Origin of the sequence: Pseudomonas sp. ML2-2023-3 (genome assembly GCF_037055275.1) — a bacterium.
GTDB lineage: Bacteria > Pseudomonadota > Gammaproteobacteria > Pseudomonadales > Pseudomonadaceae > Aquipseudomonas.
Genome location: NZ_CP146343.1, coordinates 3,345,896 through 3,461,238, shown reverse-complemented (window position 1 = coordinate 3,461,238; position 115,343 = coordinate 3,345,896). Strand labels below are relative to the sequence as shown.

The 115,343-nt window shown below is 56.7% G+C and carries 98 protein-coding genes and 13 pseudogenes (2 of these 111 running past the window's edge); 43 read left to right on the top strand and 68 right to left on the bottom strand.

Annotated features, from left to right (window positions below):
• Positions 1-133: the 3' end of a PAS domain S-box protein gene (locus tag V6P94_RS15860; protein ID WP_133078087.1), read on the top strand. Its footprint begins 1,679 nt before the window's first position; the window shows 133 of its 1,812 coding nt (coding positions 1,680-1,812); its start codon lies off the left edge, out of view; it ends in the stop codon at positions 131-133.
• The gene (locus V6P94_RS15855; RefSeq protein ID WP_133078088.1) at positions 130-765 is read left to right on the top strand and encodes a response regulator; all 636 of its coding nucleotides are present in this window, start codon (positions 130-132) and stop codon (positions 763-765) included. Before V6P94_RS15860 ends, V6P94_RS15855 begins: the two co-directional genes overlap by 4 nt.
• Here V6P94_RS15855 and V6P94_RS15850 read toward each other — a convergent pair.
• Positions 752-2,155, bottom strand: a complete 1,404-nt coding sequence (locus tag V6P94_RS15850) for a PLP-dependent aminotransferase family protein (protein WP_326397898.1) — start codon at positions 2,153-2,155, stop codon at positions 752-754. The genes V6P94_RS15855 and V6P94_RS15850 overlap by 14 nt on opposite strands.
• Before the next feature lie 147 nt (positions 2,156-2,302).
• On the opposite strand from V6P94_RS15850, the gene V6P94_RS15845 reads away from it, so the two are divergent.
• The gene (locus tag V6P94_RS15845) at positions 2,303-2,932 is read left to right on the top strand and encodes a LysE family translocator (RefSeq protein WP_338647638.1); all 630 of its coding nucleotides are present in this window, start codon (positions 2,303-2,305) and stop codon (positions 2,930-2,932) included.
• Between the two features lie 95 nt (positions 2,933-3,027).
• Positions 3,028-3,975: a tyrosine-type recombinase/integrase gene (xerC, locus tag V6P94_RS15840; RefSeq protein ID WP_326399081.1), complete on the top strand. Its 948-nt coding sequence runs from the start codon at positions 3,028-3,030 to the stop codon at positions 3,973-3,975.
• A gap of 68 nt (positions 3,976-4,043) precedes the next feature.
• Here the strand turns inward: xerC and V6P94_RS15835 are convergent, their stop codons facing one another.
• Entirely contained in the window at positions 4,044-5,132 is a 1,089-nt protein-coding gene (locus V6P94_RS15835) for a polyamine ABC transporter substrate-binding protein (protein WP_133078091.1), read from the bottom strand.
• Between the two features lie 49 nt (positions 5,133-5,181).
• Positions 5,182-6,483 carry an FAD-binding oxidoreductase gene (locus V6P94_RS15830; protein ID WP_338647636.1) on the bottom strand — a complete coding sequence of 434 codons (1,302 nt, stop codon included), beginning with the start codon at positions 6,481-6,483 and terminating at the stop codon, positions 5,182-5,184.
• 158 nt (positions 6,484-6,641) lie between these two features.
• Between V6P94_RS15830 and V6P94_RS15825 the strand changes: the two genes are divergently transcribed.
• Positions 6,642-7,514, top strand: coding sequence for a LysR substrate-binding domain-containing protein (locus V6P94_RS15825; protein ID WP_326397895.1), 873 nt, complete (start codon positions 6,642-6,644; stop codon positions 7,512-7,514).
• A 287-nt stretch (positions 7,515-7,801) separates the two neighbouring features.
• Positions 7,802-9,364 carry a TerC family protein gene (locus V6P94_RS15820; RefSeq protein ID WP_133078094.1) on the top strand — a complete coding sequence of 521 codons (1,563 nt, stop codon included), beginning with the start codon at positions 7,802-7,804 and terminating at the stop codon, positions 9,362-9,364.
• Between the two features lie 87 nt (positions 9,365-9,451).
• On the opposite strand, the gene V6P94_RS15815 is transcribed toward V6P94_RS15820, so the two are convergent.
• From V6P94_RS15815 to V6P94_RS15795, 5 genes are all read right to left on the bottom strand, one after another.
• Positions 9,452-11,872 (bottom strand): glucose/quinate/shikimate family membrane-bound PQQ-dependent dehydrogenase, encoded by a 2,421-nt coding sequence (locus V6P94_RS15815; RefSeq protein WP_326397894.1) that lies wholly within the window; start codon positions 11,870-11,872, stop codon positions 9,452-9,454.
• A gap of 222 nt (positions 11,873-12,094) precedes the next feature.
• A complete protein-coding gene (locus V6P94_RS15810; protein WP_326397893.1) occupies positions 12,095-12,577 on the bottom strand; it encodes a cupin domain-containing protein in 483 nt (160 codons plus the stop codon).
• Positions 12,578-12,798: 221 nt separating this feature from the next.
• The gene (locus tag V6P94_RS15805; RefSeq protein WP_133078097.1) at positions 12,799-13,212 is read right to left on the bottom strand and encodes an XRE family transcriptional regulator; all 414 of its coding nucleotides are present in this window, start codon (positions 13,210-13,212) and stop codon (positions 12,799-12,801) included.
• Positions 13,209-13,421, bottom strand: coding sequence for a hypothetical protein (locus V6P94_RS15800; protein ID WP_133078098.1), 213 nt, complete (start codon positions 13,419-13,421; stop codon positions 13,209-13,211). Before V6P94_RS15800 ends, V6P94_RS15805 begins: the two co-directional genes overlap by 4 nt.
• A 349-nt stretch (positions 13,422-13,770) precedes the next feature.
• Positions 13,771-14,933, bottom strand: a protein-coding gene (locus V6P94_RS15795) for an IS3 family transposase (RefSeq protein ID WP_095019831.1) whose coding sequence is annotated in 2 segments (ribosomal slippage) — positions 13,771-14,678 and positions 14,678-14,933 — 1,164 coding nt in all. Because the reading frame shifts where the segments join, the coding sequence is not laid out codon by codon here.
• A 473-nt stretch (positions 14,934-15,406) separates the two neighbouring features.
• Between V6P94_RS15795 and fnr the strand changes: the two genes are divergently transcribed.
• Both fnr and V6P94_RS15785 read left to right on the top strand, forming a co-directional pair.
• On the top strand, positions 15,407-16,150 hold the full coding sequence (gene fnr / locus V6P94_RS15790) for a fumarate/nitrate reduction transcriptional regulator Fnr (RefSeq protein WP_338647628.1): 744 nt from the start codon (positions 15,407-15,409) through the stop codon (positions 16,148-16,150).
• Positions 16,151-16,361: 211 nt separating this feature from the next.
• Positions 16,362-16,925, top strand: a complete 564-nt coding sequence (locus V6P94_RS15785) for a GNAT family N-acetyltransferase (protein ID WP_338647626.1) — start codon at positions 16,362-16,364, stop codon at positions 16,923-16,925.
• A gap of 87 nt (positions 16,926-17,012) precedes the next feature.
• On the opposite strand, the gene V6P94_RS15780 is transcribed toward V6P94_RS15785, so the two are convergent.
• The 3 genes and pseudogenes from V6P94_RS15780 to V6P94_RS15770 all read right to left on the bottom strand — a co-directional run.
• The gene (locus tag V6P94_RS15780) at positions 17,013-17,249 is read right to left on the bottom strand and encodes an Lpp/OprI family alanine-zipper lipoprotein (RefSeq protein ID WP_338647623.1); all 237 of its coding nucleotides are present in this window, start codon (positions 17,247-17,249) and stop codon (positions 17,013-17,015) included.
• 158 nt (positions 17,250-17,407) lie between these two features.
• Positions 17,408-18,295, bottom strand: a pseudogene (locus tag V6P94_RS15775) (universal stress protein).
• Between the two features lie 64 nt (positions 18,296-18,359).
• A pseudogene (locus tag V6P94_RS15770) lies at positions 18,360-19,139 on the bottom strand (universal stress protein); the annotation flags it as partial.
• Positions 19,140-19,205: 66 nt separating this feature from the next.
• Here V6P94_RS15770 and V6P94_RS15765 point away from each other — a divergent pair.
• Positions 19,206-20,297: an IS630 family transposase gene (locus V6P94_RS15765; protein WP_044272157.1), complete on the top strand. Its 1,092-nt coding sequence runs from the start codon at positions 19,206-19,208 to the stop codon at positions 20,295-20,297.
• Between the two features lie 13 nt (positions 20,298-20,310).
• Here the strand turns inward: V6P94_RS15765 and V6P94_RS25075 are convergent.
• Positions 20,311-20,448, bottom strand: a pseudogene (locus V6P94_RS25075) (universal stress protein); the annotation flags it as partial.
• A gap of 204 nt (positions 20,449-20,652) precedes the next feature.
• On the opposite strand from V6P94_RS25075, the gene V6P94_RS15760 reads away from it, so the two are divergent.
• Positions 20,653-21,555, top strand: a complete 903-nt coding sequence (locus V6P94_RS15760) for a sensor domain-containing diguanylate cyclase (RefSeq protein WP_338647619.1) — start codon at positions 20,653-20,655, stop codon at positions 21,553-21,555.
• Between the two features lie 16 nt (positions 21,556-21,571).
• Here the strand turns inward: V6P94_RS15760 and V6P94_RS15755 are convergent.
• Positions 21,572-22,808: pseudogene (locus V6P94_RS15755) on the bottom strand (MgtC/SapB family protein).
• A gap of 260 nt (positions 22,809-23,068) precedes the next feature.
• Positions 23,069-24,700 (bottom strand): diguanylate cyclase domain-containing protein, encoded by a 1,632-nt coding sequence (locus tag V6P94_RS15750; protein ID WP_338647617.1) that lies wholly within the window; start codon positions 24,698-24,700, stop codon positions 23,069-23,071.
• Positions 24,701-25,184: 484 nt separating this feature from the next.
• Here V6P94_RS15750 and V6P94_RS15745 point away from each other — a divergent pair, with 484 nt between their 5' ends.
• Positions 25,185-26,111, top strand: a complete 927-nt coding sequence (locus V6P94_RS15745) for a universal stress protein (protein ID WP_338647615.1) — start codon at positions 25,185-25,187, stop codon at positions 26,109-26,111.
• A 222-nt stretch (positions 26,112-26,333) separates the two neighbouring features.
• On the opposite strand, the gene V6P94_RS15740 is transcribed toward V6P94_RS15745, so the two are convergent.
• Genes V6P94_RS15740 through V6P94_RS15710 form a run of 7 tightly spaced genes read right to left on the bottom strand, consistent with a single transcriptional unit; the run spans position 26,334 to position 32,628 of the window.
• Complete coding sequence (locus tag V6P94_RS15740) at positions 26,334-27,701, bottom strand: ATP-binding protein (protein WP_338649452.1); 1,368 nt, start codon at positions 27,699-27,701, stop codon at positions 26,334-26,336.
• On the bottom strand, positions 27,701-28,360 hold the full coding sequence (locus V6P94_RS15735) for a response regulator (RefSeq protein WP_338647613.1): 660 nt from the start codon (positions 28,358-28,360) through the stop codon (positions 27,701-27,703). The genes V6P94_RS15740 and V6P94_RS15735 overlap by 1 nt, the downstream gene beginning before the upstream one ends.
• Positions 28,361-28,371: 11 nt before the next feature.
• Positions 28,372-29,016 carry a tetratricopeptide repeat protein gene (locus tag V6P94_RS15730; protein ID WP_048361796.1) on the bottom strand — a complete coding sequence of 215 codons (645 nt, stop codon included), beginning with the start codon at positions 29,014-29,016 and terminating at the stop codon, positions 28,372-28,374.
• A gap of 2 nt (positions 29,017-29,018) precedes the next feature.
• Entirely contained in the window at positions 29,019-29,822 is an 804-nt protein-coding gene (locus tag V6P94_RS15725) for an SDR family oxidoreductase (RefSeq protein ID WP_338647609.1), read from the bottom strand.
• On the bottom strand, positions 29,809-30,483 hold the full coding sequence (locus V6P94_RS15720; RefSeq protein WP_338647607.1) for an iron-containing redox enzyme family protein: 675 nt from the start codon (positions 30,481-30,483) through the stop codon (positions 29,809-29,811). The genes V6P94_RS15725 and V6P94_RS15720 overlap by 14 nt, the downstream gene beginning before the upstream one ends.
• On the bottom strand, positions 30,480-31,961 hold the full coding sequence (locus V6P94_RS15715; RefSeq protein ID WP_338647604.1) for an AMP-binding protein: 1,482 nt from the start codon (positions 31,959-31,961) through the stop codon (positions 30,480-30,482). Before V6P94_RS15715 ends, V6P94_RS15720 begins: the two co-directional genes overlap by 4 nt.
• On the bottom strand, positions 31,951-32,628 hold the full coding sequence (locus tag V6P94_RS15710) for a thermostable hemolysin (RefSeq protein ID WP_048361800.1): 678 nt from the start codon (positions 32,626-32,628) through the stop codon (positions 31,951-31,953). The genes V6P94_RS15715 and V6P94_RS15710 overlap by 11 nt, the downstream gene beginning before the upstream one ends.
• Before the next feature lie 184 nt (positions 32,629-32,812).
• Between V6P94_RS15710 and V6P94_RS15705 the strand changes: the two genes are divergently transcribed.
• Positions 32,813-33,358, top strand: coding sequence for a cytochrome b (locus V6P94_RS15705; protein WP_338647599.1), 546 nt, complete (start codon positions 32,813-32,815; stop codon positions 33,356-33,358).
• Positions 33,359-33,559: 201 nt separating this feature from the next.
• On the top strand, positions 33,560-34,813 hold the full coding sequence (locus V6P94_RS15700) for a ferredoxin reductase family protein (RefSeq protein ID WP_338647597.1): 1,254 nt from the start codon (positions 33,560-33,562) through the stop codon (positions 34,811-34,813).
• 72 nt (positions 34,814-34,885) lie between these two features.
• On the opposite strand, the pseudogene V6P94_RS15695 reads toward V6P94_RS15700, so the two are convergent.
• Positions 34,886-35,035, bottom strand: a pseudogene (locus V6P94_RS15695) (lysis protein); the annotation flags it as partial.
• A gap of 139 nt (positions 35,036-35,174) precedes the next feature.
• On the opposite strand from V6P94_RS15695, the gene V6P94_RS15690 reads away from it, so the two are divergent.
• On the top strand, positions 35,175-35,390 hold the full coding sequence (locus tag V6P94_RS15690) for a hypothetical protein (RefSeq protein ID WP_338647595.1): 216 nt from the start codon (positions 35,175-35,177) through the stop codon (positions 35,388-35,390).
• 215 nt (positions 35,391-35,605) lie between these two features.
• On the opposite strand, the gene V6P94_RS15685 is transcribed toward V6P94_RS15690, so the two are convergent.
• From V6P94_RS15685 to V6P94_RS15670, 4 genes are all read right to left on the bottom strand, one after another.
• Positions 35,606-36,103: a hypothetical protein gene (locus V6P94_RS15685; RefSeq protein ID WP_338647593.1), complete on the bottom strand. Its 498-nt coding sequence runs from the start codon at positions 36,101-36,103 to the stop codon at positions 35,606-35,608.
• Complete coding sequence (locus tag V6P94_RS15680; RefSeq protein WP_338647591.1) at positions 36,064-36,594, bottom strand: cation-transporting P-type ATPase; 531 nt, start codon at positions 36,592-36,594, stop codon at positions 36,064-36,066. The genes V6P94_RS15685 and V6P94_RS15680 overlap by 40 nt, the downstream gene beginning before the upstream one ends.
• Positions 36,595-36,710: 116 nt before the next feature.
• Positions 36,711-38,993: a heavy metal translocating P-type ATPase gene (locus tag V6P94_RS15675; RefSeq protein ID WP_338649451.1), complete on the bottom strand. Its 2,283-nt coding sequence runs from the start codon at positions 38,991-38,993 to the stop codon at positions 36,711-36,713.
• Positions 38,994-39,453: 460 nt separating this feature from the next.
• A complete protein-coding gene (locus V6P94_RS15670) occupies positions 39,454-41,826 on the bottom strand; it encodes a phosphoketolase family protein (protein WP_338647588.1) in 2,373 nt (790 codons plus the stop codon).
• Positions 41,827-42,018: 192 nt separating this feature from the next.
• Here V6P94_RS15670 and V6P94_RS15665 point away from each other — a divergent pair.
• Positions 42,019-42,757: pseudogene (locus tag V6P94_RS15665) on the top strand (helix-turn-helix domain-containing protein).
• A 22-nt stretch (positions 42,758-42,779) separates the two neighbouring features.
• A pseudogene (locus V6P94_RS15660) lies at positions 42,780-43,250 on the top strand (alcohol dehydrogenase catalytic domain-containing protein); the annotation flags it as partial.
• On the opposite strand, the gene V6P94_RS15655 reads toward V6P94_RS15660, so the two are convergent.
• The 6 genes and pseudogenes from V6P94_RS15655 to V6P94_RS15630 all read right to left on the bottom strand — a co-directional run bounded on the left by V6P94_RS15655 (position 43,227) and on the right by V6P94_RS15630 (position 48,507).
• Positions 43,227-43,475, bottom strand: a complete 249-nt coding sequence (locus V6P94_RS15655; RefSeq protein ID WP_338647586.1) for a helix-hairpin-helix domain-containing protein — start codon at positions 43,473-43,475, stop codon at positions 43,227-43,229. The pseudogene V6P94_RS15660 and the gene V6P94_RS15655 overlap by 24 nt on opposite strands.
• Before the next feature lie 183 nt (positions 43,476-43,658).
• Positions 43,659-44,234 (bottom strand): hypothetical protein, encoded by a 576-nt coding sequence (locus V6P94_RS15650; RefSeq protein WP_338647584.1) that lies wholly within the window; start codon positions 44,232-44,234, stop codon positions 43,659-43,661.
• Complete coding sequence (locus V6P94_RS15645; protein WP_338647582.1) at positions 44,215-45,657, bottom strand: MBL fold metallo-hydrolase; 1,443 nt, start codon at positions 45,655-45,657, stop codon at positions 44,215-44,217. Before V6P94_RS15645 ends, V6P94_RS15650 begins: the two co-directional genes overlap by 20 nt.
• 98 nt (positions 45,658-45,755) lie before the next feature.
• Positions 45,756-46,676 (bottom strand): universal stress protein, encoded by a 921-nt coding sequence (locus V6P94_RS15640; protein WP_338647580.1) that lies wholly within the window; start codon positions 46,674-46,676, stop codon positions 45,756-45,758.
• Between the two features lie 110 nt (positions 46,677-46,786).
• Positions 46,787-47,548: pseudogene (locus V6P94_RS15635) on the bottom strand (universal stress protein); the annotation flags it as partial.
• A 53-nt stretch (positions 47,549-47,601) separates the two neighbouring features.
• Positions 47,602-48,507: a universal stress protein gene (locus V6P94_RS15630; RefSeq protein ID WP_338647578.1), complete on the bottom strand. Its 906-nt coding sequence runs from the start codon at positions 48,505-48,507 to the stop codon at positions 47,602-47,604.
• 224 nt (positions 48,508-48,731) lie between these two features.
• Here V6P94_RS15630 and V6P94_RS15625 point away from each other — a divergent pair.
• Positions 48,732-49,295, top strand: a pseudogene (locus V6P94_RS15625) (GNAT family N-acetyltransferase).
• Between the two features lie 11 nt (positions 49,296-49,306).
• On the opposite strand, the pseudogene V6P94_RS15620 reads toward V6P94_RS15625, so the two are convergent.
• From V6P94_RS15620 to V6P94_RS15605, 4 genes and pseudogenes are all read right to left on the bottom strand, one after another.
• Positions 49,307-50,230, bottom strand: a pseudogene (locus V6P94_RS15620) (universal stress protein).
• Between the two features lie 104 nt (positions 50,231-50,334).
• Positions 50,335-51,573, bottom strand: coding sequence for a DUF4010 domain-containing protein (locus V6P94_RS15615; protein WP_338647575.1), 1,239 nt, complete (start codon positions 51,571-51,573; stop codon positions 50,335-50,337).
• Positions 51,574-51,618: 45 nt separating this feature from the next.
• On the bottom strand, positions 51,619-51,861 hold the full coding sequence (locus V6P94_RS15610; RefSeq protein WP_338647572.1) for a hypothetical protein: 243 nt from the start codon (positions 51,859-51,861) through the stop codon (positions 51,619-51,621).
• 39 nt (positions 51,862-51,900) lie between these two features.
• Positions 51,901-52,974, bottom strand: a pseudogene (locus tag V6P94_RS15605) (NAD(P)-dependent alcohol dehydrogenase).
• Between the two features lie 264 nt (positions 52,975-53,238).
• Between V6P94_RS15605 and V6P94_RS15600 the strand changes: the two are divergent.
• A complete protein-coding gene (locus V6P94_RS15600) occupies positions 53,239-54,159 on the top strand; it encodes a universal stress protein (RefSeq protein WP_338647570.1) in 921 nt (306 codons plus the stop codon).
• Positions 54,160-54,619: 460 nt separating this feature from the next.
• Here V6P94_RS15600 and V6P94_RS15595 read toward each other — a convergent pair whose 3' ends face one another.
• Entirely contained in the window at positions 54,620-54,937 is a 318-nt protein-coding gene (locus V6P94_RS15595) for a hypothetical protein (protein WP_338647568.1), read from the bottom strand.
• 948 nt (positions 54,938-55,885) lie between these two features.
• Between V6P94_RS15595 and V6P94_RS15590 the strand changes: the two genes are divergently transcribed.
• Positions 55,886-57,048, top strand: a protein-coding gene (locus tag V6P94_RS15590) for an IS3 family transposase (RefSeq protein ID WP_095019831.1) whose coding sequence is annotated in 2 segments (ribosomal slippage) — positions 55,886-56,141 and positions 56,141-57,048 — 1,164 coding nt in all. Because the reading frame shifts where the segments join, the coding sequence is not laid out codon by codon here.
• A 264-nt stretch (positions 57,049-57,312) separates the two neighbouring features.
• Here the strand turns inward: V6P94_RS15590 and V6P94_RS15585 are convergent.
• The 3 genes from V6P94_RS15585 to V6P94_RS15575 form a co-directional block, all read right to left on the bottom strand.
• On the bottom strand, positions 57,313-57,732 hold the full coding sequence (locus tag V6P94_RS15585; RefSeq protein ID WP_338647564.1) for a DUF6691 family protein: 420 nt from the start codon (positions 57,730-57,732) through the stop codon (positions 57,313-57,315).
• 2 nt (positions 57,733-57,734) lie between these two features.
• The gene (locus V6P94_RS15580; RefSeq protein WP_338647562.1) at positions 57,735-58,169 is read right to left on the bottom strand and encodes a YeeE/YedE family protein; all 435 of its coding nucleotides are present in this window, start codon (positions 58,167-58,169) and stop codon (positions 57,735-57,737) included.
• A gap of 486 nt (positions 58,170-58,655) precedes the next feature.
• Positions 58,656-59,492 carry an MliC family protein gene (locus tag V6P94_RS15575; protein WP_338647560.1) on the bottom strand — a complete coding sequence of 279 codons (837 nt, stop codon included), beginning with the start codon at positions 59,490-59,492 and terminating at the stop codon, positions 58,656-58,658.
• A gap of 149 nt (positions 59,493-59,641) precedes the next feature.
• Here V6P94_RS15575 and V6P94_RS15570 point away from each other — a divergent pair.
• A pseudogene (locus V6P94_RS15570) lies at positions 59,642-59,812 on the top strand (arginase family protein); the annotation flags it as partial.
• Between the two features lie 280 nt (positions 59,813-60,092).
• Here V6P94_RS15570 and V6P94_RS15565 read toward each other — a convergent pair.
• Both V6P94_RS15565 and V6P94_RS15560 read right to left on the bottom strand, forming a co-directional pair.
• Positions 60,093-61,427, bottom strand: coding sequence for an ATP-binding protein (locus V6P94_RS15565; RefSeq protein WP_338647558.1), 1,335 nt, complete (start codon positions 61,425-61,427; stop codon positions 60,093-60,095).
• Complete coding sequence (locus V6P94_RS15560) at positions 61,424-62,083, bottom strand: response regulator transcription factor (RefSeq protein WP_048361845.1); 660 nt, start codon at positions 62,081-62,083, stop codon at positions 61,424-61,426. The genes V6P94_RS15565 and V6P94_RS15560 overlap by 4 nt, the downstream gene beginning before the upstream one ends.
• Positions 62,084-62,215: 132 nt before the next feature.
• On the opposite strand from V6P94_RS15560, the gene V6P94_RS15555 reads away from it, so the two are divergent.
• The 6 genes and pseudogenes from V6P94_RS15555 to V6P94_RS15530 form a co-directional block, all read left to right on the top strand.
• Complete coding sequence (locus V6P94_RS15555) at positions 62,216-62,539, top strand: PepSY domain-containing protein (RefSeq protein ID WP_338647555.1); 324 nt, start codon at positions 62,216-62,218, stop codon at positions 62,537-62,539.
• Between the two features lie 85 nt (positions 62,540-62,624).
• Positions 62,625-63,095, top strand: a complete 471-nt coding sequence (locus V6P94_RS15550) for a DUF2271 domain-containing protein (protein WP_048361847.1) — start codon at positions 62,625-62,627, stop codon at positions 63,093-63,095.
• 25 nt (positions 63,096-63,120) lie between these two features.
• On the top strand, positions 63,121-65,301 hold the full coding sequence (locus V6P94_RS15545; protein WP_338647551.1) for a PepSY domain-containing protein: 2,181 nt from the start codon (positions 63,121-63,123) through the stop codon (positions 65,299-65,301).
• Complete coding sequence (locus V6P94_RS15540) at positions 65,291-66,295, top strand: FAD:protein FMN transferase (RefSeq protein ID WP_048361849.1); 1,005 nt, start codon at positions 65,291-65,293, stop codon at positions 66,293-66,295. The genes V6P94_RS15545 and V6P94_RS15540 overlap by 11 nt, the downstream gene beginning before the upstream one ends.
• Entirely contained in the window at positions 66,292-66,993 is a 702-nt protein-coding gene (locus V6P94_RS15535; RefSeq protein ID WP_048361850.1) for a VIT family protein, read from the top strand. Before V6P94_RS15540 ends, V6P94_RS15535 begins: the two co-directional genes overlap by 4 nt.
• A 349-nt stretch (positions 66,994-67,342) precedes the next feature.
• Positions 67,343-67,798 (top strand): annotated as a pseudogene (locus tag V6P94_RS15530) (transposase); the annotation flags it as partial.
• A 187-nt stretch (positions 67,799-67,985) separates the two neighbouring features.
• Here the strand turns inward: V6P94_RS15530 and V6P94_RS15525 are convergent.
• Both V6P94_RS15525 and V6P94_RS15520 read right to left on the bottom strand, forming a co-directional pair.
• Positions 67,986-69,032, bottom strand: a complete 1,047-nt coding sequence (locus V6P94_RS15525) for a DUF4062 domain-containing protein (RefSeq protein WP_338647544.1) — start codon at positions 69,030-69,032, stop codon at positions 67,986-67,988.
• A 137-nt stretch (positions 69,033-69,169) separates the two neighbouring features.
• A complete protein-coding gene (locus V6P94_RS15520) occupies positions 69,170-69,361 on the bottom strand; it encodes an MbcA/ParS/Xre antitoxin family protein (protein WP_044287115.1) in 192 nt (63 codons plus the stop codon).
• A gap of 355 nt (positions 69,362-69,716) precedes the next feature.
• Between V6P94_RS15520 and V6P94_RS15515 the strand changes: the two genes are divergently transcribed.
• The 3 genes from V6P94_RS15515 to V6P94_RS15505 all read left to right on the top strand — a co-directional run bounded on the left by V6P94_RS15515 (position 69,717) and on the right by V6P94_RS15505 (position 71,455).
• Positions 69,717-70,265 carry a hypothetical protein gene (locus V6P94_RS15515; RefSeq protein WP_338647538.1) on the top strand — a complete coding sequence of 183 codons (549 nt, stop codon included), beginning with the start codon at positions 69,717-69,719 and terminating at the stop codon, positions 70,263-70,265.
• Positions 70,266-70,871: 606 nt separating this feature from the next.
• Positions 70,872-71,189: a hypothetical protein gene (locus tag V6P94_RS15510; RefSeq protein WP_338647537.1), complete on the top strand. Its 318-nt coding sequence runs from the start codon at positions 70,872-70,874 to the stop codon at positions 71,187-71,189.
• A gap of 47 nt (positions 71,190-71,236) precedes the next feature.
• Entirely contained in the window at positions 71,237-71,455 is a 219-nt protein-coding gene (locus V6P94_RS15505) for an SIR2 family protein (protein WP_338649450.1), read from the top strand.
• 366 nt (positions 71,456-71,821) lie between these two features.
• On the opposite strand, the gene V6P94_RS15500 is transcribed toward V6P94_RS15505, so the two are convergent.
• The 5 genes from V6P94_RS15500 to V6P94_RS15480 are packed head-to-tail and all read right to left on the bottom strand — an operon-like array spanning position 71,822 to position 77,215.
• Positions 71,822-72,733, bottom strand: a complete 912-nt coding sequence (locus V6P94_RS15500; protein ID WP_133079489.1) for an SMP-30/gluconolactonase/LRE family protein — start codon at positions 72,731-72,733, stop codon at positions 71,822-71,824.
• Between the two features lie 15 nt (positions 72,734-72,748).
• The gene (locus tag V6P94_RS15495; protein WP_338647535.1) at positions 72,749-73,711 is read right to left on the bottom strand and encodes an ABC transporter permease; all 963 of its coding nucleotides are present in this window, start codon (positions 73,709-73,711) and stop codon (positions 72,749-72,751) included.
• Positions 73,708-74,694 (bottom strand): ABC transporter permease, encoded by a 987-nt coding sequence (locus V6P94_RS15490; RefSeq protein WP_338647533.1) that lies wholly within the window; start codon positions 74,692-74,694, stop codon positions 73,708-73,710. The genes V6P94_RS15495 and V6P94_RS15490 overlap by 4 nt, the downstream gene beginning before the upstream one ends.
• Positions 74,691-76,145 carry a sugar ABC transporter ATP-binding protein gene (locus V6P94_RS15485; protein ID WP_338647531.1) on the bottom strand — a complete coding sequence of 485 codons (1,455 nt, stop codon included), beginning with the start codon at positions 76,143-76,145 and terminating at the stop codon, positions 74,691-74,693. Before V6P94_RS15485 ends, V6P94_RS15490 begins: the two co-directional genes overlap by 4 nt.
• A gap of 47 nt (positions 76,146-76,192) precedes the next feature.
• A complete protein-coding gene (locus V6P94_RS15480) occupies positions 76,193-77,215 on the bottom strand; it encodes an ABC transporter substrate-binding protein (protein ID WP_338647529.1) in 1,023 nt (340 codons plus the stop codon).
• 276 nt (positions 77,216-77,491) lie between these two features.
• Between V6P94_RS15480 and V6P94_RS15475 the strand changes: the two genes are divergently transcribed.
• Together V6P94_RS15475 and V6P94_RS15470 are read left to right on the top strand one after the other, a co-directional pair.
• The gene (locus tag V6P94_RS15475; RefSeq protein WP_338647527.1) at positions 77,492-78,754 is read left to right on the top strand and encodes a GAF domain-containing sensor histidine kinase; all 1,263 of its coding nucleotides are present in this window, start codon (positions 77,492-77,494) and stop codon (positions 78,752-78,754) included.
• Positions 78,754-79,500, top strand: coding sequence for a response regulator transcription factor (locus V6P94_RS15470; protein WP_338647525.1), 747 nt, complete (start codon positions 78,754-78,756; stop codon positions 79,498-79,500). The genes V6P94_RS15475 and V6P94_RS15470 overlap by 1 nt, the downstream gene beginning before the upstream one ends.
• A gap of 77 nt (positions 79,501-79,577) precedes the next feature.
• Here the strand turns inward: V6P94_RS15470 and sfnG are convergent, their stop codons facing one another.
• On the bottom strand, positions 79,578-80,690 hold the full coding sequence (gene sfnG, locus V6P94_RS15465; RefSeq protein WP_338647523.1) for a dimethylsulfone monooxygenase SfnG: 1,113 nt from the start codon (positions 80,688-80,690) through the stop codon (positions 79,578-79,580).
• Between the two features lie 45 nt (positions 80,691-80,735).
• Positions 80,736-81,299, bottom strand: coding sequence for an FMN reductase (msuE, locus tag V6P94_RS15460; RefSeq protein WP_338647521.1), 564 nt, complete (start codon positions 81,297-81,299; stop codon positions 80,736-80,738).
• A gap of 448 nt (positions 81,300-81,747) precedes the next feature.
• Here msuE and ycaC point away from each other — a divergent pair, with 448 nt between their 5' ends.
• Positions 81,748-82,374: an isochorismate family cysteine hydrolase YcaC gene (ycaC, locus tag V6P94_RS15455; RefSeq protein ID WP_338647519.1), complete on the top strand. Its 627-nt coding sequence runs from the start codon at positions 81,748-81,750 to the stop codon at positions 82,372-82,374.
• 342 nt (positions 82,375-82,716) lie between these two features.
• Here the strand turns inward: ycaC and V6P94_RS15450 are convergent, their stop codons facing one another.
• Positions 82,717-83,991 carry a glucarate dehydratase family protein gene (locus V6P94_RS15450; protein ID WP_338647517.1) on the bottom strand — a complete coding sequence of 425 codons (1,275 nt, stop codon included), beginning with the start codon at positions 83,989-83,991 and terminating at the stop codon, positions 82,717-82,719.
• Entirely contained in the window at positions 83,988-85,343 is a 1,356-nt protein-coding gene (locus V6P94_RS15445) for an MFS transporter (protein ID WP_338647515.1), read from the bottom strand. The genes V6P94_RS15450 and V6P94_RS15445 overlap by 4 nt, the downstream gene beginning before the upstream one ends.
• 107 nt (positions 85,344-85,450) lie before the next feature.
• Between V6P94_RS15445 and V6P94_RS15440 the strand changes: the two genes are divergently transcribed.
• Positions 85,451-86,353 (top strand): LysR family transcriptional regulator, encoded by a 903-nt coding sequence (locus tag V6P94_RS15440; protein ID WP_338647512.1) that lies wholly within the window; start codon positions 85,451-85,453, stop codon positions 86,351-86,353.
• 94 nt (positions 86,354-86,447) lie between these two features.
• On the opposite strand, the gene V6P94_RS15435 is transcribed toward V6P94_RS15440, so the two are convergent.
• From V6P94_RS15435 to V6P94_RS15405, 7 genes are all read right to left on the bottom strand, one after another.
• A complete protein-coding gene (locus V6P94_RS15435) occupies positions 86,448-87,044 on the bottom strand; it encodes a LysE family translocator (RefSeq protein WP_338647510.1) in 597 nt (198 codons plus the stop codon).
• 108 nt (positions 87,045-87,152) lie between these two features.
• Positions 87,153-87,989 carry an AraC family transcriptional regulator gene (locus V6P94_RS15430; RefSeq protein ID WP_338647508.1) on the bottom strand — a complete coding sequence of 279 codons (837 nt, stop codon included), beginning with the start codon at positions 87,987-87,989 and terminating at the stop codon, positions 87,153-87,155.
• Between the two features lie 233 nt (positions 87,990-88,222).
• A complete protein-coding gene (locus V6P94_RS15425; RefSeq protein WP_338647506.1) occupies positions 88,223-90,337 on the bottom strand; it encodes an EAL domain-containing protein in 2,115 nt (704 codons plus the stop codon).
• Between the two features lie 9 nt (positions 90,338-90,346).
• Complete coding sequence (locus tag V6P94_RS15420; RefSeq protein WP_235573437.1) at positions 90,347-90,736, bottom strand: response regulator; 390 nt, start codon at positions 90,734-90,736, stop codon at positions 90,347-90,349.
• Positions 90,721-92,451 (bottom strand): PAS domain-containing sensor histidine kinase, encoded by a 1,731-nt coding sequence (locus V6P94_RS15415; protein WP_338647501.1) that lies wholly within the window; start codon positions 92,449-92,451, stop codon positions 90,721-90,723. The genes V6P94_RS15420 and V6P94_RS15415 overlap by 16 nt, the downstream gene beginning before the upstream one ends.
• Positions 92,452-92,637: 186 nt before the next feature.
• The gene (locus V6P94_RS15410) at positions 92,638-94,101 is read right to left on the bottom strand and encodes an MFS transporter (protein WP_338647499.1); all 1,464 of its coding nucleotides are present in this window, start codon (positions 94,099-94,101) and stop codon (positions 92,638-92,640) included.
• A 283-nt stretch (positions 94,102-94,384) separates the two neighbouring features.
• The gene (locus V6P94_RS15405) at positions 94,385-96,280 is read right to left on the bottom strand and encodes a sigma-54-dependent Fis family transcriptional regulator (protein WP_338647497.1); all 1,896 of its coding nucleotides are present in this window, start codon (positions 96,278-96,280) and stop codon (positions 94,385-94,387) included.
• A 243-nt stretch (positions 96,281-96,523) separates the two neighbouring features.
• Here V6P94_RS15405 and V6P94_RS15400 point away from each other — a divergent pair, with 243 nt between their 5' ends.
• Positions 96,524-98,347 (top strand): NAD(P)/FAD-dependent oxidoreductase, encoded by a 1,824-nt coding sequence (locus V6P94_RS15400; protein ID WP_338647494.1) that lies wholly within the window; start codon positions 96,524-96,526, stop codon positions 98,345-98,347.
• Between the two features lie 69 nt (positions 98,348-98,416).
• Here V6P94_RS15400 and V6P94_RS15395 read toward each other — a convergent pair whose 3' ends face one another.
• Together V6P94_RS15395 and V6P94_RS15390 are read right to left on the bottom strand one after the other, a co-directional pair.
• Entirely contained in the window at positions 98,417-99,130 is a 714-nt protein-coding gene (locus tag V6P94_RS15395) for a FadR/GntR family transcriptional regulator (protein ID WP_219261924.1), read from the bottom strand.
• A gap of 107 nt (positions 99,131-99,237) precedes the next feature.
• Positions 99,238-100,974 carry an IlvD/Edd family dehydratase gene (locus V6P94_RS15390; RefSeq protein ID WP_338647490.1) on the bottom strand — a complete coding sequence of 579 codons (1,737 nt, stop codon included), beginning with the start codon at positions 100,972-100,974 and terminating at the stop codon, positions 99,238-99,240.
• A gap of 190 nt (positions 100,975-101,164) precedes the next feature.
• Between V6P94_RS15390 and V6P94_RS15385 the strand changes: the two genes are divergently transcribed.
• The gene (locus tag V6P94_RS15385) at positions 101,165-102,487 is read left to right on the top strand and encodes an MFS transporter (protein ID WP_133079462.1); all 1,323 of its coding nucleotides are present in this window, start codon (positions 101,165-101,167) and stop codon (positions 102,485-102,487) included.
• A gap of 16 nt (positions 102,488-102,503) precedes the next feature.
• Positions 102,504-103,496 carry an AraD1 family protein gene (gene araD1 / locus V6P94_RS15380; RefSeq protein WP_338647486.1) on the top strand — a complete coding sequence of 331 codons (993 nt, stop codon included), beginning with the start codon at positions 102,504-102,506 and terminating at the stop codon, positions 103,494-103,496.
• A 49-nt stretch (positions 103,497-103,545) separates the two neighbouring features.
• On the opposite strand, the gene V6P94_RS15375 is transcribed toward araD1, so the two are convergent.
• Entirely contained in the window at positions 103,546-103,845 is a 300-nt protein-coding gene (locus tag V6P94_RS15375) for a helix-turn-helix transcriptional regulator (RefSeq protein WP_133079460.1), read from the bottom strand.
• A gap of 83 nt (positions 103,846-103,928) precedes the next feature.
• On the opposite strand from V6P94_RS15375, the gene V6P94_RS15370 reads away from it, so the two are divergent.
• A complete protein-coding gene (locus tag V6P94_RS15370; protein WP_338647483.1) occupies positions 103,929-105,020 on the top strand; it encodes an NADH:flavin oxidoreductase/NADH oxidase in 1,092 nt (363 codons plus the stop codon).
• Positions 105,021-105,141: 121 nt separating this feature from the next.
• Here V6P94_RS15370 and V6P94_RS15365 read toward each other — a convergent pair whose 3' ends face one another.
• The 5 genes from V6P94_RS15365 to V6P94_RS15345 form a co-directional block, all read right to left on the bottom strand.
• Positions 105,142-105,771 carry a glutathione S-transferase gene (locus V6P94_RS15365; protein WP_338647481.1) on the bottom strand — a complete coding sequence of 210 codons (630 nt, stop codon included), beginning with the start codon at positions 105,769-105,771 and terminating at the stop codon, positions 105,142-105,144.
• A gap of 70 nt (positions 105,772-105,841) precedes the next feature.
• Positions 105,842-106,519, bottom strand: coding sequence for a type 1 glutamine amidotransferase domain-containing protein (locus V6P94_RS15360; RefSeq protein ID WP_338647479.1), 678 nt, complete (start codon positions 106,517-106,519; stop codon positions 105,842-105,844).
• Between the two features lie 140 nt (positions 106,520-106,659).
• Complete coding sequence (locus V6P94_RS15355; RefSeq protein ID WP_338647477.1) at positions 106,660-107,319, bottom strand: ankyrin repeat domain-containing protein; 660 nt, start codon at positions 107,317-107,319, stop codon at positions 106,660-106,662.
• A gap of 111 nt (positions 107,320-107,430) precedes the next feature.
• On the bottom strand, positions 107,431-108,801 hold the full coding sequence (locus V6P94_RS15350; RefSeq protein ID WP_338647475.1) for an amidohydrolase family protein: 1,371 nt from the start codon (positions 108,799-108,801) through the stop codon (positions 107,431-107,433).
• A 258-nt stretch (positions 108,802-109,059) separates the two neighbouring features.
• On the bottom strand, positions 109,060-109,749 hold the full coding sequence (locus V6P94_RS15345) for a GntR family transcriptional regulator (protein ID WP_133079747.1): 690 nt from the start codon (positions 109,747-109,749) through the stop codon (positions 109,060-109,062).
• Between the two features lie 140 nt (positions 109,750-109,889).
• Between V6P94_RS15345 and V6P94_RS15340 the strand changes: the two genes are divergently transcribed.
• From V6P94_RS15340 to V6P94_RS15315, 6 genes are all read left to right on the top strand, one after another.
• Positions 109,890-110,975, top strand: a complete 1,086-nt coding sequence (locus tag V6P94_RS15340; protein ID WP_133079746.1) for an ABC transporter ATP-binding protein — start codon at positions 109,890-109,892, stop codon at positions 110,973-110,975.
• Between the two features lies 1 nt (position 110,976).
• A complete protein-coding gene (locus V6P94_RS15335) occupies positions 110,977-111,894 on the top strand; it encodes an ABC transporter permease (RefSeq protein WP_133079745.1) in 918 nt (305 codons plus the stop codon).
• Entirely contained in the window at positions 111,891-112,679 is a 789-nt protein-coding gene (locus V6P94_RS15330) for an ABC transporter permease (RefSeq protein ID WP_133079744.1), read from the top strand. The genes V6P94_RS15335 and V6P94_RS15330 overlap by 4 nt, the downstream gene beginning before the upstream one ends.
• A 32-nt stretch (positions 112,680-112,711) precedes the next feature.
• Positions 112,712-113,764, top strand: coding sequence for an extracellular solute-binding protein (locus tag V6P94_RS15325; protein ID WP_133079751.1), 1,053 nt, complete (start codon positions 112,712-112,714; stop codon positions 113,762-113,764).
• 80 nt (positions 113,765-113,844) lie between these two features.
• Positions 113,845-115,041 carry an amidohydrolase family protein gene (locus tag V6P94_RS15320; RefSeq protein WP_338647469.1) on the top strand — a complete coding sequence of 399 codons (1,197 nt, stop codon included), beginning with the start codon at positions 113,845-113,847 and terminating at the stop codon, positions 115,039-115,041.
• Positions 115,038-115,343, top strand: the 5' end (the start) of a protein-coding gene (locus tag V6P94_RS15315; protein ID WP_338647467.1) for an amidohydrolase family protein. Its footprint extends 1,197 nt past the window's final position; only the first 306 of its 1,503 coding nucleotides appear in the window; its start codon is at positions 115,038-115,040; the stop codon falls past the right edge of the window. The genes V6P94_RS15320 and V6P94_RS15315 overlap by 4 nt, the downstream gene beginning before the upstream one ends.

Sequence of the window (115,343 nt, the reverse complement as noted above, 5' to 3'; positions counted from 1 at the left end):
GCTGTCGATGAGTCGCAGCATCATTGAAGGCTTCGGCGGTGAACTCGACGCCCGGCCACAACCCGACGGCTTATTGATGTGCTGCAGCTTGCCGTTGATGGCATCACTCAAACCAACAAGAGAGGCAACATGACAACCCAAACCCGGTCTGTGGTGTACGTGGTGGATGACGATCAGGGCATGCTTGACTCGACCGTCTGGCTACTGGAGTCCGTGGGACTGAATGCGCTGGCGTTCACCAGTGGGCAAGCGTTTCTGCAAGCGTGCGATCCATCGCTCAGCGCCTGTGTGGTGCTGGATGTCCGCATGCCGGCAATGGGTGGCCTTAACGTGCAACAAGCGCTTCAGGAGCGCGGGATCAAGATGCCGGTGATTTTTGTCAGTGGCCACGCCGATGTGCCGATCGTGGTACGTGCTTTCAAGGCGGGCGCCCATGATTTCATCGAAAAGCCCTATAACCAGCAGTTGCTGCTCGATAGCGTGCAGCAGGCCCTCAGCGGCGGCAACGCACGGCAAACGGCAACCCTGGAGCAGACGCAGCTGGAGGCGCGACTGGACAGCCTGACGCCCCGTGAGCGGGATGTGCTCCTGCCCTTGGTCAAGGGCTACACCACCCGTGAAATTGCCGAGCAACTGGCGGTAAGCGTCAAGACCATCGACCTGTATCGCTCCCGGGTGATGAAGCGTATGCAGGCCCGACATTTGCCGGATCTGGTGGGCATGGCCATCGCAGCCGGTTTGGTCGATCCGCTCAGGTTGCGCTAGCCAGTAAAGCCTCAAAGGCGGCCATGACAGCGGGCGTATCGGTATGGGCGACGTTGAAGCGCATGCAGCGGCGCAACCGGGGGTCGAAACCGAACAGTATGCCGGGGGCGAGTACCAGATCACGGGCAAGCGCCTGCTGCGCCAGTGTTTCTGCATCCAGTCCGGCAGGCAGCGTGACCCAGATAAACATGCCGCCCGTATAGGGCACGCTCAATGTGAAGCCCAGCCCCCGCAGCCATGCAGCCACGCGTGCACCGCTGACCAGCAGGCCTTGCACCACGCGCTTGCGGTGCTTGTGATAAGTGCCGTCATTGAGCATCGAGCACACCACCTGTTCGAGCATTTCCGAAGTGATCCCGCCGCACATCAGCTTCATGTGGGTCAACTCGGCGGCCATTTGGGGGGTGGCCACCACAAAGCTCACCCGCAAGTTGGCACTGAGGGTTTTCGAAAAGCCGCTCAGGTAGGTCACTTGCTCTACGCCTGCCAGAGCCACCAGTCGCGGAGGCGGTTCGGGGTGCAAGTCGCCATAGAGGTCGTCTTCGATAATTGAGCAGTCATGGCGCTTGGCAAGTTCCAGCAGGCCGTAAGCCTGGCTCGGCGTAAAGGAGTGGCCGGTCGGGTTGTGCAGCAGCCCCGTGGTCAGGTAAAGCGTGGGGCGGTGCTGGATGAACAGATTTTCCAGGGCTTGCAGGTCAAGCCCTTGGACGGTGCGTTCCAGCGTCACTACGCGCACGCCGTGCAAGGCCAGATTGGCGTGAAAATTGAAATAGCAGGGCATGTCCAGCAGCACCGTATCGCCGGGCCGCACGCGCAGGCGCAGCAGCATGTCCAGTGCCAGCACGGTATTGGCGGTCGTGATGATCTGTTCGATACCCACATCCAGGCCTTGGCCCAACAGCTTCTGCTGCAAAGCCTGGCGCAATGGCAGATACCCCGCCGGATCGCCATAGCCGGTCAGGCGCAAGGTTGGCGAGCGGCTGAGCTGGCGCACGCTGGCGCGCAGGGCACTGGACTCCAGCCAGCTTTCAGGCAGATGCCCGCTTCCCGGGCGCAGGGCACCGCTGGCGCCGGTCAGGGAGCGGCGCAGGACGCTGCTCAAATCCTGTGGCAACAGGTCAAGGCCAATGGCGCGTCTGGCCACAGGTGCTTTCGACGCCACGAAATAGCCCAGCCCCTGACTGGAGGTAATCCGGCCTTGGCCGCGCAAGCGATCCAGCGCCTCAATCAGGGTGAACTTGCTGACACCCCAGTGTTGGGTCATCAGCCGCGCTGAGGGCAGTTTACTGCCGGGGCTGAACTGACCCTGATCGATGGCCTGGCCCAGCGCATCAACAATCTGCTGGACCTTGGGAATGCCGGGCTGGAACGAAACGCTGGGTAAGTGCATGCAGGACCTCATACTTTGCCGGTGATGTTACCAGTAAAGGTCGGTAAAGTTTGCCGGTGGTTGATCTGCCCATTCGGCTACGTCCTGCCTAGACTGCGGTGTCGCTCGCACAGGTTCGAGCGTTGATTGCGGGATGTAACGATCGAAATGGCCACACAACTCACACTTGTTTCCTTTTCTTATTTTCTGGTGTTCTGCGCCACCATGACCTTCAGTCCTGGCCCCATGACCCTGTTGCTGATGGGGTTTGGCATGCAGGAAGGCTTGAAGCGTTCAATGCCGGTGCAGCTGGGCGCCAGTGCGGCGTATCTGGTGTCGATCCTGATTTTTGCCGTCGGGTTTGCCGAGTTGATCAAAGGCAATCCACTGATCAGCCGTGCACTTCAATACATCGGAGTGGCGTACTTGCTGTATCTGGCCTGGCGGCAATGGAACAGCAACGGGCTGGCGCTGGATCGCACGGCAACCCTGGACAGCGGCTTCAAGGGCCGATTTGGCAAGGGCTTGCTCACCGGCTTCTCAAACCCGAAAACTATCGTCATGTTCAGCGCAGTGTTCCCGCAGTTTGCCGGGCAGGGCAGTGCCACTCGGGCCCAGGACCTGATCGTGCTGGGGCTGGCGTTTTTGCTGTTGCAGTTCGCCAGCGGCTGCTTGTATTGCTACTTTGGTCAGCGGATTCGCCGTGTGCTGCAAAGCCCGTCGCGGCAGGTGTTGTTGCAAAGGGCAACGGCAGTGATGCTCTTGGGTGTGGCCCTGATGCTGGCGCGGGGGATTTGACAACTGATCAAAACGCTATAAGTGCGCTGAATTATCATGGCTATGGGTTATATTGAGACGTGTTTCAACCCGTATCGAGATTGGTTGTGTCGACTATTGACCCTGCAGTAACCCTGGTATCAGCCATTGAGTTAAATCAGGTTCAAACACCTGTGGCGCTTTATCTTCAGCGTCTTGCTCCCTCCAGCCGGCAAACCATGCGCTATGTCTTGCAGGAGGCTGCAGATCGGCTGGGCGCTGAAGACGTGGCGATTGACGAATTCCCCTGGCATCACTTGCAACCCGGGCATATCACCGCACTGGTGGCTGCATTGCGCGAGGACGGCTACGCGCCCAATACCTCATCCCTGTACGTCAATGCCATTCGCGGCGTCATGAATCAGGCCTGGCAGCAGAGCCTGATTACCCAGGATCATTTGTTGAAGATTCGTGCCGTGAAGGCGGGAGGCGGCTCGCGCCTGGTCAAGGGGCGCAACCTGCGACGCAACCTGATCCGCGAACTGATGGATGTCTGTGCGGCAGATCCGCGTCCGCAAGGGCTCAGGGATGCTGCGATCATTGCGATTCTGTACGGCTCGGGGATGCGCAAGTCGGAGTCGGTGAACATGGACCTTTGTCAGGTCGATGTGGAGCAGCGCAGCTTGCAGGTATTGGGCAAAGGCAACAAGGAACTGATCAAGTTCGCTCCGGCCTGGGCCTTTGAAAAGCTTGAGGCGTGGCTGGCGTTTCGTAGGGCCCAGCTGCCGGATGGCGTGAGCGATGACACGTTTCTGTTCAATCGCATCCGCCGCGGCAATCACATCACCCGCGAGCGCATTACCAAGCATGCGATTTACTACATTGCCAAGCAGCGGGGCAAGCAAGTGGGGGTAGACATCATGCCCCACGACTTTCGCCGTTCGTTCATTACCCGCGTGATTGAAGAATACGACGTATCCATCGCACAAAAACTGGCCCACCACGCCAACATTGCCACCACCGTTAGCTATGACGTGCGAGATGACAATGAGCGGCGCAATGTGACAGACCGGTTTTTGTTGTAGCACAAGCCTTGCGGCATGCGGGTGCTGGGATTTGATGCATCGCGAGCAAGCCCGCTCCCACAGGTTCGTCAAGTGTTGGTTTTAAGCTTGGTCCACAGGCGGGTGGTCAAGCGGGCAACCTTGGCCGGCAGGTCTTCTACGGTGAACAGGGTGTCGATCACTTCCTTGGACGGGTAGATCGCCGGGTCCTGTTTCACGTCTGGCGACAAGTACGCATCCGCCGCCTGATTAGGGTTGGCGTAGTGGATCTGGTTGCTGATATTGGCAATCACTTGCGGGGCCAGCAGGTAGTTCATGTAGGTGTAGGCATTCTTCTCATGGGGCGCGCTTTTGGGCATGACCACCATGTCGAGCCACAATGTGGAGCCTTCCTTTGGAATCGAGTACGCAATATTGATTCCGTTCCTGGCTTCCTTGGCGCTGGCCGCTGCCTGCACCACGTCACCGTTGAAGCCGATCACCGCACAGATATTGCCGTTTGCCAGATCGCTGATGTATTTGGATGCGTGGAAGTACTGAACATAGGGCCGGATTTTCAACAGCGCCTGCTCGGCTTTCTTGTAATCGTCCGGCTCGTGGCTGTGGTGTGGCAAGCCCAGGTAGTTGAGGGTGATGGGCAGCACTTGCGTCGGGTTGTCGATGATTGCGACCCCGCACTGGCTGAGTTTTTTGATGTTGTTTTCATCAAAAAACAGGCTCCAGGACTGGGTGACATCGGTCGTGCCGAAAATGGCCTTGATCTTCTCGACGTTGTAGCCAATCCCCGCCGTTCCCCACATGTAGGGGTAGCCGTACTGGTTGCCGGGGTCGTTGACTTCAAGCTTTTTCATCAAGACCGGATCAAGGTTTTTCCAGTTGGGCAGCTGGCTGCGGTCCAGTTTCTGGATGGCACCGGCCTTGATCAGGCGAGACAGGAAATGGTTCGAAGGGCTGACCACGTCATAACCGGTATTGCCGGTCATCAACTTGGATTCCAGGACTTCGTTGCTGTCGTGAATGTCGTACGTTGCCTTGATCCCTGTTTCCTTGGTGAAGGTGGTCAGGGTGTCGTCGGCGATATAGCCGTTCCAGTTGGAAATATTGACGCTCTCGTCCGCCAGGCTGGCTGTGGAAAACGCTGCAAGCATGACCGCAAGGGAAACCGAGTTGATGTGCATGTTCAATCACCTTTTCAAGGAGCTCTTATTCTTTTGTGGTGTGAAAGTTTCAGATTTCTGTTTTGGCCCTGACCGCTTCCATGCGCATTCGCAGCACTGCACCGATATCGAAGAACGGGCGGGGTGGAAGCCAGCCTGGCTGGGCTCTGTCCATGACCGACTGCAGCAGCGCAGAGCTGGCGCCAGATGCCATTTCGGCGAGCAGGCGCCCCCACAGAGTGCCGCGGGCAACGCCGGAGCCATTGCATCCGGCCACGGCATAAACCCCTTCTTCAACCTTGGCAAAGTAAGGCTGGCCGCTGCGCGTAGCGCTCAGGTGGCCGGTCCAGGTGTAGTGAATGTCTTGCTCGCCGAGTCCGGGGAAGCGACGCTGCAGGCCCAGTACGTGGTGCTTGCGACGCTGAATCAGATCACTGTCGGATAAATCCCGGGGCCGGTATTCCGCCGTGTTGCGGATCATCACCCGGCGATCCGGGGTCAGTCGTACCGTGGCACCCAACGGACGGGTCGACAGCACGCCCCAAGGCTCAACACTGCCGATGGCCTGGTATTCCGTGTCCGTCAGCGGGCGGGTCAGGCTGGCGCTCAGTTCCATCGGGAAGGTCGCGCTGTTGTCGATTCCGGCTCGGGGGATAAATGCATTCAGGCACACCAGCACCTGGGTAGTCTCGATGCTGCCCTGGGTGCCTGCGGCTCGAATCCGACCGCCACTGAGGCGCTCAAGACCGGTGATCTCGGTGTTTTCAAACAGGGTGACATTGGCCGGCAATGAATCCAGCAGGCCTTTCACGTACTTGGCGGGCTGCAGCAAGGCATTGCCATTGCCGCACCAGATCGCGGCCTGGTAATGCCGGGTGCCGAGTTTTTGTGCCAGTTGCGCGCCTTCCAGAAACTGCGCAGACGCGCCCACAGCGCTCAGGGTGTTGAGTTTGGCTTCGACATGGTTCAGCTTGCGCGGGTCGTTGACGGCGAAGTAGTAGCCCGAGTCCCGGTACTCGCACTCGATGCCGTGGCGTGCAATGCGCATGCGCACTTCTTCACCCGCTGCCTGGCCAATGGATGAGTCCACTGCAAACCCAGCAAACCCGCTTTTGCCGATCAGCTCATCGTCGCCCGGATTTTCGTGGGCCACGGCATATCCGGAGTTACGCGCCGAAGCGCCCTGGGCCGCCCGTTGCCTGTCGACAATCACGATGCGTGCCTCTGGGTGCAGTTCAGCCAGTGAATGGGCCGCACTCAGGCCGGTGATGCCGGCACCGATAATGAGCCAGTCGGCTTTCTCTGAGCCTTTGAGGTGATCACGGCAAGGGGAGCTTCCTGCGAGCGCAATCCAGCCACATTCATTTTTCACGGTTCACCTCGTTTGACTGTTGTTCTGACCGCACCCTGGCGTTAATGCATGCGCTAATCGCATGACTGCTAGCAGGTAGCGCTCTCTATAGCTTGAATTTAGGCGGTGACAGGTGATATATCCAACGTTATAAATTCATTGATTGATTCTGAAAACGCATGGATAAAATCCGTCACGTACCCTCGCTCCAGGGATTGCAGGCGCTGGTCGAGGTTGCAGACTCGGGCAGCTTCACTCAGGCCGCGCAAACCCTGTGCCTGACTCAAAGTGCTGTCAGCCGCAAGATTCAGCAACTTGAAGCGCATTTCGGTGTTGCACTGTTTGCCCGTACCAGCCGCAACGTGCGCATGACAGGGGAAGGGGAGCAGGTACTGGCCAGTGCCCGCAGTATTCTTGAGCAATTGAAAGTGCTCGAAGACCGGATTTCGCCGCAAAAACGGCCCTTTCGAATTCGCATGCATGTTTCGCTGGCCGTTCGCTGGTTACTGCCAAAGCTGAGCGACTTTTACCTGCAGCATCCGGATATCGCCTTGTCGATTGAGACGGTCGCGACCGAAATTGTCGAACCGGCCAGTGACAGTGACGCCTATATCCTTTATCTGGCACGGCCTTCGAACGATCCGGCCTGTATGGCGCTCTTTGACGAAGCACTGGTGCCAGTGTGTGCGCCGGGTCTGGGCCCGCTGACGTCGATGGAGCAGCTTGTGCACTTTGCGCTGTTGCATCGCTCGGCCGACCAGCAAGCCTGGATTGACTGGCTGGCAGCGAACGGAGGCAAATCGCTGCAGGCCTACAGGCATATTCCGTTCAATCTCGACGAGCTGGCACTGGATGCCGCAGCGCGGGGCCTGGGTGTGGCGGTGACCGACATGACCCTGGCGGCAGAGTCCATTCAGCGCGGGGTGTTGATTGTCCCGTTCGGCGAGCCGTTCAAGACCGGTGGCAACTATTCGCTGTGCCTGCAGCCATCGGCGAACTCCCATCCGGCGTGTTCCGAAGTGCTGCAATGGTTTGCCCGACAGGCCGAGTGATAATGGAAGAGGGGGAGACTTGTTAAATTTTGTAATAAGTCTTCTCGCAGGAATATTTATAAATCGCTGTAGGATTGCCTCCCCAATTCAATACAGGTTTGTATGAACGCCCTACAGGAACCACCCAGTCGCAGCTCTGAGCCTGCGCCCCTTCTTCGCTTGATCACCTCTGTCGAGCGTGCTTTACCTTTATCCAGCCCTCCGTTTTGCGATAGCACATCCGCTGCTACGCTTGCCCGTGCGCGCTCGTCGTTAACCCTGAACCTTCGTGAGATTGACTGATACCTATGGAATGGATTGCAGATCCCACGGCCTGGCTCGGCCTGTTGACGTTGATTGTGCTGGAACTGGTACTGGGCATTGATAACCTGGTGTTTATCGCCATCCTGGCGGACAAGTTGCCGCCGGAGCAGCGCGACCGTGCCCGGGTGATCGGTCTTACCCTTGCACTGGTGATGCGCCTGGGCCTGCTGGCCAGCATCTCGTGGATCGTCACGCTGACGGCGCCGTTGTTTGAAGTGTTCGACAAATCGTTCTCGGGTCGCGACCTGATCATGCTGTTCGGTGGTCTGTTCCTGTTGTTCAAGGCGACGATGGAGTTGCATGAACGACTGGAAGGGCATGTGGCCGAACGTACATCAAACATGGGCTACGCCATGTTCTGGCCGATCGTGGCGCAGATTGTGGTGCTCGATGCCGTGTTCTCCCTGGATGCCGTAGTGACTGCTGTGGGCATGGTTGAACACCTGTCGGTGATGATGATCGCGGTGGTGTTCTCGATCGGCTTGATGATCATTGCCAGCAAACCCCTGACCAAATTCGTCAACAGTCATCCGACAGTGATCATGCTGTGTCTGGGCTTCCTGATGATGATCGGCTTCAGCCTGACCGCCGAAGGCCTGGGCTTCCACATTCCCAAGGGCTACCTGTATGCAGCCATCGGCTTCTCGATTCTGATCGAAGTGCTGAACCAGATTGCCCGTGCGCGTCGCAAGAAAAGCGTGCAGGGTCTGCGCCCGATGCGCGAGCGTACGGCTCATGCAGTCTTGCGTTTGCTGGGCGGTCGTACCTTGAATGCAGATGAAGTGGGCGAAGACATTGCTGACATGCTTGAAGGCGGCGAAGACAAGGAAGTTTTCCACCGACGCGAACGCGTGATGATCAGTGGCGTACTGCAACTGGCAGAGCGCCCGATTCGTACCGTGATGACGCCTCGGGCCGAGATCGATCATATCGACCTCGCGGATTCAGCAGACACCATTCGTACGACGCTGATGCACTCGTCGTACTCTCGACTGCCGCTGATCCGCGAAGGCCGGGTTGACGAGCCGCTGGGCTTTATTCATAAAAAGGAATTGCTCAAAGAGCTGTTGGCAGGTCACGAACCTGATCTGGAAGCCATGGCCCGCAAGGCAATCAACCTGCTGGACAGTTTCACGATACTCAATGCTCTGGAGCAGATGCGCAAAGAGTCGACGCACATTGCGTTCGTCATCAACGAGTTCGGTGACTTTATCGGCCTGTTGACCATGACCGACATTCTGGAGTCCATTGCCGGCGAACTGCCGGATGCCAGCGAGATCGAAGGGCCCAATATCGTTGCCCGCGAGGATGGTTACCTGGTCAGTGGTGCATTGAACCTGAGCCAGATCCGTCAGCACATCGGCTTTGCGGCCAAGGCTACGGATGACTATCAGACAATAGCCGGGATGGTCATGAGTTTGCTGGATCGCCTGCCGATGATTGGCGACAAGCTGGAGTGGGAAGGCTGGACCATGACTGTGGTCGAGGTAGAAGAGCGTCGAGTGACGCGGGTGTTGCTGAGCAAGCCTGCAGAGGTTTTGGCTTAAACATAGAACCTGTGGGAGCCGGGCTTGCCTGCGATGGCAATACCTCGGTCAGTCAGACCGAGGTATTGCATCCCACAAGGGTAGTGTTTACTGGCTGTCAGGCAGCGCGTAAGCGATCACGTAATCGCCACGATCAGGCGACTGGCGTGCACCACCGGCGGTGATGACGATGTATTGCTTGCCTGTTTTAGGCGATACAAAGGTCATCGGGCCGCCCTGGCTGCCGACTGGCAAGCGGGCTTTCCAGGCTTCTTCACCGTTGGCCGAGTTAAAGGCGCGCAAGTAGTAGTCCTGGGTCCCGGCGATAAACACCAGGCCACCTTGAGTGGACAGCGTACCGCCCAGCGTCGGCATGCCGATGGGCAGTTGCAGACCCATTTTGATCCCCAGCGGGCCGGTGTCCTGAACGGTGCCGACCGGCACTTGCCAGGCGATTTTCTGGGTCTTCATGTCGATGGCCGTCAGCGTCCCGAAAGGCGGTGCCTGGCACGGAATGCCTGCCACCGACAGGAAGCGGTTCTTGTTCACGGCATAAGGCGTGCCCTTGAGCGGTACTGCGCCCATCCCGGTGTTCAGTGCTTCACCGCCGGAAGAAGCCTTGGCGTCTTTTTGTTGCGGCACCATCTGAACCCACAAGCCCAGACGCATATCGTTGACGAAGATAAAGCCGTGTACCGGGTCAGTCGACAGGCTGCCCCAGTTCATGCCACCCAGTGACCCCGGGAAGCTCAGCGACACGTCAGCGCCTGGCGCGGTGTACAGGCCTTCGTAACGCATTTTCTTGAACGAGATACGGCACAGCATCTGGTCGAAGGGGGTGGCACCCCACATGTCAGATTCAGTCAGTGTCTGCGCGCCGATCTGAGGCATGCCCACGGACTTAGGTTGAGTCAGCGAGTAGGGCTCATCAGGGATGTTCGACGGCTTGACCGCAACTTCTTCGACTTTGGTCAGCGGCTGACCCGTGTGACGATCCAGCACAAAAATCTGACCGGCCTTGGTACCGATCACCAGGGCAGGCACCTTGCTGCCATCTGGCTTGGCAAAGTCGATCAGGCTTGGCTGCATCGGCAGATCGAAGTCCCACAGGTCATTGTGGACGGTCTGGTACACCCATTTTTCTTCACCAGTGGTCGCGTTAAGCGCCAATACGGATGCGCCGTACTTGTGATTCAGAGCGGTACGTTCCACGCCGTAGATATCGGTTGACGAACTGCCCATCGGCAAAAACACGGTGTTCATCAGCGGGTCGTAGGACATCGGTGCCCAGCTGTTAGGCGTGCTGCGAACGTAGGTCTTGCCGTCGGCCGGGGCGTGTTTGTCTTCTGGATTGCCCGGATCAAAAGCCCAGCGCATGGCGCCCGTGATCACGTCGAAACCACGGATAACGCCGCCTGGCATGTCGGTTTGCACGTTATCGGCAACACGGCCGCCCACCACCACTGTGGTGCCAGCCATCAACGGCGCTGACGACAGCTGGTAGTAGGAGTCAGGCACATTGCCCAGCCCGTTTTTGAGATCAACCTGGCCATTGGTGCCGAAGTCCGGGCAGAACTGGCCGGTATCCGCGTCCACAGCAATCAGGCGTGCATCGATGGTATTGGTCAACAGCCGGCGCTGGCACGCAGCACCGGGGGCAACGCTGACGGCCGCTGCCGGAGTACTGCCATCGGTAGGCTGGGTGACGGCGCCAGTGGCGTCAAAATAGGCCAGGCCACGGCAACGCTGCCAGACAGCTGCCTGTGCATTGATGTTGTTTTTCCACAGCTCTTTACCCGTGTCGGCGTCTAGGGCAATGAGGTTGTTGTGCGGTGTGCAGATGAAAACCTTGTCGCCCACTTGCAGCGGGGTCATTTGATCTTCCGCACCGTTACCGTTGCTGATGGCCACGTCGCCGGTCTGGTAAGTCCAGGCCGGAACCAGTTTGGACACGTTGCTGCGGTTGATCTGGTCCAGTGCCGCAAAGCGGCTGCCGCCCTCGTCGTTACCGTAATGTGCCCAGTCTTTCTGGGCCTTGTCCGGATCAACCTTGGTCAGGCCGGGACCGTTGCCGGTTGGTGCGACCGAAGCGTGTGGCTGAAACATCCCCCAGGCACCGGCAACGATGGCCATAGCCAGCACTGCGCCGAGTGCGTAGCCAGCGTTGCCGTTGAGTCCGTTGGCCTTGCGCAGAGTCGGGTAAACCAGCGCCACGACCAGGCTCAGCCCCGCGAGGGCGAACAGGCGTGAAACCAGCGGCCAGAACACCAGTCCGGCGTCGACCACTGCCCAGATCACACTGGCAACCATGACGGCGGCGAACAGCCAGGCACCTGCAAGGCGCTTTTTGAACAGGAGAATGGACGAGGCAACCATCCCGAGGCCTGCGAGCAGGAAGTACAGGCTGCCACCCAGCGTGGCGAGGTAACCGCCGCCGGCTACATAGAGCAATCCGAAAACAAGCACACCGAGAGCGGCGACCCAGATGGGCCAACGGCTTACAGCTGCCGAAGGTTGAGAGTTAATCATTTTTCATGACCCTATTGATGCATGAACGGTTGGGAGGAGGGTATAGCGTTTAACTGTAGCGGCTTGCAGGGCAGGAGCAGGCGCGTTCGGTGATTCTTCACGTCGTCGTGGCCCATGCAGGGCGAGTCAACAGAGCGAGGAAAAGTCGAAATAGTTTTGTACTAAATAGTTAGTTTCCTTACTTTAACAAAAACACGGCCCTGCGACAAATTGTCAGTGCCCTCACGCGTAGGGGGTGCCATCTTTATGGGCGAAATGCCATTTGCCATCAGCCTGCGTAATGGCCTGCAGATCGTCAGAGGGGTAGGTCACGCAATCGCCAGGGCTGCGGTCGCCGACTTCAAGAATGACGCAGACGGCGTCCGTCCTGTTCTCCAGATGGTGGGCAAGGCCTTTGGCGGGAAAGCCTGCGACCATCCCCGGGGCCAGTTGCAGCGTGTCATCCCCTCGAAGCAGGGTGGGATGACCTTCTAGCACATAGATAAATTCATCCTGCTGCGAGTGCGAATGATGAAGCGCCGAAAGGCTCCCCGGGGGAAGGTGGATGAGATTCACGCCAAAATTTTTCAGATTGAACAGATCTCCCAAGGGTCGTTTGGAACGGCCCAGCATCAGGGAAGCGAAGGGCTGCGGGTAATTGCTGGGGCGGGTTCGCTCTGGGGTGTCGAGCGCATAGATCGGATCAGGCTCAGTGGGGCGAGTCATTTTGCATCCCTCACGCTCAGCGGGCAGTGGCAAAGCCAAAGCATAGTTGCTCCTGGCCTGTGCAATCAGTACAAGCGCCGGGTTTTTGGAGGCGCCTTGAGCTGGACGGAGGTGAGGGAAAGAGGCATAAACAGGGGTTATTTATAACTATACTAAATAGTTCTTTAGTATAGTTATAACCTAATCATCTTGAAAAGACCGATAATAGCAGGATTGGCCTCTCATTCACCCAGTTTCGCGCCCGCGAAACTCTTGTCTTGGTGAAGTTTCTCAAGGTATTCCATCAAATCTACCTCTTTATAATCCTGAAAGTGCCCGAGTAGAAGCTCTGTTAGCTGTGTTTCACTTAGCCTAATGATCCCCGCAGCCCTTGAAATTTGGCCTTCTGAGCGTCTAATCACTTGGCTGATTTGCGCAACAATTCGGGCTTTTCTGAGCATTTCTTCGGGGTTGGCCATGCCGATATCAGCGTAAACGTTGTCTGGAATGTCCGTTTTTTCGACTGGAATCAGGTTGGTAACTTCTTCTAATGTTAGAGTTTTGGTGCGATCTGCATTGATCTCTAACAGTCGTTGTTCAGCAATACGAACGTCCTCCAGATCTTCCAGATTGTTAGACTCGTTATATGTTTTCATGGCTGATTAACCTTGAGTGGCTGAGAGGTTTTCGTCAGCGTTAACGAACCGTCAGGCTGCTTTTCAACGGTCAGCGTGTCACCAATGACAAGGCCCATTTGGCTGAGCAGATCATCGGGCAACGGCACGATCATGTCGCCAGTGCCGTCGGCAGCGTCTTGGCAGGTCACAGTCCAGCGTTGGTTTTCAGTACCTGGTACACGGTTCATGGTTTTGATCCCGAGATGGTCAGAGGTCGATAATGCCTGTCTGCCTGTTGAAAAGCAGCCTCCACTGGCCCTGACCCTCCAATACCAAGGTTCGCATAATGTATATTATGTTAAACGAGGTGCTATGTTAGGAATGTTCATGATGTCAGCACTTGTCAGCACTCCTTGAAAATGAGAAAACTTCCATAAATAAAATAATGCTTTAGGGGCAAGCAGTTACGACCATAATCAGTAATTTCACGGTTGCTTCGGAGCGTGGACACCCCTTCGTAAATAAGAAAGTGTTGGGCGGATTGTAAAAGAATAAATACCGGTGAAAACCCCACTCCGTCATCGCGATATGTAGTGGTCAACTCATCCCGGACACGGTTTTGAGTTTTTCTTCCGTTTTCGCTGGGGCCAATCCATCGTTAAATTGATGAGGTCGGATCCAGTTGTAGTGATGCATCAGGTACTGGCTAATATCTCTCTGAGCCTGGTGGCCGGTCATGTAGCCAGTGGTTGGTATCCACTCTGTTTTCAAGCTGCGAAAAACCCGCTCCATCGGCGCATTATCCCAGCAGTTTCCTCGGCGGCTCATACTCTGACGCATGCGATAACGCCACAGCCGCTGGCGAAAGTTGCGGCTGCCATATTGGGATCCCTGGTCTGAGTGAAATAGCAGGCCTTGCGGCTTGCCACGCTGCTCGTAAGCCACATCCAACGCCTTGATCACCAAGTCTGCATCCGGCTTTTCTGATAACGCCCAGCCCACCACTCGGCGAGCGTAAAGATCCATGACAACCGCAAGGTAGTGCCATTTCCCCTGTGCCCAGATGTAGGTGATGTCGCCGCACCAGACCTGGTTGGGCGCTTCGACATCAAATTCTCGGTTCAATATATTTGGGATATCCGGCCGCTCGACTGTCGCCTTTTTATAGGCGTGTGATCCTGGCTGCTTGCTGACCAACTCCAGCTCACGCATCAGCCTGCGTACCTTAAACCGTCCAATTTGCTCACCTTCTTCTTGCATCATCAACGTGATGCTTCGACTGCCGGGAGCACTTCGGCCCTGGGTGAACAACTCGCTCACTCGGCTACGCAGCCTGAGCCGCTCAACATCTGGTGTTCGCCGCCTTAGACGATGCGCGTAGTACCCCGAACGAGCGACCTCAAACGCCTCGCACAAGCAGTCAACAGGCTCATGGACGCTTAGCTGATTGATCAGCGCGTACGCTCGAGATCTTCCGACATCAAGAGCGCGGTAGCCTTTTTTAATATTGATTTCTCGCGCTCGAGGCGAGCAATCCGAGCTTCCAACTCCTGGATTTTTTGCTGCTCTGGTGTCAGGGCCTTGCTCTGGGGCGTGACGCCGGTGCGCTCTTGCTGAAGCTGGTCGACCCAGCGGCGCAGCGCCGACTCACCAACACTCAGTGAACGACTGGCTTCGATGAAGCTGTAGTTTTGCTTGAGCACGAGGTCGGCAGCCTCGCGTTTGAATTCAGCGGAAAAGGTACGGCGTTGTTTGGTCATCTGACACCTCGATCTGGCGAGTATTCTCGCCTAAAAGGGTGTCCGGTTTCATTAGACCACTACAGACAGACCTCATGAACCGTGAAAGCCAGACGCCCTGTCAGGGCTTTTTGGCCAGCTCATTGTCAGGTGGATCGTGGCCAGATCGTGTATCAGAAGTTGTCCAGATTCCTCCTTCGCTCTCAAGCGGGCTTGATCTATATCAGATACCCGTGCCCCCACCCTGTCCGCTCTATTTAAGCTCCCCTGCGCCTGCGCCCCCCCCCATCTATGTCGTGTGTCTCCAGTTGCGGTACATGCATCGGCAGCTGAACGGTCGCCGAAGAGTGTGTGATGTGAACGTCATGCACCTTTGATGGGCCACGTGTTCAGACCCGCTCGTCTGTTATCACGCCAAGCATGTAAATGAGTGATATGTGCAACTTCACCTCCCCCTATGCTTACCGAGCACATTCTCAGATGGCGCTCCCTCCATGTCAGAAGTCCTAGCTCTGCACATTCACCACCTAAAGGCTGCTTGCTCCAGCTGCAGCGTGCTTGAGCTGTGTTTGCCAATTGGTTTGACCGGGCCGGAGGTCGAACGTCTGGATACACTGATAGTGCAACGCCTCAAGGTTAAAAAAGGGGTGGCGCTCTACAGGACCGGGGATCCACTGCGCTCGCTTTACGCAGTCCGCACAGGTTCATTCAAAACCAGCATGGTGTCAGTCGACGGGCGCGAACAGGTCACCGGTTTTCATATTCCTGGCGAGATGCTGGGGCTGGACGCCATCAGTGCCGATGAGCATGTCTGCAATGCGCTTGCCCTTGAGGACAGCGAAGTGTGCCCTATCCACTTTGCACAACTGGAGAAACTGGCGCAAAACCTGCCGTCGCTGCAGCACAATCTCAACAAGCTTCTTAGCCGCGAAATCGTCCGTGACCACAGCATGTTGATGCTTATGGGCAACATGAACTCTGATGAAAGGATGGCAGCTTTTTTGCTCAACCTGTCGCTGCGTTTCAGTACCCGTGGTTATTCATCCAGAAGCTTCGTGCTGAAAATGCGACGGGAAGAAATCGGCTCCTACCTGGGGTTGCGACTTGAAACCATCTGCCGGGGCATTGCGCACCTGCGCGATCAAGGGCTGGTCAGCATCGCAGGACGAAACGTCACTATCCTGGACATGGAAGGGCTCAAACAACTGGTTGCAGGCTGTCATCGGGCTCCGGTGTGAGAGAGGGGATGCCCACTTGAATGGCGATTTTTCAATAGCAGAATATGCGCCCTCCCCGCCAACTGTCAGCCCCCTACGGCTGACAGTTCACCTTTGTGTCAAGGAAATCTGATCCAGATCAGACTCAATGGCTGTCAGCGGGGTAGAAAGGTATGAACCGCGCGGTTTTTCATGGCGCGTCAGCCTTTGAAACCCGATAGAGGATTGCCCCATGCTGACTGTAAAAGAGCACAACGACCAGGCTGCTGCAGCCTACGCTTGGCCAGGTGGAGAACACTGGATTGAAGCGCTCGGGGATGGTCGGCACGTATTGATTCGGCCACTGACGGAAAATGACCGGGAGCGGGAAGTCGCCTTTGTCAAACGTCTGTCCCCCGAGTCCCGGCATATGCGCTTTCTCACACAAGTAAATGAGCCGGGCGCTGCCATGCTCGACCAATTGATGGACATCGATAATCACGACCGTATGGCTTACATCGCACTGGTCCACGAAAATGGCAGCCTGATCGAGATAGGCATCAGCCGCTATGCAGCAACGGGCGAGGATGAATGTGAATGTGCGATAACTGTCGCGGATGACTGGCAGCATCTGGGGCTGGGCACGCTCTTGATGGAGCATTTAATCAAGGCCGCTCGCAAGAACGGTTTTACCTCTATGTATTCCCTTGATGCCTCCAGCAACAACCTTATGCGTCAGTTGGCTTCAGCGCTGGGCTTCAAGACCCATAGCGATCCCGACGACCCGCACCAAGTTATCCATCACCTTGATCTTTAACCCCGCCATAGCCACTGCCGAGGGGCCGGCGATGCCCCCAAACCGTGCTGCCCGTGCGAGCTAGACGTGATTTAGATTGCGTCGAAGTCATCTGTGCGGCGATACCTTCGGGGCTGTAGGTCGGGCTCGCTGATTGGCTTCGTCGGCAGCCTGCTGGGCCTGTTCGGCCTTTAAGTAGGCTTCGTCAGCACGCAAGCGCGCGGTTGCCGCGTTGTCCTCTGCAGACTCTAGACGCGCGTTCCACTCCTGTTCATGCTGATGACTGCACCCAGCGGTTGTTATCAGCATTAAAGCCAGCAATGAGGTGGACAGGTATTTACGCATGGTTGTTCCTCTGCAGCGTGGTTTCGAAAAGGTGAGTTAGAGGATGAAGTATCCGAGGCTGTCCGGGATGGCATCTGATCTTTATCAATAAATCGGAAACTGCAGGGAGCATGTCGGGTTATTTCATGGCAAACAGGTTCATGAAATACCCTGGCTTTTTATTGCGATTGTCTGACCGCCAGCTCACTGCCGGGCACGGAATACAGGGCCCGCTTCGTATTACTGCCAATGAACCGATCAAGTCCTTCCCGGTGAATTGTCCCCATTACCACAACGTCAGCGAGGAACTGTTCGACAAAGTCATGGATAAACGAAACGGGCTGGCCCATCACAAAGTGTAGCCGCTCCGGGCGCACGCTATACCGATCAGCCGGGTGACAAAAGCCTGATGCAAAGACTGGCGCAACTCCTCGACGAAATCCACGTTCCATCCTGCACTGACCAGCGGTGCGTCGCCATTGAACGCCGGCGACAGTTCGTAGGTGTATAACAGATGCAACGTGGCATTGCATTGCAAGGCAAGGGCACTGGCGGTCTGAATGATGGTATCGTTAAGGCCGCTGATTTGCGTACCGGGGTCAAAGGGATCTATTGCAGCGACTACCCGCCGGGGCAATTCATGGCGGACCTGGTTCACCAGATGCAGCGGTACCGTACACTCTTGCAGTAAATGGCAGTCGAGCGGCGTGATAAATACCATTTTAAGCACCGGTTCCAGCTCCACGTCCTGGATCAGCAGATCCGGCTTGAGTGTTTCGACAGTACGGGGGGGGGGGTAAACACCACCTCGACAGTGACTTTCAGTACCTGGCTACTGAGTCAGCGGATCTTTTGCTCTATCGGCTGGCGATAGCGCAAAAGATAGTCCAAATAGGCGGCTTCATCAACATGGTTTCCCACAAATGAACCATGGGTGTAGGTTCAATGAATGAACGTATGTCCAAAGCCGCATCACATGTCTTTGCCAGGGCCACTGCTCGTAACAGTGCTGGCGAGTGATACATCGTATGGTAGGCAATCAGCAGCAAGCGTTGATATTGGCTCATCACACTCCTCTTCGACTGCCGGGCAAACCTGCCAGCAGATTCTCAGCATCAGTGACCGGACGCTCTAGGGCTTGATCGCCAGCACGCTACACGGCGCCTTTTGCAACAGACCTTCTGCAGTTGAGCCCAACCACTTGTTCAAGCCCCGATGCTGCACCGTACCCATAACGATGACGTCACTCTCATGATCCCGGGCAAAGTCACAGATACTCAGCAGTGGTGAGCCCTCTATGAAATGACGGTGCTCAAGGGGCACGCCGTGGCGATCGGCAAGGGATGTAAATGCATCATGTTGTGACTCCCCAAGCGCTTCATAGAGGCCGGTGGCCAAGGGGAGCACACCAACCCCCATGTCCATGGCATACACCGCGACCCAGTCATAAATATGCAGCAGTTCGAGCTGAGCATTGCATTGCTCGGCGAGCTTGCTGGCCGCTTCGAGTATCTGGTCATTGAACACCAGGTCTTGCTGTTCACTGCGCAACACATCGACAATTGCCAGCACTTTGCGCGGAAGCGGGTTGCGTGAGTGCGTCACCAGATGTACTGGGGCCGGGCAGTCGCGCAACAGTTGCCAGTCCAGTGGCGTGAAAAAGACGCGTTTCAAGGCTGTTTCTTCCTGGACATCCTTGATGATCAACGCCAGTGACATGTCATTGACGAAGTGCATTATCTCTTCATAAGGGTGATGGACCCACAGCACCTCACTGGTGACTTTAACGCCATGAGTGCTCATCAAGCCGGCTTGCTCTGCGAGCCATTGCCGGTGGGTTTGCAAGTATCCGTCCCGGGCAAGGTTGATTTGCTCGGGGGCGAACAGGCCGGCAACAGCTAGTGTCGTGAGCGGTTAGTTTATTTTCTAACGTACCACGATATACTGTGCACCCCTCGCCCCGAGATGGTTCCAGGCATGCCTCGTCCAATTGCTCCCTTTGCACTACAGCCCGCCGACGTTCTTACGCTTCAAGGTTGGCTGCGCATGAGTACGCTGGAGCAGAGCCTTGCTCAGCGGGCGCGGATACTGCTTTTGCTCAATGAAGGGGTGACGCCCATTGCCATCTGTGGGCAATTACTGATCACGACACCGACCGTGTTCAAGTGGCGAAAGCGTTATCTGGCGTCGGGCATCGACGGCCTGAACGACCTGCCGCGTAGCGGTCAGCCTTTGAAGCTGGGTGCTGAGAAAGTCAAAGAAATCCTGACCCTGACAACGCACCGGGTTCCCAAGGAAGCAACGCACTGGAGCGTCCGGTTGATGGCCAAGTACGCTCGCGTTACCACCTGGCAAGTCCGGCAGATATGGGCTGCGTCGGATCTCAAGCCGCACCGACTGAAGACATTCAAGATCAGCAACGATCCGCACTTCGCTGAGAAGGTCATCGATGTGGTCGGGCTGTACCTGAGCCCTCCGGACAACGCCATGGTGCTGTCGGTTGACGAGAAAACTCAGATCCAGGCGTTGGATCGTACTCAGCCAATGCTGCAACTTCGGCCTGGGCAGATCGAGCGGCGAACCCATGATTACAAGCGCCATGGCACGGCGAGCTTGTACGCCGCGTTCGACATCATGACCGGTGAAGTAATGGGCCGGATTACCCAGCGGCACCGGGCCAAGGAGTTCCTGGATTTCCTCCGGCAGATTGATAAGAACACGCCTGCCGAGTTGGATCTCCATGTGATCCTGGATAACAGTTCGACCCACAAAACCCCAGCGATCAAGGCCTGGCTGGAAAAACATCCGCGCTTCAAGCTGCACTTCACGCCGACCAGTGCGTCCTGGCTAAACGCGGTGGAAGGCTGGTTTTCACAGCTGGAGAGACGCGCACTGTATCGAGGTGTCTTCACCAGTGTTACTGATCTGAAAGTCGCGATCCGCCAGTTCATTACTGCTCATAACGAGCATTCAGCCAAGCCGTTCAAGTGGACAAAGACCGCAGCGGCCATCATCAGCTCGGTACATATGGCAAAGCTGAGTGTGATGAAGAATAAGCTAATGAACTAACCGCTCGAGACACTAGGGCCTGTAAATAATCAAACGCCACGATATGCAGCGGCAATTGCATTGCAAGCGCCAATGCCCCTGCCCGCCCGAACGCAGGTGTGCGAGTCATTGTCTGGGGGGCAATCAACAGTAAGCGCTGAGTCTGGGACATAAAATACCTCGGCCAAAGGCCGCTTCAATGCAGTGAACAGATGTCCAGATTGAGCTTTATGTGCCCCGGCAACTTGATCTTTATCAGTTGATGACGCTCTTTGTGATGCCGCCCGTTCAGTTGATTTTGATCAACATCCTTCCAACCTTTTGCTCCTAGGCTTCATTAAACTATCGCGCAACGATGGCTGTATCGGAGGGTGCAATGATCGAAACTGACAAGCAATTACTGTTAAGGGCGTTTGATGCTGCATCTAACCCGGTATTGGTCACGGAGCGGACAGGGTGCATCGTCTGGATCAATAAAGCCTTTTGTCTCCTGAGCGGCTATTCGAGGCAGGAGTTGATTGGCAAAACCCCGCATCTCCTTGCTTCGGGCAGACAAAGTACGAGCTTCTACCGCAATCTGTGGCTGACGATACTGGCAGGTCTGACCTGGCAGGGGCAGATGGTTGAACGGCGCAAGGATGGAGGCAACTGCATGGTAAATCAGGTGATTACTCCAGTGCTCGACGACCACGGCGTTGTGACCCATTTCATCGCCATCCTGCATAACGTCCAACTCATGGATGACGAGCGCGCGGCCATGCAGCAGTTGGCGTTCCACGATGCCCTGACCGGGCTGCCGAACCGTAGTTTATTCCTGACGTTGCTCAACCAGTCGATCAATCACGCCGGTAAACACCTTCAGTCATTGGCGTTAATGTTCATAGACTTGGATCATTTCAAATCCGTTAACGACAGCCTGGGTCACGCTTGTGGGGACAAACTGCTGCATGCCGTGGCTGAGCGTCTTGGCCAGTCTGTTCGCAGTTCCGATGTCGTCTCCCGTTTAGGCGGAGACGAGTTTGCAATCATGATTACCGGCATGGACACGCCGGAGCGGGTTGAAGCTCTGGGCAACAAATTGGTCGCTACGATGAATCAGCCGTTCATGATCGATGCACACCGTGTAGAAATCAGCATCAGCGTCGGCATTAGCTTGTTTCCTGTCGATGGCGCCTGTGTCGAAGAGCTGCTCGGACACGCTGACAGCGCGATGTACCAAGCTAAAAGATCCGGTGGCAACGCCTGTTGTTTGAGTATGACGACCAGGCTCTCTGCCTGAGTAGCTGACAACACCCTCAGTGCACCCTGACTCCCACCCACAGAGACAGTGTCAGCAATATCAGGCCCGGGATGACATAGGCTGCAAATCGTCGGCCTCCGCTGACCCAGGCCACCAGGCACTTGCTGATGGAATAACTGCTGATTGCAATTACCATGGGAGTAGCAATGGCAGAAAACGGCAACAGCCCTGCCTTGGTCAGGGAGGCAATGGACGCGGTCGAGTAATGCGGGTCGGCAAACCCGGTAAAGGTGGCGGTCAGCATCACGCCCACCTGACTGAAGTGGCTGAGCGTTGCGGATGACAACAGGGTAATACCGGTCATGGTCAGCGTCACGATCAATGCGAGCTTGAGATTGAATGCGCCTTCAACCTTGATCGGTGCACTGCCCCCTCCTGTTGTGTTGTGAAACAACAAGCAAGCACCTTATAGCGCGGTATTGATGAATCCGCACAGCAACGGCGTCAACATGCTCTGCAAAAGAGCCGGGGCAACCGCCACCAGGATCAGGCCGATCTGCGTGATGGTAGCCAGATTGGAAAGGACAGCTGCCGCGCTTAGGATTTTGACATTCACTGGCTCACTGATGACCCGCTGTCCCATGGTGGCAATTGTTACGGTACTTGAGGCGAACCCGGAAGCGATGGCGGAGATTGCATAGTCGTAACGCGAACCCAGAATACGAACTGCAATATACCCACTGCCCCGATCACCATCAACAACACGGTCAGAGTGCAAATGGTCCGTAGATTGATGGCGGCATAGGGACAAATGAACCGATCCGGCACCAGTGGCAACACTACGAGCGCTGCAATCAGCAAATTTGCCCGTCGCGTATTTCTGCTTCGCTCAACTGACTGATTGCAAAGTGATGCAGTTTCTGGCGATAGGTCAGCAATCCCGCGATCACTACTCCCATGGCAATGGCCAGCTCCAGTACAATGTTGCATAACGCACCGAGTATTAAGACCGAAAATAATACGACTTCGCTCGTAACTCCCGGGTCATGACTCTGGTGTCGCCAATAAGCCACCGAGACAAGCAATGCCAGACCGGTTGCCACGGTCCCTACCAGCAGGCATCCTACGACCTGCATCGCGCTATAGCCCAGCAGTGCAGTGATCGCGAACGTGCGCAAGCCGGCACAGGCGCGACTGTCCACGTGCCCCTTGCGCCGTTCGCGCTCAAGACCAATCAGCATCCCGCTCCCCAGCGCAGCTGCCGCTCCCGCAATATTAAGAGTGTCGTTCATTGTTCCCCCGCCCTCGTTAGCCATTGAGCGCTGTAGCGGTCTTTGAATTCGCCGGCGTTGCTCTGCCGCAACCCGGGGCGAGCAAGCTGATTGCATCGTTGATGATGCCTCCAAGTTTGATCTCTAGAATGCAGAGGTTCGACGGGGGGAGATTGATAATGGTCAACAATTTGCGGATGGACGCAACAGGGGGGGTTAGCGCACAGTGTTTCGACTGGCCCGGTAAATGCTGGAAGAGCATGTTCAGAGCCGGCAACCGTTTAGACCCGGCAGGCCATGTACCGGCCACGCCCGGCTTTTTTGACTTGGTACATAACCTGATCAGCTGCTAATAGAAGCTCATCCGAAGAGCTATCCCCATCACCTAGAGCAATTCCTATCGAAACGCCCACGACGCAAACCTCTCCTGCAATAAAAAAAGGAGAACATAGTGCGTCAATGCATTTGGCCGCTATTGTGTGTGCGGTATCTTCTGCGTTATCGCCAAGATCAGTTGCAACAACGATAAATTCATCGCCTCCGATCCGTGCCAACGTATCGCTTTCCCTTATGATGCTTGAAAAACGCTTCGTTACCTGGCGCAAAACCTCGTCCCCGGCCTCATGACCCAGGGTGTCATTAATATATTTAAAGCCATCCAAATCCATGAATAACAACGCCACAACCGTATGTTGCCTTTTTGCCAGAGCCAACACTTGTCGCAGCCGTGCAGAGAGATAGGCTCTGTTGGGTAAACCTGTGAGCGGGTCATGAAGAGCAATTCTTTTTCGGTCTGCCTGATTCTCGTCCAGCTTGAGCAGCAAGCGATTGAAAGCCGTAATCAGATGTCCAATTTCATCGTTGTAAACAACGGGTATCGGGGCCAGTGGTATTTCATCCCGTGTCATGCGGTCAGCCTGGGCGACGGCGTGGAACAGATGACGAAAAACAATATACAGTCCGACTGATGACAAAATGGCGAATAAGAAAATTGCCGCCACGGCACCTTTAATCAAAAAAATCTGAACGCGACTCACTAATGAAAACGCTTCTTTGCTTGGCACACTGGCTACAACAAACCAGCCCGTACTCGGCACAGATACCATGGCCGAAACAACTTCAATACCTTCCGAGTTAGTCGTCAGTCCCGCGCCACGAAACCCAGCAGCGGCACTGTCATAAAGTGCGTTGATGCCCGGGGCTGGTGTTGATTTAAGTGTTATGCCAAGCGCTGAAAACGTGACGAGCATTTTATCTTTCGGGAATACTACTTTTACCCAGCCTACTGGATTATCCATGCTTTTGTTGAGCAATAACTCCATAAATCCAGGCGCAGCCAGCGCGGTAAAGCCGACTAATATAGACTGCACTTTACCGGTATCGTTAAAAATAGGCGCCGCTATAGGTAACATCGGTTCCTTGACGCCCCCCGTCAGTTCGGGGCGACCGATGAGCGAACGGCCGGCACGCCCCGCTTCAATGTAATCCCGATTAGAATAGTGAGCGGTTGCTTGTCCCTTCTGGGCGGGATAACCCGCGAGCAACTGACCGTCCGGGCTGACGATGAATAATCCTGCAGAGAATAGAACCTGGTACTCGTAATGCTCTTTGAGCCAAACACTCAACTTCCCAGGCTGGGCGATGAGATCAATGGGTAATGATGCAGCAAGACGCTGAATCAACATCTGACGCTGGGTGATTTTTCTATCAATATCATGAGCAACATAAGTGGCAAGCGCTAACTGTTGCTTTTTTACGACTGTGCTCAACTCTTCATGCAGAAATTTGGTCAGCGCATACTCGCGTATGACAGCACCAAAAATGACAATACACAACGCCACCAATAGCAGTCGTGTGACAATGCTATTCAACATTTTTGAGGGTTTTAACAGCAAATAATATTTTTTAGGCATCTAGGTAGTGTAGCCGGATGAGTTGCACCAGGAGTTTTTTTCGGGCGCATGCATGGCACCTTCATTTTCAGACGCTGGCGACCGTAACCATGTGTGGCCGCGGCTGTATTAGACGTCTGGTCCTCTTTCGCTTGTTGGAACATGAAGAGCCCCCACTTCAAATAACCAAGACTGGATTGACTGAAGCCCTGTTGTCCCAAGTTTACAATTGCGTGGCTAAGGGTTGGTGCGTGGTGCGTTAATAATCCCGATACCTGCTGGGTGCAAGTGACAGATTGGTGTCGATGGCATGCTAAGCCTTCGGCAGCGTGATTGCCAATGCCCGACAACCCGCGCATCGGGCATTTTTCTCTATCACCGGTCTGTTTGACAAAAATCAAACTCTCCCATTTAAGCAACGCCAGGATAAGCGCAGGGATATTCTGTTTATTAATACAGGAGCCGATGTGTGCTGGAGTTATAGCACTACGTTCGGGAGGATCGTATGTCTGAGCAATCACGTTTCATGCTGGTCGTTTCTCCATTGATGCAAAGCAACCTCGCTTTCGAGCGGGCCGCAGCCTTGGCCAAGGCTTCGGCGGCGGCACTGCATATTGTGGCGTTCGATTATCTGGAGGGGCTTGCGACCGCGAGTCTGGTCAACGAACAAGCACTTGAACAAATGCGATTAGGCTATGTCGAGCGCCATAGACAGTGGCTTGAGGATCAAGCTCGCCGGTTGCGCAATATCGGCGTGCATGTCACCACAGAGGTGGTATGGGTGCAGAGTCCTTTGCAGGAAATCCTTATTCACCTTAAGGAACAGCCGATGAATGCACTGATAAAGGCACTGGAGCATGAATCCCTCCTTTCACGTGTGATGTTTACCCCTCTAGATATTCATCTGCTACGTGAATGCCCTGTGCCGATACATTTTGTAAGCCATGTAGTGCACGCGTTGCCCCGCAAGATCGTTGCTGCAGTCGATCCTTTTCATCGTGATGGATGGTACGAAGGTTTCAACGACAGAATTGTGCGCGAGGCTGCAAAGCTGGCGGACACCTGTAATGCCGAGCTTGACGTTATTTATGCCCATGATCTTTCATCCCATCAAACGAAAGAGTTCGGCTTTGAAACCGCGCTGACACTATTTTCTTCAGCTAAAGCTCAGGCCCTGTTCAACGCCCAGGCCGATGCTTTTCGCAAGCTGAGCGAGCGCAATGGTATTGCGCCAGAACGCCAGCACATGATAGTTGGTAACCCGGCCAAAGTTCTATCCGGCTACGCTGAGGCTTATGACATCGATGTCATTGTCATGGGGCGTATCGGTTCTCGCGCTATGGGCCGACTGGTGGGCGATACAGTGGAGCATTTGTTGTACAAAATGCCGTGCAGTGTCTGGGTGGTTTCCCCTCAAACTCTGGCTGATTAAGGCCCGCGTCATTACGTAAAATCTTCCGTGGGCAAGGTTATTCCATGGGTGTCCAGACCACTGCGCGCAGAATTTTTTTTCGGTTCCTATGGGGCCGCCTGAAAGAGCATCCATTGGCGAAACTCGGACCGGGCCTTATAACCAGCGCAGCCGACGACGATCCCAGCGGTATCGTCACCTACTCACAGATTTACCTACATTGGATGAACGCAGTGATGGCCTTTAAAAACGCCAAATCTCTAACGTTGCACAGAGCCCCCCACATGCACGATTTTCTAGGCGGACCTCCCCTCCTAAGTGAACAGCAATCGCCTGAACAATCGTCAATCCCAACCCGGCTCCCTGATCATTTCTGCGACTATAAAAGCGCTCAAAAAGCCGCTCACGTTCCGACTCATCAATCCCAGGCCCATCGTCCTCAACTGACAGAGCGTAGTGATCGATTTTTTTAGCTAATCGCACGGTAATCAATCCGTTGGCAGGGGAGAAATTGGCAGCGTTGGTTACCAAATTATTCAAAGCAATATTGATTGCCGAAGCATCAACCCGGACAGGGCTAACCTCACCATTGACATCAAAAACCAGTTCTAACTTTTTACTCAATAACCAAGGAGTTAACTGAACCAGGCTTTCACGAACCGTGGCGGCAAGATCAATGTATTGAGGAGTACTCACGCCTGGTTGCGGCTCCATTCGAGCCATGGTGAGCAATTGGTTGACTAACCGACTGGTACGGTCCACACCTGCAATCAAATACGCCAGTGATTCACGACGCTCCAACTCGGTACCCGCCTCCAGCAAGTTTTGCGCATGTACCCGTAGCACAGCCAGTGGCGTGCGCATTTCATGGGCAGCATCGGCGATGAAGCGCCGCTCACGGCCTAGCACTTCTTGTATTTGCGCGAGCATCCGATTCAGCGCTGCTTGCATGGGTTCCAGCTCACTGGGCAACGGTGCCATGTGCAGAGGTTCCAGAGACCCGCTGTGGCGCGCCCGCAATGTTGCCGCCATATTTGCTAGAGGCTTGAGCCCCCAACCAATTGCAAGCCAGATCATTGCGGCTAAAATCAGACTACCTAGAATATTGGGCCACAGGGTGTGACGTACGATCCGATCCACTAAGTCCGTACGCACGTCGTCTCGCTCACCGACCCAGATACGGAGCTGGTTCTGTTTGTCTTCAAGCATAAACGCACGCCATTTACGGTTGTTCAGGTCAACGACATCGTTGAAACCAGGCATGTCTGGGGGTGAGTTCAAGGTTGGGGCACTGGCAGTGTGCACCAGCACATCCCCCTTGGAGTCCCAGACTTGAAAAGCGATCTTTGATTCATAGGGATGACCATCAGTCCGTGGCTGTGCTTCGCTCAAGGCTTTGTTGAACGCTTGATAAAGATCAGCTTGCTCTTTGCTGGCCAACGGCATGCGCATCACTCCCTGCAGTAATCGGGCGTTTTGCGCCAGTTGGGCGTCATAGACTTCAGCAATTTCATGATTACTGTCGTGCAGGTTGAAGACGCTGATTACCCCCAGACCGGCGAGCAGTAAGCCAATGATAAGCGTCAATGTGCGACGCCGGATCGACATCATCAACTCTCCTCCATCAGGTAGCCGACACCACGTATAGTACGAATTAGGTCGCTTGAAAACTTCTTGCGCAGATGATGTATATGCACTTCCAGCGTGTTGCTTTCAGCTTCCTCACTCCAGCCGTAGAGCAACTGCATCAGGTGATCGCGGGTCATAACGCGACCAGGTGGCGAGAGCAGCTCATGGAGTAACTGATACTCCTTAGGTGTCAAAGCCACCGGTTTACCCTGATAGCTGACTTGCTGCGTTCCTGGATTCAAACTGATACCCGCGTGCTCTATCAACATCTGGGCTCGCCCAGCACTTCGTCTTAACAAAGCGCGTATACGCGCCTTGAGCTCGGCTAGATCGAAGGGTTTGATCAAGTAGTCGTCTGCTCCGGCATCCAGACCGGCAATACGGTCTTCGGTAGCATCCCGGGCTGTTAGAATGAGTACTGGCAGATTAGAGCTACTGTCTCGCAGACGGCGCAGCACCTCTAAACCGTCCATTCGCGGAAGGCCGAGGTCGAGTATTGCCAGATCAAAACTTTCGCTGAGTAGCGCATGTAAAGCGCTGCTACCGTCCTGCAGCCAATCGACGGTATAACCCTCGCGCACCAAGGCTTGATGGATACCTTCGCCGAGCGCAACATCATCCTCAATCAGTAATAGCCGCACACAGACTCCTGTCAGTTAATTTTTTTATTCACGTCCACCAGCAAAACCTCGATCTCTTTGCGTCGTCCTGTATCGGCCGTTTCCCGTCCTGGTCGGGGCGCGGCAAGCAAGGCTCTTTGCAAAGCATTTTTGGCCTCAACATAATGTTTTTGACGGTAAAGGTGGTCACCCCAGAAGTACAGACTATCGATGCCTGTAGGGTTCAGTTGCAAGGCCTGTTTGAGCAACTGTTCTGCTTTGTTGGCATCGCCGAAACCTATGGGCCAGCCAGGTACACGGTCATACAAAGCTGCAAGGCTTGTGTATGCAGAGCCTTGCAGAGCTTTAGGATCAAGGGCTAAGGCTTTTTCTAAGTCAACCTTCGCCTCTTTCACTTTGCTCAATGCGCCGAGACCTCCCTGTGCACCAGCCCAACTGCTAGTCACAATACCGGACCAAATCCAGGCTTCGGCCACGGATGGGCGCTCTTGGGTGAACGCAGTAGTTTGAGTCGCCAGTTTTTCGAAAGCGGCAGTACGCTGTTCAGTAGGAACTTCGTACTGGATATATGCCCAGCCTTCCTGAATTCCGGCCAGGCGTTGTTCGTCAGCAGTATCGATGGCCCAAACACTTGGGCTCAACGCCACCAAAAGCAAGCATGCTGTGATTCTTTTCATGATTAGCGCTTCTCTCTTTCAGGCTTAGTACTCAGGCGGCGAATCAGAGGCAAGTGTTTACGTAGCCCCTTGTCCACCAAGTGGGGAAAAAGGCTATTGATCCGTACGAAAAAGCGCTCCTTCCAGCCTAAGTACAAATCCCGGCGGTCACCTGCAATAGAATGAACCACAGCCGAAGCAACGGTTTGTGGATCATCAACGCCAGCATTCAATGCATCGTTCAGGACTTGAGCCGCAGAGCTATTCATCGTGGTACGAGTGGCACGTGGAGCAACATAAAGCACGCCAACCCGGGTGTCCGCCAGTTCCCGCCTAAGGGCTTCAGAAAACCCGCGCAGTGCAAACTTGGTAGCGCAGTAGCTGGCATAACCGGCATAGCCAATGGAGCCATACGTCGAACCAACGTTAACCACCATCGCACTGTCTGCCTGCTTAAGCAGCGGCAACAGCAACTTGGTCAGACAAATCGGGGCGCTGATATTCACCGCCAACATTGCGTTGATTTCTACGTCATCGAGCTGTTCAAGCATGGCAAAGTGATTGACTCCGGCAGCATTGATCAACAGATTGATGCCGCCTATAGCCTCAGCGGCGGCTAACACTTTGCGCCGCTCAGCAGAGCACGTCAGATCAGCGGCAACCCAGCACAAATGCTGCGGATAGCGCGACAGCAGCGGTGCAAGCGTTTCCCGGTGCCGGGCTACCGCCAGCACGCGAGCACCACTGGCACAAAGGGCATCGGCAATTGCCAGGCCGATACCACCACTGGCACCGGTCAGGACCACACGAGCCTCAGACAGTCGCATGCAAGCTCTCCTGGTCACGTGGCAAACCGCGAAACATGTCGGTATAGAGTCTGTAGACCACTTTCGAGGCGTGAATAACAGCAGCTTGGTCGGCAGGGTCATCGAGCCTGTTCATCAGACGGCGGTAAGTCTGCATGTGTTCAACGTCGAGGGAGCCGTGAGAACTCAGATAACTGAAAGCGCTTTCCGGCAGCTCAAGACGCTCACGAATGCTGCCTGCAGCGTGGGTGGCCAAAGCAATGCTGGTGCCCTCCAAAACATTTACCATACCGAACAGACCAACAGGGTTGTCACGGGCGATCAAGTCGTAGAGGAAACTGACCATCAACTCGATCGGTAAAGACGGTCGCCCATCCCGTACCGCTGCCTTGTCTGCGCCGCAAGCCTCAATGTCGTTGAGTACCCATTGCTCGTGCCCGTACTCATCTTCAATATATTCGCAGACTGCTTTGCGCAGCCATTCCAGGCGCGACGGCAGACGACTGCCACACGCCATCATCAACGGTACGGTGTGACGCACATGGTAATAGGCCTGAGCCAGAAAAGCCCGGTAGCTCTCCAGGCTTACCTTGCCTTCGAGGGCATCGCGGATGATCGGCAAAGTGAACAGCTCATGACGTTCTTGCTTGGTAGCTTCTTGGAGAGTGTCGAAAAAATTCATGATGTGGATCCTTCGGAAAAAGCGAATTGAGTAAGCTGCACCTGGTAATGCTCGACGATGGCGTCGCGACGTGGCCGGCCATTTGCGGTGAGAAAACCATTCGAGGGGGTGAAAGGTTGATCCAGCCGGGTCCAGTGATGGACTTGAGCGTAATCGGGCAAGGCTTCGTTGGCTTCAGCTACGGCAGCGGCCAGATCAACGTCGGCACAATCGGGACGATGGGGCCAGAGCAGAGCGTGATTACCAGGCATTGCTTCGCCGTAGACAAAGGCCTGCGTAATATGGCGGCCCTGGGTCAGTTCGGCTTCGACCCATTCAGGATTTACATTGCGGCCGAAGCTGGTGACAAACTGATGTTTCTTGCGTCCTCTAAGGTAGAGATAACCTTCGGGATCAAACTCCCCAAGATCCCCGCTTGGCCACCATTGTTCAACGTGCGGTGCCTCACCTAGATAACCGAGCAGAGGAGACCCCTTGATCAGCACTTCACCGTCGTCGGCCAAGCGGATGTCCACATGCGGCAGGGGGCGCCCCACAGTGCCGGGACGCTGGGAACCTGGCCGATTCAGGCACACTACCGAGGCGCACTCCGAGAGTCCGTAGCCTTCGTAAACTGGCAGGCCCTCCCGATGCGCACGATGCAGCAATGCTTCGCTGACGCGGGCCCCGCCCACAGCCACAAAGCGTAACGACTGCGGATTGAACACTCTCTGCTCGGCAGCGCTGACCAATATCAACAGTAGTTGCGGCACCAGAATCAGGCTTGCCGGCGCACGGTTGGCCAAGCAACCAAGCAAACGCGCCACATCGACGCCGCTGGCGCCCTCAATGCCCAGGGTTTTCTGGCTTGGTAAACTCAAGGTCGCCCCCGCGTATAGCGCGGCGTAGCACCCGATATTTTCCAGCAAGATCGCCAGAGGCAGCAGAGCCAGGTGATGCTGCGAATCGGTAGGTTTGCTCGCATGATCCAGCTCACGAACGACCCTCAAAATCGCTTCGGCGCTTAAGCAAACACCTTTGGGGGTTCCGGTAGTGCCCGAGGTGAAGGTCAGTTTGGCAGTCCCTTCGTGCATCGGACTCACGCCGCTGAAGGCTTTACTCCAGAACACCCCGCTACGCACATATCCTGAGGATTCCAGTTCTACTTCCAGATGCGGCTCAGCAATCACCCGCTCAGCCTGGCTCTGTATCAAACAATGCTTACGTTGTGCCGGGCTAAAGAATGGCGGCAGCATGAGACAGGTCACGCCTTCAAACAGAGCAGCCAGGTCCCAGAGAATGAGTTCAGCGCCGTTGTCCAGCGCCAGTGCAATAACCTTGATCTGTTCATCGCGCAGTCGCTGCTGGCGATACATCACTTCTGCGTAGAGCGTGGCGTAGTCCAGTTTCAGTTGATCGCCCCACAAGGCGATGGTGCTGGATTTCTGTTCAGCGTGGCTGCGCAACATGTGTTTGAAACGTTGGATTTCAAGCGACATGACTGGACTCCTCACCGGACAATGTCAGCCCAAGGCGACCGAACAGTCCCGTAGTGTGCAGATGATTAAAGCCGGCCTGGATGTTACCGACGTGCACACAAGGCTTGCTTTCGTAATAACTGCCCCACTCGTGTTGGTCATCACCCAATCGCGCCGGATCGGCGGCACAGAGTGTCACCGGCTTCAATCCAAGCCGATGGAAGCTGTTCACCAAGCCCGCGTTGCCAGTAAACGCCACCCACTCCTGCCCGCCCATGGCCAATAAATAGGTGATAGCTATGATGCTCAAACGTGCACTGCCAGTGTCGCTGGCTACCAGGTTACCTACCTCGACTATGCCCGAGCGTTCCACGGGACGACCCGCTGTGGCACTTATCAGCGGATCAATCGATTCATCCAGATAGCGTTCCAGAAATAGCGGCTCGGCACTCGCCCTGCGAACACCCGCTACCGCAAAGAGTTCACCCGCAGCGTCACTCATACCGAATAGCTCGGGCATAAAATGACGGATGTCGGCACCGTGGGCTGTTAGGAAGCGTTGTTGAATAAAGGCTTCAAAAACTGGACGCTGGGGGTCATCTGGCAGCGCTCTAGCCAGACACATCTGAGAATTTCCGACGTGACCGAAGCGCAGTGGTAAGGGAATTTTCCAGTCGAAATGGGGCATTGCTGACTCCTCCCGGGATCATGTTGGGAGGAGTATCGGGAGCATTTCTTAACGAAGTCTGAAGATCACCTTCAGACTTCATTAAGACTCTGACTATAGGTTGACATACGTCGATTCGGTTACAGGCCGAATCCAGGCAACACGAATAATTCGAATGCCTGCAATGACTCTTTCGAGGCCTCTCATGACCCACGATTCAGTTGCTCAGCGTTACGCAAATCTGTCGATTATTTTGCATTGGTTAATACTGGCGCTATTTTTCGGTGTTTACGCTTGTATAGAGATCAAGGGATTACTACCTCGAGGCAGCACATTCAAGGCCCCCTTGCTGGGAATGCATGCCATGTTCGGGATGGCTATTTTCGCACTGGTATGGGTCCGGCTTCTGGGGCGTTTGAAACAACGCCCGCCAATCTTGCCCCGTCCTCCTGCCTGGCAGAGGACATTAGCCTTTCTGACGCACATCTCACTTTACGTGCTTATGATTGCCACACCCGTGCTGGCCTGGTTAATGCTCAGTGCCGCAGGCAAATCCGTTCCGTATTTCGATTTTACGCTCCCCTCGCCCATAGCTCTGGATCCCGATATGGCGAGGCAGTTTAAAAACTGGCATGAATGGTTAGGCAGTGCTGGATATTGGCTAATCGGTCTACACGCCGGCGCAGGACTTTTCCATCATTACCTGGTTGGCGATAACACACTGATTCGAATGATACCCAGACGCCACTAGCCGGACTTGCTTACACGCCTTATGTGTTTATCTGTAACTCTCTCGATTACCGACGAGGCTCACACTTCACGTGCCATGGTGCTGATCGAGATCACCCTCCCTTTTTTTGTAACCTGCTAAGGTCTGAGATACGTGCCTTCTCAATGAAGATGAAAGTAAATTTTCAAACCATACCTCGGGTTGCTAAAAGGAGCATAAGCGTTGAAAAACTGGCACTGGATCGTCGGTTTATTGTTAATCACAACCATATCTCTGCTAATCGAGATCCCTGTCAATACTTGGCTAACCTCGGCGACCCTGAGTTTGGTACTCGGCGCGACAGCCATGGTTTACATGGCTGCGTCCTGCCTGCTCGCGAGTCGCTGGAGGGTGATTGAAAACATTTTTGGTGGCTTGGACCGAGTCTATGATGCGCATAAATGGCTAGGTGTCTGGGCCTTGGTATTTGCCACCTACCACTTTGTTTTCAAGGCCAATCTGGATGCCTGGAACAGCGTACCTATTTGGGAGCTGCCCAAGTACTGGACCCGGCTCGTACGTCAATTGAGCTACGTCGCCCTGGGCTTGATTGTTCTGCTCGCCTTAAACCGTAATATTCCCTACAACGTCTGGCGCTGGTGGCACAAACTGTCCGGCCTATTGTTCTTGATCGTAATTGTGCACTGGCTCAGCTTTAAATCACCGATTACTTTGACTAGCCCTTCCGGGGTATGGCTGGTCTCACTATGCGGATTGGGTGTGATTGCAGCAGTCTACAAATTAACGCTGTACCCCTTTGTCGCCCGCGCTGGCGAATATCGGGTAACCGCAGTTACGAGCAAAAATGGAACACTTCACTTAACACTCACTCCGGTACACAAAGGGTTCGCCTTCAAACCTGGGCAATTTGCTTTTCTGGCGATGAAACAAAATGGCCTGCGAGAGCCTCATCCTTTCACCATTGCAAGCGCCAATGATGAAAGTGGACAGATCGAGTTCTTGATACGGCCACTGGGGGACTACACCAAAAAACTGACCGAACAGGTCAAGATTGGCATGCTCGCAGATATTTACGCCCCATATGGCCGCTTTAAACGCCAGCCCCAGGCTGAACGCGAAATTTGGATTGGCGCAGGCGTGGGCATCTCACCATTTGTTTCCTGGCTGAAAGATCCTGGCGCTAAAAATCTGGATAAAGCGACCCTTGTATATTGCTTCAATCCCGCTCGTGCCTTCCCGCCCGCAGAGCACTTGCTCGGTATGGCACAAGCTCGAGGCGTCGAATTTGTGAGCAATGACAAGGGGCTCGATGTACTGGCCGAAACAATGCGTCAAGCCGTTAAAAAAACCTCCCCCGACAAGGTTCAAATCAGTTTCTGCGGTCCTAAGGGTCTATTGGCTAACGTTCGTGAAATTATGCGAGCACTGAATATTCCACAAACTAACTTGCACATCGAACTTTTTGAATTCCGCTAAATAATCAACACCAGAATACTGAGCTCTCTGAGTAAAATACTCCGATTACTACAGGCCATGGGTCTAAATCCATCACTCTGAGACGAACACATCTGCAACATAGGTCTTACAGACCTGCAACGCGATCAATCCTTGATCGCCGTCGTTGGTGATGCCGATAATTCGTTGAGCATGCGCTGGCTCACGTTGGGCTCTATGGGCTGCATGAGCCACGCAGCCGGTGCCGCTGGTGGTTAGCGTCTGTCGCGTCAAATTGGACTCCCGGATCACATCGAGCAGCTTCAGGCCGGCTTCTACCGGATCAAGTTTGGTAACTGCAGCGCCCTCACCCTCCCCCGCGTCATCCTTGCGGCCCTGCGCCATGTTCAAGCTCGGTGTTCACCGCCAAGGCGCGATGGTCGCCGAAGCGATGCGCCGACAGATCATCACGCCGCTCTGCTTGCTGCTAGTCGCAGTGATGACTATGCAAGGTCTTGATGACAGCGGGATGGCTCGACGTAATCGCCGCCCCAGTGAGCGCAGAGGCGGCGAACTGATAATTACGCGCAGCGCTGACTCTTTTGATCTGGTCGGTTAATCAGAAAACGGAGGATTCATCCATGCACAAGTAAATCGTGATGGGCACGCCCGCACGGCCTTGCTCTTACATACGGTGGTGTTTTAAGAGTGGAACACAGTACGGTTTCGACTGGGCTTTTTCATGCTTGCAGTTATTCGTCAGCTCTACCTTGTCGTAAGGTCTGAGTGCTGACGAATACCCGTAGCCCAAGTCGAGTTTCGACCATGCACCGATCAATCACCCAGTGCATCAACGATCTCGACGGATTGCGCGCACGAGCCCAGCAGGCCACGGCCGAGTTCTACCAAAAGCCCTGCGTACAACCGCCACCGCTGGCCCCGCTGATCATCGTGCGCCCGAGCGGTAACAACACCTTTTATATCCAACACGGCCAAGACAACAATAACTGACGCGACAACCAGAACAGCAATGCCGAGCATCCGTCCAATTTCACGCACTTTCTTTTGCAGGGGCGTAACCTCCTCCGGCGTGTCATCCAGCAGTTGAGCTATTGCCCCTATTTCAGTGGCTATACCGATTGCCGTGACGATGCCGAGGCCCGAACCCTGGGCGATGGCAGTGCCTTTGAAGACCATGTTGGAGCGCTCAGCCAAAGGGGCCTCTGACTGCAAACAGGCAGCCTGTTTCAAGACGGCTTCACTCTCACCGGTCAGCGATGCTTCCAGTACCCTTAAGCCATTGGCATGAACCAGTCGAGCATCAGCGCCCACCGAATCCCCTCGGACAACACCAGCAGGTCTCCGACCACCAGTTGATGACTGGGGATGCGCGCCAACCCTTCATCGCGGATGATGGATGAGGTAGTTTGAGTCAGCGTGCTCAATGCAGCAACGGCTCGCAGCGAGCGGGTTCCCTGGGAAAATCCTAGAACTCCGTTCGCTAGCACAATCAACGTGACGACCACAGCATCAGCGGGCCAACCCTCGCGATCCACCAGACACCAGATAACCAAACTGATGATCACGGCAAAGAGCAGCAGATAAACCAGCGGAGCCTGAAACTGCACAAGCAGATAATGCCAAGCGGGTTTGGTTCGCCCGGTGCATAACTCATTGAACCCATCACGATCTAAACGGACATGGTCCTCTGAATTAGACACCCCCCCGCGGGCGTCAGAACCCAACTCACGGAGAACCGTCTCGACATCCTCCAGGTATGGGGTCGTGATACGGCGTTCAGCAGGCCCGACCAAGCGGCTCATTTCGCCCCCTTTTCCAGCAGCGTGTGCATCGTTATTCCATTAACTCCGTAGCAGCCACTCATGCACCGAAAGGGCAGGCGACGATAACTCTCTTAGTTCACGGTGCCAGCTCCCCCCTAGCGCCAATCCAGATAACGAAACAGTTCTTCCTCCTGCTCAAAGTGCAATTGCACCAGGGTGTCGAGCCGGATCAACTGGTATTGAACCTCATCAGCAGGCGTCGTCGCAGGGTCGGAGCTAAAGTCACGGCTCATGCGCGCCAGCAAATGGATCAGGCGAAATATCTCGCGGTGAGCGTGGCTCATGGCCGCCATCGGGTCCTCGCCTGGCATGCTTCGCGTCAGCAGCGGGTACAGTGTGTTTTCATCTTCGTGCTCATGCTGCACCAGGGATGTCTGCAGCTTGTCGACCAGTTCCTGCAAGTCGGTCTGTGCTTGCGCACATGGGCGCTTGACAAAGTCGCTGGCCAGTTGGTGCAGGTCGCTCAGCACAGCGCAGAGTTGCTGGTGTTGGTCTTGCAGGCGATCGATGTGTTCTGCGGTCAGCTTTCGTTTTCTGCGCCCCAACGACGGTCCCAGGGCCCGCAAGGCGTTAAGGATGATCACCACGTCGATCCCCTCCTGCACCACGGCGCCCATCAATGGCGGCAGGAAACCGAGGGCAGCCACTCCCATGGCCAACAACGACATACCCATCCCGACCAGCACACCCTGGCGGGCGATGTAGCGAGTGCGGCGGGCAATGTCCAGCGCCTCGACCAGACGATCGAGGCGATCCACCAGCAGGACCACACCCGCGGCTTGTGCCGAAGCTGTGGCACCACCGGCCCCCATGGCCACACCGACGTTGGCCGCCGCCAGCGCTGGCGCGTCGTTGATGCCATCGCCGACCATCAGGGTGCTGGTGCGCAAGCAACCTTGCTGTACAGCGCGCACTTTTTCCTCAGGGGTCAATCCGGCACGCAGTTCGTCAATGCCGGCAGATAGCGCAATCATCTGTGCGGTTTCCAGGCGATCCCCGGTGAGCATGACGATCCTTTCGATACCTCTGTTGCGCAGTCGGCGCAGGGTTTGCGGGGTTTCGCGCCGAACGTTGTCGGAGAAGACCAGCAGACCAGCAAGCGTTCCGTCCACTTCGATGAAGCTCCCACTGCACGCCAGGTAATCCATGTGGCGCAGCATGGCTGAGGCCCATTCGTTCGCCGGGGTTTGTTCATGAACAAAAGACAACGTACCAAATCGCACAAGTACGCCATCAACCCGCCCACACAGTCCTGAGCCTGGGCTTTCTTCTACGTCCTGGGGCACGCTAAGGGGCAATTGGCGCTGATGCGCCGCTTCGACAATGGCCTGGGAGATGGGGTGAGTCGAGGCCTGCGCCAGCGAAGCGGCCAGCCCCAACAGACGTTGCGGGTCGGCCACCCCGTTGACCTCTATCGACTGCAGACGGGCATGGCCGTTGGTCAGCGTGCCGGTCTTGTCGAGAAACACCTGCTTTACCCCGGCCAGTGCTTCCAGCGTCGCTCCATCCTTGACCAGAATCCCGCGCCGTGCCGCCCTCGAAATACCTGACATGATGGAAATGGGTACTGCCAGAATCAACGGGCAAGGTGTAGCCACCACCAGCACCGCCAGGGCTCGCAAGGGATCACCACTCGCGTACCAGGCCACAGCGGCAATCAGCAACGTCAGCGGTATGAAATACAACGCATAGCGGTCGGCCAATCGCACAAAAGGCGCCCGCGAACGGCGCGCAGCCTCGGCCAGCCGTACGATACCGGCATACGTGCTTTGCGCTGACGTTGTTGTGGCCGCCAGCAGGAAAGGTGCCCCCACGTTGGATACCCCACTGGGCAGTTGCTCTCCCTCTCGATGGGTGACCGGTAACGACTCACCGCTGAGTGCCGATTCGTCCAGAGTGGCTACCGCACTGAGAAGGCGGCCGTCGACCGGCACGACCTCTCCCAACCGTACCAGCAACGTTTGATGGGGCTGGATTTGCTCAACGGGGATCTTGCGTAAGCCGCCCTCCTCCTGCAACCAGGCCGTACGTGGGGCGCGGTCGACGAGGGCTCGTAGTTCGCGTTCGGCACGTTGTTTGGTGAAAAACTCCAGGGTCCGGCCGGATGCCAGCATCAACGCAATCACCCCAGCCACCAGGGCTTGCTCGAAGATCAGGGCGGCGCTAATCGACAGCAATGCGATCAAGTCTACCCCTGCCTCCCCGCGAGCCAGTCGCTTGGCAATCTCAACGAGCAGGACCAAGGCCATCACCAGACTGCCGGCAGCCCAGCACACCGATGCCCAGTCAGCTCTTTGTGCAAGATACGCAACACCCCCAGCCAACAGCGTGAAGGCGGTGAGCAACAACAGCACGGGGTCTAGCCATTTACTGAGCATCGAAGCGAGTACCTCAAAAACGATTGGCATTGCCCATGCTGAACATAACGCGGGTGGCTTGACCGTGAGGGGGGATTTCAACGACTAAAGTCAGCGACGCCTCGGTAGAGCTTAGTTCTAGAATGCTTAACGTGTCCGATTTGGCTCATTCATTGAAACTGACCACAAGCCAAGTGAAGGCGGCTTTTGGAAAAAACAGGTGTGCGTACTCTCTTTCTGATCTGAATTAAACACCCTTGGGACGTTCAGCAGAAATTAGAAACCGTCGATGCACACAGACCTCGCCTTTCGTGGAGACTCCTATGGCTACTCACCTGCAAGGTACAAAACCCGTCTGTCCCTACTCTCGCCCAACCTCATGCGGGCAGTTTGCAAAAGGCCGGCCCCACTTGCAGTCTCTCTTCGTTGAGCATCGGTATGCCGCCGCTAGTAACAGAGCCCCTGGTTTGCCGCGTAGTGGTTAATTATCCGCTGGCGCCCATTGCCAATTGAGAACCTCGGGCATGTCCTGCCCATGCTCGATGAGATGAAGCTTGTGCCGCTCCATCGTCGACCAATATCGCGCCTTGGCGAGCGGGATCAGACTTTGCAGACGAGGCACGCGTTCAATGACGTCCAGCGCCAGCTGATAACGGTCCAGATTGTTGATCACTGCCATGTCGAAAGGGGTGGTCGTCGCCCCCTCTTCCTTGAAGCCTCGCACATGGAAATTCTGATGATTAGTGCGTTTGTACAGCAGGCGGTGAATCAGCGTAGGGTAGCCGTGGAAAGCAAAAATCACCGGTTTGTCCAGCGTAAATAAATCATCGAATTCGCTGTCCGGTATGCCATGGGGATGCTGGTACGACGGCTGCAGCACCATCAGGTCTACGACATTGACCACCCTCACCCGCAAATCTGGCACGTACTCACGCAATAAAGTCACGGCGGCGAGTGTTTCCAGGGTTGGCACATCACCGGCACAGGCCATCACCACGTCGGGATCTTCATCATTGCGACACGCCCAGTCCCATCGACCGATACCCTTCTGGCAATGCCCAATGGCTGCATCGATATCCAGCCACTGCCATTCCAGCTGTTTGCCGACGACGATGACGTTGATGTAATGGCGGCTTCTGAGGCAGTGGTCCGTCACCGACAACAGGCAATTGGTATCGGGGGGTAAGTAGATCCGCACGACGTCCGGCTTTTTATTGGCCAGCAGATCGATGAACCCCGGATCCTGGTGGGAAAAGCCATTGTGGTCCTGACGCCAGACGTGGGATGTCAGCAAATAATTAAGGGAAGCAATGGGTTGACGCCATGGCACTTCGGCGGAGGTCTTCAGCCATTTGGCATGCTGGTTGACCATCGAATCGACGATATGGATAAACGCTTCGTAACAGGACAAGAACCCATGACGTCCAGTCAGTAGATAACCCTCGAGCCAGCCCTCGCAGACCTGCTCACTGAGAATCTCCATGACGCGACCATCGCTGGCCAGATTAAGATCGTCCGGCTCCAGTGGGTCCATCCACGCCTTGGCACTGACGTCATAGACCGCATCGAGGCGGTTCGAAGCAGTTTCATCCGGGCCGAACAGACGGAAATTACTGGCACCAAGGTTGTTTTTCATCACATCGCGCAAAAACGTACCCATCACTCGTGTGGCCTCTGCGCGCAAGCTGCCAGGTGCTTCAAACTTCACGGCATAATCGCTGAAACGCGGCAAATCCAAGGGGCGCAACAACACACCGCCATTGGCGTGGGGGTTGGCGCTCATTCGCCGGTGTCCGGTCGGTGCCAGTGCCGCAATTTCGGGCAATAACGAACCGTTTTCATCAAACAGCTCATGAGGGCGATAGCTGTTGAGCCACTCCTCCAACTGGCGCAGATGCAGCGGCTGCTGGAAATCGGCCAATGGCACTTGATGCGCGCGGCAGGTACCTTCGACTCGATGCCCCTCGACGAATTTCGGGCCGGTCCAGCCTTTGGGCGTTCGCAGGACCAGCATTGGCCACAGTGGTCGTTGCGGCGGTGTGGATAGCCCGGGCCGACGCGCCTCAAGCTGAATGTCACGAATTTTCAGAACCATCGTGTCCAGCGTCTGCGCAAGCGCCTGATGCACCTGCGCCGGGTCATCGCCTTCAACGAAGTACGGGTCGTAGCCATAGCCATACAACAGGGCTGAAAGCTCATCTTCACTGATTCTGGAGAGTATGGTGGGATTGGCGATTTTGTAGCCATTGAGGTGCAGGATGGGTAATACCGCTCCGTCCCGCGCTGGATTGAGAAACTTGTTGGAGTGCCAACTGGCGGCCAGTGTCCCTGTTTCAGCCTCGCCGTCACCGATCACGCAGGCGACAATCAGATCCGGATTGTCAAACGCGGCACCGTAAGCGTGGGCGAGGCTATAACCCAGTTCGCCGCCTTCATGGATTGACCCTGGTATCTGTGCCGAGACATGGCTGGAGATGCCATAGGGCCAGGAGAACTGGCGAAACAGTCGAAGCAGGCCGTTTTCATTACATTCCACTGCGGGGTAGAACTCGGTGTAGGTGCCCTCGAGGTAAGTCTGGGCAACCACCGCCGGTCCACCATGGCCGGGACCGGCAATGAAAACCATGTTCAGGTCGTACCGGGTGATCAATCTATTCAAATGGATGTAGATCAGGTTCAACCCCGGTGCCGTTCCCCAATGGCCCAGCAACCGCGGCTTGATGTGCGCCAAGGTCAGGGGTTGTTTGAGTAGCGGGTTGCCTCTTAAGTAAATCTGTCCAACGGCCAGATAATTGGATGCCCGCCAATAAGCATCCAGGCCCTCCAGTTGCTCAGCATTGAGGAAATTACTCATAAACTACTCCGCCTAAGGACCCGGTTATTGATAGCCTTTAAGCGATTCTGAAAGCCTGAGGGGCATAAGACTTGATTTAGATCAAATTTCCAGCCGGCTTTCAGGTCGAATTTGCAATTCTGAGAATCCGGTGCGTGCCAGACACAACGTCATCTAAACTTACGGGGTCGCTCCCAATTGAACCCACTTCTCATGCCAGACATCCGCGCTCTGCAAGCCCGCGTCCTGAAGGCTGCGTGCTCAAACTGCAGTGTGATGGAGCTATGCCTGCCCATCGGGATGACCGGGCAAGAAATCGAGCGTCTGGACAGGCTGATCGTGCAACGCTTCAAGGTTAAAAAGGGCGTGGCGCTTTACCGGGCAGGCGATCCGCTGCGCTCGCTGTATGCCGTGCGAATCGGTTCGTTCAAGACCAGCGTTCTTTCGGTCGATGGTCGTGAGCAGGTCACCGGCTTTCAGATACCGGGTGAAATCCTCGGCCTTGACGCTAGACCGGCATGTGTGCATTGCCCTTTCCCTTGAAGATAGTGAGGTTTGCCCCATCCACTTTGCTCACCTCGAAGAACTGGCCCATGAGCTACCTGCCCTGCAGCACAACCTGAACAAAATTCTCAGCCGTGAAATCGTGCGCGACCACAGCATGCTGATGATGCTAGGCAACATGAACTCGGACGAGCGTCTGGCAGCCTTTTTAATGAGCCTGTCGCAACGTTTGAGCACCCGAGGCTATTCATCGACGGATTTCGTGTTGAAAATGCGCCGCGAGGAAATCGGCTCCTACCTTGGCCTGCGCCTGGAAACCATTTGTCGGGGCATCGCACACCTGCGGAATCAGGCGCTCGTGGATGTTTCAGGGCGTAACGTCAAAATTCTTAATCTTGAAGGCCTCAAGCAGTTGATTGCCGGCTGCCATCGCCTTTCTATCTGTTGATCCCAGCCAACCGGGTATCACTATGCGTGCCATGGTTTTATACAAAGCCGGTCAGCCGCTGCAACGGGAAGATCGGCCCACTCCGACACCCAGTGCTAATCAATTGTTGATCAAGATCCTCGCCTGCGGGGTCTGCCGCACCGATTCACATCTGGTGGAGGGTGAATTGCCTCAAGCGGTACTGCCACGGGTGCCGGGGCATGAAATCGTCGGCGACGTCATGGCTGTGGGCACTAATGCAGACCCCAAACGCATCGGCCAACGGGTGGGTGTTCCCTAGCTGGGCTGGACATGTGGTCAGTGCGTTTTCTGTCAGACCGGCCGGGAAAACCTCTGCGATCAGGCCCTGTTCACCCGCTGCCATCTGGACGGTGGTTACGCTGAATACGTCGTGGCCGACCAACGTTTCTGTTTTCCTATCCCCGAGTCCCTCTCCAATACAGAGGCCGCACCGCTGCTGTGTGCCGAGCTAATCGGCTTTCGCGCCTTGCAGTTTGGGCAGTGGTTCGCCACGTAAGATCATCTTCGCCACGTCGAAGGTCAACGCCCTTAACGTTCGCGCCGCGTTACGATAAGCGCGAATGAGAAAGGGGTTGGCGTCTTCGAGTTCCAACAGCTCGGCAATATTGTCAAAAGTCGCCGCGATCTCGTCGTTGCCGGCCCCCGGTCCAAGCGGTGCAGGCGGCGGGGTTAGCAGCAATCCATTCGGCTGGTGCATGGCAAAATCCCCTTGTATTAAAGGCATGGCGATAGCATTCGCCGATCTGAGCATGTCGTGCTTGATGCAGGTCAGACGAGCATGAACCCGAGGGGTAACTACAGCATCGTGCACATCCTTTGAGCAGCATTCTGACGGGAAGGCCCAGAGTGAGATAATTCGCCCGCTAATCGCGGGCAAGTACTATCGCCCGCTTCCTTCAAGGGGCATGCGCTTGGCCAATCCGACATTGGGCAGCCACAGGGCACTGATGCAGGCCTCCTCGTCCTTTTCCGTCACGGGTTCAAGTTCCATCAAATCAAGCAGGTGGCTGTTGAGCATGGCCAGCCGCACAATACCGTTTTTGTCGAGGAAGGAACGTGCCATACATTCACACAATGGCCGGGCCAGGGGTTTTGTGAGGGGATCTGTATCGGCATTTTCAAGCTGGATCTCTAAACGCGCTGTGCACGTTTCCACCAAGTCCTGCACCGCGTTAGAAGCGAAGTGAAACGCCGTGAAAAATCCCACCAGCTGCGCCAACAAGACCGACAGCAGGATGGCCGCCTCCCGTCTCCAGGAACCTGGGCCCGTCCGCTGCAGGTATTTGTGCGCGGCGTCCCTGCTCCCGTGCTGAACCGCGTGATACCAGCGTAAAAGCTTATGGTTTGACATGACTGGATCTCTCGCCATCTCAATTAAAACAATGGCGCCCACTGAAAAAAACGTTTGATCTTGATCAACCCAGGCGCAGTTGACCTTAGTCTTCTTGACCTGCAAGCAGCCCTGCCGCTAACGGCGATGGCGTTTGAAGGAATCGTGATGAACCTGCAGTCAGGTCAATGCTTGAGAGTTCGACACTATCGCGATACTCCGGCACCGACACCGACCACCCTAATTCGAGACTGATGCGCCGGCGCAGTACATCCGACGCGTTAGGCTCCCCATGGACGACAAAGGTATGTTTTGGCGGTCGTTTGAACCCACGTAACCACTGCATGATTTCATCGGCGTCGGCGTGTGCGGACAGTGTTTGCATCGCTACCACCTCGGCGCGGATCGGCACGTCCTCGCCGTGGATACGCACCGAAGGCACTCCCGCAACAATTTGCGCGCCACGGGTGCCACCGGCTTGGAAGCCAGGCATTAGCAGTGTGTTATTCGGATTGGGAGCCAGTGCCTTGAGGTGATGGACCACCCGCCCTCCTGTCGCCATACCGCTGGCGGCAATAATCACCGCTGGGGTGCGTTGCTGATCAAGCGCTCTCGATTCATCGACGGTGTGTACGAACTGCGCCACATGGCACATGCCTTCGCAGTCTTGCATAGATAATTTATGCTCGCTCCGAAAGCGCTGGTACAACAGCGTGACATCGGTGGCCATTGGACTGTTGAGGTAGATAGGAATATCGGGAATCGCCCGTTGGCTCTTCAACTGATACAGGTGATACATCAGCAGTTGAGCGCGTCCAACCGCAAAGGATGGCACGAGGGTAATCCCTCGGCGCAGTGCCGTGCGCGTGATGACGTCGGCCAATTGCGCCTGTGGCGCCTCGACCGGATGTTGACGATCACCGTAGGTAGACTCCACCAACAGGTAATCCGCCTGTTCGACAGTTTCAGGAGCCAACATCACTGGATCATCCGGCCGTCCCAAATCCCCTGAAAACACCAAGGTCTGGCCGTCAGCAATCACCTCCACCGTCGCCGCCCCCAAGATATGCCCGGCGCCACGCAACAGGATGGTCATGCCCGCGGTAATTTCCACCCTGTGGTGCAACTCCACCGGCCGCAACAGTTTCAGTGCTTGGGCAGCATCTTGCTCAGTGTAAAGCGGCAATGCCGGGCTGTGCTTTGAGAAGCCATGCCGGTTGGCGAACTCAGCTTCCTCTTCCTGCAAGCGGCCGCTGTCCAACAGCAGGATTTTCACCAACTCACAGGTAGCGGGCGTGGCGTACACCGGGCCGCGATAACCATTGCGCACCAGTACGGGCAGATAACCGCTGTGATCGAGATGGGCGTGGGTCAGCACAATGGCATTGAGGCTGCTGATCGGAAGCTGGAACGGGTCGCGATTGTGCAGTCGCAGTTGTTTATAGCCCTGGAACAGTCCGCAGTCGATCAGCACATGTTGGTTGCCATGCTCCAGCAGATACTTGCTACCCGTGACCGTACCTGCGGCACCTAGAAATGTGATTCGCATGGCCGTTGTCCTTGAATATTCAGAGGAGCGCTATTCATTGCTCCTTTTGGTCTAGGATCAGTTGATTTTTATCAACTGTAGGCTCGATGGCACCTCATTCAAGCGAATGAGCGTAGAGGTTTGACGATCATCAAGCTGCACGGCGCCCGGTTCAGCAGGCTCTCGACGGTATCGCCAATAAGCCGTGCAGGCGTGCGATGATAAACCGTGCCCAGCACCACCATATCGAAGGCATGCTGTTGTGCGAACAATCCAATGACCTTGTGGGGAATGCCCGTCAGGAGATGTCGATGTGCATCCTTGACGTAATAGCGCTCGGCAAGCACCTCGAAAGCCTCTTGCTGCGCATCTTCAATTGCGTCCCTCAAGCTCTCATCAAGGCTGCCTGTGGGCAAACTCTTCAGTACATCGCTGATCTCTGACCAACGACTGACGTTAAGCATGTGCAGCTCGGCGCCGCAACTGATAGCCAGGGTAGAAGCCAGATCGACTATTTGGTCATTCAACCCCTGCGTCATCTCCTCCAGATGAGATAAATCGATCGCCGCCAGGATTTTCAATGGTTTTGGATTTCTGGCGCTGGTCACCAGATGCAGGTGCGTCGGACACTCGCGCAGCAGGCGCCAATCCAGGGGGCGGTGAAAGGCTCGGTCCAGTGCTGACACGTAGTGGGTGTCCTTGACCACCAGGTCCGGATGGAAGTCATTCACGTATTCCAGCAGGTTGGCCAGGCTCGATTTGGCCCAGACCACTTCGGTGCTCACCTGCAGACTGCCGCATCGGTAAAAACGGGCCTGCTGCTCCAACCAGTGACGGTGCACTTGCAAATAGCCTTCTCGTGCTTGGGCCATTGCGTCGTGGTCCAGCAGCCCGGCTACCGCCAACGCTTGAATATAATCGAACGCGACGATGTGCAACAACGCACCGGTTGCACGCGCCAGGGCATGCGCGCGCTCAAACGCCGGGGTGTGGGTCATCTCGTTGGGGGCTATCAATAGAATGCGTTTGAACTTGAACATCACGTACCTCGCCCAGGGTCCTGTCTGCTGGTCAATTATTGGGGGGCATGCCGAGGGGAAACCTGACTTTTATCAACGAATCAGCCTCAATGAACGTACGCCCGCGGTAGTTCGGCAGCGAACTCACTCAACACCTTGACCGGATGTCCGTCTATGAAATGTCGACGATCCGGGGGCTCACCGAATTGTCCTGCCAACCAAAGGAAAGACTTTTCCAGGTCCCTGCGCAGCGCTTTAGTCAGGTCAGCGAAGGTGAGGCCGTCCATGCTTGCCAGAAAAGCAGCCGAGATATCGCAGGCGAACAGCAAATGCACCTCGGCATTGCACTACATGGCAAGGCTGCAGGCTTGCTTGATGATTCGGTCGTTGAGTACGTCGTCAGCTGACTCGACATCCGATACTTCGACTGCCGCGACCACCTTACGCGGTAAGCCCAAGCCACTGCCGCCCACCAGATAAACCGGCACCGTACAGTGACGTAACAAATGCCAGTCCAAAGGCGTGAAGAAGGCCCGCTTGAGCGCCGATGCAATCTCCTTGATCAACAGGTCCGGCTGCATGTCAGTGACGTGATCGATGATGTCTTGCTTCATGTCCTGCGCCCACGTTACCTGCGTAGTCACCTCAATGCCCCCGCCACGCAGATTCTGCGCCTGAGCCTCAAGCCAGATGCGATGGGCCTGCAGGTAATGCTCGCGGGCCAATGCCCGATCGCCCTCCTCAAGCAGCGATAACCATCTGAGCGTGGAGATAAGCGCCGCGATATGCAAACTCGCGCCGTTGGCCTTAGCCAGTGATGCTGCATGGTTCACGGCTGGGGAATGACGCAGCGCCGGATTGATGATAAGTAAAAGACGTTGATACTGGCTCATGATCCATCTTCAAATGACGGGGAAGTACGACGCAAACCGCTAATGGTCAGGCATCAGCGATTGGCCCTTACCGCCAGAATGCTGCCAGGCACAGAGTACAGCGCTCGTTCTGTGTTGCTACCGATCAGCCGGTCAAAACCCATGCGGTGCACCGTGCCCATCACCACGACATCGGCCAGGTATTGCTCGACGAACTCACTGATCACCGGCACCGGCAGCCCCATGACGAAATGCCGGCGCTCGGGTGGCACGCCATAACACTCCGCCAATGCAATAAACGCCTGGTGCAGGGATTGACGCAGCTCTTCGATCAAGTCCACGCCCCAACCGCCAGTGGCCAGTGGTGCGTCACCATTGAAAGCGGGCGATAAATCATAAGCGTACAGCAGGTGTAGCGGCGCATCGCATTGCAGGGCCAAGGCGTTCGCCGTCTGAATAATGGTGTCGTTCAACCCGCTGATGTGTGTCGAAGGGTCGAACGGATCGACTGCCGCGACAACCCTGTGAGGCAATCTGTAGCGAACTTGGTTGACCAGATGCACAGGAGTCGGGCATTCACGCAACAAGTGGCAATCAAGTGGGGTAATGAACACCCGCTTGAGCGCGGCTTCAAGGGCGACATCCTTGATCAACAGATCGGGTTTGAGATCCTCGACCGTCCTCAAAATGTCCAGCAGTGGATGGGTGGTGAAGACGGCTTTAACCGTTGCCTGCAGCCCCAGGTTGCTGAGCCGATCCAGTTCTTCGGCCTCCCAGCGGCGGTAGCGGCGCCTATAACGCTGCGGCTCTGCATCGTCGACTTGCTCTTGCCATAAATGCACCACCGGTGCCGGCTCGACAAAGGTCCGCACATCCAGCACAGCACAGGCCGCCTTGGCCAAGGCGACGGCGCGCAACTGGGCGGGAGACTCATGCAGGGTTGGGTCCGCAATCAGTAGAAAACGTTGATATTGCCCCACCACACACCTCCATTCGACTCCGGTCATTCAGTGCCGGCATGGTTGAAGACTGCGCGCCTTCATCTGGCGCGGTTTGATTTACATCAAGCACTGGCCAACAAGTGTTGCTGGCACAGCTGTCTGATCCAGATCAGATCCAAGCGCCGACAACGGTGTAGAAAAGCAATCACACGCGGCACTTTTGCCACGCGCCCGGTTTACTAACCGTACTGGAGGAGCCTCCCATGCTTACCGTCAAAGACCACAATGACCGGGCCGCGGCCGCTTACACCGCGGTCACCGGGCAACATTGGATTGAAGCGCTCAAGGACGGACGCCATGTGCTGATCCGGCCACTGGCGTAGAAGGACCGCGACCGTGCATATGTATTCATCAAACGGCTGTCCCCCGAATCCCGGCACATGCGCTTTCTCGCGCATGTCGCTGAACCCAGCGCCGCGATGTTCAATCAGTTGATGGACACCGACAACAAGCAGCGTATGGCCTATATCGCCCTGGTCCATGACAACGGGCAACTGATCGAGATCGGTATTAGCCGTTACGCAGCCACCGGCTAGCATGAATGTGAATGCGCTGTAACGGTCGCCGATGAATGGACCCATCTGAGCTTGGGTACTTTACTGATGGAACATCTGATTAAGGCTGCCCGGAAAAATGGCTTTCACCAGATGTACTCGGTGGACGCCTCCAGCAATGCGCCGATGCGCGACCTGGCCAAGGCACTGGGTTTCGAGACGCACAATGACCCCGACGACAGTCGTCAGGTCATTCACCGGCTTTACCTGTAAAAAATCGCACCTCAGGATTGCAGCACTCTTCCTGGCTTTATCGCCAGCACACTGCACGGCGCCCGATGAAAAAGTTGCTCGGCCGTGCTGCCTAGTAGTTTGCTCAACCCCTTGTTTTGCACGGTGCCCATGACGATGACATCGACGTGGTGCTCACTGACAAATTCACAAATACTCGGCACGGGAGCGCCCTCTATGAAGTGCCTGCGCTCCGGTGGCACGCCGTGGCGTTCAGCAATGGCTGCAAATGCTTCATGTTGGGCAGTTCCCAACATTTCATAGATCCCGGTGGCCAACGGCAATGCGCCAAACCCCATGCTCTGAACGTATACGGCCGTCCAGTCATACACATGCAGCAGTTCAAGATTGGCATCACATAGCGCCGCCAGCTTTTCGGCTGCATCGATAATCTGCTCATTGTACACGGGGGCCTGATCCCCCTCTCGCAACACATCTATGATGGCCAAAACGTTACGAGGCCGGGCGTTCAACGGCGTGGTCACCAGGTGCACCGGCACAGGACAATAACGCAGCAACTGCCAATCCATCGGGGTGAAAAACACTCGTTTGAGCCCCAACTCTTCCTGAGCGTCCTTGATGATCAGCGTTAGTGGCATCTCATTGATAAAGCTCATGATTTATTCGAAAGGATGCTGGACCCACACCACCTCACTGGTGACCTCCACGCCATGCTTACTCATCAGTGCGGCCTGATCAGCGAGCCATTGGCGATGGGCTTGCAGATAACCATCATGGGGCCCCGCGAATTGTTCCGGGACGAACAACCCGGCCACCGCCAAGGCCTGTGAATAGTCTAACGCAACGATATGCACGGGTAGTTGCATCACCCGCGCCAACGCTGCAGCCCGATCGAAGGCCGGGGTGTGAGTCATGGCTAGTGGGGCGATCAAGAGTAAACGTTGAGTCTGCGACATCGGGCACCTCGGCACGCGGCCATTTCAATCCAGTAATAGAGTCACAGATTGATCGTTGCTGGATTTGAGCATTTGCTTTTTGTCAGTGACATGCGCGATATCCGTCAGGAAATCCACATGCCTGCCCATATCGCTAGTGTCAGCAACGCTTGGCCAGGAGCCACATAAGCGGCGAAGCGGCGCCCGCCGCTGACCCACGCCACCACGCATTTACTGATGGAGTTGCTGCTGATAGCAATCAGCACTGGAGCGACAATGGCATCAAACGAAATCTGCCCGGACTTGGCCAGCGTGGCGATCGATGCCGTGGAGGCATGTGCATCGGCAAAGCCGCTGAGGGTGGCCGTCAGCATCACGCCTACCTGGCCGAAATGGCTGAGCATCAAGGAGGAAAAAAAGGCGATGCCGGTCATGGTCAACGTGACGATCAGGGCCAGCTTGAGGTTGAACGCCCCGCCGACTTTGATCTGCTGGTTAGCCTCGCTTGCTGACCTGGGAAACATAAGGCATAGCCCATACAACGCCGTAGCGACGGCTCCGCACATCAATGGCCCCCACATATGGCGCAGCAAACCGGGGTCAACCGCCCCCAGTATCAGGCCTACCTGTGTAACGGTGGCCATGTTGGACAGGATCGCGGCCGCACTCAGGACCTTGATATTGTCGGGCTGCCGGGCGACGAGATGCCCCATCGCGGCGATCGTCATAGTGCTGGAGGCGAATCCGGAGGCAATGGCGCTGATCGCGTATCCGTACCGGGCCCCCAGGGTCCTAACCGCAATATGCCCAACCGCTCCCACTGCCATCAGCAATACAGTTAGGCTGCAAATGGTGCGCGGATTGATGGCCGCGTAGGGACCGATAAAGCGGTCCGGTGCGAAGGGCAGCACGACCAGCGCAGCTGTCAGGAGAATAAGGCCGTCGCCTAACTCCGCATCAGTCAATTGGCTGCGGGCAAAGTGATGCAGCTTCTCTCGATAAGTCAGCAGACCTGCCAGCACCACGCCGACAGCAATCGCCAGCTCGGGGCTTGTGCCGCATAGAGCTCCCAGCACCAGCACCGTCAACAACGCCACTTCGCTGGTTACCCCGGGGTCGTCGCTTAGGCTTCGCCAATACGCCATGGTGACGAGCAATCCCAGAACGATGGCCACGATGCCCACCAGCAAACCGCCGCCGACTTGCATCGCCACATGCCCCAGCAACGCCGTAATGGCGAAGGTCCGTAAACCGGCACAAGCGCGGGTCTCGCCCTGCCCCTTGTGCCGTTCGCGTTCAAGACCGATGAGCAGGCCAATCCCCAGCGCTGCAGCTGCGCCTGTCAGCCCAATGCCTGCGCTCATTGGGTTGTCATCTGCTTGAACTGCGACCGGCAATGGCACACATCGTTACTCCACGGGTGCGGCGCAAACGCGCTTGCCATTAGCGTAAGCCGTTTGACGGCCAGGCGTGCGTCTTGTGTGGTCTACCAGGCGATCAACACCTGGCCAGACATGGGGCGCCTCGATACGTGCCTTGAGCAGGCCCACAAATGCCTGCGCTTCTTCCTGGCTGTTGAAATTCACTTTAAAGGCATCCAAGCGCACGACCCAACAATGGTTTGCCGGTTTCTCCGTGATATCAATGATCATAGAGACCTCCATATTGCTTCGAGAATCAGCGCGCACAGCTCACGGCGTAATCGCGACCTTCATGACACCGTCCCGTTGCTGAGCAAACAATTCATAGGCAGCTTCAATATCATCGAGTTTGAAGCGGTGGGTCACCAGCGGCGACAAGTCCACACCTGCACTCTGCACCACCGCCATCAAGCGACGCATGCGCTCCTTCCCGCCTGGGCACAGGGTAGTCACAATGCTGTAATCGCCCAACCCTGCAGCAAAGGCGTCCAGGGGAATGCGCAGGTCGCTGGACTAGACGCCAAGGCTCGAGAGTCGACCACCCGGACGCAGAACCCGTAACGCGGATTCAAACGTGCCCTGGGTACCCAGTGCCTCGATGGAAACATCGACACCGCGGCCATCGGTCAGCGCCATGATCTGCTCGACCACATCGCAGTCCTTGAAGTTGACCACATGAGTCGCGCCCAATCCTCGCGCGACACTCATCCGCTCGGCCACGGCATCCACGCCAATGATCGTCGTCGCGCCTTTGAGCCGTGCGCCTGCGACCGCGCAGAGCCCGATGGGCCCCAGGGCAAACACCGCAACGGTATCGCCAATATGCACGTCACCCCGCTCAACCCCGGAAAACCCGGTGGACATGATGTCCGGGCACATCAGTACCTGCTCATCACTGAGCCCATCTGGAATGGGGCATAAATTGGCAATGGCGTCCGGTACCAGCACGTACTCGGCCTGGCATCCGTCGATGGTGTTGCCGAACTTCCAGCCGCCGATGGCACGAAAGCCGTGGCGGGTATCAGGACCATCCTGGGAGCCGCACCCGCACAGGCAGGCGTAACTTTGTCCGCTGGGAGTGATGGCCCCGGCAATCACCCGCTGCCCTTCGACAAACCCGCGCAGCTGCGATCCCAACCGTTCAATAACGCCAACCGGCTCATGGCCTATGGTCAGGCCTTTGGCCACAGGATATTCACCGCGCAGGATATGCACGTCAGTGCCGCAAATCGTAGTGGTGGTAATACGCACCAATGCGTCCAAAGGACCGACCTCAGGGACAGGCTTGTCTTCCAGTACGATCCGATTTTTTTCGACGAAAACAGCCGCTCTCATGATTGTCATGGTGATCCTCCTTTTCTTGTTTAAGCCAAGGTGAGTAGGAGCCCAAAGACTGCGCCGGGGAGACGGTCGAAAGATTGATAATGGTCAACAATTTGGTTATGAGCTGAAGTCCGGACTACCGCACGTGGGGCAATACCCTTGTTTCCCTTCGATTTGACAAAGATCAAACACGGCACCTTGAACAGCGCCAAGCTAGGTTCACAGCTTCACTGCCCAAGAACACCGCCGCCATCGGGGCAAGCGTTTCCCTACTGGAGATCAGTCATGTCCGATCAACAACGCTTCATGCTGGTCGTCTCACCGCTGATGAAAAACAGCCCAGCCTTCGATCGGGCTGCTGCCTTGGCTAAGGCTTCAGATGCTGCCCTGCACATAGTGGCGTTCGATTATCTTGAAGGGCTGGCGACTGCCGGAATGGTCAACGAACAGGCGCTGGAACAGATGCAACTGGGCTATGTCGAGCGCCATCGTCAGTGGCTCGAAGACCAGGCCCGCCCCATGCGCAAGATCGGCGTGCACGTCACCACGGAGGTCGTCTGGGTCGAACGCCCATTTAAGGAGATCCTCATTCACCTCAAAGAACAGCCGATGGACGTTTTGATCAAGGCCCTGGAGCACGAATCGCTGCTGTCACGCTTGATATTTACGCCGTTGAATATCCACCTGCTACGTGAGTGCCCAGTGCCACTGCACTTTGTCAGTCACTTGCACAACGTTTTGCCACGCAAGATCGTCGCAGCCGTTGACCCGTTTCATTCTGATGACCAATACAAGGACTTCAACGACAGAATTCTGCGTGAGGCCTGTAAACTGGCGAGCACCTGTAATGCAGAGCTGGATGTGATCTACGCCCATGACCTTTCCAGGATCAGCGCGGACGAGTTCGGTTTCAGTAATGGCTCGGCGTTTTTCTCCTCGGCAAAAGCCAATGCATTGTTCGATGCGCAGGCTGATGCGTTTCGTGAGCTATCTGAACGCAATGGTATCCCGCCGGAACGCCAGCACATGATCATGGGCAATCCCGCCAAAGTGCTGTCCAGCTATGCCCAGGCCTATGACATTGATGTGATTGTCATGGGACGAATTGGTCACCACGGCATGGAACAGTTGATTGGCAGTACGGTGGAACATCTGCTGTACAAGTTGCCCTGCAGCGTGTGGGTGCTTTCCCCAGAAAAAATCTGAAAGATGGATAAAACCAAGGTTTTGCGATTGGTCTGATGCTTGAGCATCGTCAACACAATAAAGTCCGAATTGAACCTGCCCTTATTGCAAGTGCACTATGGAAATATTGAACTTAGTAAGCGGATCGCCAAAGCGTAAGACACGGATCAACCTGTGCTAGTAATCATTGCAACCCTGAATCGAACCAGCGCGATCGAATTTTCAATTCACTAGTTTTCCGATATAAGTCAGAGTTTTTTGACAAATAGGATTCCGCAAAGCATTCAATTTTATGAGCCTGTCCATCAGTACAGAAAGGGTTTAATTTTGAGGTGCGGAAGTGTTTCAGCCCTATTTATGCGCCCGGCCGACGAAATAACCCTATAGCGCCCATCAATTAGCAAAACGTACCCCCCCCCTATAGATAGCCCAGCTACTGTAAAAATAATCTTCCGGGTAGGTCTATAACGTCAGGGGTGACTCACTGTCCTAACTGCATACTAGTCCCTTGTGATTCATCGGGCAGTAAACAACCTTTAGCCATCCACGGACATTCTATAGCCCAGAGATAACCAACCTCCAGGCCATCTAGATCATTATAATAAGCTAACCGCAATTGATTGGCATCCAAGTCGATCTTAGCAAAACCGGCTGACGATGTAGCGAATGTACTATCAGGCTCAGGCGTCTTAAGGGCATAAAGGCTCTGGCCTCCAGCACCGGAGATGACCCATGCAGGCTCCCCTGCACGCAACAGCAATTGCTGATTGTGATCATGGCCTGATAAAAGCATATCCACTTTGTTGCGCTATAAAACCGGTAACAGCCTGGCCACCAGGTCCGAGTCATCACCATGCTGAGGTTGATTGCGTTCAGGGTGATGGGACGCCACGATTCGCCATACAGGAGCCGCTCCGCCTGCCTGAAATGCCTGATCAATCAAGTCAATTTGCTGTTGCAAGCTTCACGTGGCGCCGATGTGTCAAGGAATACCATGCGCACCAATGGCCGCCCGTCTATATCACCGAAATCCTTAACGTAAAAGCTCGCAGGCATCTGCCAGCGGCCTGATCCCTTGTGCTGTTGCCCGTACTCGATCTCATACTTTTGCGACACGGGGTAATCATGGTTACTTAGCACAGCGTAGAACGGTTCATGACTGAGCCAGCGGCCCCAATAAACACGCTCGAACTTGATTTGTCAGCTGAGATCATGAGTACTGGTTAACGAGTTACCGTAAAAATTGTCGCCTAGAAGCACCACAATATTCAGCCGCCCCTCAGTGAACGCAACTTTCTCCATGGTTTGACCTACTTGCCACTGCAGCCACTTGCCGCTGCCTTGATCACCCACAGCTATCATTGACACCGACGCGGGATCTAAGCGGCTCAAGGGTACATAAGGTGCGGGTGTCGTAAATAGCCAGTAGCCGCCCGCTGTCAGCAGAAGAACGAAGGTCACGCCCGAGCAAAACGCAATCCTCCGGAGTATCGAACGTTTTTCAACTATCAAAGGGGAAATTGTGCATTTCAATTAATGCACTCACAGGGTATCGTCAGGAAGGTGGGAAGTTCAGTTCGAACTTACGCCCAACAAATCACACCTATTGTTCATTCTTCGTTAAAAACTGAAGTGTTTTTCATATCTTTTCTGCCCTATACAACTTCCAGGGTGGCACGAGGTTGTAGTGGTCTAATGAAACCGGACACCCTTTTAGGCGAGAATGCTCGCCAGATCGAGGTGTCAGATGACCAAACAACGCCGTACCTTTTCCGCTGAATTCAAACGCGAGGCTGCCGACCTCGTGCTCAAGCAAAACTACAGCTTCATCGAAGCCAGTCGTTCACTGAGTGTTGGTGAGTCGGCGCTGCGCCGCTGGGTCGACCAGCTTCAGCAAGAGCGCACCGGCGTCACGCCCCAGAGCAAGGCCCTGACACCAGAGCAGCAAAAAATCCAGGAGTTGGAAGCTCGGATTGCTCGCCTCGAGCGCGAGAAATCAATATTAAAAAAGGCTACCGCGCTCTTGATGTCGGAAGATCTCGAGCGTACGCGCTGATCAATCAGCTAAGCGTCCATGAGCCTGTTGACTGCTTGTGCGAGGCGTTTGAGGTCGCTCGTTCGGGGTACTACGCGCATCGTCTAAGGCGGCGAACACCAGATGTTGAGCGGCTCAGGCTGCGTAGCCGAGTGAGCGAGTTGTTCACCCAGGGCCGAAGTGCTCCCGGCAGTCGAAGCATCACGTTGATGATGCAAGAAGAAGGTGAGCAAATTGGACGGTTTAAGGTACGCAGGCTGATGCGTGAGCTGGAGTTGGTCAGCAAGCAGCCAGGATCACACGCCTATAAAAAGGCGACAGTCGAGCGGCCGGATATCCCAAATATATTGAACCGAGAATTTGATGTCGAAGCGCCCAACCAGGTCTGGTGCGGCGACATCACCTACATCTGGGCACAGGGGAAATGGCACTACCTTGCGGTTGTCATGGATCTTTACGCTCGCCGAGTGGTGGGCTGGGCGTTATCAGAAAAGCCGGATGCAGACTTGGTGATCAAGGCGTTGGATGTGGCTTACGAGCAGCGTGGCAAGCCGCAAGGCCTGCTATTTCACTCAGACCAGGGATCCCAATATGGCAGCCGCAACTTTCGCCAGCGGCTGTGGCGTTATCGCATGCGTCAGAGTATGAGCCGCCGAGGAAACTGCTGGGATAATGCGCCGATGGAGCGGGTTTTTCGCAGCTTGAAAACAGAGTGGATACCAACCACTGGCTACATGACCGGCCACCAGGCTCAGAGAGATATTAGCCAGTACCTGATGCATCACTACAACTGGATCCGACCTCATCAATTTAACGATGGATTGGCCCCAGCGAAAACGGAAGAAAAACTCAAAACCGTGTCCGGGATGAGTTGACCACTACAGGTCGACCATTGATAAGCAAGATATTCCGTGCCCATAGTGCGGTGCATTACTGCCGTGTCAGAGCCATCGCCAAGCCCACATAGTGAAATAGTTTCGGAACTCCCCCCTAAAGTTTCGGATTCATGCTGCGCGTAAAAACGTTTTTACACACTCTGGGCCAAAAACGGCACTAAACCTTTCCACTCCCCACACGCCGATCACACGGACAGACCGAGGCAAATGAGAAGCAGTCCGGCAGTAATGCGCAGGCTACGCTCAATGGTTGCGCCGGCTCTCCAGCGCGGTAAACAACAACATGCCGGCCAGCATGGCCAACATGAAAACGATCACTTGCCAGCGTCCTGTCAGCAGAACTGCCACTGCGGGGCCAGGACAGATGCCCGCTATTCCCCAGCCGATGCCGAACAACAGGCTCCCGCCGATCAAGCGCTTGTCCAACTCACGTTTGATCGGAAGCTGCATTGGCTTTCCCAGCAGCGAACTGGATTGTCGGTGTGCCCATGCTAGCGGGCCAATGGCCACGGCAATTGCCCCGACCATGACTAATCCCAAGGACGGGTCCCAAGCACCGGTTAGGTCCAGGAAAGCGAGTACTTTGCTTGGGTTGGCCATCCCTGCCAAAAGCAGCCCCAAGCCGAACAGCAGGCCAGTAATGAACGCAGTCAGTTTAGTCATATTCAACCCCCAAGCAGATGACGCAAGACAAACACCGTGACGAAACCACTGAACATGAAACACGCAGTAGCAACCATCGATCGCGGCGAAAGGCGCGATATGCCGCATACCCCATGGCCACTGGTGCAACCTGATCCGTAGCGTGTGCCGATGCCCACCAATACACCGGCGACGATCAGTCCGAACCAGCCACTTTGGAACTCAATCTTTGGTAGCGAGGAGAACGAGCCCCATAGAAGCGGTGAGATAAGCAGGCCTAGGAGAAAAAGCGCTTTCTCACTCCCCCCCTCACTCCCTCGCTGTAAAAGACTGCCAATCAGGCCACTGATACCTGCGATACGCCCATTAGCGACCACGAATAGACTGGCCGCGAGACCAATCAATGCGCCACCGGCAAGGGATGACCAGGGAGTGAAGTGAAGCCAGTCGACATTCATGAAACTTCTCCATAACAAAAGTGTTGATACAGGGTATGGGATTTGTGCTCTCACAAATCTTGTGGGATCGGAAGGTTGATCTCCCTGAAGGGAGTCATCGAAGAACGGCTGAAGCTTGTCGTAGTAAATTCAAAGAAAAAATCTCAAACATAGATGACTACTGCGCAACGCTCCGGGTCTATTTACTATCAGATAATGGTGAGTGCCACCTTAAACACACTTTCACTAAAGCTAAAGTCGACATCGTTGAGCTAATGGATGTCCCGTAGCCCGGCCCCACTCCAGCGCGACCCCAGTGGAGTACTGAGTACTTGTTGGATTGGTCGCTTTTGGCAGATTTATGCCTGTCACGGTCGGCAGATATTGGTAGAAAACAGAGAGTCAGGCAGGTCTGATATCGGCCGGTTGCATCCTTTCACGAAAGCTGCCTCAGGCTACTTGCTAGCTTTCGCCAGAATGCAATTACCCAGCTGACTGGATCGTTGTTTAAGGTTTTCTTTTGCAATGTGATTCGGGCGCACCGTATCCCCAAGTGATTATAGTTTCGTCCTGATGTTCCCAAAGAGTTTCATTGCGTCCAAGGTACTTTACGCCACTGCCACTTGGCTGCTGGTACATGAGCGATACGCTGTCTCCACGCTCGGCGATTAATGTCGGCGGATCGGTTTTAAAGAACATGGCAGCAATCTCGCTGGCAGGGTTGCCCTCGCATTCGTAATAGACAGGCCCGGTTTCCGGTACCAATCGGTACCGTGCTTGCAACTCGGCGATGCGGCGCTGGTACTCCATGCGCAAGCATGCACCGACGTCATCACTCTTCCAGCAGTCGTCGCGACCCTTTATCCATCCACGTTGTTCTGCTTTAAGCCGGGGTGGATGCTCGTTGCCGGCCTTGACTCTCGCGCTGGCATAAACTTCCGACAGATTGCGATCGAGCGCGGATAACTCCTTGTCCTCACATATCATCGCTTCGATAGCGCCAGGCTTCACCTTGGCGCAATCGTAAGAAGGGCCAGGCGTCTCATTGACTATCGGCGATTTTTCCGTACTGCCCCCGGTCACTTGCATCCCATTGATATGCTGATCAATGTATTGGCACCACTGATCGGAACTTCGTTCAGGGACATTTGCCCCATCGCGAACCCCTAATTTGAATTCGATCACTGATTTCCATTCATCGGAGCCTATATCCGGCCCATGCCCTTGCCCGTCAGTTGTATGGAATCTCTTATCGACTGATTGATACCATGGATAAGTGCATATCGATTGCGCCTGAGCAACTCCTGTGGCACCAACCAACAACAAAACCAAATATTTTCTCATGCGTGGTCCCTTTTGATTTAAGCAGTCGCCAACCTTATCGCACCGCCGTTTTTGGCCGGTCGCCGTCCCTGATGGATGTCCTATTTGGCCGATTTTGTTGAAAAAATCGTATTTCAAAATGGCCTGAACTCAGGCACACCCAGAGGAGGCTATGCGGAGGTTTATCAACTTTTCATGCCTTTGAGATTTTGCGTGGGCTGCGAGGCATTAATGTCATAGGTATGGATGTGGCAGAGGTTGCACCTGCCTATGACCAAGCAGAGATAAGCGCGCTGGCTATGGAAATGATCTGCCCTTATGCCGCTCAACATAAATTCTAATGGTGCTATGCGACCTTGCAGATCTAATAAATAGCCTTAGCGGAGCTTTGGCTTATTTTTACTAGAGACTCAGTTTGGCGACAGCATAACTCCTGTTGAGGATGATGCTGTCGCCAATGGCCAATTAATAAAAAGCCTGAATCGCAAACTATCCCTAGCAGAGGGTTTAGCGAATTCTAGCACCGTCCTCCTTCGACGAACGTTCAAAACGTAGCATAACGCCGTGCTGTTAGACGTCAATCCGATGCGATACTGATAGCCGTCAGGGCTCAATCCGCATTTACCTTGGCAGGCACAAAAACTGAACGCTGACTTCAAACCCCTCCTTCCGACCTGTTGCTGGCGAGGCCAGGGTTAAAGTCGCTTTGACCCCTATCGCAATCGTTTTCGCAATAGCCAAACCCAACCCTGAGCCACTGGCTGCGCTGTTTCCCCGCACAAATCGTTCGGTCAGGCGCTGCAATACTGCCTCAGGCACGGCCGGACCTCCGTTGATCACCTGCAGCAGCGCCTGGTCTGTGAGGCTGACTTCAACCGGCTGGTCCACGGTACCGTACTTCAACGCATTTTCGATCAGGTTGCGCAGTAGGATGCCAAACGCGTCAGGATCAATCGCTGAATAAACACTGCTCTGGGTCGGCAGTCGCAGTTGGATTCTTTGCCCACTGTTGCGATTCCACTCGTCGACCCCATGGGCCAATAACGGGATCAGGTCCTGGGGCGCCTCGGATAGCAGCCCACCACCCTCGGCCTTGGCTAGTTGCATAAGCTTTTCCGAGAGCCTCGCCAGGTCGCGTAATGAGTTTTCGATCTTCGCCGCCCGCACGCGTAACGGGCCTTCTGGCGCTTCCTGGTGCAAGCGCTGAATCTGCGCCAATGTCGCGGCCATCGGCGTGCGCAGTTCATGGGCGCTGTTTGCGGTAAAGCTACGTTCGGCCTCCAGCGTCTTGCGTAAGCGCTCAAGCAAGTGGTTGACCGCGTCGGCCAGTGGGTCGATTTCTGCCGGCAGTCGTGCCACGTTGATCGGTGACAAATCCCCTGCACCCCGAGCTTCCAGGGCGCGACGATAGGCCAATACGCTGCGTAAGCTAATGCGCACAAATAACCAGGTGCCCAACAGGCTGACAGGGATCAGCGCCAACAACGGCAGCAACAACGCAAACAAGGCTTCCCGCGCCGCTTCACGGCGATGAGCCAGCGGTTCGGCAATCTCAATGAACAGTGTTTTGCGCAGCGCGCTCGCGCCATATAGCCGATACTTGTCAGTGGTGGAAAACCCTTCCCCCGGCTGTTTATTGAAGATCTTCGGGTTGGCGTCATGGGATTGCATCAAAATCCGGCCCTGCGTATCGCGCACCAGGTACGTTAGGTATTCCTTGTGCATTTTCAAGGTGGCCACGTGTTGTGCTTCGCGGGGCGCTTCGCGGTTGCTAATCTCCAGTACGGCCAAGGGCAGGATGCGTTGCGCGGTCTCTTCCAGGGCGCTGTCGAACGCCTCATTCAACTCATGTTGTACCACCAGCCAAGCGCCGACGGTCGCCCCCAGCCAGAGCAATGTCATGCCCAGGGTTAACCCCAGGCCGAGGCGCTTTTGCAGGCTTATCGACGACTTCATACCGGTGTCAACCGATAACCCATGCCACGAACGGTTTCAACTAGGTCGCGTCCCAGTTTTTTGCGCAGACGACTGATATAGACCTCGATGGTGTTGCTCTCTATCTCCGCGCCAAAAGCGTACAGGCGCTCTTCGAGTTGGGACTTCGAAAGCAACGCATTGGGACGCTGTACGAATGCCTCGAACAGCGCCCACTCGCGTGCGGTCAAGTCCACGGTGGTACCGGCGCGCTGAACTGTGCGAGCGTTCATGTCGATCTGCAGTTCACCGAGTTTGATCTGCGGGTTGGGGTTGCCGCTGTAACGTCGGGCCACGGCTGCCACCCGGGCCGAGAGTTCAAACAGGTCGAACGGTTTAACCAAGTAATCGTCGGCTCCGGCATTGAGGCCGGCAATGCGATCGGATATTTGGTCCTGGGCGGTGAGGATAATCACCGGGGTCACGTTGCCCGCTGAGCGCTGCTCGCGCAAAAAGTCCAGCCCGCGACCGTCCGGCAACATCAGGTCCAGCAGGATCAAGTCATAAGGCGTGGTGCGCACGCTATTGCTCGCGTGGTTCAGGCGCTGCACCCAATCGACGGCATGACCATCGTCGGCGATTTGTTCGCGCACTGCCTCCCCCAGCCCGGGGGCATCCTCGACCAATAAAACCCGCATCTGCTACCTCATCCTGATAAGTGTCGTGCAGTACCTTAACCGCCAAACCTGAGGTGAATCTGAAGATTCAGCTGGTTGTCAGGAATGCACCTTAGGGTATGCCACAGATGCCCATCCGGCAGGAGACAGATCATGAAAACCGCTTTTATTGCACGTACTGCGCTGTTGAGCCTGTTGCTCAGCGCAAGCGTCCTCGCTGATGACGACTGCAGCGAGCCCGCCAGCGATTGGCAACCGCGGGAAACCTTGCGTCAACGCGTGGAGCAGCAATACGGCTGGAGCGTGCAGCGCATCAAGGTCGACGACGGTTGCTACAAGCTCAGGGGCACTGACCGCAGGGGCAACGCCATCGAGGCGCGTTATGCACCCGCCTCCCTGCGTCTGCGCACGTTGCACATCAATTTCGGCGACGACGGTGATGCCCGAGACTACCTCGTCAGCCCGAGTGCTGAATGAGCATTTCGATTTTTTCCAGGGCTTTCAGGCTGTTGTCAGCCAGCAAGTTCAGGCTCTCGCTACAACGCTCAACCAGGACGTCCTCATGAAAAAAATCATCGCTGCAACTTTCCTCGCCGGCGCCATTGCCTTGCCGGGGCTGGCCCAGGCCCGTGAAGTGACCCTGACGACCCAGCTCAAGGACTACAACGGTAACGATGCGTACCTGGCGATTTACGTCACCGATGCCAATGGCCAGTACCAGAAAACCCTGTGGGTCGCCGGCAAGAAGGCCAAGTACTACCGGCATTTGACTGACTGGGCCCGCGGCAGCGGCCAGAACCCCAGGGAGTTTGACGGGGTCAGCGGTGCCAGCGTGGGCAGCGGACGCACCCTCAAAGTCAGTGTTGAATTGGCAGACACCTTGATTGATGCCGGGTATCAGATCCGAATCGACAGCGCCGTGGAGAACCAGCGTGAAGGCCGAGCCGACATCAGCGTGCCCCTGACCACCCAAGGATCAGGCAAGCCGGCAACCGGCAGCACTTACGTCAACGCGTTTACTTACGACCTGTAGCAACCACCACTTCTGGAGGCTGAACATGCTTCGCCAGTGTCATTCGCTGCCCGGTCTGATCGCCGCCCTGTTGGTCATGATATTGGCCATCAGTGGCGCGGTATTGTCGGTTGATCCGGCTCTGGAACGCCTGCACAACACGTCCACCGTTGCCGGCCAGCTTAATGTCGGCCAGTTGGCGGAAGGCGTCGCCCGTCACTTTCAAGGCGTGGAGAAAATCCAGCGCACCGCCTCCGGCACAGTCATCGTTTACTACAACCGCGATGGCCAGTCCGGGGCGGAAACGGTTGACCCACTGACCGGCCAGGGTCTCGCGCCCTCCGCGCCGTCCGCCTTCACCCGCTGGGTGAAAGACTTGCACCGCTCGCTGTTCATGGGCACACAGGGCCATGGCGTGTCGGGCGTCGGTGCGTTGCTCATGTTGATCCTGTCAGTGTCCGGCGCGTTGCTGCTGGCCCGGCGCCTGGGTGGCTGGCGCAATTTGCTGCGGCCACTGCGCGGTACGTTCAGCCAGCGCTGGCATGCGGAAGTCGGGCGCCTGGCCTTGCTCGGGCTGCTGCTGTCGGCAGTTAGCGGGCTGTACATGGCCGCCACGACCTTCGGCTTGATCGCCGACGGCAGCCAGAGTGAACCGGCCTTCCCCACCCACATCAGCGCCGGCCCGGCGTTACCGGTGGCGAAACTGCAAGCCTTGCAGGCCATCGACCTGAATGACCTGCGTGAACTGGTCTACCCGAGCCCGGGCAATCCAAACGATGTGTTCTCTCTGCGCACGTCCCAGGGTGTTGGCTACGTGGACCCGGTCAGCGGCGCCCTGCTGTCCTATCAACCCCACGACTCAATGCGCACCGTCTACCAATGGATCTATCAGTTACACACCGCAGAAGGCCTCTGGTGGCTGGGCTTGCCACTCGGGCTCTGTGCCCTCTGTGTGCCATTGATGAGCGTGACCGGCATCCTGCTCTGGTGGCGCCGTCGCAAAGCCGGTCCGAACATTCGCCACAACAGCCCTGCTCACTCCGCCGACAGCGTGATTCTGGTAGGCACTGAAAACAACACCACATGGGGGTTTGCCAACACGTTGCATGCGGCCTTGCATCAGGCTGGGTACCAAGTGCATAGCGCGCCCATGAATGAATGGAAAGGCAAGTACCGCAACGCCCAGAGACTATTGATCCTCACCGCGACCCACGGTGATGGCGATGCACCGGCGTCGGCCGCGCAGTTTCTGGCACGGCTGAACCACGAGGGCGTCAAACCCGGCCAGCCCTTTGCAGTGCTGGGGCTTGGGGACCGCCAGTTTCCACAATTCTGTCAGTACGCCCATCAGGTGCAGGCAGCGCTGGAACTGGCCGGTGCCTCACCGTTGCTGGGGCTGGAAACCGTCAACCGCCAGTCTTCCCAGGAATTTGCGCGCTGGGGCCACGCCCTAGCCACAGCACTGGGGCATGACTTGGCCCTGGCCCATACACCGGAGCCACCGCGCACCTATCAACTGGAGCTGGCCGAGCGCATCGCTTATGGCGAAGAAGTGAATGCGCCAACCCACGTCCTGCGCTTCAAGGCGCACAGTGAACTACCGGGCTTCCAGGCAGGAGACCTGGTAGGGATTATCTCGGCGAATAGCCCAGTACCGCGTTTATACTCGTTGGCCAGCAGTTCCACGGACGGCGTGCTCGAGATTTGCGTACGCAAACACCAAGGAGGCCTCTGCTCGCAACTCCTGCATGGCCTGGACATCGGCGCTTCGGTCGAAGCCTTTATCCAGCCCAACCCACAGTTTCGTCCTGCGTCGGGCGCACACCCGGTGATCCTGATCGGTGCCGGTACCGGCATTGGCCCCTTGGCCGGCTTCATTCGCAACAACACTGCCCGCCACCCGATGCATTTGTATTGGGGCGGGCGCAACCCGGCCTCGGACTTTCTGTACGAGCCTGAACTTAACCGCTACCTGGCAGACCAGCGACTTACCGCCTTGCGCGCGGCTTTTTCCCAGGTACAGAACGGTAGCTACGTCCAGGACCGGCTGCTCTCTGATGCACTGTCCTTGCGCCGGCTGGTGGAAAAAGGCGCACAAGTACTGGTTTGCGGCAGTCGTGAAATGGCCAAAGGCGTGATGCAGGCCCTGGATGAAATATTGGCTCCGCTGAACCTGAGCGTGCTGACCCTCAAGGCACAAGGACGCTACCGTGAAGATGTCTACTGATGTGCAGCGCTACAGCCTGAACGGCGAGACCATGGGCACCCGCTACACCGCGGTGTTCTATGCGGCGGCCGGGATCGACACCGACGAGATCGGTCAGCGCCTAGCCCACGCTGTGAGCCGGGTGGACCGGCAAATGTCTACCTGGAAAGCCGGCTCTGACCTCAGCCGCCTCAACGCGGCCCCCGAGCATGAGTGGCTGCTAGTGCCCAAAGAGCTGACCACGGTGCTGGCGGCCGCGCTGCGGGTCAGCCAGCAATCCGGGGGCGCCTTCGACATCGCCGTCGCAGACATGGTGGAAGCCTGGGGCTTCGGTCCCGGCGAACAGACGATCACCGAGCAGGCGCTCATGATAGCGTCGCCACGCGCTCGGCTTTGCGCCAGCGCGGGACTGGAGGTAGACACGCAACGCAATCGGGTACGCAAGCGGGCGCCTCTGAAGCTGGATTTGAATGGCATTGCCAAAGGCTTTGGCGTCGATGAACTGGCCCTTTGCCTGGAAGCGTCAAGCATCACCCGCTACCTCGTCGGCATCGACGGCGAAATGCGCGCCCAAGGCATGAAGCCTGACGCCCAACCCTGGGTCGTGGCGATTGAAAAACCCTGCCGGGGCGTGCGAGAAGTCATGGGCGTGATGGAACTCAGCGACGCCGCCATCGCCACGTCCGGGGACTACCGACACTGGGTGGAGGTAGGTGGGCAAACCTACGCCCACACCATGAACCCGTTTACCGGCGCACCACTGTGCAACACACTTGCGGCGGTCACCGTCGTGGCTGCCTCATGCATGCTTGCCGATGCCTGGGCCTCGGCACTGCTGGTGCTGGGCGAAATCGAAGGCCCACGCCTGGCGCAAGCACGTGGCATGGACGCACTGTTCGTGGTGCGCGACGGTGAACAGCTAAAAGAAATATCGATTGTAGGCGGCAAACAGCAAGCGCAGGCTGAGGCCGCCGAATCCAACCTCGTCAATAACCTGAGTCCCGTTAACCCATGAAATTCATGCACAGGCACACCGAGCTCCACCGCAGTGACCGTATCGGCTGGCTGCGTGCCGCAGTCCTGGGGGCCAATGACGGGATCGTCTCCACCGCCAGCCTGTTGATTGGCGTCGCCGCCGCCAACGCCACCCACTCCACGCTGATCGTGACCGGTATGGCCGGGCTGGTGGCGGGCGCCATGTCCATGGCGGCGGGTGAATACGTTTCCGTGCACTCCCAGGCCGATACCGAACAGGCTGACTTGTCGCGGGAACGGGCCGAACTGGCCAGCAACCCGAAATCCGAACACAGCGAGCTTGCCCACATCTACATGCACCGAGGGGTATCATCCGACTTGGCGCACCAGGTGGCCGATCAATTAATGGCGCACGATGCACTGGGCGCACACGCCCGAGACGAGCTAGGCATCAGCGAAGCACTCACGGCCAAACCACTGCAAGCCGCACTCGCCTCAGCCGCCAGTTTCGTGCTTGGCGCCGCGTTGCCCCTGGCGGTCATTTTCATCGCCCCGTCCCACAGTGTAGTGCCGTGGATATCTGGCATGTCGCTGATATTTCTTGCCGGCCTTGGCGCCATTGCAGCCAAGGCCGGGGGTGCAAAAATAGGGATCGGCGCTTGGCGGGTAACCCTCTGGGGGGCGTTGGCCATGGGCATTACGGCAGCCGTGGGGGTGCTGTTCGGGGCGGTGGTTTAGTACGCAGCCGCGGTCCAACAACACAAAAGGCGCCCGATCCTCGATGGGGCGCCCTGTTTGCGTTAGAAACTAGACCTCGCCGACGAAATTGCTCGCCTTCAGGGCGATATGCCCGACTAGATCGATAGCACCGTAGGGCTCTGCCCTACCACCCGGTCTGCCTTGCGACGCGGCAGGAGCACGGGACGACGGAGCTGTCCCACGCGCCTTTGCAGAGGCTAAATAAAACGAGGAAAGGTAAAGGGGACACTTCACCCGGGACTCCGCTCGCCGCGACGATGAAGCTATCACGACGAACCGAGGTCTCGACCCTTGACCTAAAGTTCCATCGTGGAACTTTAGATGATAGGGGCGCAAGCGAAGTCTGATAGTCGATACGCTGGGCCTGCTTCTGGCGGTGAGTATCAGCGCAGCAAGTGTGCAGGATCGCGACGCAGCGGATGACGCAGTGACTTACTCGAAGGAAAAATACCCCTCATTGAATACGCTCTTCGTCGATAGTGCATACGCGGGAAAATGGGCTCAGCGCATGCATCAAACGCACGCGGTCGACGTTCAAGTGATCCGGGGGCCAAACAATAGAAGAACGGGGCAATGGTGCTCAGAGCAAGGCGATCTGTTCACGGTAACCCCTGCCCCTACCGGCTTCGTGGTGATGCCCAAGCGCTGGGTGGTGGAGCGAACTCATGCCTGGAACGAGAGGGCTCGGCGATTGATCATGCACCACGACCGGTTGTTTGCTGTGAGTGAGGCATGGGTGTGGCTGGCTGAGGCACGCATACTCGCACGCCGACTGACGGCTTGATTTTGTCTACACCCTCCTAGGCTCGGTGCGAAAAGCCTTGATACTCGGTGATATTGCGCTGAAACAGTCTCGGAATGCTAATTTACAATCCGTAAACTCCGCTTTCTCGACTGTTTTCGCCTTGCCTGACCTTCTCTAAACACTTTTCACACACTGCATAGCAACGGCCCACCTCCCAAGTAAGCCTTCACATCGACATTCTGCGCTCAAAGCGGAACATCACCTCGTCCAACCAATGGCGGTACGCCCCCGGTGTGGCTGGGATCATCAGATTCCGCTCCTCCAGATTCTGCTGAGAGCGGTGCGGCATCGAAATGCTGTTGGTCGCAGTTGCTGGAGGCTCTGCAAAGAGCTTGTGATCAACGCCATACAGGCCAATTTGAAACCACCCCCCCTTCCCTTCGCTCAGCAAGCTGAACGCAGCCTCGGCCCCTTTTCTGACCAAGGAGGGCGACAGGTAGAAGGAGTCCATGACGTTTCGCGAGGTCGACGCATTGGCCAGGGAAATAGAGACCGAGCAGAGCCCGCTTTCATGATGCCGCCACTTAACCTCAGGGGTATCGATCCCCGTCTGCTCGGCAGTGTCGAAGTCTTTGTAGCCGCCTTTGAGCGAACCCAGGCCGGCCTGGCAGACCTTCAAGAAGAACGCCTCGTGCTGGGCATGGGCGGAGCGCAACGTGCCAGCAATTTCGGGCTGCGGGAGGAAGGCTACCTCCAGACGGGCCTCGTGATCATAACCACCCCACCGACCATTGCCATTTCTCTGCTGTAAGCGCTGCATGAACTCTTGCTCAGAGATGGCCTTACGGTTCAAGGTCATCTGATTCAAGCCCTGAACAATGGCGTCCGAGAGCTGGTACTGATCGGTGAAGGTCACCCGGAACAGGCCATCAAGGTAGTCCGATACTTCCCAGGAGAATGCCTTCTGACGCTCTTCCATCTCCACGGTTTCGAGGAAAGCCAGGATCGGTTTGCCTGCAGCCTTTGCACGCCGAAACTCCTGCTGGGTCACAGACTCCCCTGTTTTCGTCTGATAGCCAAAATTCGCGCCCAGGATCAGCACGACGACATCAGCCTGGTCGACCTCGGTCATGCACGCATGCTGTGAGGAGCACGGGCGCGCTCCGAAGTCTTCGCACATGACCGGCGTGTGCCCCAGTAAGGTGATGGCTTTCCTAGCTGCTGCTCGGTACTGCTCGAACCCACTGACGACGGAGCTAACAAACACCTTCATTGTGATCCCTCAGAGCTGACGACTTTGGCGGAACTACTGTATGTTCTCACAGGGGTGAATGCCAAGTACCCGGCCCAGCAAAATGAACGCTCGCTTCGCCTAGTCGGCCTGTTTTTTCCTCACCATTAGCAATGGTTTCAGCAGGCGTGTCCGTGCTCGATCTGGGTCAGCACCTCAATCACGAGCTCTGAGCATCCCTCGTTTTTCACAAAGTCGATTGCTGTCAGCCCCCCAAACATATGCCTGGGTGTTGACAGCCACACCGCCGCTTTGGCTTTGTCACCAAACACCTGCTCGGCCTTCTGCCACACCACGCCTACATCTTGCATTCGCTACCCCGTCCTGGTCATTTCACCCGGCGTATTATTCCGATCGGCCCAGCAATCCGGGCAGGCGCGCTAAAGGCGCATCATCAGCACAGCCCCTAGTATAAGTAAACGTTTACCTTCGCGAGCTAATCTCAAGCACGAAAATCACGGTGTACGATACTGAAGGGTCTGGGACTACCCAGTTCCTTGACAGCTTCGAGTGAGTTGCCGCACCATTTCGGCCACAGGTACGACTACAGGTGCCTGAGCCGCCCGCTGGCCAAGTGAGAACACTGTAAGCAAAAAATCTGACGAGTTCCCAAAAATCTAGGGCCTGAGCGGGCCAGTGCTCCGTATTGGATTTATGGGGATAGTCATGTCTAACTCTCTTGTTTTCACACAGTCTCTCACCCCTGAGCTTCTGCAGAAAATCAAACGCGAAGCCAAGGTTCTAAAGCGTCAAAGCCAAAAAACTCTGCGACATAGAGCATGTCTGGCCATCGTCGCACGACGCTATGGTTTCGAGTCATGGGAGACTTGCCTGGAATCATTCCAGCAAGCATTCAAATCGTGGCGTGACCACGGAAGAGACCTCTGCGCAGCAGCACAGGCTGACGATAGCCGGTCGTACTACTTCGTTCAGTTGCACGATTACTTTGAGCGCAGCTGGTTTAGCCACTGGGTGGGGTGGTCGGACGATGGGTTTGAGCTTCGAGTGCCATCCAAGGTAAAACCCGCTTGGTTTATCCGTGTTTTCAGGGAATGCAGGAAGGAAACCCTTTACGTGATCGAGACAGAGGAAGACTACAACCGCTGGACGCTTTTCTGGCATGGGCCAGCATTGGTTGAATGCGACCTCATGCTTTCAGAGGTGCCGCACTTCTTGAGTCCTGAGCCATCGTATAACCGCCCCCGTTTGACATAAGTCTCCACGTGATAGAAAGACCTGGACTCTGGATCCGGGTCTTTTTTACTCGCCAAGCTGACCTTAGCAAATGCGCTAGCAGGAGCTTTCACCTACAATTCTTCGACATGCCCCAGTCCCAATTCTAGCTTCTCCTTTGATGCGTTCAAAACCTGCCCTGGGTTCATGACGCTCACCTTGCGTATGACGATAGCAACGGTTGCTTGATGCACCATTCTGCGTCATTACTTGCCCTCCGCGAAATTCAGGGTGCCTTGACCAATTTACGCCCCTCCCTCCCACAACACACTACGCCATTCCTCCAGGACGCCCACACACTCGACTAGCGGCGAGAGAACGTCACCCATGGACATTCGCCCCCGAAGCTGCAACCTAATCTCTGACGGCCAAAATGGCTCATGCTCCTCATCTGATGGCGCATCCATATTTGGGAAACAGCGGCTTCTGAGATGCAGTGAGAGTTGCGCCGAGGATCATGGCGTTGACGTAGAGTTCGGCACAAGCGATCACTGCGTCCGCGATGGCCTTTGGCTAGAATACCTTCACTCATGATAACGCTGGCGCTCCCAAGATTTTGGCCATCGCCCCGAACGCAAGGAAGATCCCATGCCCATCATTGCTAATGACCCCACAACCCAGCTTGCATTCTCGGCATACGAGAACAAAGGAGTGTACGCACTACTTTTGGGGTCAGGAGTGTCACGCTCCGCCGGCATTCCGACCGGCTGGGAGATCACCATGGAACTGGTAAAGCGCGCCGGTATTGCCTCAGGCGTAGGTGAGCAAGAAGACTGGCATGCTTGGTACGTAGGTCAGACAGGAGAGCAGCCAAACTATTCGACGCTGCTTGAGACCTTGGCTGGGACGCAAAGCGAACACAGAGCGATTATTCAAGGCTCCTGGAGCCCACAGCCCAAGAGTTAGAGGATGGGTTGAAGGTTCCCACCCGGGCTCATCGCGCTATTGCAGAAATGGTGCGCGCTGGACACGTACGTGTCATCGTCACGACTAACTTCGACAGGCTGATGGAAAATGCTCTGCGTGATGCCGGCATTGAGCCCACTATCGTGAGCTCAGTCGACACCTTGGCAGGGGCCGAGCCGATCACCCATTCGCAGTGCTTCATCCTCAAAATTCATGGGGACTTACAAGGACGCCAGGATCCTGAATACGGATGTGGAATTGGGTGATTACCCTTCCGTGTTCATAGGTGAAGTATTTGGGTTGGCGGGTGGTAGCTGGATAAAGATAAGGGCTTATGCAGTGGCTGGTGTTGCTATTGCTTTGCTTGTCACTCCCTTATTCGTACAAACCCACTATCACTTGACGCCAGCAATACAGCAATTTAACTGTAGCTACAGCTATTGCAATTTGGCACAACCCGTCATTGATTGGCTTTTCAGATTCGAACTGGGAGTCGTCAAATTAATCTCATACGTCACCTGAGAATCTAGAAACGGTCTCATCAGTTGAATGTCGAAGAAAACCGCCCCCCTCCGGGCGGTTTTTTCATACCGATGCAACTCAGTTTGTGTCGTGTTTGGGAGCGATCACCTTCACGGCATCTGTGCGCCCGCCACCGCCACATGGATCATGTAGAGCGACGTATTGGCGGTGATAAACAAGCGGTTGCGACGTGGACCGCCGAACGTGAGGTTGGCGACTTTCTCCGGCAGCAGGATCTTGCCCAGTAATGTGCCGTCAGGAGCAAAGCATTGAATCCCGTCACCCGCGCTCGTCCACACGTTTCCTTGTACATCGACGCGCAAGCCGTCGGGGATCCCGGGTTCGATCTCGGCGAACACCCGCGAACGACCCAAGCGACAGTGGTCTATCACCTCCAGCGCTCGAATGTGATGTGGGGCTGCGAGGTCATGTGTGCGCGCCGAGTCGGCAATGTACAGAGTCTTGCCATCGGCCGAAAACGCCAGGCCATTGGGCTGAACGAAATCATCCGCCACGCATTGGACTTCACCCGTCACCGGATCGACCCGATAGACATTCTGGCCCTGCTGTTCCTGCTCAGCCTTGAAGCCTTCGTAATCAGTGAGGATTCCGTAGGTCGGGTCAGTAAACCAGATGGCGCCGTCACGGTGAACCACCACGTCGTTCGGTGAGTTCAGGCGTTTGCCCTGGTAACGATCCGCGATCACCGTGATCGACCCGTCCGGCTCAGTGCGGGTCACGCGGCGTGGGCCGTGTTCACAGGTGACCAGTCGGCCCTGAAGATCTCGGGTATTGCCGTTGGCGAAGTTGGAGTCTTGACGAAACACCGACACGCCCTGCTCTGGCGTCCAGCGCAAAATACGCTGGTTGGGAATGTCACTCCACAAGAGGTAACCACCGTCGTTAAACCAGACCGGCCCCTCGGCCCAGCGGCATTGGTTGTAGAGCTGCTCGAGTTGAGTGTTGGGCAGTGTCAATGCGCGGAAGCGTTCATCGATGTATTCATAGTGAGGTTCAAACATGGAAATACCCTCTATTCAGGCAGTGCGTGCCGACTTGCGGCCACTGACGGCGGTGATGACCGCAATGATGATCAGGCCGGTAAGGATCAAGCGCACCCCGGCGCTGGCGCCAAAGGTGTTGAGCATGCTTACCAGCAGATAAAGAAACAGCGCCGCTCCCCAGATGCCGGGCACGTTGGAAAATCCACCCGCCACTGAGGTCCCGCCGATCACCACGACTGCAATCGAGGCCAGCAGGTACTCCTCGCCCATGCTCAACGAAGCCCCGCCGGAAAAACCGGCCAGCAGAAGGCCGCAGAGGCTGGCAAAGACCGCACTGAGTACGTAGGTCGCGAAGCGGATCAGGTTGACATGGCCACCGGCAAGCTCCGCAGCACGGGCGTTCTGGCCAATGGCGATCGTCCAGCGGCCGTAGATGCTGCGTGTCAGCACGTAGCCCATGACGACTGCCAGCAGCACGACGCTGATCGTCAGGTACGGCACGCCCAAGATGTTGCCGGTGCAGAACTGGTAGAACATTTCCGGTGGCTGGATCCGAATGCTTCGACCGTAGGCAATCGCCATTGACTGCAACAGGAAACTGGCTGACAGCGTGGCAATGATCGGCGGTATGCGAAGCACCCGGATCAAGGCGTAGTTGGCACAACCGATCAACATACCGGCCCCCAGTACACCTAGAACGCCCAACCAGATCAGACCTGGCTGGCCGTCCATCAACTTCATGCCAATGGCCCCGCTGAGTGCGATATTGGCCGGAATCGACAAATCTATGTTGCCCGGGCCCGTGGTAATCACAAACATCTGGCCGATGCCGACTATCACGAAGAACGCCGAGAAGCTCAATGAACCTGACAACAGCGAACCTGCACCCTGGCCCCCGGTGAACGCAATGGTCGCGATCCAAATCAGCAAGGCGGCGAGGAACGACCATACCCAGGGCTTGCCCATGACCGTGGTGAGTAACGGAACACGCTTCATAGTGGGCGAGCCTCAAGACGGTTGACGGACGTACGCAAGGCGAGGACGAGAATCAGAATCGCGCCCTGGGCACCCATCTGCCAGTCTGGCGAAATGCGCATAAAGGACAGCAGCGAGCCTGCCAGCACCAGTGTCAGGGCTCCCAGCACTGCGCCGGTGGGCGAGACGCGGCCGCCGACAAACTCACCGCCACCGAGGATCACGCCCGCGATGGACAACAAGGTGTAACGCAGCGCGATGCTTGCGTCTGCAGAGGTGGTCAGGCCGACTAAAAACAGGCCGGCGAAGACCCCGAATGTACCGGCCAGCGCATACATGGTTATCTTGATACGCAGCAGCGACCATCCTGCCTTCGCAATGGCCAGCGGATTTCCCCCCGCCCCCCGCAACACAACACCCAGCGTCGAACGCATCAAAAACACATGTACGGCAATCGCCAGCACCACACAGACAATGATCGCGAAAGGCAGCAAAGGTGTCTTGATACGAACCAGGCTCTGCAGCCATTCAGGCGCACTGCCTCCCGGCGCAGGCAACAACAGCACAGCAGCGCCCATCCACACGAACGACATGCCGAGAGTTACGACGATGGAAGGCAAGTGACGTATATGAATCAGCGCGCCCAGCAACGCGTACACCGCAATGCATCCGAGCAATGCCAGGCAGCCAAGTACGGGGTGCTGGTCCAGCAACGTTGCCGCCACGCAGGCGACGAAGCTGATAAAACTGCCCAGCGACAGGTCAAGATCGTTGACGGTGATGATCAGCATCTGGGCGACGGTCGCCAAGGCGATTGGCACCGCAAGGTTAAGCATCAGGTTCATGCCCATGTAACTCATGGCCCTGGGCTGCATGATGAAAATGGTGATCAGCAGCACCACGAGTGAAACCCCGGGCAACGCACTGCGCAGCAGGCGTGCATAGTTCAATCCGGGCGATTTGACCGCAGCGCCTTTCAGCGGTAGCGAGGTAGATGCATTCATGCCGTTTGCTCCACAAAGGAGCAGCGAAGAATCTGCTCCTCGCTTAGTTGGCTGCGTGGCAGGTCAAGGACTGCCTGGCCATCACGAAACACATAGATGTGGTCACAGTAATCGAGCTCTTCCAGCTCAGTGGTGTACCAGATGAAGGTGCGCCCTTTGGCCGCCTCCTGAGCGATGATCGAGTACACCTCACGCTTGGTGCCGACATCAACGCCACGCATGGGATCATCCATCAGGATCAGATCGCTGCGCGATGCCAATGCGCGGGCGAACAGTGCTTTTTGTTGATTACCGCCCGACAGTGAAAGGATGGGGTTTCCCATATCCGGGGTGCGGATTCCCATGCGTTTTTGCCATTCTTCAGCCATAGCATGCTCTGCGTCCGGATCAATCAGAGCGCCGCGCTTCAGGTGGGCCAACGAACTGATCGTGATGTTCTCGGCGATAGACCACATCGCAAACACACCGTCATTTTGTCGATCCCCGGCCACGAGCGCGGCGCCCTGCCCCCTGGCAATACGGTGACGCAGTATTTGAATGAGTAACTGGCTTTGGCCATGTCCTGCCAACCCGGTGAGACCGACGATTTCGCCAGGATGCGCATTGACTGTCATTGCATTGGCTTGACGGGCCGGACGTTGAGCCACCACGGGAGAACCATGGGCCCGTCGCGAGACAAAAACGTGCTGTTCGCAAGCCGCCTTTGCGGCGCTCCCCATGCACTCCACCAGGGACGCGTGGGTAAAATTCGCCGCGGGGCGAATCTCTACCACTCGCCCGTCACGCATTACGGTAATGCGGTCACAGGTGTCCAGCATCTCCCCAAGAATGTGGCTAATGAGCACGATGCTGCCGCCAGCGCCGACAAACCGCCGGACAAACTGCAGGAGTTGTTCGGCAACCCGCGAATCCAGAGAGGACGTGGGTTCATCGAGGATCACCAAGTCCAGGCGTTCATCGACACGCACGAATGCACGGGCAATTTCGACCATCTGGCGTTTGCCGATCGGCAACTCGGCAACGATGTCGTCGCCACGAATATCATGGCCCGGAAAAATCTGATCAAGACTGGCTTCGATCAGCGCCCTGGCTTTACGTCGCCAGCCCCAGCCACGAATAGCCGGTGACATCAGCCGGGTATTTTCGGCCACGCTGAGGTTTGGGCATAACGACAGTTCCTGAAACACACAGCGGATCCCGTGCTGGCGTGCCACCTGCACGCCATAGCTGGAGCGTACTTCCTGATCGCCGACCAGCAGCGCACCGCAGTCGGCAGGAAGAGTGCCGGCCAAGACCTGCATCAGTGTGGATTTACCCGCGCCGTTATGGCCGATCAACCCCAGGCACTCTCCGGCCTGAACACTCAGGTTGACGTCACACAGGGCACGAACAGCGCCAAACGATTTGCCGATACCTTGGAAGGTTACCAGCGCTCGTTGAAAGTCAGACATGACATTCTCCTCAGCATTGCCGCGCACTCAGGCGCGGCACACGCGGGTCAATGAGCGGATGGGCTTGTCAGCGTGGCGACGTCCTCGACGCTGTAGACCTGACTGACAATCCCGCCCTTCTCAAGGCCCTTGAGTGCAGGCTCCAGTGAGTCCTGAGTCACGCTGACTGCTGGCGACAGCAAGTCATGGGGCATTTTCTTGCCATCCAGCAATTGCTGGGCTACCCAGAACGCCAGGCTGGAGATGCTCGGAGCGCTGGAAATCGAAAAGCTTTGGTAGCCGTTGGCGTCTTTCTGTTTCTTCCACCACGACAGCTCTTCCTCGCGATTACCGAAGATAATCGTCGGCGTCGGCCGTCCAGCGGACATGAACGCCTGGGCCGCGCCGTAACCGTCATCCCCTTGAGTCACCAAGGCATCTATAGGTGGCAGGCTAGGTAAAATGCCCGCCACCGCTTTCTGCGCGGCAGTCTGTGACCAGTTGCCATTGACCGAACCAACGATTTTCAGGTTGGGATACTTTTGCGCGCCCGCAACGATCCCGGAATGGATCTGCTCATCCACCGAGACGCCTGCCAGCCCGCGAATCTCCAGTATGTTTGCGCCATTTGGGAAGCGTTTGGCCAGATAATCCATCTGGTCAAGACCGCTTTTTTTAAAGTCCATGGAGATGCGATAGGCACAGGGTTCGGTGACGATGCCATCGAAGGACACGACGATAATGCCCGCATCGCAGGCCTGCTTGACGGCGCCATTTAGAGCGGTCGGCGACGCTGCGTTGATGACGATGGCGCTGTAACCCTGAAGGATGAGGTTCTGGATTTGTGCCGCTTGCTCGGTGGCCTGATTTTCACCGGTTGTGAAGGCGTCTGCGGAAGCGATAACGCCTTTTTTCACAGCGTCGTCGGTGGTCTGCTTCCAGCTGCCAAGCATATTCTGACGCCAGGAATTACCCGCGTAGTTATTGGACAAGGCGATGGTCTTGTCGGCCGTATCGGCCTGCACTTGCATGAAGGGAGAAAGCAACAGCGCGCTTGATAGAAACAGGCATCGCAACGGACGAATTTTCATGGATTGACCTTTGTTATTATTTTTGGGGTTCGGGCGGTCCAATGGATGGATGCTCACCGTTTTACGCAAGTTCGATTTCAGTCTGCGCCGTCTCACAGCCAGCGTCTGCGCACATCAATGCAGATATGCGGCGCGACACCGCACCAAATATGCGGGATCACGCAATCTGCCTGCGAGCATTCGCAATTTTTCAATCAGGTCACCTGATCGCCCGCGCAGAGGGATGCCCGCGTTCAGTGATAGCGGGTATGGTAGGGCTACAAAAATAAAAGGTGCATGACCGTGAAACGACCCAGCATCCATGCCGAGGATGTCCTCCATCACTTTCTCGGCATCTCCAGGGCCCTCGCGGGTCAGTTGGACTTCCAGTCGATGATCGATGCAATTTCCGAGGAAATTCGCATCATCCTGCCCCATGATCACCTGGACATCAGCTTGCTGTTGCTGGATGGAGAAAACCATCTGCATGCTTATGAAACGGGGTTACACACCGCATGGAGCAACTTTGCCAATCACCCGCTGCCTATCGTGGAAAGTCCGATCCGTGCCCTGCTGTTGGGAGAGGAACCTTACATCCTCAGTCAAGACGCTACGACTGACCCCCGCTATCAGTTTGCCGGCGCGTTCAACACGCCCATTTTCGATGCGGGACTGCGCAGCCGACTTCACGTGCCGTTGCGGGCGCGAGGTGAAATTATCGGTGCATTGAGCTGTTCCAAACATGCAGCCGATTACTACACCCTGGAAGACGTGCACCATACCCAGCATGTCGCCGATCTGCTGGCGTCCTACCTCTACGCACTACGCCAGACCGATCAAGCAAAAAGACTGGCGATCGCCGAAACCCAGATTCGCGCCCGAGAAGAGGGCTTGCGCCTGGGTGCCCTGCGCTTGACCGAGGAGCTGGAAAACGAACGGCAGCGCATTGGCATGGATTTACACGACCAGACGCTGGCCGACATGACGCGCCTGCACCGCCGGATCGCCCGCCTGATGACCGTGGATACGCTGTCGGGGAATGACCTGAAACCCGTCAGTGACGCGTTGCAAGAGAGCATGCAGGAGCTGCGCCTTATCATTGATGCGGTCAAACCCACAGTGCTCCAGCTTTTCGGCCTGGAAGAAGGCGTAGAGGATTTGTTGTTGCGCAGTGTGCGCAACAGTGGCCTGAGCATTGCCACTCGCCTGCGTGACACCACAGGCGGGTTAGCAAACAAGCTTGCAGAGCCGCAGAAAATTGCCCTGTTCCGCATCATCCAGGAAGCGGTTAACAACGCTATCAAACATGCTTATCCGGACTCCATCGACATCAAGATCAGCCGGGCCGCGAACCGCCTGCAGCTTTCCATCGTCGATGATGGCCTCGGACTTGACCGGGATAATCTGCTGAACTGCGGCGGTATACAGAACATGAAAATCCGCGCTCGCTTGCTCGATGCCCAACTGCAGATCGAGACCGGTCCGCAAGGCAAGGGAACACACGTCTGTATAAGTCTGCCCCTGCCCGTCCCTCACATTGAACCGGAGCAAACCGTTTGATGGATGTCTTGTTGATTGAAGATGACCCCGTTCATCGCGCATTTCTCAAGGAAGTTATAGAACTGGCGCTTCCTGAATGCACCCGGTTGCTGGAAGCCGAGGACGGGCTGGCAGGAGAGCGACTGGCCCATGAGTATGGGATCACGGCGGTAGTCATGGATTTGCAGATGCCCAGACGCACCGGGGTGGAGGCTGCCAAGACGATCTGGCGAGACCGGCCCGATACATCGATTCTGTTTTGGTCTAATTATGCTGATGAAGCCTATGTGCGAGGCATCTCGCGAATCGTTCCAGAGGGTGCTGCTTACGGCTATGTGCTCAAGACCGCCTCGGAGGAGCGCTTGCGCCTGGCGCTGCGCAGTCTTTTCATTGAGCAACAATGCGTCATAGATCGTGAGATACGCGGCGTGCAGCAGAAGTCCCAAGACCAGGTGCTTGGCCTGACGGACACCGAGTATGAAGTGCTGCAAGACATCGCACTGGGACTAACAGACCGTGCCATAGCCAGTCGACGCTGCCTTTCATTGCGCAGCGTACAAAATCGATTGCAGCAGTTGTACGAAAAGCTCGGTGTCTATCAGCCAACCGATGGCCATCTGGGTAGCTATACATACAATCTCAGAGCTCGTGCGGTCAGCATCGCATTGATGCGAAAATTGCTTAACCGCAATGCCATGGAGCAAGCCGAAACGGAATTGCAGCAATGGCTTCGCGACCCCCGACACGTCCCCCGCCAATCATCTTGAGGGGTTTTCCAGCTGGGTCCTGAGACCGGATTGCACATCGGATCAGGGACTCAGCCGCGAGACGCCCATCCCGTCTTTTAAGCGAGTGCCGCAGCCTTGGCCGTGACCGCCTCGCGCTCCAGCTCCCGCTCCCGCTCCCGCACCAACGGCAACACCTTTCTGCCGAAGTACTCCACTTCTTCATGAAAGTGCAGGAAGCCACTGAGGATCAGGTCCACGCCCACGGCCTTGAGGGCTACGATGCGTTCAGCAATCTGCTGCGCAGTACCGATCAGGTTGGTCTTGAAGCCGTCGTTGTACTGCACCAGGTCTTCGAAAGTGGACTTGGCCCAGTTCCCTTCTCCTTCAGGACTGGAGGCGCCGGCGTTCTTCACCTCGCTGCCGAAACCGTTGACGGCCTCTGGATCGGCCTTCGCGATGATCTCCTCCAGTACCGCTTGAGCCTCAGCTTCGGTTTCTCTGGCGATGACAAAAGCGTTCACCCCGACTTTCACCGAATGGCCATTGAGCGCAGCCTTGGCCCGAATGTCGTCGATCTGGGCCTTGATGCCTTCGACGCTGTTGCCGTTGGTGAAGTACCAATCGGAAACCCGCGAAGCCATCTCCCGCGCGGCGCGTGAGCTGCCACCCTGGAAGATTTCCGGGTGCGGTTGCTGCAGTGGCTTGGGTTTGAGCGTGAAGTCATGGAAACGGTAGAAGTCGCCATGAAAACTGAAGTTGTCCTGGGTCCAGATGCCCTTGAGCGCCTGGATGAATTCTTCCGAGCGACGATAGCGCTCATCGTGGTCCAGCCACGGCTCGCCAATGGCCCGAAACTCGCCCTTGAACCAGCCCGACACGATATTGACCGCAACCCGACCGTTGGTGAACTGGTCGATGGTGGTCAGCTGTTTGGCAGCCAGTACCGGACTCCAGGGCCCAGGCAGGATGGCAGCGATCACTTTGAGCTTCTCGGTGGCGGCCAACAATGCGTGGCTGATGGTCACCGACTCATGCTGGTTTTCGGCGCCATAACCGGCGGTAAAGCGGATCTGTGACAAGGCGTACTCGAAACCGGCCTTTTCGGCGATTTGCGCCAGCTTGCGGTTGTAATCGATGTCCCAGCTGGTGCGTTGTTCGATCTTGCTGATTACAAGTCCCCCGCTGACGTTGGGAACCCAGTAGGCAAACTTGATGTTGTCCTGGCTCATTGCGTGTACTCCAGTGATACGTTGAAGTGAGGTTTACCGGTAACTTCAGGCCGCGCTGGCGTCCGGTTGCACAGTCGAAGTGAGGTTCCGGACTGCGGACTCGACAGCGCGCTCGATGCGCTCGAGCACCTGCGGGCTGGTGATCTGGTAATCGGTAAAGTCGGCTTCTGTGGCATACACCCCGATGGGCAAACTCAGGGCCTGAAAGAAACCAAACAGCGGGCGCAACTGGTGTTCGATGACCAGAGCGTGGCGGTCCGAGCCACCGGTGGCGGCCAGCAACACCGGCACGTTGTTCAATGCCTGGTGATGGACGAAATCAAACAGGTGCTTGAACAGTCCAGTGTATGAGGCGCGGTACACCGGACTGGCAGCAATCAGCAGGTCGGCCGTTTCAATGGCTTGCAGATGGGCCTCTACTTTTGCGGGCAAGTCTTCGCGGCGCAGCACCCCGGCAAACTGCGGGCCGATCTCGGACAACTCGATCAAGTGCAGCGCGATCGGCAACTGTTGCTCAAGACCGGCGACCAGGGCCTTGAGCAGCACCAGGGTGCGAGTTGGGCGTTGCACGCTCCCGGATACCGCGACCACTTTCAGAGTGTTGTTCATTGCCCGTCCTCGTGATGGCAGAGGCCGCCGCGGCACCTGCACAAGGACTGGAGCAGAAACCGTGCCATTTCAATATCTTTATAAAATCAATGAGTTATGACTTTTCGTGAAGCGCCATAGTGTCGCCTGCCGGACAGATTGTTGATCCACTGTTCCGCCTGCAACAGCTGCCTCTCTGTCCGTTCCTCACGGCGACCCGAGCTGATGTTTCCACCAGGCATTCGCAGGGTATTTGCATAACCCGTTCAGGTGTTCAGCCTTCAACTGCGCACCACCGGTTATTACCTGTCCAGGCACCCTGCTCGCTCACCCAAAATGCTGCAGATGCATTGTCTCGTTCAGGTGGACAGTCAATCGTTTTTCAGGTGCTTTTTCGTCGCTGATCAGAACATTAATCTGAGCTCATCGCTGAACGACAGCCACCCGCCACTTCGAAAAGGATTCCACCATGACTAACGCAACTTACAACCGCCTGAACAAAGACGACGCCGTAGTTCTGCTGGTCGACCACCAGACAGGCTTGATTTCTCTGGTGCAGGACTTCACACCCAACGAGTTCAAGAACAACGTGCTGGCCCTGGCTGACGTCGCGAAATTCTTCGAGCTGCCTACCATCCTCACCACCAGTTTTGAACAGGGCCCCAACGGCCCGCTGGTTCCCGAACTCAAGGAAATGTTCCCGGACGCGCCGTACATCGCTCGACCAGGCCAGATCAACGCCTGGGACAACGAGGACTTCGTCAAGGCGATCAAGGCAACGGGTCGCAAGCAATTGATCATCGCCGGCGTGGTGACAGATGTCTGCGTAGCGTTCCCAACGTTGTCGACACTGGCTGAAGGGTTTGACGTGTTCGTGGTAACTGACTCTTCGGGGACGTTCAACACCACCGTACAACAAGCGTCCTGGAACCGCATGAGCCAGGCTGGCGCCCAGATGATGAACTGGTTCTCTGTCGCGTGTGAGCTGCAACGCGATTGGCGCAACGATATTGAAGGCCTGGGCAACCTGCTATCTCAGCGTATTCCCAACTACCGGAACCTGATGAACAGTTACTCCGCGCTGACTGCTAGCTGAAAACCGGCATAGCGTTCACGGCAATGTTGTTCACTTAAGTAATTTCTGCCTCTGTGGGAACGGGCTTGCTCGCGATGGTTGTTAACGGTGACGCGTATTTACCAAGTAAATGCTGCGCACTGAAGACCCTCGCGAGCAAGCCCGCTCCCACACTGAGCCGCGTTGCTCTTGAGTGAACAACATTGCTGCTCTGCGGGCCCTTTTGCCTATTAGCTCGCAATCGGTCCATCAAGACTGCAAACAGAGCGTCCAGAAGCAGCAACAACCCGATCCAAAACCTGATCTCTCAGCACCTCTACGACTGCACGCTGAACACAGCGGGCAACCCACCACGCAAAGTACTCAGAACCGAGGTTTTAGCGCTTGCCAGTCAGGCTTGTACCGCTGCATTTGTTTCACATCATCGCGCTGTCGAATGCCGCAAGTGAGGTACAGATCATTCAACTTTGCCAATTGCTCATAATCCAGCTCAAGCCCCAGTCCCGGCGCGCGAGTGATTCTCACGCAACCATCAACGATGGGTATCTTTCCGCCTTTGACCACCTCTTCATCAGGCTCTTGCCACGGATAGTGAGTGTCGCAGGCATAGTCCAGGTTGGGCACTGACGCGGCAACATGGGCCATGGCCATCAGGCTGATACCCAGGTGTGAGTTGGAATGCATGGATACGCCAACACCAAATGTCTGGCACATCTTGGCCAGGTGCTGAGTATCCCGCAGGCCGCCCCAGTAATGATGATCGGCCAAAACAATTTGCACGCTGTCGAGGGCAACGCTGCGCCGGAACTCGTCAAAGTCGGTGACGACCATGTTCGTTGCCAACGGCAAACCAGTGAGTCTGTGCAGCTCGGACATACCCTCAAGACCAGGGGTTGGATCTTCGTAATATTGCAGGTCGTCACCCAACAACTGCGCCATCCGGATTGAGGTTTCCAGAGACCAGTTACCATTGGGGTCAATGCGTAACGGGTAGCCCGGGAAGGCTTTCTTCAGGGCTTTGATGCATGACACTTCGTGCTCAGGGGGTAGAGTCCCGGCCTTGAGCTTGATGCTCTTGAAGCCGTAAGCCTCAATCATTCTTCGTGCCTGGGCGACGATCTGTTCCTCGTTCAGCGCCTCGCCCCAAGCGTCAGGTTGGTAAGGCGAATCCACATGCTGCGCGTACTTGAAAAACAGGTAAGCGCTGAACGGGATTTCATCGCGCACTGCGCCACCCAGCAAATCCACCAGGGGTACATTCAAGGAGCGCGCTTGCAAGTCCATAAACGCGACTTCGAACGCCGAGTAAGCATTGCTGACGGCCTTGCTCGCGTGAGAGCCGGGTGCCAGCTCCGCGCCAGCAATACTCTGCGGTGCGTGGGCTGCCACGGTAGCCCGGACGATTGCCCGCAACTGATTCAGGTTGAACGGGTCAAGGCCTATCAATTGCGCCTGCAACTGCTGCTGGATCGCCAGCGCAGGGGCGTCGCCATAGCTTTCACCGAGGCCGATATAGCCAGTGTCGCTCTCTATTTCGATGATGGAGCGCAGGGCATAGGGTTCGTGAATACCGCTGGCATTGAGCAACGGTGGATCACGGAAGGCGATGGGGGTGACGGTAACTCGTGTGATTTTCAAGAAGCGGCTCCCGCAGGGTCAATTTTCAAGGTGTTGTGAGTAGCAGTGGATTGAGCTTGGCCAGCCGGCGTCGTGCGAACAAAAAATATCACCACCGCCGCCAGGAGCGATGTGGCTGCAAGCCCGTACAGACCACCCTCGATAGAGCCCGTGGTTTGCTCCAGAAAGCCGAACGCGGTAGGAGCAACGAATCCGCCAAGATTACCGATGGAGTTGATCAACGCGATGACAGCCGCTGCAATACGTGCGTCCAGATAGCCCTGAGGAATCGGCCAGAACAGCGCTGAAGCTGCCTTGAAACCAATCGCGGCGAAACAGATGGAGATAAAGGCGAACACAGGGCCGCCGGTAGTCGACATGAACATACCGAGCGAGGCAATCACCAGCGTCAGCGCGACCCAAGCCTGCTGGTGTTTCCATTTGCTGGCCATTCCGGCAAAGCCATACATGGCAACAATGGAAATCAACCACGGAATCGAGTTGAACAGCCCAACCTGGAAATCATCAAAACTGCCCATCTTTTTGATCATGCTGGGCAGCCAGAATGTCGCGCCATAAATGGTCAGGGCAATGGAGAAGTAGATGAAGCAAAACAAGGCGATCTGCTTGTCGGCCAGCAGCCTTAACATCGAAGGCTTGACCGTCAGCACCGCCTCACGGGCTTGTTGCTCCAGAGCAATCGCGTTGATCAATGCGCCCTTCTCTTCTTCGCTCAACCATTTCGCATCACGAGGATGGGATTGCAGCCAGAACCAGACGAACGCGCAGAGAACAATCGAGGCAAAACCTTCTATCAGGAACATCCATTGCCAGCCGTGCAGGCTTAAACCACTTACGTGTAACAGGGCACCGGACACCGGGCCGGAGATCACCGAGGCAATCGCCGAGCCGCTGAGGAAGATCGCCATCGCCTTACCCCGCTCAGTCGACGGCAACCACTGAGTGAAGTAGTAGATGATCCCCGGGAAGAAGCCCGCCTCTGCCGCGCCCAGAATAAAGCGCAGCACATAGAAACTGGTTTCACCGCGCACAAAAGCCATCGCCATTGCCGCAGCGCCCCACGTGAACATGATACGGGTCAACCAGGCTCTTGCACCGTAGCGCTGCAGCAGCATATTGGACGGCACTTCGAAGATCGCGTAACCAATGAAGAACAACCCGGCTCCCAGACCATAAGCGGCGGCGCCAATGCCCAGATCGGTTTCCAAATGACTGCGGACAAAGCCAATATTGACCCGATCGATGTAGTTGACGATGAACATCACCACAAACAAGGGCAGAACATGACGCTTTACCTTGGACGCGGCCCGGGCAAGTACCGTGGCGTCAGGCATCGGGTGAAGGGTATTCAAAGGGGCAACTCCCAATCATTGTTTTTTTAGGGACAGCCCGATGATGGACGCGCACATTGTTCCCGTCTAATCTAACTTGGCATTCGATTGATACCAGGATTAGATCAATGTTCGAACTGACCCAGCTGCGCTGCTTCACCACGGTGGCCACAGAACTTAACTTTCGGCGCGCTGCTGAACGGTTGAACATGACCCAGCCGCCCCTCAGTCGGCAGATTCAATTGCTGGAGCACCACCTGGGCGTGGAACTGTTTACCCGCACCACCCGCAGCGTGGCCCTGACCGCAGCGGGCCGGGCTTTTTTCATCGAAGCACAAAACCTGCTTGAGCGTGCCCAGCAAGCGGCGACCAACGCCCGACGCTTCGCAGAGGGTGATATCGGCTCAGTCAACATCAGTTTTGTAGGCAGCGCGGTGTATGAGTTTTTGCCAAAGGTCATTGCCGAAGCCAGGCTCAAGCAACCCCAGGTCAAAATTGATCTCTCAGAGATGAACACCTACCAACAGCATGAAGCGTTGCGCGCACGCCGAGTCGATCTGGGCATCACCCGGGCACCGCTGCTGGAGCCCGGTTACGCCACCGAGTGCCTTGTTCGCGAACCCTTTGTGCTGGCGCTGCCCCGGCATCACCCGTTAGCCCAGGCCAGCGATATCTCAGTCAAAGACTTGGATGCCCAGCCCTTCCTGATGTATTCCCACGCAGCGTATCCACCGTTCAACGAACTGCTGACCGGCATGCTGCGATCAGCTCGCGTTGCACCGGAGTACGTGCAGTGGCTCGGTTCATCGCTCACCATTCTGGCGCTGGTCAATGCTGGGATGGGCCTGGCCCTGGTGCCGCGCTGTGCAAGCAGTGTGGTGTTCAAAAACGTGATTTTTCGCGATATCGATCTGGGCGAAGGGGTGCAAAGTGAATTGCACCTGATTTGGCGAGAAAATAACGACAACCCCGCGTTTGCCATGTTGCTCGAAGCCATACGCCGGGCAGTGCGCGAAGGTTGGGGTGAGTAGCGCCTTTGGCCGCGAGGTAAATCGCCAGTGCTGCGGTTGATCGCAGGACTGGCGCTTACGTTAAGTGGCAAACGCCATCAGGGCACGAACTAAACTATGCCAGCACCGTCAGCCAGGCCGACACCAGCAGCAAGAATGCCAAAGCATGATTCATGCGTTTGAATGCCTGTGGTGAACCAAACGCCCGGGCACTGCCTGCGCCGAGTAACGCCCACAGGGTCATGCACAGCACAGAGACCAACAGGAACAGCAACGACAACACCATCAGCCGCGTGGTCTTGTCGCTGCCACCGGCAAATACGCTCACCACTGCTACGGCCATCATCCAGACCTTAGGGTTGACCAATTGCAAGGTGGCTGCACCGAGCACGTTGAGACCATCCTCGCGCGAAGAAGGTGAATCCAGGGAGGGCGGCGCGCTTTTAAATATCTGCCATGCCAGCCAACTCAACCAGAGTACCCCGGCCCAAGCGATCACCGTCTGCACTCGCGGAAACTGCAGCAGGGTTTCACCCATGCCGAGCCCGACGGCAAACACAATCAGCGTCGCAGCCATGCAGGCGCCAAAAATAATGGGCAGTGTGGCACCCACCCCCCATCGCGAACTATGGCTCAGCACCAGAATATTGGTCGGCCCAGGGGTGATCGAAGCAACGAACGCAAACAGCAGGAAAGGCAGCAAAGACTCCATGAGTCAGTCTCCCTGAAGACGTATCGAAGGGGCAGATGAGAACAACGAAAACGACATGGCATGGGCTCCTTGATCAGATAGGAGGCCATGGTCGCCGGTCAGCGGGATTCAGTCTGGAAGGTTTGAGCAGCGCTTGCGGTAATCGGCGGGTGTGAGCTGGTAGGCGCGACGGAACCAGCGCCCCATATGACTCTGATCGGAGAACCTAAGGGTACTGGCCACCTGTGCAGGCGACTCGCTCCGCGCCAGCAACTGCCGAGCTTTGGCCAGCCGAAGCTGAATCAAATAAGCATGGGGCGCCAGCCCAAATGCTGCCTTGAAGGCTCGCGTCAGGCGAAAACGATCAACGCCACAGGCATGGGCCAGGTCGTCCAGCCCGACGTCCTCGTAGACATGGGCATGCAGGTAGTCACGTGCGACTTGGGCCACCAATGGCAGGCGGGGGTCAAATACCTTGTGCTTGCGCCAATCAAGGTGGCAAGTGAGCGCCCCGAGCAACGTGTCGATGGCGTTCTGACGCACAATGCGCAAGTCGCCCTCATGGAGTGCCTGGAAAGCGCTATAAATGGCAGTCGCCAGGCCCGGATCCTGACTCAATGTGTCGGCAAAGCCCGGTTGGCTGTTGACAGGCGCGTGCTCGAACAACGCAAGCAACTCCCGTTCCAGCCAGTGCGGATCGAGGTAGAGCATGGAATAGGTAAAACCCTCCTCGGTCGGTGCATGCCCATCGTGGATTTCTCCCGGTTCCAGCAGGAATACCTTGCCCGGAGTACTGAGATGGCGAACGCGACGGCAGTTGAACTGCTGCACACCCTGCTCGGTGACACCTACCAGAAAACTGTCATGCCAATGCGGATCGTAGGCATGCCCCTGAAAATGGGCGCGAATCGATTCAATCCCTGTATCAGCATCCTGGGACAGCTCAATCCAGTTGCGTTTATTCACGGAGCGCTCCAGAGGTAATGATTAAACGTGAAACGGTGAGGACGGCTAAATTACAACGCTTTGAAAAGAACGTTTAGAAGATTTGTGCAGGTTGTTGATGAGACATATCTGCAGATTCTGAACTGGGCCAAAAAACGAAAATCATGGCTTACACCTACCCTGTTCTGATTTTGATCATGGGCGACTTCACCATGGGATTCGTCGTTGATCCAGCCGAATCCGACGTTAGTGATCTAAGTAAAACACCCGTGTGCGCGCAAGTAAGTCTCTAGCTCAACAACCGGCAGTGGCTTGCTGAAAAGATAGCCTTGCACCTGATCGCAGCCGTTTTTCTTCAGAAAATCCAGTTGCTCAGGGGTCTCCACACCTTCGGCAATCACTTGCAGGTTGAGGCTATGGGCCAACTCGATAATGGTCCGGGCAATGGCTGCGTCTTGGGGGTTGGTGATCACCTCGCGGATGAAGGCGATGTCGATCTTCAGTTTGTCGATCGGGAATCGTCGCAGGTACGCGAGGCTTGAATATCCCGTACCGAAATCGTCTATGGAAACTTTGACTCCCAGTTGTTGCAAAGTCTGCAAGCTGGCGATGGTGTGCGAAGTGTTCTCCATGAGCGAGCTTTCCGTCAGTTCGATCTCAAGCCAGTGGGGATCTATCTGATCGTCGATCAGCGCCTGCTGAATGCTCGCAATGAAATCACTGTCTATGATCTGCTGGCAGGAGACGTTGACCGCCACCTGAATGCCCTCCTCACCTGCCCGTTGCCAATCGGCGATTTGCTTGCACACACGGGTGATCACCCAATTGCCGACCTGGGAAATCAGCCCCAGGTTTTCCAGTATCGGCACGAATACCGCTGGCGAGATATTGCCCTGCCCCGGTTGTTGCCAGCGCAACAGGGCCTCGAGCCCACAGACGCTGCCGTCGACCACACTGATCTTGGGTTGATAAAACAGCTCAAATGTCTGCTGTCTCACCGCATCACGCAGGGCGGTTTCAATCGCTTGGCGCGTTGAGGCTTCCTCATTCATTTGCGCCGTGTAGTAACGATAATTATCCCTGCCGAGCTTCTTCGCACGGTGCATGGCGGTGTTCGCGTGCCGGATCAACCCATGCGCGTCGTTCCCGTCGGCCGGGTACAGTGCAATGCCAATGCTGGCGGTCATCGCCGTGGACTGATCTCCCAACTGAAAAGGCTCGCGCAGGGTTTCGCGTATGCGCTCCACGGTTTGCAGGGGATCTGCCTGACCCTCGCGAATCATCAGGATCAGCGCAAACTCGTCACCATCCATGCGCCCCACTGTGTCGCTCACATTAAGGCAGTTGGTCAGTCGCTGCCCCACCTGCGCCAACACGCGATCACCCAGTTGGTGGCCCCAGGTTTCGTTGACGCGACTGAAGTCATCCAGATCAACCGTCACCACCGCCAGCTGCCAATGGCTGAGCGACGCTTGGGTCAGTCCCATTTGCAGGGTGGTAAAAAACAGTTTGCGATTGGGCAGCCCGGTCAACGTGTCGTAATGGGCCATTTTCAACATGCGTTGATCGGCGGCCTTGCGCTCAGTGATGTCATGGGCAATGCCGACGATAATCCAGTCATCACCTGTCTTGTATGCCTGGCGGTGGACTTCTACCGGAAGGAAACTGCCGTCCTTGCAGCGGATTTGTGTTTCCGTGGCTTCGCTTGGGCCCTTGCCCGCGATGATCTGGTCATACAACATTTCCAGGTGTTCGATGGAGTCATCGCTGAGGTCGGCGGGTGTTTTACCCAGCAGCTCTTGCGCGGTAAAGCCCAGTACCTGGCAGGCCCGTCGGTTGAACTCGATCAAGCGCATGGTGCTGCGATTGATCAGAAATATGGCATCGCCCGAAGCGTCCATCGCCGAGCGAAAGCGCTCAAGGTCGATGGTGCGTTGTTGCAATTGCTCTTCCAGCATCAGGCTGTGGCTTTTCAAATAATCGCCGAACGCCTTGAGCCTCAAAAGGTTGCGCACCCGCAGCCACAACTCTGCACTTTCCACGGGTTTGCTGAGGAAGTCTTCGGCGCCTGCTTCCAGACCGCAAATACGCGCACTGTGCTCTCCAAGGGCGGACAGCATAATGATCGGGATATTCGACGTGGCCTTGTTCGTCTTGAGCTGGCGGGCAACGTCGAAACCGTCCATGCCCGGCATCATGATGTCGAGCAGGATCAAGTCGGGGGGCTGTTCCTCGACCATGACAAGGGCCTCTTCTCCCGAACTGGCGGCCAGGGTTTGATACCCCTGATTCTCCAGCAGGATCTTCAGCAGTTTTCGGACATGGGGTTCATCATCGACAATCAATAGGGTAGCGGCAGGGTTGGGCATAGGAAGTGCTCAATGAGTGGGCTGCTGAGGCCGATTGCCTTGCAGCAACGTGTCGATGACCCGGTAAAGCTCCTTGTAGCGCAGAGGTTTGATGATGTAGGCATTACACCCCGCCAGCCGTGTTTTTTCTTCGTCTTCCTTCATGGCCATGGCAGTGAGCGCGATCACCGGGATGGCCGCGGTCAGTGCATCGCTCTTGAGCAACGAGGTGGCTTTGAGGCCATCCATTCCCGGTAACTGGATGTCCATCAGAATCAGCGCAGGCTGCAGCTCTCGCGCCAGCTTCAGCCCGGTTTCCGCATCTGCCGCACAAATCACGCTGTGGCCGGCACTGGTCAGCAGCAACCGGGCCAGCCGCATGTTGGCGGCATTGTCTTCGACGATCAGGATCTCGGCCATGGCGCCTCCACAGTGGTTAAACGACGGATCGGCAGCCAGACCACGAATCGTGCTCCGGCCCCTTCCCTGCTGGTCACCGCGACACTGCCGCCATGCAGCTCGGTCAACTGTTTGACCATGGCCAGGCCCAGGCCGGTGCCCTCGAATTTACGCGCCAGGCTGCTGTCGATTTGACTAAAGGCCTTGAACAACTTGTCCATATTGCCCTGGGCGATACCGATGCCGGTGTCACTCACGCTCAACTCCAGGAACACATCGTAATCGCTGTCCTGAACCTCGAAGCCATGCACGGGCCAATCACCCGCCAGTTTCCCCACGTGTTCACGGGTAACCTGGCGTACCGCCAACGTCACTACGCCCCCTGGCGCGCTGAATTTCACGGCATTGGCCAGCAGGTTGTAGACGATCTGCTTGGTCTTGCGCAGGTCGAGCTCAAAGCTGCCAAGCTCGGCATCGGTGTCGAGTTTCAACTGGATGCGTTGCAGTGCGGCTTTCTCGCGTACGATCAATAAACTGTTGCTCAGCAAACTCTGCAGTTCGACGGGCTCCAGCTCCAGCGCCATCATCCCGGCTTCGACTTTGGACAGATCGAGGATGTCATTGATCAGCGACAGCAAGTGTTGGCCACTGTTGAAAATGTCGGTGATGTACTCGCGCTGGGTCTCGCTCATGTCACCGACCAGGCCGTCCTTGAGCGCCTCCGAAAAGCCGATGACGGCGTTCAGCGGCGTGCGCAATTCATGGGACATGGTGGCGAGAAATTCGGACTTCATGTGGCTGGCGTGTTCGAGCTCGATGTTCTTCTCTTCCAGGGTTCGCTCGAAGCGCTTGCGCTCAGTCACATCTCGGGCAGCAGCGAACACGCCTTGCAACTTGCGGTCGCGGTCGTGAAAGGTCGCCGCGTTATAGGACACAACGGTTTCAGTACCGTTATAAGCGCGCACCGTCAGTTCATAGTCGCTGACCTTGTTTTCACTGAGTACCCGCTTGATGGCAGCGTCGGCGCGGGCCGGATCGGTGAAAAAGTTTTTGCACGGCGCACCAATCAACTCGTCCCGGGTACGCCCCGTGAGCGCCATCATCTGTTTATTGACATCGGAAATGATGCCCTGCGGATCTGTCATCATCAGGGCGTCGATGTTCGACTCGATCAACGAGCGCGTATAAAACTGCTGGTCGCGTAAACGCTGATCCAGCAAGGCCTGGGTCGCTTCTTCTTGTTTGCGCGCCGTGTTGTCGGTGCCGATCAGCAAGTAACCGATGATGGTTTCTGCGCTGTCGCGCAATGAGGTGACCGACACCATTGCCGAGAGGCGGCTGCCATCCTTGCGGATATAGGTCAGCTCATAAATGTCCTCAATCCCGCGAGAGGCCTTGAATACCAGCGCTTCGAAGCCAGGAGTGATCGGTGTATTGAGCTCAAGGCTCAAGGCGGCTGCGCGGGCAATCAATTCCGCAGGGTCGGAGATATCTGCCGGAGTGATCCGGTTGACCACGTCTTCGGACTGATAACCGAGCATGCGTTCGGCGCCGACATTGAAGATCTGGATGACGCCTTTTTCATCGGTAGCGATACTGGAAAAGTAGGCACTGTTGAAGATTGCGTCTTGAAGGGCGCCGGTCTTGAGCAGGGTTTTCTGCCGGCGAAACTCGACAAGCTTCTCTGCCCGGGACAGGGGCTCGGTGGGCGGACGGTCTACAGGCGGAGTGTCCATTGATACGTTTCCCGTTAACTCGCGAACCTGACCGTGATCACGGTGCCGTAAAGCGTGCTTACGGAAATCGCCCAAATGAGCGACTAAAGGCTTTTACACCATAGCAGAGGTGCTGGAGTAAGCGTAAACAGGGAAGCTTTTGTTCACGTGCAGGCGAGTTTTTCAACTGCCTGCACGGGAATGACCCTATTGGCTTTTGTGGTGTTTCAACACAAACCAGACCAACAGGCTCAATGCGCCGACGAGTGCAGCAGCCGTCAGCAAAACCACACTGTGAGAGGCGCTGAAAGCCTTTTGCCCCGCTGCAGCAAGCTGCTGACCTTGAATGCCTCCAAGTGCTTTTGCCGCAATCATCGTTTCACCAATAGACCGCACGGCTGTCTCGGCAATGGCAGATGGAATGCCCCCAGGCAGCTGTATGGATTTTTCATAAGTGGATACGAGAAGAATACCGAAAACGGTAATGCCCAGTCCGGTGCCAAGGTCGTAACTCGTGGCTTCAAGGGCTCCCGCAGAGCCCGCTTTCTCCATTGGAATGCTGTTCATGATCGCCACTGACGAGGCGGTTAAACCAATGCTGAGGGAAAGCCCCAGAGCCACCAGCATCACAATAACGGCCACCCCGCCGCTGCCCAGGTGTATTTGGGCCAACCCGACAAGACTGGCCGCAGACACCAGCAACGAGCAACTCGCAACCCACCTCAGGCCAATCGCCCGAAGGATGACGCCTGCAAGAGGCCCTCCGATTGCAGCCGCAATCATGAGCGGCATCATGAAAATACCGGCCTCCAGGGGGGTACGCCCCATGACGAACTGCAGTTCTTGAGCCAGCAGCAATTCGAACCCGGCAAGCGCACCCATGGTGACGAGAGCCATGACGATACCGGTGCTGACCGCCGGAATGGAAAAAAGGCTCAGATCAAGCATCGGCGTCGAGGTATTAAGTTGCTTGCGTACAAACCAGACAAGCATCAGCGCTCCGAATACAAAACATGCACCGGTAACGAATAGAGAGCTGTTGGTTTTGAAGCCCGACTTGAGAGCGTAAACACTTGCCATGACACCCAGGATCAGAATCACGGACTGTCCGATGGTCCAGTTTCCATCGCCGACCACACTTCGTCGCGGTATGTAGGCGATCACTAAGGGTATGACCAGCAGCATCACGGGCACATTGATCAGGAAGACCGACCCCCACCAGAAATGCTCAAGCAGTGCGCCACCCACCAAGGGCCCGATGGCGGCTCCGGTGGAAGCAACAGCGCCCCAGATACCCAACGCCACTGCTTGATCGCTCTGATCTTCAAACGTTTGTCGAATAATCGCGAGGACGCTGGGCATGACCATGGCGCCGCCGAATGCCATGAACGCCCGGGCCCCGATCAACGACCCAACGTTCGGAGAAAAGGCGGCCAATACGGAACCGGCGCAGAAGATACCCAGTCCAGCCAGCAGCATTCGGCGATGGCCGACCCTGTCCGCCAGCGTGCCCATGGGAATCAGCAGGCTGGCCATCAACAACGGGTAGATGTCGATGATCCACAGAATCTCGGTACCCGTTGCTTGCAACGCAAGGGTCAGTGACGGAACTGCGACATGAAGAATGGTGTAATCCAGGACAATCGGCATGAAAGCCAGAATGACCGACATGAGGACTAACCAACGGTTTGAATTGCCATTAGACACAATAAAGAGACCTTTTTTACCGGGATCCCGGCTTTCAAACGCTTGTCAGCCATTTGAATCCGTTGTTGTTACCACGCTTGCGCCCCAAGGCTGCGCCGCGATGCTAACCGATATTCCCCCGCTTTCCCGCCGTGCAAATGTGAAGCTTTGTGAAGTCGCAGGTTTGAACCAGGACGATCCTTTCCCGCCCTGTAAACCTCGGTCAAATACTGCCAGGGCGAGGACACTCGACGATCTCGCTCTGCACTCAACCGGGTCGTGAAATACCGTGCTGGCGCAGTTTGCGATAGAGCGTATTGCGGCTAATCCCCAGGCGGGCGGCAACATGGGCGATGTGCCAATGTTCTGCCTCGATCAACGCCAGCAGCGTCTGGCGTTCGCAGACTTCCAGTGGGTTTTCGCCCGGCGCGGCCGTGGCGGGCGTTGTTGGCAGTAACTCCTCCAGGTCCTCCAAAGTAATGCGCCCCTCAGACGACAACGCGACCAGTGTGCGCAGACACGTACGCAGTTGCCGTACGTTGCCCGGCCAGGGCTGAGTCAGCAAACGCTCTCTGACACCTGCTTCCAGGCGAACCCTTGCGCCTTTTGCCTCTTCACGCAGCAGAAGGTCGAGCAAACTGCCCTTGTCTGAACGCTCGCGCAGCGGCGGAAGTTGCACGGTAAACCCGGCAACCCGGTAGAAAAGATCTTCGCGAAAGCGCCCTTGCGCCACACAGGCTTGCAGATCCTGGTGGCTGGCACTGACAAGGCGGACATCGAGCGCACGTGCCGTCGCACCACCGAGCGGCACCACCTGACGCTCTTCAAGCACCCGCAGCAGGCGAGTCTGTAACGCCAGTGGCATATCGGCGATTTCATCGAGAAAAAGAATGCCACCATGGGCCTGCTCCAGCTTGCCGATCATCCCGTCCTTGCGTGCCCCGGTGAAGCTGCCGCCGCGATAGCCAAACAGCTCGCTCTCGATCAGCGTCTCGGGGATGGCCGCGCAGTTGATCGCCACAAACGGCTGGTTCCTTCTGGAGCTGGCTCGATGCAGCGCCGCAGCAAAAGCCTCTTTGCCAGTTCCGGTTTCACCCTGTAAAAAAACCGGCACATCATGCTCTATAACACGCAGTGCTCGAGCAATGCCGCGTTGCAGGCGCGGGTCTTCGAGGCATACATGCACGTCATTGATTGTTTGAGGGGCAGGCGTGACTGAAGGCGCAGGGCGAACAGGTTCTCGCAACTGTACGTAAACCAGGCGCCCGTCTATCAGTCGCAAAGGCCAACAAACACTCGGTTGTGAACTGGCCTGACTGATCACCTGATCGACAGGTGTTTGCAGCAACATCGCCAGAGATTGCCCGACCACCTGGTCCCGGCTCAGGCCCAGAAGATCCAGCGCGCAATGATTGACTGAACAGATAGTCGCACTTTCATCGAAGCTGAGCAGGCCTTCACCCAGCAGCCCGACGAAGCCCGCCTCGGGATGGAAGCGCAGCAAATAGCGTTGAGGGTCATGCCCCAGGAAATAACAGCTCTCGATCAGATTGGCTGACAGTTGGGTCAACGCCATGGCTCTGAAGTAGTGCTGCTGGCTGTGATTATCCCGAACAGAAGAGAGGTTGAGCACGGCCAGCAACTCTCCATTCGCATCAAATACAGGGCTCGCCGAACAGCTCAGACCAACGTGCTTGCTACGAAAATGCTCATCACGACGGATGGTGACCTGTTGTTGCTCGACCAGGCAGGTGCCCACACCGTTGGTGCCTTCGCAATCTTCACTCCAGACCGAGCCGAGCCACAGCCCGGAGCGCTGGAAATCGGCTCGTTCGGACTCGTTGCACACACTGTCGATTGCCACACCGCGAGCATCGGTGAGTAGCACCACGTGGCCATCGCGTCCGAGCTGTTGGTGCAAGTGGTTCATCTGCCAGTGCGCTACAGCAATGATGTGTTCCAGGGGGGCGCGATGATCCTGCAAGCGCGGCTGTTCAACCACATGAGGTGCCCGGCGACTGGCGGGATCAAGCTGATACTGATCCAGGCACCGACGCCAGGATCGGGTGATGGCCAGGTCATTAACAGGGGCTTGGTGGGTGTGAGTACCCTGCACGGCTTGAAGCACTAGTTGTGCATGGTCGTTGATCAAGGCCGGCTTCATTATTCTTGTTCTCCCTTACGGTTGGAGCACGGGTCTGTTCGCAGCTTATATGAAAAGAACGCAATGAGCGCTTTATGCACCGAGTGACACTCTGTCATCCACCCTTCACGAATTCGTGACAGATCTGCGAATCAACACTTCAGCAATACCGCAGCAAGAGCTCTGCAATGGGGCTTTTGCGAAGGTGGCCCGAGCCTTGCTCTGGAGCAGGTTGTACAAAAACAACAAGATCGGAGAAGCCCAATGAACATTGCTGTTGAAAAACCGCTGCACACGCCGACTGCTCAGCTCGCGGCCTGGGTCGAAAACCTCGGTGAACGGCTCGCCCGGCGTGATGTGGACGGCGCTCTGGAACTGTTTGGCGAAGAGTGTCACTGGCGTGACCTGCTACTGTTCAGCTGGAACCTGGTGACCCTGGAAGGCAAGCCGGCCATCCGCGACATGCTCGAAACACGCCTGGAGCAGACGCGTCCTCAACAATTGAAACTGGAAGGTGAGGCGACGCTCAGTAACGGAGTACTCGAAGGCTGGATCAGCCTGGAAACCGATGCGGGACGGGGCAAAGGCTATGTTCGTCTGAAAGAGGGCCTGTGCTGGACGCTGCTGACCACCATGCGCGAGCTCAAGGGTTTTGAAGAGCCGAGCGGGCGCCGCCGTCCAAAGGGGGCCAATCATGACCACGACCATCCTGACAAACGCAACTGGCTGGAACGCCGTCGTGATGAAGAGGCCTCGTTAGGCATCACCACCCAACCTTATTGCCTGATCGTGGGCGGCGGTCAGGGCGGGTTGGGACTCGCAGCGCGGCTCAAGCGCATGGGTGTGCCTACTTTGATCGTCGACAAAGCCGAGCGCCCGGGTGATCAGTGGCGCAGTCGCTACAAGTCGCTGTGCCTGCACGACCCTGTCTGGTACGACCACATGCCTTACCTGCCCTTCCCCGACCACTGGCCCGTCTTCACCCCCAAAGACCAGATTGGCGACTGGCTGGAAATGTACACCAAAGTCATGGAACTCAATTATTGGCCGCGCACAGAATGCGAGAGCGCAAGCTTTGACGAGCAAAGCGGTACCTGGAGGGTTCAAGTGCTGCGCGACGGCGAGCGCATGACTTTACAGCCTGCCCAGTTGATCCTTGCCACCGGCATGTCTGGCGTGCCCAATGTCCCGCAATACCCGGGTGCCGAAACGTTCCGTGGCCAGCAGCATCATTCCAGCCGACACCCCGGCGCAGACGCCTGGCGCGGCAAGCACGCGGTGGTCATAGGGGCCAACAACTCGGCACACGATATCTGCGCCGACCTGGTGGAGAACGGTGCACAGGTGACCATGGTGCAACGCTCCAGCACCCACATCGTGCGTTCCGACAGTCTGATGGATCTCGTCTTCGGCGGGCTCTACTCCGAAGACGCCCTGGAAACGGGTTTGACCACGGACAAGGCTGATCTGCTGTTCGCTTCGATCCCCTACAAGGTCATGCCGGGCTTTCATAAACCCATCTTCGATGCGATCAAGGAACGTGACAAAGACTTCTACGAGCGCTTGGCCAAAGTCGGCTTCATGCTCGATTTCGGTGACGACGAGTCTGGCCTTTTCATGAAGTATGTTCGCCGTGGTTCTGGATACTACATCGACGTCGGCGCCTGCGAGTTGATCGCCAATGGCACGATCAAGCTCAAGAGCGCACCCGGCCTGGGTGTCGAGCGTATCGAAGCAGACGCCGTCATCCTCAACGATGGCACCCGGCTACCGGCAGATCTGATCGTTTATGCCACGGGCTATGGCTCAATGAACGGTTGGGCGGCGAAGCTGATTTCCCAGGAAGTCGCTGACAAGGTCGGCCGCTGCTGGGGCTTGGGTTCCGGCACCACGAATGATCCGGGCCCTTACGAGGGTGAACTGCGCAACATGTGGAAGCCGACACAGCAGCAAAACCTCTGGTTTCATGGTGGCAACCTGCATCAGTCACGGCATTATTCGCTGTATCTGGCCCTGCAGTTAAAAGCGCGCTTCGAAGGTATCGACGCATCCGTCTATAACCTTGCCAAGAGCCACCATACTGGCTGAGTCACGTGGCGCCTGGCCCTTGGTTGGGCGCCGCAACAGGTCGAATCGGGCTTGCCAGTATCAACCGCCCTACCCTTGGCTCAACACCACATCCAGCGCCATGCGCGCGTCTTCGAGCTGTACCAGCGTGGCCTGGCGCGCGCCCAAAGCGTCGCGGCTTTCGATCGCGGTCAAAATTGCCTTGTGCCGTGGCAGGGCAAGTTCGTGCAGGTTGGGTCGACGGTTGGAGTGCTTCATGGCTTCGCGCAAGGCCAATGACAGCATGTTGCACAAGTTGGCCAGCAAATCGTTGTGAGTTGCGTCGGCAATCCGGCTGTGAAAGTCCAGGTCGGGTTGCAGTAGCTCTTCAGGGCTGGAGGCACTTTCCATGCGTTGGTAGGCTTCTTGAATCGATGCCACATCTTCTGCAGTTGCATGCTGGGCTGCGAGCGCTGCCACGGCGGGCTCGATAATGCTGCGCACGGTGGTCAGCAAGCCAAAAAATTCATTTTGGGGCGAGGCCTGCAGCAACCAGTGCAACACATCAGGATCGAGCATGTGCCACTCGCGGCGTGGTTTGACCACGGTACCCACGCGCGGCCTGGAGTACACCAGGCCTTTGGCGACCAGGACCCGGGTGGCTTCGCGCAAGACCGGACGGCTGACCGCATATTCTGAGCAGAGCAATGCTTCGGCAGGCAGTTTGTCGTCGGATTTGAAGCGCCCGGACACAATCTGCAGGCCGAGTTCCTGAACGATGCGCGTATGCATGCTTTTGCGGTCGGAGGGCTGACGATAATCCATGGGGCGCGGGGCGATCCTTTCGATTCAAAGCGCGGATCATAGCAGGCGCGGGTTGATTCGCGCCCGCTCTGATTGTCATGGCGGGTTCGCTTTGCCGGTGTCGCCACTTAGTGGGAATGACGGGGTACTTCCGATCCTCGGCAGCCCACCAGGAAATCGAAATCGCAGCCTTGGTCGGCCTGCATGACATGGTCGATATACAACTGGCGATAACCGCCAATCAACAGGTTTTTTGGCGGCTCGATATCAGCCAGGCGAGCGGTCAGTTCGGCATCGGAGATATCCAGGTGCAGGCGTCCACTGGCGCAATCCAGTTCAATCCAGTCACCTTCCTGCACGGCTGCCAGTGGTCCACCGGCTGCGGCTTCCGGAGCCACGTGCAGCACCACCGTGCCGTACGCCGTTCCGCTCATGCGGGCATCGGAAATACGCACCATATCGGTCACGCCCTGAGCCAGCAGCTTGGCGGGCAGGCCCATGTTGCCCACTTCGGCCATGCCCGGGTAACCCTTTGGCCCACAGTTCTTCATCACCAGAATCGAGTCGGCAGTGACCGCCAGTTCAGGGTCATTGATGCGGGCCTTGTACATGTCGAAGTTCTCGAATACCACGGCCTGTCCGCGATGTTTCATCAGGGCCGGGGTCGCAGCGGATGGCTTGAGTACCGCGCCCAGAGGCGCCAGGTTGCCGCGCAATACGCAGATACCGCCGTCGGCAACCAGCGGATTATCGATTGCCCGGATAACTTCGTCGTCGCCATAGATCGGTGAGTTTTTAACGTTCTCCCACAGACTTTTGCCGTTGACGGTCAACGCTTGCGGATTCGGAATCAGGCCGTTCTCACCCAGGCGCCGCAGCACGGCCGGCAGGCCTCCGGCATAGTAGAACTCTTCCATCAGGAAGCGGCCCGACGGCTGCAAGTCCACCAGGGTCGGAGTGCCCCGGCCTATGCGGGTCCAGTCATCCAGTTCCAGGTCCACGCCAATCCGCCCGGCGATGGCCTTGAGGTGAATCACGGCGTTGGTCGATCCGCCAATGGCGGCATTGACCCTGATCGCATTTTCAAAGGCTTCCCGGGTCAAAACCTTGGACAGGCGCAAATCCTCGCGGACCATCTCGACGGCGCGCATGCCTGACATATGGGCCAGTACGTAGCGGCGCGAATCCACCGCCGGGATGGCTGCGTTATGGGGCAGCGAGGTCCCCAGCGCTTCTGCCATGCAGGCCATGGTCGAGGCCGTGCCCATGGTGTTGCAGGTACCCGCCGAGCGCGACATGCCGGCCTCGGCCGAGAGGAATTCGTCGAGGCTGATGGTGCCGGCTTTATAGGACTCGTGCATCTGCCAGACGATGGTGCCGGCGCCGATGTCCTTGCCTTTGTGCTTGCCGTTCAGCATCGGGCCACCGGTGACCACAATGGCCGGGACATCGCAGCTGGCCGCGCCCATCAACAGCGCCGGGGTCGTTTTGTCGCAACCGGTCAACAGCACTACCCCATCGATCGGATTACCGCGAATGGCTTCTTCCACATCCATGCTCGCCAGATTGCGCGTCAGCATGGCGGTAGGTCGCAGATTGGATTCGCCGTTGGAAAACACCGGGAACTCGACCGGGAAGCCACCCGCCTCGATGACACCACGTTTGACGTGCTCGGCGATGGTCCGAAAGTGAGCATTGCAAGGCGTCAGTTCCGACCAGGTATTGCAGATGCCGATGATGGGCTTGCCCTGGAACTGATGATCGGCAATGCCCTGGTTCTTCATCCAGCTGCGGTACATGAAGCCGTTTTTATCAGCGCTGCCAAACCATTGGGCGGAACGCAAGGGAGGATATTTGTCGGACATGTTGGCGGTCTCTTATTGTATGACTAATTATTTTCCGTACCGCTAAATTAGCCTTAAAAAAGCCAATGTGGAAGAGTTGTTGGCTAAATAGTAATACTATATAGTCGTTTTCACTGAGAGCTGATCCTGGCGAAAACCCGCTTGAGGCCACTCCAGAGGTTCCATAACAAAAACAATGGGAGACCGTCTCATGAGCCAGGAACTCCGGCTTATTCGCCGCATCACGCTTAAACTCATTCCGTTTCTGATCCTGCTGTACCTGATTGCTTACGTCGATCGCTCGGCGGTGGGCTTTGCCAAGCTGCACATGGGCGCTGATATCGGCATTGGCGATGCAGCCTATGGCCTGGGTGCGGGCCTGTTTTTCATCGGCTATTTCCTGATGGAAATCCCCAGCAACCTGATGCTTGAGCGTTTCGGCGCTCGGCGCTGGTTTGCCCGGATCATGCTGACCTGGGGCGCCATTACCATTGGCATGGCCTTTGTGCAGGGACCGCACAGCTTCTATGTCATGCGTTTCCTGCTGGGGGTCGCCGAAGCGGGATTCTTTCCTGGCGTGCTGTACTACATCACCCAATGGTTCCCGGTCCGCCATCGCGGCAAGATCCTGGGGCTGTTTATCCTGTCGCAACCTATCGCCATGATGATCACCGGGCCCGTGTCCGGCGGCTTGCTGGGCATGGATGGCATCCTGGGTCTGCAGGGTTGGCAATGGCTGTTCATTGTGATCGGCATGCCCGCCATTCTGTTGACCTGGCCCGTACTGCGTTACTTGCCGGACGGCCCGCAACAGGTCAAGTGGATGGATCAGGGTGAAAAGGACTGGCTGCAAGGCGAGCTGGAAAAGGACTTGCAGGCCTACGGTCAGACCCGTCATGGCAACCCGTTGCACGCGTTGAAAGACAAGCGCGTGTTGCTGCTTGCGCTGTTCTATCTGCCCGTCACCCTGAGCATTTACGGGCTGGGGCTGTGGCTGCCAACGTTGATTAAACAGTTTGGCGGCAGTGACTTGAGCACCGGGTTCGTGTCTTCGGTGCCCTATGTCTTCGGCATTATCGGCTTGCTCATCATTCCTCGCAGTTCCGACCGCCTCAATGATCGCTATGGCCACCTGGCAGTGCTCTATGTGCTGGGCGCCATCGGACTGTTCTTCAGCGCCTGGCTGACGGTCCCGATGCTGCAACTGGCGGCCTTGAGCCTGGTGGCGTTCTCGTTGTTTTCCTGTACCGCCATCTTCTGGACATTGCCGGGACGCTTCTTCGCCGGTGCCAGTGCGGCCGCCGGCATTGCCCTGATCAACTCGGTGGGCAACCTGGGTGGCTACATCGGACCGTTTGTGATCGGCGCGCTCAAGGAATACACCGGCAACCTGGCCTCGGGTTTGTACTTCCTGTCCGGGGTGATGCTGTTCGGCCTATTCCTGACGTTCGTGGTGTATCGTACCCTCGAACGCAAACACGTGCTCCAGCCGAGCGAATTTGCCGCCAGCGCCCGCGCGGCGACTCATCTTTAATCAAGGGACTTCCGTTATGCGTTTAGTACAATTTGAACTCAACACCGGCGAGCGCCGCGTCGGCCTGGTAGACGGTGACCTGGTACGTGAAGTGCTGGGGGCCAACAGCGTGCGTGATTTGGCCCTCGCGGCCATCGAAGCGGGTGTGAGCCTGGCACAGCAGGTCGACCAGCGAGGCCTGGGCATTGCCCATGACTACCCGGCGTTGTTGGCCGAGTTGCGCATCCTCCCCCCTCTGGATCATCCGGACCCGGCCCATATGCTGATCAGCGGTACGGGCCTGACCCACCTGGGCAGCGCATCTGCGCGAGATAAAATGCACCAGCAGGCCGGTGATGAAGCGGCGTTGACCGACACCATGCGCATTTTCAAATGGGGAGTGGAAGGCGGAAAGCCCGCCGCCGGTCAGGCGGGCGTGCAACCGGAATGGTTCTACAAGGGCGATGGCAGCATCGTCGTACGGCCGGGAGCTGCCTTCCCACTGCCACCGTTTGCTGAAGACGCAGGCGAGGAGCCGGAAATCGGCGGCCTGTATGTCATCGGCCACGACGCAAAACCCTATCGACTGGGGTTCGCGGTAGGTAATGAGTTCTCCGATCACGTGATGGAACGCAAAAACTACCTTTACCTTGCTCATTCCAAATTGCGCAGCTGCTCGTTTGGGCCGGAACTGCGGGTCGGCGCATTGCCCCAGCATTTGTCGGGCCGCAGCCGAATCCTGCGCGACGGCGAGGTGCTATGGGAAAACGAGTTTCTGAGTGGCGAAGCCAACATGTGCCACAGCCTGGAAAACCTTGAATATCATCACTTCAAGTACAGCCAGTTCCTGCGTCCAGGTGATGTGCATATCCACTTTTTCGGCACGGCGACCTTGTCGTTCGCGGACGGCATTCGCACACAGCCGGGTGATCGCTTCGAAATCAGCCAGGCCGATTTCGGCGCGCCGTTGATCAACGGTATCGCCCCGGTCGATGGGGTATTCGCGCCCGGCGGCATGGGCACACTTTAAAGGAGCGCCCCCGAGGAAAACCCTTGGCCGTAGCTGCGCCGCAGGGCAATCAGGCCTGGGACAGGATGCAATCCAGCAAGCCCGGGAAGCGCTGGTTGAGCTCCTGCGCGCGCAGTGAGTTCATGTGCGTGGTGCCGACATTTCGCGTATGAACAAGCCCTGCGTCGCGCAAGACCCGGAAGTGATGGGACATGCTGGACTTGGGCCGACCGCCGTCCAGCTCGCCGCACGAGGCTTCAGCGACGCCCGCAAGGTAGCGAACAATCTCGAAACGGACGGGGTCGCTCAGGGCGTAAAGCAAACGCTCGAGAATAAAGTCAGATGGAACGGGATGTTTGAAGGTACGCATGTGTCGATGATAACGAAGGCTTTTAATGAATGCCATATTTCGATTACTATCGAACAAGCGAATCAATCTACCGGAGCCTGCACATGTCTGCCCTGTTCGAACCGTACACCTTAAAAGACGTCACCTTGAGAAACCGCATTGCCATTCCGCCGATGTGCCAGTACATGGCAGAGAACGGCATGGTCAATGACTGGCATTTGGTCCACCTGGCCGGTCTGGCACGGGGCGGCGCTGGCCTGGTTGTGGTCGAGGCGACGGCCGTTTCCCCGGAAGGACGTATCACCCCCGGATGCGCAGGCATCTGGAGCGATGCCCATGCCCAGGCTTTTGTGCCTATGGTAAAGGCGATCAAGGATGCCGGTTCTGTGCCCGGTATTCAGATCGCGCATGCCGGGCGCAAGGCCAGCGCCAACCGCCCCTGGGAAGGCGATGATCACATCCCTGAAGGCAATCCTCAGGGTTGGCAGACTATTGCGCCCTCGCCTGTCGCGTTCGGCGCCAATCTGCCTAAAGTCCCCAAGCAAATGTCCCTTGAAGACATTGCCCGCGTGCGCCAGGACTTCGTGGATGCGGCACGTCGTGCCCGTGATGCCGGTTTTGAATGGATCGAGCTGCACTTTGCGCACGGCTACCTGGGCCAGAGTTTCTTCTCCGAGCACTCCAACCAGCGCACCGATGAGTACGGTGGCAGCTTTGAAAACCGCAGCCGATTCCTGCTTGAGACGCTGGCCGCTGTGCGCGAGGTATGGCCGGAGAATCTTCCGCTCACTGCGCGCTTCGGGGTCATCGAGTACGACGGGCGTGATGAGCAAACCCTGACTGAATCGATCGAGTTGGCGCGACGTTTCAAGGACGGAGGGCTTGACCTGTTGAGCGTCAGTGTAGGTTTCACCATCCCGCAAACCAATATCCCGTGGGGCCCTGCCTTCCTGGGCCCGATCGCCGAACGGGTGCGTCGTGAGTCGGGTCTGCCAGTGACTTCTGCATGGGGCTTTGGTACCCCGCAGCTGGCAAACGCCGCTATCGAATCTCGCCAGCTGGACCTGGTGTCCGTGGGCCGGGCGCACTTGGCGGATCCGCACTGGCCGTACTTTGCAGCCAAGGAACTGGGGGTTGAAAAGGCCTCTTGGACACTCCCTGCGCCCTACGCACACTGGCTTGAACGCTACAGATAAGTTCGATTCCAGCCTCTGTGGGAGCGGGCTTGCTCGCGATGGCATCACCTCGATGTGCCTTTCAGACCGCGTCGTCTGCATCGCAGGTAAGCCAGCTCCCCCATGCCCCGCCGCAATTCAACTATTCGACGAGTTCATTCTCAAGCTTCAAAGCTCGCTTCCAGCTGTCCAGTTCCGCCAGACGCTGCAGGTAAGCCTGCAGATGAGGGTACTGCGCCCCGCACTTCATCTGCTCGACCACCGTGATGGCAACAAAGGCCAGCATGAAGTCAGCCCCTGACAATGTGTCCCCCACAATGAAGGTTCTGTTGGCAAGCGCACTGTCCAGAAACCCCAGGACCTTATCAAACTCAGTCCGGGTATAGCCGTCCAGGAACTTGAGCTGAGTCCCGGCATTGATCTCAAACTGGGTAAACAGCTTGAGTAGCACCGGCACCATCGCCGAGCTTTCCGCAAAGTGAATCCATTGCAGGTACTGAAGATAATCCGGTGAGCTGAACGCAGGTTCCAGCCGGGGCGCAAACCGGCGGATCAGGTATTCGACAATGGCGCCGGATTCAACCAGCACATGCCCGTCGAGCTCAATCACCGGTGACTTGCCCAACGGGTGAATGTTTTTCAATGAGGCCGGGGCGAGACGAGTGGCTGGGTCGCGCTGATAGCGAATCAGGGTGTAAGGCTCTCCCATTTCTTCAAGCAGCCAAAGAATACGCAGCGATCGGGACGCGTTGAGGTGATGAAGTGTGATCATGAAGACTCTCTCTGATGAGGGGGCACCCGGGGCGTACGAACGTTTCAGCCTGCCCGGGCGCCATGCGCGGTTACTTCAATTGGGCGACAAGTGCTTTGGCAACGCCTTCGGAACTGGCGGGGTTCTGGCCAGTGACCAGCTTGCCATCTTCGATGACAAAGGGAGCCCAGTCCGGCCCTTTTTCATAAAATCCGCCCAGGCTCTGGAATTCATCTTCGATCAGAAAGGGCACGACATCGGTCAGCTCTACTGCAGCTTCCTCGCCATTGGTGAATCCGGTGACTCGGCGCCCTTTAACCAGCGGTGCGCCGTCAGCGGCCTTGACATGACGCAGGACCCCGGGCGCGTGACAGACAAAACCAATGGGCTTGCCAGATCGCTCGAAGGACTGGATAAGCTCGATGGACGTCTTCGACTCGGCCAGATCCCACAACGGTCCATGACCGCCAGGGTAGAACACGGCGTCAAAGTCTTTACTGTTGACGGTATCCAGCTTGACGGTATTCGCCAAAGCCCGCCGGGCATCAGGATCCGCGCTGAAACGGTGGGTCATGTCCGTCTGGAAATCCGGCAACTCACTCTTTGGGTCCAGGGGTGGCTGACCACCGGCTGGCGACGCCAGAACCACCTCGGCCCCCGCATCCTTGAAGACGTAGTAAGGCGCTGCGAACTCTTCAAGCCAGAATCCTGTTTTCAAGCCCGTATCCCCGAGTTGATCGTGGGACGTTAGAACCATCAGAACTTTCATGTCTTAGCCCTCATTGCTGCGGTTTGGCCTTTGGCAACGTGATCTGCCTCGGGTTTATGCTGATTGCACTGTCTTGACTATGTACGACCACCGTTTTTTGAATACGTGCAACACGAAAACCGCCACTCAAGAAACGCGAATCAGTGTGCCCCGGCGTCACGCAGCAACTGCGCGATAGCGGTCTGACCCCGTTCCTGCGCGTGTTGCAACGGGCTCACGCCCTTGTCGTCAGGCAGGTTCAGGTCTGCACCGGCCTCGATCAACTGGCTGACAATCTGTTGATGTGCCGGTCCGCCGTCTGAGAGCACGATGGCTTCCATCAAACAGGTCCAGCCCAGACGATTGACATGGTTCATGTCAACGCCTGCCGCGATCAGCAGGCGCACGGTCTCAACATGGCCGCGCTCGCACGCCGGGATCAAGGCAGTGCCACCATAGCGGTTGGTGCTTTTCAGGTCGGCACCATGGGCCAGGGCAAGCTGGAGAATTTCATTTCGCCCGCTCGCTCCGGCCAACAGATAAGGGCTGTCCTGGATCAGGTTCTTCTGGTTAACGTTGGCACCGGCTTCAATCAATGCCCTGGCGATCTCTATCTGGTTCTCACGCGTGGCAAGCAGCAGTGCACTGCTGCCATCGAGCGAACGGTCATCGAGCTTCGCACCTTCAGTGATCAGTTGCTGCACCCTGCCCAGCTCACCGTTTCTCACGGCGTCAAGGAGTGACTTGTCGCTTGCCATTACTACTCCAGTCATCAACAGTGCGACCGTCAACAGGCCGTATTTAAGCGTCCGGGAACCCATGTCACGCCCTCCAGAAAATCCATGAGAAACCAGTATGGTCAGGGCGCCAGGTATTCGGAAATTAAATATGCCCATGCTTTTCAGTGGCTTTGTGCATGGTCCTGCTGAGGACTAGAAGTTCTGTTTATAGATTTTCCCGCCTTTCATGATCATGCTGATATTGATCTGCGGGTCCTCCAGAAAGGCCAGGCTTACCGTGGGATCGCCTTCGACAACCAGCAGATCTGCCAATGCACCGGCCTCTATCCGGCCAACTTTACCGGGATAAGGATTGCGCGCTCCCGACAGCCCCAAAAGCTCTCCATTGATCTTTGTCGCCATGTTTGCAACGTCGTGCGCGGCGTAAAACCGGGTCAACTTCGCCAGTTGTCTTCCCTGAGACGGTGTCTTTAGCGGATTGAATAAAATATCTGTCCCCCAGGCCGTTTTTATATTGAAGCGCTGGGCAAATTCATAGGCTTTCGCGGTGCCCTCGGCCACCACGCGCTGACGCTCTCGGCGCACAGGATCTGGATAAACATTGGCATCTTCATCCTGCAGAAAAGGCTGAAGGCTCCACCAGATATCGTGGTCTGCCATCATGCGCACGGTTTCTTCATCAGCCAGTTGGCCGTGTTCGATCGATTTCACACCGGCGCGAATGGCACGCTGAATACTTTTGGGCGTATACGCATGCACCATCACATAGGTGCCCCAATCGGCAGCGGCTTCAACCGCCATTCTTAATTCTGACTCCAGAAACTGGGTGCTATCGAGATGATCATAAGCAGAAGCCACGCCGCCACCGGCCATCAACTTTAACTGTGAGGCCCCGAGCATGAGCTGCTCTCTTGCCCGCCTGAGCACTTCGGCATCGCCATCGGCGATGGCGGCAGCCCCCAGTTGTTCGGTAACGCTCAGTGGCCTGAGAGCGCTGCGGGGAATCTCGGATCGCATCCTGAAATCACCGTGGCCCGAAGTCTGTGAAATCATGGCGCCGGATGGATAAATACGTGGCCCCGGGATAACGCCCTCATCAATTGCACGCTTCAAGGCAAACGAAGGTCCACCAGGATCGCGCACCGTCGTAAAGCCGCGCATCAAGGTGCTTTCTGCTTCGCGGGCGGCGACTAAATGGATATAGCCCGGGTCTGCACTCATCGCGTCAAGTTGCGTGATGCCCGCCAACGTAGTGTGCCAATGGGCATCAATCAGTCCCGGCATCACCACCCTTCGCCCGCAATCGATAACCACGGCCCCTTCGACATCCGTATTGGCGGGTAGCAGGGAGTCGATCACGCCAGCCTTGATCAGGATGCAGACGTTATCGTCAAGCACAACGCTACCGTTGAATAAACGAAGATTCTTGAGCAATACAGTGCTCACGCCGGACTCAGCGTTCGTGCCCTGTCCTGAAGTACTTGAGGTGCGCACTTCTGACAGCGGTGAACCTTTGGGCTTGATCCCGCTATAGACGTCACGTCGAGACAGATCGAGCATCATCCTGGCGTGAAAATCCTGTATATCCGGCGAGCTACAGGTGCACAGGTCATGGGCTTCAAGCTCAACACGATGACTGGGTGTAAAGCGCGAACAAGCCGTTGCAGATTTAGGCCTCATAGCGAGCGTTCCGTAAGCATTTTCAGGAACAGAGACTATAGATCGGATTAAAAACGCTGATCGAAAAACGGCAGGCACACTGAAAATCCTTGGCGACGAGGCCCAAGGATTGGGTTCGGTGAAGGGGGAGCACGCTTTCCCTTAGAGTGATATCAGGTGTTTGAGCGGGTGGTAGCCCGTTTTCAGGGTGGCCGCGACGTCGAGAATCGCCTTCTCGATGCCATTCAAATGAATGCACGTCAGCTCGATCGCGGCGCCCTGGTTGCCAGCCTCGATGAACTCGATCAGGCGCAAATGCTCATCGTCGCGACAGGCTTCGTGGCTGTCATCATCGAGCGCGGCAGCATACAGCGAGGCGCGGGAAATCAGCTTCTGGAACCAGTCCAGCAACACCGGGTTGTTCAGGCTACGGGCAAGCTTGATGTGGAACTCGCCGAGCAAATGAATCAACCGTTCGTGGTCGCCATTTCGGTGCGCCTCATCCTCCAGCAACAGGTGATCGCGCAAGTCGCGGGTCACGGCTGTGTCGCGCCGGCGACAGAGTTCGCTGACGATACCGATCTCGACCAGGCGCCGGGTTTCGAACAGCGAACGGATCTCTTCGTCACTCGGTAGAGATACGGATGCACCTTTATTGGGCTCTGTGGTGACCAGTCCATCGGCCTCCAATTGCTTGAGCGCGGCACGAACCGACGTTCGGCTCACGTTAAAAAGTTCGGCCAGGGAGGCCTCGCCCAGCTTCATCCCCGGTCGCAACGAGCGCTTGCTGATTGCCTCGTAAACCCCTTGATAGACGCGGTCGACCGTGGTTTCGAGTTTCTTCTCGGTCATCTCAACACTCCTTTAGCGCAAAACAACCGGCCCCAGGCGATGAGCAGCCTTAAAAAAAGGGGGTTGCACGGGCAGATTAATCCGGTTATATCTAGATTGCATCCAGACATTGCATACAATAATTAGAGGAATGCACCATTATGGGTCATCCAGTCGCAATTGAAGTGCGTAACGTCTCCAAACGGTATTCCGACGATCCGGGGCTGGCTCCAGCCCTCGACAACGTTTCAGTCGACATTGCCGACAATGAGTTCTTTACCCTGTTGGGACCTTCGGGCTGTGGCAAAACCACCTTGCTGCGCACCATCGCCGGTTTCGAGCATGTGAGCGACGGGGAAATCCGTCTCGCGGGCGAACCGGTCAATGACTTGCCGCCGTTCAAGCGCCGGGTCAACACGGTCTTCCAGAGCTACGCGCTGTTTCCCCACATGAGTGTCGCGCAGAATATAGCCTTCGGCCTTGAGATGCAGGGCCTTGATCATAAACTCATTCCCAAGCGTGTCGATGAGATGCTCGCGCTGGTGCAAATGCAGCACCTGGCCAAGCGCAAACCTGCCGAGTTGTCCGGCGGGCAGCAGCAGCGGGTCGCCCTTGCCCGGGCCCTGGCCCCCAAACCCAAAGTACTGCTGCTGGACGAACCGTTGTCGGCGCTGGACCTCAAGCTGCGCAAGGAGATGCAGGTCGAACTCAAGCGCGTGCAGAAGGAAGCCGGGATCACCTTCATCTTCGTGACCCACGATCAGGAAGAAGCCCTGACCCTGTCTGACCGGATTGCCGTGATGTCTGCTGGCAAGATCCTGCAGATCGGTACGCCCAATGACATCTACGAGCGGCCGCAGCACCAGTTCGTCGCCCAGTTCATCGGCGATATCAATTTCCTGCCGGGGCATCTGAAACGTGGCCAGCAGAACGAAAACCTCTTTGTGCCAACCGGCATGCCGGTGGAAATCCCCTGCCCGGCCCAGGGCTTTGATGGCGCAAGAGTGCAACTGGCGTTCCGCCCGGAGCGCTCGCAACTGGTCGATCCGCAGCAGCCCCACCATTTGCGCGGCGTGATCGAAGCCGTCCTGTATGTCGGCACCGCGACGCTCTATCAGTGCCGGTTGAACAACGACATCAAGGTCATGCTGCGCGAAAACAACGAAGGCCTGAACCGCGGGCGTGTGGTCGGTGATCGCGTTGCGGTCAACCTGCCACCCCATGCCTGCCTGTTGATGGAGGCTTGAGATGAGCGTCAGCAGCACATCCCCCGCTCTCAACCGTGCGCTGTTGCTCAGCCCGGTGGTTCTGACGTTACTGGCACTGATCGCCATTCCGCTCGGCATCATGGGCTACATCAGCCTGCTGCCACGCAACGTGTACGGCGGCGTCGACTGGCAGGCCAACTGGCAATTGCAAAGCTACGTGCAGCTGTTTTTCCAGGAAGGTTTCGACGGTGAAAAGGAGCTCAACTGGGTGTACGCCCAGGCGCTGCTGCGCTCGGTGTTCCAGGCCGGCGGCACCACGTTGTTGTGTTTTCTGTTCGGCTTCCCGGTGGCGCTGTGGATGTCCAGCCTGACCCCGCGTCGGCGCAACCTCATGGTCTTGCTGATCACCATTCCTTTCTGGACCAACCTGCTGATCCGCAACTACGCGTGGCTGATCATTCTGCGCGAGCACGGGTGGGTCGCCCAAAGCCTCAATGCCCTGTTCCCCCAGGCTGGCGGCATCACCCTCCTCTACAACGACTTCGCCGTCAGCGTCGGGCTGGTCTACAGCTTTCTGCCGTTCATGATTCTGCCGATCTACTCGACCCTGGAAAAACTCGACTGGCGCCTGGTAGAAGCGGCCTACGACCTCGGAGCCAACCGCTGGCACGCGCTCAAGCGGATCATTCTGCCGCTGTCGATGCCCGGCGTGATTGCCGGTGCACTGCTGGTGTTTGTGCCGAGCCTCGGTGCATTCATCACCCCGGCGATTCTCGGTGGTGGCAAGACGTTGATGATTGGCAACCTGATCCAGCAACAGTTCGGCACTGCCCGTAACTGGCCGCTGGGCAGTTCGCTGTCGTTCCTGTTGCTGGGGATCCTGCTCCTGTCGCTGATGCTCTACGCCCTCTATACCCGCAGCACCGCCAAGACTCTACGTCGGGGAGCCACCGCATGATCGCCCTGCACCTGAAAAAACTGCCGCTGACCCGCGAAGTCAGTCTGTTGATCCTTGCGTACCTGTACGTGCCGATCTTTGTGCTGATCGCGTACAGCTTCAATGCCAACCGCTCCGCAACGGTCTGGACCGAGTTTTCGTTCGCCTGGTACGGACGAATTCTGGCCAACCCGTCAATTCAGACCGCGGCGCTGAACTCGATCATCGTTGCGAGCATTGCCACGGTCTGCGCCACAGCCATTGCGCTGCTCGCCGCGCTGGCGACGTATCGGCCGTTCTACGGGCAGAAAGTGGTCGAGGGCGGGATCAACCTGCCGCTCATCCTGCCGGAGATCGTTACCGCGGTCGCCACGCTGCTGCTGTTCATGGCGCTGGGGATCAAGCTCGGTTTGCTGACCGTGATCGTGGCGCACATCGGCTTCTGCATCCCGTTTGCCTACCTGCCGATTCGCGCTCGCTTGAATGACCTGGACAAAAGCCTGCTGGAAGCGGCCAACGACTTGTACGCCAACCCGTGGCAGGTGTTTCGCCGGGTGACCTTGCCGCTGCTGTGGCCGGCGGTGTTGTCCGGGTCGGTACTGGCATTCGTGGTCAGCCTCGACGATTTCATCATGACGTTCTTCGTGGCAGGGCCTGGTTCGACGACCTTGCCGGTGTACATCTTCTCGGCGATCAAGGCCGGCGTGACGCCGGAGATCAACGCAATCTCGACCCTGATGCTGGTGATTTCCATCGTGCTGGTGGTGCTGGCCTTCTGGCTGGGACAACGCGGCAAACAACAATGAGTCTGGAGCCTGCTGTCATGAATAAGAAAAGCATGAAATTGAAACGTCTCGGTTACGGCGTCGCCGGCCTGGCCCTCAGTTGCTTCACCGTTTTTGCCGCACAGGCCGATGAGCCCAAGGAGTTGTTTTTCTACAACTGGACCGATTACTACCCGGTCGACCTGCTGGCCAAATTCGAAAAGGAGACCGGCATCAAGGTCACCATGGACGGCTACGACAGCAACGAAACCCTGCTGGCCAAGTTGCAGGCCGGTGGCGCGGCGTATGACGTGATCGTGCCGTCGCAATCGATCATGCGCACCCTGATCAACCAGGACTTGCTGCTGGAAATCGACACCCCGACCCTGCCCAACTTCCAGTACGTCAAACCGGCGTTCCGCGACCCGAGCTTCGACCCTGGCCGCAAGTTTTCGGCGCCTTACTTGTGGGGTACCACGGGGTTTTCCTATGACAGCGCGCGGGTCCCCGGCGGCAAGCTGGACGACTCATGGAAAGAATTCTTCGAACCGCGCAAGGAACTCCAGGGCCAACTCGCCGCCCTCGACACCTCCAGCAGCGTGATCAATGCAGCCAGTCATTACCTGGGCGTCGACGAATGCACCGAAAACCCCCAGGACGCCAAGCGCATCCTGGAATTGCTGCAAAAACAGAAACCGTTCCTGAAAATGTACAGCTCGGACAACACCGTGGACCGCATGGCCTCCGGTGAAGTGATCATGATGCAAAACTGGAACGGCTCCACCGCCCGCGCCACGTTGCAGAAGAGCAGCATCAAATACGTGTACCCCCGTGAAGGCCTGGCGATGTTCCAGGACAACTTCGCCGTGCCAAAAAGCGCGCCACACCCCGGCAACGCCAAGATCTTCATCGACTGGATGATGAAGCCGGAAAACGCCGCTGCCGTGTCCAATGCCATCGCCTACGACAACGGCATTCAGAGCGAAAACCTGATCGACGCCAAATGGCGAGTGATGGATGCCATCAACATGCCCGAAGAATTCGCCTCGCGCCTGCGCCCTGAAAAGGAATGCAGCAACAAGGCGCGGGAGCTGCAAGACCGGATCTGGTCCAAGCTCAAGGGCTGATCCAGAACCAGGGGGCCGCCTTCGCATGCAAGACCGCGAAGAGGCCCCGTCAAACACCCTAGAAATCCAAGAGGTTTGCCATGAACCAACCCCGCTGGCTGCGCAACGTGCGGCCCTACGGCCTTGCTCCCCAAGACCTGCTTCTGGAGAACGGCCTGTTTAAGCAGCGGCGTCCAGCCTCCAGCACAGCGCTGACCGCCACCGATATTGACGGCCAACACCAACTCCTCACCCCGGCCCTGGTCGAAAGCCACGTTCATCTCGACAAAACCCTCTGGGGTCAGCCCTGGCACTCGAACAGCGCCGGGCCGACGCTCAAGGATTACATCACCAACGAACGCCGGGTACTGCGCGAAGTCCAGAGCCCCATCGCCGAACGCGCCGGTGCGCTTCTGGAAAACTGCATTGCCCGTGGGTCGCTGACCATGCGCTGCCACGTCGACATCGACCCGGATTTCGGCCTGCGTCATGTAGAAGCCATGCAACAACTGCGCGAACGCTACCGTGACCTGATCGACCTGCAACTGGTGGTGTTCCCGCAAACCGGCCTGATCAGCCGCCCCGGCACCGCCGAACTGATGCGCGAAGCCATGGCGCTGGGCGTGGAAAACGTCGGTGGGCTCGACCCTTGCGGTATCGATAACGACCCCCTCGCCCAGCTCGACTTCGTGTTCAAGCTGGCCAGCGAATTCGACCGTGGGGTCGACATTCACCTGCATGACAAAGGTGAACTGGGCCTGTGGCAGATTGCGCTGATCGCCGATTACACCGAGCGCTACGGGCGTCAGGGCCGGGTGATGATCAGCCACGCCTATTGCCTGGGCATGTTGCCCTGGAGTCAGGTCCGGCCGGTGGCCGATCGTCTGGCCAGACTGGGCATTTCGCTGATGAGCTCGGCCCCGGCCGATTGCGCGGTCCCGCCGTTCCTCGCGTTGCGCGAAGCCGGCGTCAACGTGTGCCTGGGTTCGGATGGTATTCGCGACGCCTGGTCGCCCATGGGCAACGGCGACATGCTGGAACGGGCGATGCTCCTGGCGTTCCGCTTTGACATGAACAAGGACGAGGAACTGGCAGCGGCCTTTGCCGCCGCCACAGTCAATGGAGCGCAAGCGCTGGGCTGTGTCGATTACGGGCTGGAGATCGGGCAACGGGCCGACTTCCTGTTGATGCCGGTGCAAACCCTCGGTGAAGCAGTGGTGGCGCGTCCGGTACGCCAGGTCTATCGCGGCGGCGAGTTGATCGCCTCGGGTGGTCGATTGCTGGACAGCCGTCTGTGAAGCGCGGGCCACGTGCAACGGTCGGCCTCAAAAGCAGCTGCGTGGTCGGCTTTGACGGCACGCAGCACGTGCTGTGGCGCGACGGCGAAGTGGTGTTCGAAGGCGCGCGCATCGTGTTTGTCGGGCGCGGTTATGCAGGTCCCGTGGATCAGTGGATCGACTATGGCAATGCGTTGATCGGCCCGGGCTTCATCGACCTGGATGCCCTCGGGGACCTGGACTCTACCGTGCTGACCCTGGACAACGGCGATGAGTGCGGTATGGGCCGGATGTGGTCCGAGGACTATCTGGCGAGCGGTCCG

Excerpts from the sequence above, each read along its gene's own strand:
- ycaC (WP_338647519.1), top strand. The coding sequence starts at position 81,748 with ATGACTAACGCAACTTACAACCGCCTGAACAAAGACGACGCCGTAGTT.
- fnr (WP_338647628.1), top strand. The coding sequence starts at position 15,407 with ATGTCAGAAGTCCTAGCTCTGCACATTCACCACCTAAAGGCTGCTTGC.
- V6P94_RS15855 (WP_133078088.1), top strand. The coding sequence starts at position 130 with ATGACAACCCAAACCCGGTCTGTGGTGTACGTGGTGGATGACGATCAG.
- V6P94_RS15655 (WP_338647586.1), bottom strand. The coding sequence starts at position 43,475 with ATGCACCAGCCGAATGGATTGCTGCTAACCCCGCCGCCTGCACCGCTT.
- V6P94_RS15405 (WP_338647497.1), bottom strand. The coding sequence starts at position 96,280 with ATGAAGCCGGCCTTGATCAACGACCATGCACAACTAGTGCTTCAAGCC.
- V6P94_RS15535 (WP_048361850.1), top strand. The coding sequence starts at position 66,292 with ATGAAATTCATGCACAGGCACACCGAGCTCCACCGCAGTGACCGTATC.
- V6P94_RS15720 (WP_338647607.1), bottom strand. The coding sequence starts at position 30,483 with ATGAATTTTTTCGACACTCTCCAAGAAGCTACCAAGCAAGAACGTCAT.
- V6P94_RS15645 (WP_338647582.1), bottom strand. The coding sequence starts at position 45,657 with ATGCGAATCACATTTCTAGGTGCCGCAGGTACGGTCACGGGTAGCAAG.
- V6P94_RS15835 (WP_133078091.1), bottom strand. The coding sequence starts at position 5,132 with ATGCACATCAACTCGGTTTCCCTTGCGGTCATGCTTGCAGCGTTTTCC.
- V6P94_RS15400 (WP_338647494.1), top strand. The coding sequence starts at position 96,524 with ATGAACATTGCTGTTGAAAAACCGCTGCACACGCCGACTGCTCAGCTC.
- V6P94_RS15740 (WP_338649452.1), bottom strand. The coding sequence starts at position 27,701 with ATGATGTCGATCCGGCGTCGCACATTGACGCTTATCATTGGCTTACTG.
- V6P94_RS15355 (WP_338647477.1), bottom strand. The coding sequence starts at position 107,319 with ATGGGTTCCCGGACGCTTAAATACGGCCTGTTGACGGTCGCACTGTTG.
- V6P94_RS15820 (WP_133078094.1), top strand. The coding sequence starts at position 7,802 with ATGGAATGGATTGCAGATCCCACGGCCTGGCTCGGCCTGTTGACGTTG.
- V6P94_RS15750 (WP_338647617.1), bottom strand. The coding sequence starts at position 24,700 with ATGCCTAAAAAATATTATTTGCTGTTAAAACCCTCAAAAATGTTGAAT.
- V6P94_RS15725 (WP_338647609.1), bottom strand. The coding sequence starts at position 29,822 with ATGCGACTGTCTGAGGCTCGTGTGGTCCTGACCGGTGCCAGTGGTGGT.
- V6P94_RS15330 (WP_133079744.1), top strand. The coding sequence starts at position 111,891 with ATGATCGCCCTGCACCTGAAAAAACTGCCGCTGACCCGCGAAGTCAGT.
- V6P94_RS15780 (WP_338647623.1), bottom strand. The coding sequence starts at position 17,249 with ATGCGTAAATACCTGTCCACCTCATTGCTGGCTTTAATGCTGATAACA.
- V6P94_RS15555 (WP_338647555.1), top strand. The coding sequence starts at position 62,216 with ATGAAAACCGCTTTTATTGCACGTACTGCGCTGTTGAGCCTGTTGCTC.
- V6P94_RS15515 (WP_338647538.1), top strand. The coding sequence starts at position 69,717 with ATGTCTAACTCTCTTGTTTTCACACAGTCTCTCACCCCTGAGCTTCTG.
- V6P94_RS15825 (WP_326397895.1), top strand. The coding sequence starts at position 6,642 with ATGGATAAAATCCGTCACGTACCCTCGCTCCAGGGATTGCAGGCGCTG.
- V6P94_RS15785 (WP_338647626.1), top strand. The coding sequence starts at position 16,362 with ATGCTGACTGTAAAAGAGCACAACGACCAGGCTGCTGCAGCCTACGCT.
- V6P94_RS15320 (WP_338647469.1), top strand. The coding sequence starts at position 113,845 with ATGAACCAACCCCGCTGGCTGCGCAACGTGCGGCCCTACGGCCTTGCT.
- V6P94_RS15490 (WP_338647533.1), bottom strand. The coding sequence starts at position 74,694 with ATGAATGCATCTACCTCGCTACCGCTGAAAGGCGCTGCGGTCAAATCG.
- V6P94_RS15600 (WP_338647570.1), top strand. The coding sequence starts at position 53,239 with ATGTCCGATCAACAACGCTTCATGCTGGTCGTCTCACCGCTGATGAAA.
- V6P94_RS15350 (WP_338647475.1), bottom strand. The coding sequence starts at position 108,801 with ATGATGCTCGATCTGTCTCGACGTGACGTCTATAGCGGGATCAAGCCC.
- V6P94_RS15365 (WP_338647481.1), bottom strand. The coding sequence starts at position 105,771 with ATGATCACACTTCATCACCTCAACGCGTCCCGATCGCTGCGTATTCTT.
- V6P94_RS15395 (WP_219261924.1), bottom strand. The coding sequence starts at position 99,130 with ATGGATTATCGTCAGCCCTCCGACCGCAAAAGCATGCATACGCGCATC.
- V6P94_RS15765 (WP_044272157.1), top strand. The coding sequence starts at position 19,206 with ATGCCTCGTCCAATTGCTCCCTTTGCACTACAGCCCGCCGACGTTCTT.
- V6P94_RS15675 (WP_338649451.1), bottom strand. The coding sequence starts at position 38,993 with ATGCTCAGTAAATGGCTAGACCCCGTGCTGTTGTTGCTCACCGCCTTC.
- V6P94_RS15545 (WP_338647551.1), top strand. The coding sequence starts at position 63,121 with ATGCTTCGCCAGTGTCATTCGCTGCCCGGTCTGATCGCCGCCCTGTTG.
- V6P94_RS15745 (WP_338647615.1), top strand. The coding sequence starts at position 25,185 with ATGTCTGAGCAATCACGTTTCATGCTGGTCGTTTCTCCATTGATGCAA.
- sfnG (WP_338647523.1), bottom strand. The coding sequence starts at position 80,690 with ATGAGCCAGGACAACATCAAGTTTGCCTACTGGGTTCCCAACGTCAGC.
- V6P94_RS15415 (WP_338647501.1), bottom strand. The coding sequence starts at position 92,451 with ATGGACACTCCGCCTGTAGACCGTCCGCCCACCGAGCCCCTGTCCCGG.
- V6P94_RS15410 (WP_338647499.1), bottom strand. The coding sequence starts at position 94,101 with ATGTCGGTCATTCTGGCTTTCATGCCGATTGTCCTGGATTACACCATT.
- V6P94_RS15335 (WP_133079745.1), top strand. The coding sequence starts at position 110,977 with ATGAGCGTCAGCAGCACATCCCCCGCTCTCAACCGTGCGCTGTTGCTC.
- V6P94_RS15800 (WP_133078098.1), bottom strand. The coding sequence starts at position 13,421 with ATGAACCGTGTACCAGGTACTGAAAACCAACGCTGGACTGTGACCTGC.
- V6P94_RS15520 (WP_044287115.1), bottom strand. The coding sequence starts at position 69,361 with ATGCAAGATGTAGGCGTGGTGTGGCAGAAGGCCGAGCAGGTGTTTGGT.
- V6P94_RS15385 (WP_133079462.1), top strand. The coding sequence starts at position 101,165 with ATGAGCCAGGAACTCCGGCTTATTCGCCGCATCACGCTTAAACTCATT.
- V6P94_RS15580 (WP_338647562.1), bottom strand. The coding sequence starts at position 58,169 with ATGAATGTCGACTGGCTTCACTTCACTCCCTGGTCATCCCTTGCCGGT.
- V6P94_RS15760 (WP_338647619.1), top strand. The coding sequence starts at position 20,653 with ATGATCGAAACTGACAAGCAATTACTGTTAAGGGCGTTTGATGCTGCA.
- V6P94_RS15670 (WP_338647588.1), bottom strand. The coding sequence starts at position 41,826 with ATGAGTAATTTCCTCAATGCTGAGCAACTGGAGGGCCTGGATGCTTAT.
- V6P94_RS15370 (WP_338647483.1), top strand. The coding sequence starts at position 103,929 with ATGTCTGCCCTGTTCGAACCGTACACCTTAAAAGACGTCACCTTGAGA.
- V6P94_RS15375 (WP_133079460.1), bottom strand. The coding sequence starts at position 103,845 with ATGCGTACCTTCAAACATCCCGTTCCATCTGACTTTATTCTCGAGCGT.
- V6P94_RS15500 (WP_133079489.1), bottom strand. The coding sequence starts at position 72,733 with ATGTTTGAACCTCACTATGAATACATCGATGAACGCTTCCGCGCATTG.
- msuE (WP_338647521.1), bottom strand. The coding sequence starts at position 81,299 with ATGAACAACACTCTGAAAGTGGTCGCGGTATCCGGGAGCGTGCAACGC.
- V6P94_RS15525 (WP_338647544.1), bottom strand. The coding sequence starts at position 69,032 with ATGAAGGTGTTTGTTAGCTCCGTCGTCAGTGGGTTCGAGCAGTACCGA.
- V6P94_RS15470 (WP_338647525.1), top strand. The coding sequence starts at position 78,754 with ATGGATGTCTTGTTGATTGAAGATGACCCCGTTCATCGCGCATTTCTC.
- V6P94_RS15540 (WP_048361849.1), top strand. The coding sequence starts at position 65,291 with ATGTCTACTGATGTGCAGCGCTACAGCCTGAACGGCGAGACCATGGGC.
- V6P94_RS15565 (WP_338647558.1), bottom strand. The coding sequence starts at position 61,427 with ATGAAGTCGTCGATAAGCCTGCAAAAGCGCCTCGGCCTGGGGTTAACC.
- V6P94_RS15845 (WP_338647638.1), top strand. The coding sequence starts at position 2,303 with ATGGCCACACAACTCACACTTGTTTCCTTTTCTTATTTTCTGGTGTTC.
- V6P94_RS15510 (WP_338647537.1), top strand. The coding sequence starts at position 70,872 with ATGCCCATCATTGCTAATGACCCCACAACCCAGCTTGCATTCTCGGCA.
- V6P94_RS15615 (WP_338647575.1), bottom strand. The coding sequence starts at position 51,573 with ATGAGCGCAGGCATTGGGCTGACAGGCGCAGCTGCAGCGCTGGGGATT.
- V6P94_RS15390 (WP_338647490.1), bottom strand. The coding sequence starts at position 100,974 with ATGTCCGACAAATATCCTCCCTTGCGTTCCGCCCAATGGTTTGGCAGC.
- V6P94_RS15610 (WP_338647572.1), bottom strand. The coding sequence starts at position 51,861 with ATGATCATTGATATCACGGAGAAACCGGCAAACCATTGTTGGGTCGTG.
- V6P94_RS15495 (WP_338647535.1), bottom strand. The coding sequence starts at position 73,711 with ATGAAGCGTGTTCCGTTACTCACCACGGTCATGGGCAAGCCCTGGGTA.
- V6P94_RS15805 (WP_133078097.1), bottom strand. The coding sequence starts at position 13,212 with ATGAAAACATATAACGAGTCTAACAATCTGGAAGATCTGGAGGACGTT.
- V6P94_RS15715 (WP_338647604.1), bottom strand. The coding sequence starts at position 31,961 with ATGTCGCTTGAAATCCAACGTTTCAAACACATGTTGCGCAGCCACGCT.
- V6P94_RS15505 (WP_338649450.1), top strand. The coding sequence starts at position 71,237 with ATGGTGCGCGCTGGACACGTACGTGTCATCGTCACGACTAACTTCGAC.
- V6P94_RS15640 (WP_338647580.1), bottom strand. The coding sequence starts at position 46,676 with ATGTTCAAGTTCAAACGCATTCTATTGATAGCCCCCAACGAGATGACC.
- V6P94_RS15325 (WP_133079751.1), top strand. The coding sequence starts at position 112,712 with ATGAAATTGAAACGTCTCGGTTACGGCGTCGCCGGCCTGGCCCTCAGT.
- V6P94_RS15710 (WP_048361800.1), bottom strand. The coding sequence starts at position 32,628 with ATGCCCCATTTCGACTGGAAAATTCCCTTACCACTGCGCTTCGGTCAC.
- V6P94_RS15425 (WP_338647506.1), bottom strand. The coding sequence starts at position 90,337 with ATGCCCAACCCTGCCGCTACCCTATTGATTGTCGATGATGAACCCCAT.
- V6P94_RS15345 (WP_133079747.1), bottom strand. The coding sequence starts at position 109,749 with ATGACCGAGAAGAAACTCGAAACCACGGTCGACCGCGTCTATCAAGGG.
- V6P94_RS15485 (WP_338647531.1), bottom strand. The coding sequence starts at position 76,145 with ATGTCTGACTTTCAACGAGCGCTGGTAACCTTCCAAGGTATCGGCAAA.
- V6P94_RS15340 (WP_133079746.1), top strand. The coding sequence starts at position 109,890 with ATGGGTCATCCAGTCGCAATTGAAGTGCGTAACGTCTCCAAACGGTAT.
- V6P94_RS15550 (WP_048361847.1), top strand. The coding sequence starts at position 62,625 with ATGAAAAAAATCATCGCTGCAACTTTCCTCGCCGGCGCCATTGCCTTG.
- V6P94_RS15420 (WP_235573437.1), bottom strand. The coding sequence starts at position 90,736 with ATGGCCGAGATCCTGATCGTCGAAGACAATGCCGCCAACATGCGGCTG.
- V6P94_RS15585 (WP_338647564.1), bottom strand. The coding sequence starts at position 57,732 with ATGACTAAACTGACTGCGTTCATTACTGGCCTGCTGTTCGGCTTGGGG.
- araD1 (WP_338647486.1), top strand. The coding sequence starts at position 102,504 with ATGCGTTTAGTACAATTTGAACTCAACACCGGCGAGCGCCGCGTCGGC.
- V6P94_RS15560 (WP_048361845.1), bottom strand. The coding sequence starts at position 62,083 with ATGCGGGTTTTATTGGTCGAGGATGCCCCCGGGCTGGGGGAGGCAGTG.
- V6P94_RS15730 (WP_048361796.1), bottom strand. The coding sequence starts at position 29,016 with ATGAAAAGAATCACAGCATGCTTGCTTTTGGTGGCGTTGAGCCCAAGT.
- V6P94_RS15575 (WP_338647560.1), bottom strand. The coding sequence starts at position 59,492 with ATGAGAAAATATTTGGTTTTGTTGTTGGTTGGTGCCACAGGAGTTGCT.
- V6P94_RS15690 (WP_338647595.1), top strand. The coding sequence starts at position 35,175 with ATGTTCAAGCTCGGTGTTCACCGCCAAGGCGCGATGGTCGCCGAAGCG.
- V6P94_RS15680 (WP_338647591.1), bottom strand. The coding sequence starts at position 36,594 with ATGAGCCGCTTGGTCGGGCCTGCTGAACGCCGTATCACGACCCCATAC.
- V6P94_RS15360 (WP_338647479.1), bottom strand. The coding sequence starts at position 106,519 with ATGAAAGTTCTGATGGTTCTAACGTCCCACGATCAACTCGGGGATACG.
- V6P94_RS15475 (WP_338647527.1), top strand. The coding sequence starts at position 77,492 with ATGACCGTGAAACGACCCAGCATCCATGCCGAGGATGTCCTCCATCAC.
- V6P94_RS15480 (WP_338647529.1), bottom strand. The coding sequence starts at position 77,215 with ATGAAAATTCGTCCGTTGCGATGCCTGTTTCTATCAAGCGCGCTGTTG.
- V6P94_RS15810 (WP_326397893.1), bottom strand. The coding sequence starts at position 12,577 with ATGACTCGCCCCACTGAGCCTGATCCGATCTATGCGCTCGACACCCCA.
- V6P94_RS15850 (WP_326397898.1), bottom strand. The coding sequence starts at position 2,155 with ATGCACTTACCCAGCGTTTCGTTCCAGCCCGGCATTCCCAAGGTCCAG.
- V6P94_RS15815 (WP_326397894.1), bottom strand. The coding sequence starts at position 11,872 with ATGATTAACTCTCAACCTTCGGCAGCTGTAAGCCGTTGGCCCATCTGG.
- V6P94_RS15440 (WP_338647512.1), top strand. The coding sequence starts at position 85,451 with ATGTTCGAACTGACCCAGCTGCGCTGCTTCACCACGGTGGCCACAGAA.
- V6P94_RS15705 (WP_338647599.1), top strand. The coding sequence starts at position 32,813 with ATGACCCACGATTCAGTTGCTCAGCGTTACGCAAATCTGTCGATTATT.
- V6P94_RS15435 (WP_338647510.1), bottom strand. The coding sequence starts at position 87,044 with ATGGAGTCTTTGCTGCCTTTCCTGCTGTTTGCGTTCGTTGCTTCGATC.